Annotated in this window: 86 protein-coding genes and 1 tRNA gene (1 of these 87 only partly in view); 29 read left to right on the top strand and 58 right to left on the bottom strand. The window is 41.3% G+C overall.

Annotation, left to right across the window (positions count from 1 at the left end):
* Positions 1 to 139 precede the first annotated feature (139 nt).
* The 9 genes from BUC20_RS10310 to BUC20_RS10270 all read right to left on the bottom strand — a co-directional run bounded on the left by BUC20_RS10310 (position 140) and on the right by BUC20_RS10270 (position 15,949).
* Complete coding sequence (locus BUC20_RS10310; protein WP_073230588.1) at positions 140 to 1,762, bottom strand: discoidin domain-containing protein; 1,623 nt, start codon at positions 1,760 to 1,762, stop codon at positions 140 to 142.
* Entirely contained in the window at positions 1,759 to 4,170 is a 2,412-nt protein-coding gene (locus BUC20_RS10305) for a family 20 glycosylhydrolase (RefSeq protein ID WP_073230586.1), read from the bottom strand. The genes BUC20_RS10310 and BUC20_RS10305 overlap by 4 nt, the downstream gene beginning before the upstream one ends.
* 57 nt (positions 4,171 to 4,227) lie before the next feature.
* Positions 4,228 to 5,109: a discoidin domain-containing protein gene (locus BUC20_RS10300; RefSeq protein ID WP_084528740.1), complete on the bottom strand. Its 882-nt coding sequence runs from the start codon at positions 5,107 to 5,109 to the stop codon at positions 4,228 to 4,230.
* Between the two features lie 12 nt (positions 5,110 to 5,121).
* Complete coding sequence (locus tag BUC20_RS10295) at positions 5,122 to 6,945, bottom strand: RagB/SusD family nutrient uptake outer membrane protein (protein WP_073230582.1); 1,824 nt, start codon at positions 6,943 to 6,945, stop codon at positions 5,122 to 5,124.
* Between the two features lie 14 nt (positions 6,946 to 6,959).
* Positions 6,960 to 10,292, bottom strand: coding sequence for a TonB-dependent receptor (locus BUC20_RS10290; RefSeq protein ID WP_073230580.1), 3,333 nt, complete (start codon positions 10,290 to 10,292; stop codon positions 6,960 to 6,962).
* A 232-nt stretch (positions 10,293 to 10,524) separates the two neighbouring features.
* Positions 10,525 to 11,658: a FecR family protein gene (locus BUC20_RS10285; protein ID WP_073230578.1), complete on the bottom strand. Its 1,134-nt coding sequence runs from the start codon at positions 11,656 to 11,658 to the stop codon at positions 10,525 to 10,527.
* Between the two features lie 101 nt (positions 11,659 to 11,759).
* Positions 11,760 to 12,326, bottom strand: a complete 567-nt coding sequence (locus BUC20_RS10280; protein ID WP_073230576.1) for an RNA polymerase sigma-70 factor — start codon at positions 12,324 to 12,326, stop codon at positions 11,760 to 11,762.
* Positions 12,327 to 12,549: 223 nt separating this feature from the next.
* The gene (locus BUC20_RS10275) at positions 12,550 to 13,578 is read right to left on the bottom strand and encodes an alpha/beta hydrolase family protein (protein ID WP_073230574.1); all 1,029 of its coding nucleotides are present in this window, start codon (positions 13,576 to 13,578) and stop codon (positions 12,550 to 12,552) included.
* Complete coding sequence (locus BUC20_RS10270; protein WP_073230572.1) at positions 13,571 to 15,949, bottom strand: ABC transporter permease; 2,379 nt, start codon at positions 15,947 to 15,949, stop codon at positions 13,571 to 13,573. Before BUC20_RS10270 ends, BUC20_RS10275 begins: the two co-directional genes overlap by 8 nt.
* Positions 15,950 to 16,209: 260 nt before the next feature.
* Here BUC20_RS10270 and BUC20_RS10265 point away from each other — a divergent pair, with 260 nt between their 5' ends.
* Positions 16,210 to 17,289: an acyltransferase family protein gene (locus BUC20_RS10265; protein ID WP_073230570.1), complete on the top strand. Its 1,080-nt coding sequence runs from the start codon at positions 16,210 to 16,212 to the stop codon at positions 17,287 to 17,289.
* A gap of 309 nt (positions 17,290 to 17,598) precedes the next feature.
* On the opposite strand, the gene BUC20_RS10260 is transcribed toward BUC20_RS10265, so the two are convergent.
* Positions 17,599 to 20,007, bottom strand: coding sequence for a TonB-dependent receptor (locus BUC20_RS10260; RefSeq protein WP_200800921.1), 2,409 nt, complete (start codon positions 20,005 to 20,007; stop codon positions 17,599 to 17,601).
* Positions 20,008 to 20,116: 109 nt separating this feature from the next.
* Here BUC20_RS10260 and BUC20_RS10255 point away from each other — a divergent pair, with 109 nt between their 5' ends.
* Positions 20,117 to 21,136: a helix-turn-helix domain-containing protein gene (locus BUC20_RS10255; protein WP_073230568.1), complete on the top strand. Its 1,020-nt coding sequence runs from the start codon at positions 20,117 to 20,119 to the stop codon at positions 21,134 to 21,136.
* Here the strand turns inward: BUC20_RS10255 and BUC20_RS10250 are convergent.
* Positions 21,120 to 22,073 carry a helix-turn-helix domain-containing protein gene (locus BUC20_RS10250; RefSeq protein ID WP_073230567.1) on the bottom strand — a complete coding sequence of 318 codons (954 nt, stop codon included), beginning with the start codon at positions 22,071 to 22,073 and terminating at the stop codon, positions 21,120 to 21,122. The two genes, BUC20_RS10255 and BUC20_RS10250, sit on opposite strands and share 17 nt — an antisense overlap.
* 389 nt (positions 22,074 to 22,462) lie before the next feature.
* Between BUC20_RS10250 and BUC20_RS10245 the strand changes: the two genes are divergently transcribed.
* The gene (locus tag BUC20_RS10245; RefSeq protein WP_073230565.1) at positions 22,463 to 24,898 is read left to right on the top strand and encodes a phosphocholine-specific phospholipase C; all 2,436 of its coding nucleotides are present in this window, start codon (positions 22,463 to 22,465) and stop codon (positions 24,896 to 24,898) included.
* 58 nt (positions 24,899 to 24,956) lie between these two features.
* Here the strand turns inward: BUC20_RS10245 and BUC20_RS10240 are convergent, their stop codons facing one another.
* From BUC20_RS10240 to BUC20_RS10210, 7 genes are all read right to left on the bottom strand, one after another.
* A complete protein-coding gene (locus tag BUC20_RS10240; protein WP_073230563.1) occupies positions 24,957 to 25,520 on the bottom strand; it encodes a DinB family protein in 564 nt (187 codons plus the stop codon).
* Between the two features lie 144 nt (positions 25,521 to 25,664).
* Entirely contained in the window at positions 25,665 to 26,204 is a 540-nt protein-coding gene (locus tag BUC20_RS10235) for a Crp/Fnr family transcriptional regulator (RefSeq protein WP_073230561.1), read from the bottom strand.
* Positions 26,205 to 26,231: 27 nt separating this feature from the next.
* The gene (locus BUC20_RS10230; RefSeq protein ID WP_073230560.1) at positions 26,232 to 26,537 is read right to left on the bottom strand and encodes an NIPSNAP family protein; all 306 of its coding nucleotides are present in this window, start codon (positions 26,535 to 26,537) and stop codon (positions 26,232 to 26,234) included.
* Between the two features lie 145 nt (positions 26,538 to 26,682).
* Positions 26,683 to 28,380: a S41 family peptidase gene (locus tag BUC20_RS10225; RefSeq protein ID WP_073230558.1), complete on the bottom strand. Its 1,698-nt coding sequence runs from the start codon at positions 28,378 to 28,380 to the stop codon at positions 26,683 to 26,685.
* Positions 28,381 to 28,570: 190 nt separating this feature from the next.
* Positions 28,571 to 29,461: an SDR family oxidoreductase gene (locus tag BUC20_RS10220; RefSeq protein ID WP_073230556.1), complete on the bottom strand. Its 891-nt coding sequence runs from the start codon at positions 29,459 to 29,461 to the stop codon at positions 28,571 to 28,573.
* Positions 29,462 to 29,555: 94 nt separating this feature from the next.
* A complete protein-coding gene (locus BUC20_RS10215; RefSeq protein ID WP_073230554.1) occupies positions 29,556 to 30,143 on the bottom strand; it encodes a Crp/Fnr family transcriptional regulator in 588 nt (195 codons plus the stop codon).
* Between the two features lie 84 nt (positions 30,144 to 30,227).
* The gene (locus tag BUC20_RS10210; protein WP_073230553.1) at positions 30,228 to 30,587 is read right to left on the bottom strand and encodes a DUF4180 domain-containing protein; all 360 of its coding nucleotides are present in this window, start codon (positions 30,585 to 30,587) and stop codon (positions 30,228 to 30,230) included.
* Positions 30,588 to 30,796: 209 nt separating this feature from the next.
* On the opposite strand from BUC20_RS10210, the gene BUC20_RS10205 reads away from it, so the two are divergent.
* On the top strand, positions 30,797 to 31,198 hold the full coding sequence (locus BUC20_RS10205) for a RidA family protein (protein WP_073230551.1): 402 nt from the start codon (positions 30,797 to 30,799) through the stop codon (positions 31,196 to 31,198).
* A gap of 70 nt (positions 31,199 to 31,268) precedes the next feature.
* Here the strand turns inward: BUC20_RS10205 and BUC20_RS10200 are convergent, their stop codons facing one another.
* Positions 31,269 to 31,703 carry a DUF3592 domain-containing protein gene (locus BUC20_RS10200; protein WP_073230549.1) on the bottom strand — a complete coding sequence of 145 codons (435 nt, stop codon included), beginning with the start codon at positions 31,701 to 31,703 and terminating at the stop codon, positions 31,269 to 31,271.
* A 106-nt stretch (positions 31,704 to 31,809) separates the two neighbouring features.
* On the opposite strand from BUC20_RS10200, the gene BUC20_RS10195 reads away from it, so the two are divergent.
* The gene (locus BUC20_RS10195) at positions 31,810 to 33,624 is read left to right on the top strand and encodes a M1 aminopeptidase family protein (RefSeq protein WP_073230547.1); all 1,815 of its coding nucleotides are present in this window, start codon (positions 31,810 to 31,812) and stop codon (positions 33,622 to 33,624) included.
* A 237-nt stretch (positions 33,625 to 33,861) separates the two neighbouring features.
* Positions 33,862 to 34,320 (top strand): MaoC family dehydratase, encoded by a 459-nt coding sequence (locus BUC20_RS10190; protein WP_073230545.1) that lies wholly within the window; start codon positions 33,862 to 33,864, stop codon positions 34,318 to 34,320.
* An 81-nt stretch (positions 34,321 to 34,401) separates the two neighbouring features.
* Here BUC20_RS10190 and BUC20_RS10185 read toward each other — a convergent pair whose 3' ends face one another.
* A complete protein-coding gene (locus BUC20_RS10185) occupies positions 34,402 to 35,538 on the bottom strand; it encodes an MFS transporter (RefSeq protein WP_073230544.1) in 1,137 nt (378 codons plus the stop codon).
* Positions 35,535 to 36,491: an alpha/beta hydrolase gene (locus BUC20_RS10180; protein WP_073231765.1), complete on the bottom strand. Its 957-nt coding sequence runs from the start codon at positions 36,489 to 36,491 to the stop codon at positions 35,535 to 35,537. The genes BUC20_RS10185 and BUC20_RS10180 overlap by 4 nt, the downstream gene beginning before the upstream one ends.
* 95 nt (positions 36,492 to 36,586) lie before the next feature.
* Here BUC20_RS10180 and BUC20_RS10175 point away from each other — a divergent pair, with 95 nt between their 5' ends.
* Positions 36,587 to 37,492 (top strand): LysR family transcriptional regulator, encoded by a 906-nt coding sequence (locus tag BUC20_RS10175; RefSeq protein WP_073230542.1) that lies wholly within the window; start codon positions 36,587 to 36,589, stop codon positions 37,490 to 37,492.
* On the opposite strand, the gene BUC20_RS10170 is transcribed toward BUC20_RS10175, so the two are convergent.
* From BUC20_RS10170 to BUC20_RS10150, 5 genes are all read right to left on the bottom strand, one after another.
* Positions 37,449 to 40,595, bottom strand: a complete 3,147-nt coding sequence (locus tag BUC20_RS10170; RefSeq protein ID WP_073230541.1) for a GH92 family glycosyl hydrolase — start codon at positions 40,593 to 40,595, stop codon at positions 37,449 to 37,451. The two genes, BUC20_RS10175 and BUC20_RS10170, sit on opposite strands and share 44 nt — an antisense overlap.
* Before the next feature lie 23 nt (positions 40,596 to 40,618).
* On the bottom strand, positions 40,619 to 41,926 hold the full coding sequence (locus tag BUC20_RS10165) for a glucosidase family protein (RefSeq protein ID WP_200800920.1): 1,308 nt from the start codon (positions 41,924 to 41,926) through the stop codon (positions 40,619 to 40,621).
* A 67-nt stretch (positions 41,927 to 41,993) separates the two neighbouring features.
* The gene (locus tag BUC20_RS10160; RefSeq protein WP_073231763.1) at positions 41,994 to 43,583 is read right to left on the bottom strand and encodes a RagB/SusD family nutrient uptake outer membrane protein; all 1,590 of its coding nucleotides are present in this window, start codon (positions 43,581 to 43,583) and stop codon (positions 41,994 to 41,996) included.
* Between the two features lie 95 nt (positions 43,584 to 43,678).
* A complete protein-coding gene (locus tag BUC20_RS10155) occupies positions 43,679 to 46,738 on the bottom strand; it encodes a SusC/RagA family TonB-linked outer membrane protein (protein WP_073230539.1) in 3,060 nt (1,019 codons plus the stop codon).
* Positions 46,739 to 46,863: 125 nt separating this feature from the next.
* A complete protein-coding gene (locus BUC20_RS10150; RefSeq protein WP_073231762.1) occupies positions 46,864 to 49,197 on the bottom strand; it encodes a GH92 family glycosyl hydrolase in 2,334 nt (777 codons plus the stop codon).
* Positions 49,198 to 49,373: 176 nt separating this feature from the next.
* Between BUC20_RS10150 and BUC20_RS10145 the strand changes: the two genes are divergently transcribed.
* Positions 49,374 to 50,681, top strand: coding sequence for a glucosidase family protein (locus tag BUC20_RS10145; protein ID WP_073230537.1), 1,308 nt, complete (start codon positions 49,374 to 49,376; stop codon positions 50,679 to 50,681).
* Between the two features lie 10 nt (positions 50,682 to 50,691).
* Here the strand turns inward: BUC20_RS10145 and BUC20_RS10140 are convergent, their stop codons facing one another.
* The 3 genes from BUC20_RS10140 to BUC20_RS10130 all read right to left on the bottom strand — a co-directional run bounded on the left by BUC20_RS10140 (position 50,692) and on the right by BUC20_RS10130 (position 53,759).
* On the bottom strand, positions 50,692 to 51,435 hold the full coding sequence (locus BUC20_RS10140; protein ID WP_073231761.1) for a hypothetical protein: 744 nt from the start codon (positions 51,433 to 51,435) through the stop codon (positions 50,692 to 50,694).
* Between the two features lie 4 nt (positions 51,436 to 51,439).
* Positions 51,440 to 52,846 carry an MFS transporter gene (locus BUC20_RS10135; RefSeq protein ID WP_073230536.1) on the bottom strand — a complete coding sequence of 469 codons (1,407 nt, stop codon included), beginning with the start codon at positions 52,844 to 52,846 and terminating at the stop codon, positions 51,440 to 51,442.
* A gap of 85 nt (positions 52,847 to 52,931) precedes the next feature.
* A complete protein-coding gene (locus BUC20_RS10130) occupies positions 52,932 to 53,759 on the bottom strand; it encodes a hypothetical protein (RefSeq protein ID WP_073230534.1) in 828 nt (275 codons plus the stop codon).
* Between the two features lie 195 nt (positions 53,760 to 53,954).
* Here BUC20_RS10130 and BUC20_RS10125 point away from each other — a divergent pair, with 195 nt between their 5' ends.
* Positions 53,955 to 55,031: a hypothetical protein gene (locus BUC20_RS10125; protein WP_073230532.1), complete on the top strand. Its 1,077-nt coding sequence runs from the start codon at positions 53,955 to 53,957 to the stop codon at positions 55,029 to 55,031.
* A gap of 160 nt (positions 55,032 to 55,191) precedes the next feature.
* Complete coding sequence (locus BUC20_RS10120; RefSeq protein ID WP_143166759.1) at positions 55,192 to 55,737, top strand: hypothetical protein; 546 nt, start codon at positions 55,192 to 55,194, stop codon at positions 55,735 to 55,737.
* 85 nt (positions 55,738 to 55,822) lie between these two features.
* Here the strand turns inward: BUC20_RS10120 and BUC20_RS10115 are convergent, their stop codons facing one another.
* From BUC20_RS10115 to BUC20_RS10100, 4 genes are all read right to left on the bottom strand, one after another.
* Positions 55,823 to 56,635, bottom strand: a complete 813-nt coding sequence (locus tag BUC20_RS10115; RefSeq protein WP_073230528.1) for a helix-turn-helix domain-containing protein — start codon at positions 56,633 to 56,635, stop codon at positions 55,823 to 55,825.
* A 112-nt stretch (positions 56,636 to 56,747) separates the two neighbouring features.
* The gene (locus BUC20_RS10110) at positions 56,748 to 57,689 is read right to left on the bottom strand and encodes a DUF6268 family outer membrane beta-barrel protein (protein WP_143166757.1); all 942 of its coding nucleotides are present in this window, start codon (positions 57,687 to 57,689) and stop codon (positions 56,748 to 56,750) included.
* 146 nt (positions 57,690 to 57,835) lie between these two features.
* Entirely contained in the window at positions 57,836 to 58,381 is a 546-nt protein-coding gene (locus tag BUC20_RS10105; RefSeq protein ID WP_073230524.1) for an SRPBCC family protein, read from the bottom strand.
* A gap of 139 nt (positions 58,382 to 58,520) precedes the next feature.
* Positions 58,521 to 59,408 carry a helix-turn-helix domain-containing protein gene (locus tag BUC20_RS10100; protein ID WP_073230522.1) on the bottom strand — a complete coding sequence of 296 codons (888 nt, stop codon included), beginning with the start codon at positions 59,406 to 59,408 and terminating at the stop codon, positions 58,521 to 58,523.
* 201 nt (positions 59,409 to 59,609) lie between these two features.
* Here BUC20_RS10100 and BUC20_RS10095 point away from each other — a divergent pair, with 201 nt between their 5' ends.
* The 5 genes from BUC20_RS10095 to BUC20_RS10075 all read left to right on the top strand — a co-directional run bounded on the left by BUC20_RS10095 (position 59,610) and on the right by BUC20_RS10075 (position 65,581).
* Positions 59,610 to 61,100 (top strand): alpha-L-fucosidase, encoded by a 1,491-nt coding sequence (locus BUC20_RS10095; RefSeq protein WP_200800919.1) that lies wholly within the window; start codon positions 59,610 to 59,612, stop codon positions 61,098 to 61,100.
* 5 nt (positions 61,101 to 61,105) lie between these two features.
* Positions 61,106 to 62,122 carry an aldo/keto reductase gene (locus BUC20_RS10090; protein ID WP_073231759.1) on the top strand — a complete coding sequence of 339 codons (1,017 nt, stop codon included), beginning with the start codon at positions 61,106 to 61,108 and terminating at the stop codon, positions 62,120 to 62,122.
* Positions 62,119 to 63,135 carry a zinc-binding alcohol dehydrogenase family protein gene (locus tag BUC20_RS10085; protein WP_073230521.1) on the top strand — a complete coding sequence of 339 codons (1,017 nt, stop codon included), beginning with the start codon at positions 62,119 to 62,121 and terminating at the stop codon, positions 63,133 to 63,135. Before BUC20_RS10090 ends, BUC20_RS10085 begins: the two co-directional genes overlap by 4 nt.
* Positions 63,136 to 63,266: 131 nt before the next feature.
* On the top strand, positions 63,267 to 64,076 hold the full coding sequence (locus tag BUC20_RS10080) for a helix-turn-helix domain-containing protein (protein ID WP_073230519.1): 810 nt from the start codon (positions 63,267 to 63,269) through the stop codon (positions 64,074 to 64,076).
* A 68-nt stretch (positions 64,077 to 64,144) separates the two neighbouring features.
* Entirely contained in the window at positions 64,145 to 65,581 is a 1,437-nt protein-coding gene (locus BUC20_RS10075; RefSeq protein ID WP_073230517.1) for an alpha/beta fold hydrolase, read from the top strand.
* Positions 65,582 to 65,615: 34 nt separating this feature from the next.
* Here BUC20_RS10075 and BUC20_RS10070 read toward each other — a convergent pair whose 3' ends face one another.
* The 16 genes from BUC20_RS10070 to BUC20_RS09985 form a co-directional block, all read right to left on the bottom strand.
* Positions 65,616 to 66,410 carry a response regulator transcription factor gene (locus tag BUC20_RS10070; RefSeq protein ID WP_073230515.1) on the bottom strand — a complete coding sequence of 265 codons (795 nt, stop codon included), beginning with the start codon at positions 66,408 to 66,410 and terminating at the stop codon, positions 65,616 to 65,618.
* Between the two features lie 222 nt (positions 66,411 to 66,632).
* Positions 66,633 to 68,924, bottom strand: coding sequence for a Gldg family protein (locus BUC20_RS10065; protein ID WP_073230514.1), 2,292 nt, complete (start codon positions 68,922 to 68,924; stop codon positions 66,633 to 66,635).
* Positions 68,925 to 68,935: 11 nt separating this feature from the next.
* Positions 68,936 to 71,713 carry a M16 family metallopeptidase gene (locus BUC20_RS10060; protein ID WP_073230512.1) on the bottom strand — a complete coding sequence of 926 codons (2,778 nt, stop codon included), beginning with the start codon at positions 71,711 to 71,713 and terminating at the stop codon, positions 68,936 to 68,938.
* A gap of 1 nt (position 71,714) precedes the next feature.
* Positions 71,715 to 74,384 carry a MutS-related protein gene (locus BUC20_RS34165; protein ID WP_234994494.1) on the bottom strand — a complete coding sequence of 890 codons (2,670 nt, stop codon included), beginning with the start codon at positions 74,382 to 74,384 and terminating at the stop codon, positions 71,715 to 71,717.
* A gap of 2 nt (positions 74,385 to 74,386) precedes the next feature.
* Positions 74,387 to 76,657: a Gldg family protein gene (locus BUC20_RS10040; protein ID WP_073230511.1), complete on the bottom strand. Its 2,271-nt coding sequence runs from the start codon at positions 76,655 to 76,657 to the stop codon at positions 74,387 to 74,389.
* Between the two features lie 3 nt (positions 76,658 to 76,660).
* Positions 76,661 to 77,584, bottom strand: coding sequence for an ABC transporter ATP-binding protein (locus BUC20_RS10035; protein ID WP_073230509.1), 924 nt, complete (start codon positions 77,582 to 77,584; stop codon positions 76,661 to 76,663).
* Positions 77,585 to 77,722: 138 nt separating this feature from the next.
* Entirely contained in the window at positions 77,723 to 79,171 is a 1,449-nt protein-coding gene (locus tag BUC20_RS10030) for a RagB/SusD family nutrient uptake outer membrane protein (RefSeq protein WP_073230507.1), read from the bottom strand.
* Between the two features lie 18 nt (positions 79,172 to 79,189).
* The gene (locus BUC20_RS10025) at positions 79,190 to 82,510 is read right to left on the bottom strand and encodes a SusC/RagA family TonB-linked outer membrane protein (protein WP_159441085.1); all 3,321 of its coding nucleotides are present in this window, start codon (positions 82,508 to 82,510) and stop codon (positions 79,190 to 79,192) included.
* Between the two features lie 359 nt (positions 82,511 to 82,869).
* Positions 82,870 to 84,009, bottom strand: a complete 1,140-nt coding sequence (locus BUC20_RS10020) for a FecR family protein (protein ID WP_073230503.1) — start codon at positions 84,007 to 84,009, stop codon at positions 82,870 to 82,872.
* Between the two features lie 92 nt (positions 84,010 to 84,101).
* On the bottom strand, positions 84,102 to 84,680 hold the full coding sequence (locus BUC20_RS10015) for an RNA polymerase sigma factor (RefSeq protein ID WP_073230502.1): 579 nt from the start codon (positions 84,678 to 84,680) through the stop codon (positions 84,102 to 84,104).
* 375 nt (positions 84,681 to 85,055) lie between these two features.
* The gene (locus BUC20_RS10010; RefSeq protein WP_073230500.1) at positions 85,056 to 86,690 is read right to left on the bottom strand and encodes an ABC-F family ATP-binding cassette domain-containing protein; all 1,635 of its coding nucleotides are present in this window, start codon (positions 86,688 to 86,690) and stop codon (positions 85,056 to 85,058) included.
* Positions 86,691 to 86,805: 115 nt separating this feature from the next.
* On the bottom strand, positions 86,806 to 88,287 hold the full coding sequence (locus BUC20_RS10005) for a RagB/SusD family nutrient uptake outer membrane protein (protein ID WP_073230499.1): 1,482 nt from the start codon (positions 88,285 to 88,287) through the stop codon (positions 86,806 to 86,808).
* A 4-nt stretch (positions 88,288 to 88,291) separates the two neighbouring features.
* Positions 88,292 to 91,597, bottom strand: a complete 3,306-nt coding sequence (locus tag BUC20_RS10000; protein ID WP_073231757.1) for a SusC/RagA family TonB-linked outer membrane protein — start codon at positions 91,595 to 91,597, stop codon at positions 88,292 to 88,294.
* 258 nt (positions 91,598 to 91,855) lie between these two features.
* On the bottom strand, positions 91,856 to 92,896 hold the full coding sequence (locus tag BUC20_RS09995) for a FecR family protein (RefSeq protein ID WP_084528729.1): 1,041 nt from the start codon (positions 92,894 to 92,896) through the stop codon (positions 91,856 to 91,858).
* 124 nt (positions 92,897 to 93,020) lie between these two features.
* The gene (locus BUC20_RS09990) at positions 93,021 to 93,554 is read right to left on the bottom strand and encodes an RNA polymerase sigma-70 factor (protein WP_073230495.1); all 534 of its coding nucleotides are present in this window, start codon (positions 93,552 to 93,554) and stop codon (positions 93,021 to 93,023) included.
* A 219-nt stretch (positions 93,555 to 93,773) separates the two neighbouring features.
* A complete protein-coding gene (locus BUC20_RS09985) occupies positions 93,774 to 94,310 on the bottom strand; it encodes a glycosyl-4,4'-diaponeurosporenoate acyltransferase CrtO family protein (RefSeq protein WP_073230494.1) in 537 nt (178 codons plus the stop codon).
* A gap of 171 nt (positions 94,311 to 94,481) precedes the next feature.
* On the opposite strand from BUC20_RS09985, the gene BUC20_RS09980 reads away from it, so the two are divergent.
* Positions 94,482 to 95,474 carry a phosphotransferase enzyme family protein gene (locus BUC20_RS09980; RefSeq protein WP_073230492.1) on the top strand — a complete coding sequence of 331 codons (993 nt, stop codon included), beginning with the start codon at positions 94,482 to 94,484 and terminating at the stop codon, positions 95,472 to 95,474.
* A gap of 17 nt (positions 95,475 to 95,491) precedes the next feature.
* Entirely contained in the window at positions 95,492 to 96,439 is a 948-nt protein-coding gene (locus tag BUC20_RS09975) for an alpha/beta fold hydrolase (RefSeq protein WP_073230490.1), read from the top strand.
* A 58-nt stretch (positions 96,440 to 96,497) separates the two neighbouring features.
* On the opposite strand, the gene BUC20_RS09970 is transcribed toward BUC20_RS09975, so the two are convergent.
* The gene (locus BUC20_RS09970; RefSeq protein ID WP_073230489.1) at positions 96,498 to 97,460 is read right to left on the bottom strand and encodes a hypothetical protein; all 963 of its coding nucleotides are present in this window, start codon (positions 97,458 to 97,460) and stop codon (positions 96,498 to 96,500) included.
* A gap of 113 nt (positions 97,461 to 97,573) precedes the next feature.
* On the bottom strand, positions 97,574 to 98,311 hold the full coding sequence (locus BUC20_RS09965) for an SDR family oxidoreductase (RefSeq protein ID WP_073230487.1): 738 nt from the start codon (positions 98,309 to 98,311) through the stop codon (positions 97,574 to 97,576).
* Between the two features lie 85 nt (positions 98,312 to 98,396).
* On the opposite strand from BUC20_RS09965, the gene BUC20_RS09960 reads away from it, so the two are divergent.
* Positions 98,397 to 98,750, top strand: a complete 354-nt coding sequence (locus tag BUC20_RS09960) for a winged helix-turn-helix transcriptional regulator (protein ID WP_073230485.1) — start codon at positions 98,397 to 98,399, stop codon at positions 98,748 to 98,750.
* 76 nt (positions 98,751 to 98,826) lie between these two features.
* Here the strand turns inward: BUC20_RS09960 and BUC20_RS09955 are convergent, their stop codons facing one another.
* Positions 98,827 to 99,909: a ligand-binding sensor domain-containing protein gene (locus BUC20_RS09955; RefSeq protein ID WP_073230483.1), complete on the bottom strand. Its 1,083-nt coding sequence runs from the start codon at positions 99,907 to 99,909 to the stop codon at positions 98,827 to 98,829.
* Between the two features lie 207 nt (positions 99,910 to 100,116).
* On the opposite strand from BUC20_RS09955, the gene BUC20_RS09950 reads away from it, so the two are divergent.
* A complete protein-coding gene (locus tag BUC20_RS09950) occupies positions 100,117 to 101,007 on the top strand; it encodes a winged helix-turn-helix domain-containing protein (protein ID WP_073230482.1) in 891 nt (296 codons plus the stop codon).
* Between the two features lie 81 nt (positions 101,008 to 101,088).
* Positions 101,089 to 101,811 carry a hypothetical protein gene (locus BUC20_RS09945; protein WP_073230480.1) on the top strand — a complete coding sequence of 241 codons (723 nt, stop codon included), beginning with the start codon at positions 101,089 to 101,091 and terminating at the stop codon, positions 101,809 to 101,811.
* 78 nt (positions 101,812 to 101,889) lie between these two features.
* Here the strand turns inward: BUC20_RS09945 and BUC20_RS09940 are convergent, their stop codons facing one another.
* Positions 101,890 to 102,867, bottom strand: a complete 978-nt coding sequence (locus tag BUC20_RS09940; protein ID WP_073230479.1) for a helix-turn-helix domain-containing protein — start codon at positions 102,865 to 102,867, stop codon at positions 101,890 to 101,892.
* 135 nt (positions 102,868 to 103,002) lie between these two features.
* Between BUC20_RS09940 and BUC20_RS09935 the strand changes: the two genes are divergently transcribed.
* From BUC20_RS09935 to BUC20_RS09905, 8 genes are all read left to right on the top strand, one after another.
* Positions 103,003 to 104,574, top strand: coding sequence for a DHA2 family efflux MFS transporter permease subunit (locus BUC20_RS09935; RefSeq protein ID WP_073230477.1), 1,572 nt, complete (start codon positions 103,003 to 103,005; stop codon positions 104,572 to 104,574).
* Between the two features lie 46 nt (positions 104,575 to 104,620).
* On the top strand, positions 104,621 to 105,949 hold the full coding sequence (locus BUC20_RS09930) for a TolC family protein (RefSeq protein ID WP_073230474.1): 1,329 nt from the start codon (positions 104,621 to 104,623) through the stop codon (positions 105,947 to 105,949).
* 12 nt (positions 105,950 to 105,961) lie between these two features.
* Positions 105,962 to 107,005 carry an HlyD family secretion protein gene (locus tag BUC20_RS09925; protein WP_073230472.1) on the top strand — a complete coding sequence of 348 codons (1,044 nt, stop codon included), beginning with the start codon at positions 105,962 to 105,964 and terminating at the stop codon, positions 107,003 to 107,005.
* Between the two features lie 241 nt (positions 107,006 to 107,246).
* Entirely contained in the window at positions 107,247 to 107,390 is a 144-nt protein-coding gene (locus BUC20_RS34445) for a helix-turn-helix domain-containing protein (RefSeq protein WP_394334163.1), read from the top strand.
* A 107-nt stretch (positions 107,391 to 107,497) separates the two neighbouring features.
* Complete coding sequence (locus tag BUC20_RS09920; RefSeq protein WP_200800918.1) at positions 107,498 to 108,088, top strand: Crp/Fnr family transcriptional regulator; 591 nt, start codon at positions 107,498 to 107,500, stop codon at positions 108,086 to 108,088.
* A 19-nt stretch (positions 108,089 to 108,107) separates the two neighbouring features.
* On the top strand, positions 108,108 to 108,800 hold the full coding sequence (locus BUC20_RS09915) for a hypothetical protein (RefSeq protein WP_200800917.1): 693 nt from the start codon (positions 108,108 to 108,110) through the stop codon (positions 108,798 to 108,800).
* 263 nt (positions 108,801 to 109,063) lie between these two features.
* Positions 109,064 to 109,657 (top strand): hypothetical protein, encoded by a 594-nt coding sequence (locus tag BUC20_RS09910; protein ID WP_073230468.1) that lies wholly within the window; start codon positions 109,064 to 109,066, stop codon positions 109,655 to 109,657.
* Between the two features lie 149 nt (positions 109,658 to 109,806).
* On the top strand, positions 109,807 to 110,928 hold the full coding sequence (locus BUC20_RS09905) for a DUF5700 domain-containing putative Zn-dependent protease (RefSeq protein ID WP_143166756.1): 1,122 nt from the start codon (positions 109,807 to 109,809) through the stop codon (positions 110,926 to 110,928).
* A 357-nt stretch (positions 110,929 to 111,285) separates the two neighbouring features.
* Here the strand turns inward: BUC20_RS09905 and BUC20_RS09900 are convergent, their stop codons facing one another.
* Positions 111,286 to 112,734 (bottom strand): amidase, encoded by a 1,449-nt coding sequence (locus BUC20_RS09900; protein ID WP_073230465.1) that lies wholly within the window; start codon positions 112,732 to 112,734, stop codon positions 111,286 to 111,288.
* A gap of 87 nt (positions 112,735 to 112,821) precedes the next feature.
* Here BUC20_RS09900 and BUC20_RS09895 point away from each other — a divergent pair, with 87 nt between their 5' ends.
* Entirely contained in the window at positions 112,822 to 113,691 is an 870-nt protein-coding gene (locus BUC20_RS09895; RefSeq protein ID WP_073231755.1) for an AraC family transcriptional regulator, read from the top strand.
* A 221-nt stretch (positions 113,692 to 113,912) separates the two neighbouring features.
* Here the strand turns inward: BUC20_RS09895 and BUC20_RS09890 are convergent.
* The 4 genes from BUC20_RS09890 to rseP all read right to left on the bottom strand — a co-directional run.
* Positions 113,913 to 113,992 (bottom strand) — tRNA-Leu (locus tag BUC20_RS09890).
* 61 nt (positions 113,993 to 114,053) lie between these two features.
* Positions 114,054 to 114,338 carry a DUF3817 domain-containing protein gene (locus tag BUC20_RS09885; protein WP_073230463.1) on the bottom strand — a complete coding sequence of 95 codons (285 nt, stop codon included), beginning with the start codon at positions 114,336 to 114,338 and terminating at the stop codon, positions 114,054 to 114,056.
* 80 nt (positions 114,339 to 114,418) lie between these two features.
* The gene (gene hscB, locus BUC20_RS09880; RefSeq protein ID WP_073230461.1) at positions 114,419 to 114,955 is read right to left on the bottom strand and encodes a Fe-S protein assembly co-chaperone HscB; all 537 of its coding nucleotides are present in this window, start codon (positions 114,953 to 114,955) and stop codon (positions 114,419 to 114,421) included.
* Between the two features lie 5 nt (positions 114,956 to 114,960).
* Positions 114,961 to 115,343 carry the 3' end of an RIP metalloprotease RseP gene (gene rseP / locus BUC20_RS09875; protein WP_073230460.1) on the bottom strand. The gene runs 952 nt beyond the window's last position, so the window shows 383 of its 1,335 coding nt (coding positions 953–1,335); the start codon falls outside the window, past its right edge; it ends in the stop codon at positions 114,961 to 114,963.

The following is a 115,343-nucleotide window of genomic DNA, read 5'->3' as shown; positions in this document are numbered from 1 at the left end:
CTTTTATCTTCGGGGGTGTTTCTGTGGTCTAAATGCTATCGCAATATCATAAAATAATTGCTAAAAAGGACAAAAAAAGCAGGTACGCCGACCAGAGCGCACCTGCAAACTTAACCTGACTTAACCAAATTCAGCATCATTAATACGCCCCGACCTCCGCTATAGAAGCATTTTCAGGATTGGGTGTATAAGCATTTTTAGCAGTTACCTTAAAATATCTGAAAGTCTTTGCTGCTGGTAAATCAAAATACTGGAAGTAATTATTCTGAGCCAGCGTAATATTTAACACCGTCTCCCAGGTTGTTCCGTCAGTACTTATCTGTACCTCCAGCTCTTTGCTCATACTGCTGTTACTTCCCGAGCGCTGGACAAAAGAGAAACCTTTGGTCAGGTTACTTTTTCCCATATCCACTGCAACTGAATGTGGCAATGCCGGAGGACTGCTCCCTGTCCATCGGGTATGCCAGATGGTAGACAAATCATTGTCAATCATGTGAATCCCCAGTCCGTTATTGGGACCTTCACCTCCGTTTTCCTGAGAGGTTACCGCAGTAACCTTCCATGCGGCTTTACTGAACTCCTCTTTTTCAGAGCTAAAGTGGAATTTCGGAATACCATTAACGAACTGAACAGGATGATCGCTCCATGTCAATGCCCCATTCTGATGAACAAGGATTGCCTGAAGGCTATAAGGAGTATTGTCTTTCACCTTGATATCGGTGACAGGAATGCTCACATAAAAGCTGTCTGCCTGAATGACCTTTGTCCGGATTCCTTCGGCCTGATAACCACCCGCATCGACTGAGGGGCGTTGAAAACGCAGTACCACGTCGCTCACAGGAACTGTGGAGCTAAACTTTCCGCTGATGATCATGTTTCCTCCACTGTATTTCCCTGAGATCTTAGTCAGTTTCGCCGTAACCGCACCATAAAAAGTTGTTTTCTCTTTACTGAACACCTGGCTTTTATTTAAAATCGCTGCACTGAATGCACTTAAATAAGTCGGACTGGAACCATAAGTGCTGTTTCCCCCACTCATCAGCTCCATTCCAAAATTAGTATCATTTGCCTCAGACTCCGGTCCTTTGGAATGCGGCAGGTTTAAGCCATGGCCCAGTTCATGAAATAAACCACCGACCCATTGCGCATAAGCACCTGCGGGTCCTGGTTTGCCCAAATTTTTCACCTCTATACCTTCTGAATCCAGGGCATAAGCATACCGGCCCATCCCATAAAAAGGGGAATCCCGGTTGTCATTGATCAGGTCATTTGGCACCAATACAAAATAATGATCACTGGTTTTCTGATCCGGGTTTGCAGCGTAATAAGCATCAATCTCTGTTCTGATCTTATTTCCACCACCTTCATAGGGATAGTCTTTTTTAAGGAATTTACCTCTGATCAATGTGATCCTTACCCTTTGTTTTGCAGCATCAGTCAACAAGCCAAAGGTCCGGTCTCCATAACCCCAGTGTTTCATCCATTTTGCAGTAAAAGCACGCATATGCAGCATATACTCGCTCACTCTTCTATGATAATCCGGCACTTCCGGAAAATCTGTCGGCACAAAATAAACCAGGTTCAGATTATAGGGATAATCGGAGGTATAGGTAAAATCTCCTTCTTTTACCGTAACCACGGCAGTTGAAACCGGCAGATTGGGATCAGGTACTTCAGTACCCAGTTCAGGAGATTTTTTGCAACTGTTCAGACAGAGGCAAAGAATGGCAGTTAAGGCCAATAGGTTGATTTGTTTTTTCATATAGGTTTTTGGTTGATGATTTCTATTTCCTGATCTGACAAGACCTTATTGAAGACTTTCAGATCATCAATTTCACCCTGGAAAGCGCGATTGCGATCCCCCAGCATTTGCAGCGGGAACACCAGGGTTTCTACTTTGAACATTTTAGCTTTGGTTTCCGGATATAAAACTTCTTTTCCGGTTTTCTTTTCTTTTAGCTTTCCGTTGACGAATAATGAGGTTCCCTTATTTGTACCCGTTATGGCGACCTCAGTCCAAACTCCAGCCGGAAGCTGATAATCAAACTGATAGTCATACCCTTCTCTTGAAAAGGCCAGTTTATTGTCCCGGTCAGCAGATTTAAAAACAGCATGAGGGGAGCTGAACAAGACCTTTTCACCTTTCTGATCCGCATCAGACTTCAGTCGTAATGAAATGGTATAATTGTATCCGATCTCCTTTAAAGGGAGTTGAACAAAGCGGTTTGATGCAGATAAAACCAGTGTTTTCCCGGATTTACCTTTCCCTGCTCTAGGGGAACTCAGCACAGCTTTACCACGCTTGTAAACAGATCTGTCATTTATTTCTGAACTGTTAAAGTCATAATGTAACACCAATGAATCCCGCCCTTTAACAAAGCCTGCAATATTTAACCCGGGCCCTTCTTTGATCTCTTTACTTTTAGCCTGAAACTGAGTATATGGAATGCTGTCCGTTCCTGCCCACATCTTCTGAGCCAGAACCTGCATTGCAGGAAATACCCGATCATGAACATCCTGCTCTGATATCCCGTTTCCTGCGGGGGATTTATCATTCCAAACGGCAAACATCCCACCTCTGATCACAGGATCTCCGGCCTGAAACGTCACTTTACCTACATTTACCGGCTCCCATTTTCTATAAAGATTTTTAAGGTTCAGGTAGTCATAATAGTAGCCCGCAGCAGGAACAATATATAGTGAGCCATCCGGCGTACTGATGAGCTGATAGCCTTGTTTTTTCATTTCCAAAGGTTCCGCATAACCATTGTACCAGGCATTCATGGTTACATTATTGGCAGTTACCGGGGTATTTCCTTTTGCATGCGTTAACGCTCCCCATACCCTTGCCTCTTTCCCAAATCCCTGTACATACCTGATAAAATAATCCGTAAAATACCTGAACTTCTCTGCTTCTTTTTTGTCGTACTCATCTGTACCAATGTGCATCACTTTCCCGGTAAAGACAGGATTAGGGCCCTGGAGATATTCTTTGAAAATATTGCTCACGATCTCATAGGTTTTTGGATGATACAGGTCCAGGTGATCCATTCCGTATTTCTTACTTCCAATTTCCGGCAGGATCCTGCTGATCGCCAGGGAATGTGCAGGCACATCAATCTCAGGAATGATGCTGACCCCATATTCTTCGGCGAGCTGCTGAAGGGCAATAAATTCCTTTTTGGTATAATGCCCGTCTTTGGAAGTCAGCTGAGGGTAAGTTGAACTTTCCAGCCTGAAAGCGGCGTATACCTGATCCCAGTTGTTGTTAAAATAGATGGGAAAGCCATTGTCATTTAAGTGGATGTGAAATTCACTCATCTTATAGTAAGACATCATTTTCACATAGTTTCTCAAAAAGTCCATCGTAAAGAACTTTCTGGCCACATCCAGAACAAGACCTCTTACCTCATATTTAGGGTAATCCCTGCTTTGCCCTTTCGGCAAAGAATGGTTTGATGGATCCTGTTCCAGCAGTTGCAATATCGTACGTGTTGCCCAGATCATTCCTCTTTTATGGAACGCATTCAGGCGAACATGATCGTTAATTTCCATCAGGTATCCCTCTTCCCCCAAACCTTCATCTTTAGCATTAAAAGCCAGGAAAATATCTCCTGCCCCTGGTTTTCCCCTGTTTACTTTCAGGTCCAGACCAGAACTGATCAAAAGATCTTTTTTTAACAAAGCAGCTACTTCAATCAACCGGGGATCTGTATCAGAAAAAACAATCCGGCTATTCTTTGTTAGTTTTAAGCTTCCAGTTCCTCCATGCCATTCCCTTAAGGCCGGAATGACAAATGGCCTGGGATTGCCCTTCATTTCATTAAATGATCCCTCTACATGAACTCTAACCGGAGGCATATCCAGTTGTTGCTGATCTTTTAGTCTCAACAAATGATAGTACAAGTCCACCTCTACCCCTTGTAAAGGGGTAAAGATCTTCCCTTTTTTATTGATCACATGTAGCCGGTCTGTGCCTTTTAAAATCAGTTCATATCCTTCCGGCACCTTAGGCACAGGAAAAGAAACAATTCCTTTCTTTATCGTATCAGAAAAGGAAATCTGCTTCGATATTTTGGCGAATTCCAGACTATCGACACTTTGTGCAACAGTAGTTCCTGCATAAAAAAAAGACAATAAGATTGCCAGGAGCGCTTGTTTTCTTCTCATTTTAATTCATTTTAACAGACGAAGAGCACATTCCCTCCGTCTGCGTTTGAGCATTATTTAATAATTATCTTCTGCGAGTTTCTCCAGATCTGTTTCTTGTTCCGCCATTTTAAACAGCCGGAGTTCAGCAAGATGAGTATAGTTTAATTTACCCTGATTCGCCAGTATCATTAACCTGAAGAATTTAGAGGTCAGGTTTTTATCAAAACTCTGTTGTTTTTCGGTAGTCATAGGGTCTACGGGCAAATTCGGTTTGGAGGTCCATTCCCTTTTCCAGGTATTTCCATCAGCACTGGTTTCTATCGCAAACTGATTGGGCCTTGCGGTCACATGACTGCTCTGCCGTACAAAATATTTAAAACTGCCGATAGTCGTTTCTTTTGGAAAGTTTATTCTTACCCAATGTGGCAGCGGTCGTACGTCGCCGGCCCATGCAGAATGCCAATACGTATTGATATTACCATCGATGAGGTCTTCTTTAGGACCTTCATCGTCCTGTTGTGTAAATGTTTCCAGCATATCAGCAGTGATTCCGGTAACCTGACTGAGTTGATCGGACAAATAAACAACACTCACGATCCTTCTGATGGGTTTTACTTTGTTGGTAGAGATGATTTCCCCGGCTTTAATGCCTTTACCATCTCTATTGAAGACCTGGAGTTCAAAAGTATACTCTAATTTATTCAGCAAGCCGGAAACCAATAAGGAGTCGGTATGTTTACTAACCAGCGTTTTAACCACCTGATCCTTTTTCTGGTAACGTACTTCCACATACAGGAAGTTGCTGTCTGCCGGCCGTTTCCATTTCAGAAGTATTCCACCTACTCTGGCCTCCGTCCTAACATCCGAAATAGCGCTTGGTGATTTCAACGTTTCTTTATCCTTAGTACAGGACGTCATTATGGTGCATACTAAAAGTATGATATATATAATTTTCATATCAAATCGATGTTAATAGCCAGGATTCTGAACAAGTGCTTCATTTTTATTGATCTCTGTCTGCGGAATTGGCATCAGATAATTTGCCGGAACACGGAAGGACCTTGGAAATACCAGTTCTGTAACCCGGAAAAACTCCGGATCGGTTGCTCCCTGAATGTTCATTCCTTTCACCTTAAGCCCGAAAGGTTCTGCCGCCATCCACCTTCTGAGGTCCCAGAAACGATGCCCTTCAAAGTAAAGTTCAATCGTTCGCTCCTGACGGACAATCGAACGCAGGATACCCTGATGGGAAGCCCCTCCAATCGGAGCCCAAGCTGCATCTACTCCTGGAATTCCGGCCCGGTCCCTCACTTTGTCGATATAGGTTTTCGCCAGTGAAAGGTCATTTCCATACTCAATCAATGCTTCAGCATAATCAAGATAGAGCTCTGCCAACCGGATAAAGGGGAAAGGGTATTGTTGATTTACCCCCAGGGTAGTTTGGGTGATCAGCGGGTGAACACCTTTTTTGTTTAAGTATCCTGTGGTAGAATAATCCGTAGACCTGTTCTGGATGCCATTCGCATCATTCTTTCTGAACTTAACTACCGTTTCCTTTGTCGCTCCTCTGATGATTTCATATTTACTGTTGTGATAAGCGATCCAGGCGTTAAACCTTGGCTCCCGGTCCAGGTTCAGGTTCATCGTAACCCCATTAGGTCCCGTAGAAGTTCCATATCTGCCTGCATAATTATAGGCAGGATCTTTATCAATGGGTAATCCATTTTTGGTATAAAACTGCTCGACAATGGCTAATGAAGGGGCAGCAGCACCACCTGCAGCGTTAGAAACAAAAGGACCTGACAGGTATTGAATGCTGTAGGTATCTTCAGGAACGGTACTTGCCCAGATTACCTCATTGGTGTTCTTATCCACAAAAGTAAAGCGCAAATCTTTCTCTACAGGATTTGAAGGTAATGATGAAGCAGTATAAGTGCTGTTTTTATACAATACAAAACCATTACTTTCCGCAGCATCGATTGCTTCTTTTGCAGCATCAGCGGCTCTTTTCCATTTTTCTTTATTGAACGTGGGACTGATCAATTGCTTTCCGTCCAGATTTTTAAAGTTGCTGTAGAAGCTTGAAGCAAGCCCTCCACCCCCATTAAACAATGGAGAAGCAGCATATAAAAGCAAACGTGCTTTAACAGCTTTTGCAATCACAGAAGTAGCCCTCCCAATCTCCGAAGTTGCCACAGGCATCGCTGGTAAATCTTTAGCCGATTCATCCAGAATGCTGACCACAAAATCCACACATTCATCATAAGAATTGCGGACAGGAAAATCCTTTGCAGGTGTGTTCACATCAGCAACAGAATTCTGAATGATGACAGGTCCGTATAACTTCATGAGTAAAGAATGGTAATAACCAATCAAAAATTTTGCTTCTGCTTTATACCTTATTTTGGTTGCATCATCCAGACCTGGTGTCGCATCTACCCCGTTAATCAGCATATAACATTGTCTGATCCCCTTATAAAGATTATTCCAGTAAGAAATCACCGGAGAGGAGGCACTATAGTTTCCGCGGGGAAACTGCGAGGCGGACTCATGCTCAAAAGGGGTCGCAATTTCATCTGAAGTCATCAGGTCAATTCCTCCTGACGTATTTCTCGGACTTGGAATTGCGGCATAGCAGGAGTAAAGAAATCCTTCGGCAGCCAATACATCTCTGAAAATATCTTTTTCTGTCGGACGCTCATCAGGCACTACATCCAGGTATTTCTTACACCCGGTATTCGTTCCCATCACCAGGGCAACGATCATTAATATGATAATATTTTTGAATTTCATCGTCGTATTCTTTATTAAAATCCCATTTGCAAACCTATATTGAATATCCGCTGACTTGGATAGCGTAAACCATTGCCTCCGCCCTGCTCAGGATCCCAATGCTTAAATTTGGAGAAAGTGAGTACATTATATCCGCTCAGATAAATCCTCGCTGATTTATAAGTATAGCCCAATTCAACATTCCTGAGCTTTAAAAAGGAAGCATCTCTTAACCAGTAAGAAGAGTTTTCTGTATTGTTCGGCAAGTCGAGTTTGGATAATCTTGGATAAGTAGCATATGGATTTGGGTCATCTGCTCTCCAGCGCTGATCGGCTACAAACTGTAATACATTTCTTTGCGTTCTTGGCCCAAAAGGATGAAATCCGTTGATAAAAAACGAGGTGTTCGCTACTCCCTGAAAGAAGAAAGAGAAATCGAATTTCTTCAGTTTAAAAGAAGGCCCGAATCCATAGATCACTTCCGGAGTGCCGGGATACCCCATCCTTACCATATCAGAACTGTTGATGATGTTCAATCCGTCTATTCCATTGGTAATGTCCAGATATTTAATGTCTCCGGGCATAATTACCCCGCCGATTTGTTGTAGCGCATGTGCCCTGATATCAGCATCATCAATGAACAGGCGGTCGGCAACATAGCCCAGCTGTGTACCAATCGGATAACCTACAGCAGAAAGGTTTTTATACTTGGTAAACGGAGGTTCATCATTATTGATGATCTTGTTTCTTGCAAAAGTAAATGTTCCTTTCAGGCTCATGAAAAAGCCATTCCCAAAATCATGGTTATAATCAAGGGAAAGGTCCATCCCCTGGTTACGTACTTCCCCGATATTACTGTAAACCTTGGTCCCATCTGTTCCAAAGAAACCGGGGATCCCTGCTCTTTCCAGGAAGATACCCGACCTGTTTTCTCTATAAAAATCAATGACCAGGTTCAGCTTATTCATCAAGTTTAAATCCATTCCCACATTGATCTTCTCGCCTACCTCCCAGGTAATGTCATTATTCGTAAAACGTGAAAAAGTAGGTCCGTTTTTTACGTAATTCATATCCAGACCAGTGGTGTAGCCCTGCCCTGTAAGATTAAGGTCAGACATATAAAGGAACCTTGCACCCGCGATCTGATCATTACCTACTTTACCCCATGAAGCACGGAATTTCAATAAGGGAATCGTTCCGGATAAAGATTTAAAGAAACTTTCACTGCTCAGTACATAACCTACCGCTACAGAAGGAAAAAATCCAAAACGTTTTCCTTTGGCAAAGTTCTCTGAACCGTTGTATCCGAAGTTAAATTCAGCGAGGTACTTATTGTCAAAACCATAAGTTGCCCTTCCCGCAATCCCTTGTCGTCTTCTTGGCAGGGAACTGATCAGATCCGTAGGATTATTTACGCTATACTCTTCCTGATTGTACAATAACAATCCCGAAACATTGTGCTTTTCAGCCAGTGTTTTATTGTATTCTATGGAGGACTGAAAATAAAGCATCCTGTCGCCACTCGTAGAATTCTCTGTTCCCAGTGCTGCAGATTGCGGCGTACCAATCATAGACAGGTCATAGCTGTAAGTTCCATCAGGATTCTTAACCAGATTTTTCAGTTCGTAATTGTTATACCCTCCGCTTCTTACGGTATTGGTATTGCTCCAGTTTTTAAAAGATGCCAATCCTTTAACAGTTAAGCCATCAGTAATAAAATTCAGCTTCTGTTCTGCATCAAAAGTAGCAATCACCGTAGTTTGAAAGTTATTGGTATATCCTTTCACCATTTCCGCAAAGGGGTTCAGGTAACCGGCATTTACATTTCCACCAGACCGGCCTCCAAAGAACACATCTCTGCGTTCTGCGGCATTGTTAGGAAACATCAATGGAAAATCTACAGGACTGGCATTCATCACATCTGCAAAAATCCCCTCTGCATCTTTAGCTGGTCCACGGAAATCGCGGAGTTGGGTATTTAGTTTTAAGGATACCCTGGTATCCTGGCTAAGGTTGGCATTGAGGTTATTCTGGAAGGAATACCTTTTCACGGAAATGTTATTTTTGAAAGTATTAACGTTAAAGTCCTTGATCAGGCCTGAGTTATTGTTTAGTGTGGCACTTAAAAAGTAATCGACCTTCTTTCCACCACCCAGAATATTCAGGTTCACCGTCTGGTTATAAGCCGCTTTTTTAAACATCTCATCATACCAGTCGATTTCAGGGTATACATAAGGATCAAGCCTGTTCCGGGTTCCGTCAATCTTATCCTGAGTGTATGGAACTTCACTGGAACCTCTTCCAGCAATCGTTTCGTTAAAAAGTTCCATATAATCGGTTCCTGATACGAACTTTGGAATCTTAGTAGGTGCAGAAACAGAATTCTCCAGTCTGACATTTATTCTTGGTTTGTCCAGGTCCTTACCACTTTTTGTGGTTACGATCATTACCCCGTTTGCCCCCCTGCTACCATAAATAGCCGTTGCAGTGGCATCCTTAAGAATGGAAAAACTTTCGATAACTTCCGGTGCCAGAGCATTCAGATCTCCCGACGAAACGGCCACACCATCTAAGATGATCAGGGGATTGGTGGCGCCGTTAAAGGTAGAAATACCTCTGATGTAAAATGAAGAGCCATCTGCTCCGGGTTGTCCTGAGCGCTGAACAGCAATCACTCCGGCAAGTTTTCCGGCAAAAGCATTGGAAATATTGCTGGTAGGAATTCTTAGTTCTTCCGGTTTAATGCTTTGTATTGCACCAACGATACTGATCTTTTTTTGTTTTCCGAATCCTACAACAGCCACCTCATCAAGGCTACCTTCATTCGGGACCATCGTAACATCTATGTTTTCCATTCCTTTGACCAGCACGACCTGCTTTACATAGCCCACATAAGAGAACTCAAGACTGTCCCTCAGCTCTACCTGGATACTGTATTTACCCAGATTGTCGGTCGACTTCACATTTGTACTGCCCTTAACCCGCACAGATACTCCGGGAAGTGGTAAATTGGAATTGTCTTTTACCCTTCCGGAGATGGTAAAAGAGGCTCTGTTTATTTTTACAGGAGGAGCCTTCTCCTTCACCACTACGGTGTTTGATTCAATAATATAGGTAAGTGGTTGATTATAGAAGCACTTTTCCAGGGCTTCTTCCAGTGAAACTTCTTTTACATTCATGGTCACAGGTAAGGCATTTTTCAGGTCCCGCTGGATGAAGAAAACACTAAATCCACTTTGTTTTCTGATCGTTTTAAGGATCAGCTCAATGGGGGCATTTTCAACGGATACCGTGATCTTCTTCTGGGCATAAGTAGCTGCACTTACCTGTAAAAAACCAGTGATAATTAAAACTACAGTCAGTTTCATGGTCAATAAAATTTTATCCTTCAGACAGTAAATATCATACGAGTTGGGATCGTAAATTTTCATACATTTGGTTCTTGGATCTAACAGAAAGCCATAGCACGAGCGTGCCAATAGTTTGACTTCCTGATTGTTTGATAAATGGTTAGTTGTTGATTTAGGTTGATGTGATCCATTTAATGATCCGGGAGTGGGCAAACACTTCCGGTTTCATGGATTAAAATTGAGTAAAATGCTACCTCATAATTTTAATCCTCCTTCCTTCGACTTTAAATTTCAGTTTATTTGTGGACTGCAATACTTTCAATGTTTTTTGCAGGGAATTAGATTTAGAAACAGACCCTCCGAAATGGATGTCTTTAAAATCACCTTCATATACCACTTGCACATCATACCAACGGGCAAGCTTCCTCATTGCAGTATGGATTGGTTCATCGTTAAACAGGAAGTAGCCATCTTTCCAGGAAATAAACTCTTCGGTATCGACGGCTACAATCTTAAATTGCTGCCCTGTCTGTACGGCCTGTTCTCCTGGTTTCAAAGTATAAGCTGCTGTTTTATCCGGCATCCCTACATTCACACTTCCCTGGAGGAGTGTTGTTCTGATGCCTGATTCTTCTGGATAAGCATTGATGTTAAACTTAGTTCCCAACACTTCGACCTGTTGAGTTTCAGTCATCACTTTAAAAGGTTTGGTTTTGTCTTTTGTAACTTCAAAATATCCCTCTCCTTTCAATTCAACGATTCTTTCGGCAGTATTAAATACTGTAGGATAACGAAGTGAAGAAGAAGAGTTCAGCCAGACTTTTGTTCCATCAGGGAGGATCACCTGGTATTGTCCACCGATACCGGTTTCTATTTTATTATAATCAGACCTGCCCTTATTGTTCTCTTCAGTTGGCAGATAAACCAATTCTCCGCCATTGTTGAGATGAATCTTTACTCCGTTTCCTGCGGTGATGATCCTATTGGAGCTTTCAGTCAGGGCCACCTGATGCCCGTCAGCCAGGGTAAGCATCGCCTTATTTCCTCCCGGTTGGATATCGGAGACCTGTTCCGGAGCTTCTTTAGGTCTTAAAATGTAGTTGGGGTTGAAAAAATAGAAGCCAAGCCCTGAAATGATCAGAATTGTGGCTGCCACCGCTATTTTATAAAACAACCTAAACGATTTTGGTTTCGGCCGCTCTTCAGTAGCCGCATTGATCCTGGCCCATAAAACGGATACCTCTTCCTCCCTCAGTTCAGCTCCTTTACCTACAGCATTCTTTTGCAAAAAATTCAGGTAAGCATTATAGAGGGAAAGCTCAGCATATGAAGCACTCCCATCCGAAACTTTGCCTGCCAGCATTAAGAATTCACTTTCTTTCATATCAGTTTTATCGGTTCGTTATGTATAGAAACCTTAAAAAGATGATTCCCCCCAAAAGAAAATTAAAATAATTTGACCTTCTGATTTACACCAGCTAAATTCTACCATAGAATGCTCAACAAAGGATTCTTAGTCATTTTCTGACGCAATTTTTTTAAAGCAATGCTGATCTGATTTTCTACGGTTTTCTCAGAGATGTTTAACCTTTCTGCAATTTCTTTATGACTGAGACCTTCTATCCTGCTGAGCTGAAAAACATGCCTGCACTTATCCGGAAGTGTTTCAATGAATCCATAAATAAACTCCTTCAGCTCTTTTACTTCCAGCTCATCATGGTCATAAAACAAATCACCAGGCTGAATATCTTTTATTTTCAGATACACAGAATCCCTGAGCTTACCATCACGAATGTAATTCGCAATTCTAAACTTAACCCCTACAAACAGATAACTCTTAATGGAGGTCGCTTTAATCTGGGCACGGTTATTCCAGAACCAGATAAAGACCTCCTGTAAAACGTCGTTAGCCGCATCCCGGTCATTCAGGATCCCATTCGCATACCTGAATAAAGCCTGCACATGACGGTGATACAATTCATTAAAAGCAGTACGGTCACTTAACTGAATTAAGTGGAATAATGCAATATCTGAATCCTTTTGGTCTGACATAGAGGTTACAAAAAAACGAATATATCATATTAAATTAATATTGAGCTTTGGCAGGCAGGCACCAAGGAATGAAGGGAATAAGTATATAAATCTGCCAAATCTCTGATCGGATCATTTCAATTAATTAATCCGGGGAGCAAGATAAAATCCTTAACTTTTGTACATGTGTGGTAACATATTTCGATATTAAGCCATTATCAACAGAAAAAAAGATTTTTTTCAATTACTTTGAATTCAGCCAGTCAAACGCAAACTGATGAACTTCATCAATCCTATCTGTTTTTTTTACTTTTCCATCAACTGTACTGCTTTCCTGAAAATAATGGTTCGCATTGGGGTAAACTTTATAAGTCAGGTTCTTTTTGCCTTTTCTTAAAAACTCCAGGCGGGCATAATCCATATCCATGATGTTCTGATGGTTGTCCTTTCCTCCGGCAACATATAAAATCGGAATACCCAGCTGGAGCATATTTTCCAAGGGTGTTGTTTTCGTAAAGCTGCTCCACTTCAGATAGGTTTCCCCGTACCAGGTTTCATCAACAGACAAAGGCTTCGCGTAGATTTTCTCATATTCAAGATACAGGGAGTCTACCCTTCGCTGTCCTTCTTCCGCTGATATTGTGCCCCTGTCTGCTTCCAAACGGGCCTCAAGGATAAAATCATAGAGCTGATTCAGTGCATTTCCTACAAAGCAGACCACATGGGTCACTTTCTTATTCAAAACCGCCACCCTGGGGGCAACCTGTGAACCTTCAGAATAGCCCATCACGATGATTTTCTTTTGATCTACAGGCAGTTCCCTGACCAGGAAATTGATTGCTTCGGCAGCAGTTCCCGCACGCCAGTCCAGGCTATACCGCTCTTTATAAGTTTTATTTCCCAGATAAAAGGCCCTGCCAGACTCACTATAACGCAAAGAATCACTAAAAGGGATTCCTGGTTTACTGATCAGAACGATGTAATAATCTTTTGCATATTTTGCGATATCTAAAGCAATAGAAGTTGAATACCTCCCGGATTTGGTCTTAAACTGGATCGGATAATTCCCTGAGCCATCCAGGTAAATCAGTAATGGCCTTGGGCCTTTGGCTGTTGGCTTGCTAACATGTATACTGAAATCCCCCAGTTTACTGGCCGACAACTCATAATCCTCAAACATTCCTTTCGGAAAAACCTGTGCGGATACGCTGAAGGTACAAATAGAAAGAAAGGCCAGTACATAAAAAGTTTTACTCATTTTTGTGTTACTCATATTTTAAGGCATCTACCGGATTGGCCCTTGCCACTTTAAAAGTCTGTAGACTGATCGTTATTAAAGCGATCAGCAGAGATAAAAATAAAGCCAGTAAAAAAGGCCATAAAGTAATGTCTATTTTATAATCATATTTCTGCAGCCACTTACTGGCGAAGATATAAGCAACAGGGAAAGCGATCAGGTTAGCGATCAGCACCAGTTTTATGAAATCTTTATTCAGCAGGACCAGGATGCTTTTAAGGTCAGCGCCCAGCACTTTTCGGATACTGATCTCCTTGCTCCGTTGTTCTGCCATATACAAAGCCAGGCCTAGTAAGCCCAGACAGGATATAAAAATGGCAAATCCGCCAAACAGGTTGGAAAGTACGCCGATCAAACGCTCATTTTTAAACTTATCTTCCATGGACTGGCTAATGAATTGTGGTTCTACAGGGTAAGCCGGATCAATCACAGCGCCTAATTCAATAATTAATTTTAAGGACTTACTTAAGCTTTTAACAGGGTTAAGGCGTAACAAAATCGTATTGATTTCATTTAGATTACAAAAAAACAATGTTGGTGCAACTTTAAAAACTGCAGATTCATAAGTGTAATCTTTTACCACCCCAATGACCGTATAATTGATTCCTTCCCATTTGATCCTGGTACCTACAGGATTTTTAAGGCGCATCGCTTTTACTGTACTTTCATTTAAAACTACCCCTAAAGAGTCTGAACCAAATTTCCGGGAGAAATCCCTGCCAAGCAGCATACGGGCTCCAATGGTTTTGCTGAAGTCATACCCTACTTCTCTAAAATTCATGACAATATTTTCGTCAGGAAGTTTGCCTGGCCATTCAAATGAGCTGGTACTATTCCCTCCATTAGTTAGTCCATTAGACATCTCGGTGGCGGAAAGTATTGCTCCGGATTTAAGTAATTCTGCTTTAAATAATTCTGTTTTGGAATATTTTTTCAACTCACCGGACCGATCAATCTGCACCAGATTGTGCTGATCAAATCCTAAGGGCTTATTCCTGATAAAACTAATCTGACCATAAATGATAATTGCAGAAATGATCATGCAGATAGAAAATCCGAACTGCAGCACTACTAAGATCTTACGAACTGGCAAAGAGCTTCTTCCGGCGTTATTAAAGCCTTTAAGTACCTTCACAGGAATAAACGAAGAGAGATAGAAAGAAGGATAACTTCCCGCAATAACTCCTGTAAAAAACAATAAAAACAACAGTACAATCCATAACACAGGGGAGCTGTAGTTAATGGACATATTTATTTCCAGCAGATGATTAAAATAGGGCAATGAAGCTTCCGTAAGAACGAAAGCGATGAGTATCGCCACAAATGAAAGCAGTATTGACTCTGTGAAAAACTGGATTGCAATTGCGATTCTGGAAGAACCAAGCGTCTTCCGAACCCCCACCTCCCTTGCCCGTTTTTCTGAACGTGCAGTAGATAAATTCATATAGTTAATACAGGCAATGAGTAGTACAGAAAAGGCAAGAAAAAGAAATAGCTTTATTTGTCCGATTTTTCCGCCATCCTGAATTCCATTCTCAAATTTATTGTACAAATGCCCCTTAGTTAAGGGAAACAAAAAAGCTTCAGACCTGGTATTTTCTTCATTTAATTTAAACAGTTTTCTAATCTGAGTATCCACCTGATCGGCATTACTGTTTTCTTTCAGCAGAATTATAGTATTGCAGAATCCGGCTCCCCATCCGCTGGTTTTGACAAAAGAATTTTCTTGTTCAAAGAATTCCCAAGACATCAAAACATCAAACTGGTAAGTTTGGTTACGGGGAGGATCTGCTATAACTGCAGTTACCTGAAGGTCTTTTCTATTGTCCCATTTTATACTTTTCCCAATTGGATCTATATCTCCAAACAGTTTTTTTGCCGTACTCTCGGTGATTAATATGGAATTAGGATCTGCTAGCGCCGCTACAGCGTCTCCTTTGATAAATTTATAATCCAGTATTTTAAGAAAAGAAGGGTCTACATAAGAAACATTTTTTTTGAAAGTACTGTGCTCATAGTTGAATAGCACACCCCACCTTCTCACCACACGACTTGCTTGCTCTATTTCGGGAATCGTTTGTAATACTGCAGGGGCGAGCGTATTGGGAAGCGCATCTCCGGTAATTCCGTAAGTGAAAGTCTGATCACTCGAGCGGTAGTTTTTATATACCCCATAAATACGGTCAACTGCCCGATATTGCTTATCGTAACTCCATTCATAATTCACATAGAGCAAAAACATCAGGCAGCAGCTCATCCCAATAGCCAATCCACCGATATTAATAAGAGTAAAGCCTTTGTTTCTCAAAAGGTTCCGCAATGCAATTTTCAAATTAAGCCTGAACATCTGATCATTTTTTTGCAGGTAATAACGAAAGGACGTGCCAGAAACAAAAAAGTTTCATCTGCTCACATTACAGCAATTTTTTGAATTTCCGGTTGTTCAAAAATGAACAATGCATGTGCGTTAATGAACGTCGTTTACGTAAAAATAATGATAGTATTTCCTTAAAGCAGGTCCATTTCGAAGATACCTGATCGGGAACTTGCTGAAATCCCTATATTTTGGTATCCTTGAGCACACAACTGAAACCAAACAAATTATAAATGTCTACAAAAGAACTAAGTCCTGACTTATTAAAAACAAAACAACATTTCGAAATTCTTGATGGATTACGTGGAATAGCCGCCATTTCCATCGTCGTTTTTCATTTTATGGAAATGGTGTACCTCCCCGACAAGAATTTCATTGCCCACGGATTTCTTGCAGTAGATTTCTTCTTCTGTTTATCGGGGTTTGTAATTGGCTATGCTTATGACGACCGGATAGGTAAAATGGGCCTCGGCCAGTTTTTCAAATCCAGGCTGATCAGACTACAACCATTGGTAATTTTAGGCTCAGTATTGGGTTTACTGGCTTTTCTTTTCGATCCATTCGGAGGGCATCCGGAAGTATACAGTGCAGGTAAGATCATACTGATATTTCTTGCTTCCGTTTTTATGATTCCTTTTCCTGTAATTGAAGAACGTTCTTTCAATTTATTCGGAATAAATGCCCCTGCCTGGTCATTATTCTGGGAATATGTAGCCAATATCGTTTATGCTTTGGTGCTTTGCAGAATCGATCGCCGTTACCTGCTGGTATTAACCGTCATTGCTGCCGGAGTACTGTGTTATGTGAGCCATCGTGCCGGAGGATCTCTTCTGGGTGGATGGGGAGGACCAAATGCCTGGGATGGTGGTGCCCGTATTTTTTATTCCTTTTTAGCCGGCTTGCTGATCTTCCGCTTCAACCTGATCCTAAAAAATAAGCTCGGTTTTATCGGACTGTCGGCCTTGTTATTATTGGCCTTCCTGATGCCTTACAGCAAATGGAACTGGATTACAGAACCACTGGTTGTTCTCCTTTATTTTCCTTTGTTGCTTTCCCTTGGTGCGGGTGCGACATTAACCCAGGGATTTAAAAAGCTATGTGTATTTTCAGGCAAGATCTCCTATCCATTGTACATGACCCATTATGCATTCATCTGGATGTTTTTAAATTACTATACCAGTCATAAACCAGAAACAGGTCAACTTACCTTAATCATCATTACAGGAACAATTCTACTAACCTGCATTGCTTATTTTGTGATGGTTGCTTTTGACATTCCGGTACGGAAGTACCTAACAAATAAAAGGAAATAACGCTCTTCTTTAACATCAAACAGGGAAGGTCAAAGACGTATAAGACCTGTATATATGCTGTATATACGCTCCCTACACGCTCCGGGGTTGAGAGGTAGTTCGAAGGTTATTGAGAGGTAGTTGAAAGGCTAAACAACTATGGAACTATCTCTCAGATATCTTCCACCTACCTCTCACCTACCTTCCAACCCCAGAGAATCTCAGAAGGTGTAAACCTCTATCAGGAATACGACGATAAGTTTACATATGGCTCTATATAAAACAAAAAAGGTGCCTGATCAGGCACCTTCAATTAATATTTTTTAGGGTTTACAACGTATAGCCTATTGAAAGTCTAAAGCTCGCAGGTGCTAAAGCTCCCCATCCATAATGCTTATAAGTCCATGCACCAGGATAATAACCGGTATAGTTATATCGATCGGTAATGTTATTGGCTACCAATGAAATGTTATAGCGTTCCTTTACATAGGAAATTCCTGCATCAAGTGTAAATAAATCATCCGGCAGGTATTTGTTCTGTACTACCGGCCATCCTGCTCTTTTAATCTCATACTGATAACCAAGAGAGAAGCCCAATCCTGCTGTTTTACCCTCCTGAATGCGGTAAGTAGCCCAGCCATTGGTAATGTGTTTTGCTGTACCATCCAGATTATTGCCCACACGGCTGGCCGTATTGTCTTTTACGATCTTTGCATCAGTATAAGCATAGTTCAACATCACATTAAGACCACTAAAAATTTCTCCTTTAAGGTCAAACTCAAAACCTCTGGAACGGGCTTTCCCTGTTTGAACCATAATACCAGGTACACTTGGGTCTGCAACGGTAAGTAAATTTGTTTTTGTGACCTCAAAGATGGCAATTGAAGCAAGCCACTGTCCGTTCAGCCAGCTGCGTTTTGCACCAATTTCTTTATTCGTTCCCAGTGAAGGTTCTACTGCTCCACCTCCAACAAGCGTTCCCACCTGCTCCTGGAAAGACTGGTCATACAGCGCATAAACGCTGGTCTGTGGAGCTACGGTAGCGCTCAGTCCAACTCTTGGTGTAAAAGCATTATTTTTCACCAGTTTGCCATTTTCCGCACTGCTGGTCTTAGTCGTTCCGGTATACCTCAAGCCAAGGCTCAACCTCAGTTTATCAGAAAAAAAGGCCAGTTCATCCTGTACAAACACAGAAGTAAAAGTATACTCGCTCAGGCTTCCAATTCCTCTTTCACGAAGACTCTTTGACCTGTCGTAGTTTGGAAGGTTTGATTTTTTCAGCTTGCCGTACACCGGATTGTAGATATTAAAAACACCACCAACAGTATCCGCGAGAACCGACCAATCTGCATAATAAAGCTTTGAGCCAAGGTCTAGTCCGGCAAGGATGCGATGGTTAACATCACCAGTTTTTAGGGCACCATTCACAAATATTTGCCCTAGTGTAGAAGTATTTAGCGCATCATTGACAGATATCCCTCTATAAAGATCTCCCTTCTCATTGATGCTGTTGAACTTCGGATAAAGGGATTCACCCTGCATCCCTGAATTGATATAAGCCAATTGTGCCGTAACCTTCCAGTCTTTTGCCAGCTCATGGTTCAGGGTAACAAAGGCACTGTGGTCTTTGATCACCGTTGGATCTACAATTGGATCAGAAAAAGTGAAGGACCGTGGCAGGTCTTTAAAACCTTTCATAGAATAGGCATACTTCGCAAAACCACCTGTAAAAGCATTTTGGGAATAAGTATATTCTGCCGTGATGTCTGTCTTATCAGAGAATTTATATTTCAGAGAAGGATTAAGCCCCCAGAGTTCATTATTTGAATACTGGATAAAAGAGCCAACTTTGCTGCCCATTGCATTGAGCCTGAACAACAACTTTCCATCTTCAGTAAGCTTGCCATCGATATCTACTTCGGAGCGGTAAGTGCTGAAACTCCCCAGCATTAACTTTGCCGAAGTTTTTCCTGTACCCATTGGCTTTTTAGTGACCACATTGTATAGCCCTCCTGGTTGCGTATTCCCCATCAGAAAGCCTGCTGGTCCTTTGATAAATTCCACCCGGTCTACAAATGCAATGTCCTCTCTCAGTGGTCCAAAAGATCCGCCTACACTCATGCCGTTTCTCAGGTTAGTCGCACCAAATCCCCGCACAAAAATGCTCACACTTGCATCATTCTGATGTGCGATGGTGCGCACTCCACTTACATTCCTGGTGATGCCACTGGCAATGGTAAATGATTGTTGTTCTTCCAGCAGGGAGCGGTTGATGATCTGAATGCTCTGTGGAATTTCTACCAACGGGCGATCCAATTTCAGAGAATGGGAGCTGTAATTGGTATTGAACGATTTTGATTTCCCAATCACGGTAACCAGGTCGAGTGCATTTTCAGAAAGTTTCATCTTAAAGTCTACCTTGGAGCTGAAATCTGCTTTTACCTGTATCCTGGACGACAAAGCAGTCCAGCCAACATGTGATACTTCCAGCGTGTACTCCCCAACCGGAATCTCCTGAAAACTAAACTCCCCGGATTTATTACTGGAAGTTTTTCTTTTCAACTCTTTAATGCTGATGGTAATTCCCTCCATTGGATCTCCATTCTGCAACACCGTACGGCCTGAGATGGCACCCAGCTGCTGGGCAAAAAGAAAAAATGGCAATAAGGTGAGTATTGTACTAAACAATACCACCATTAAAATACCTTTTTCAGGTCTGAAACGCAGATATATATTCATTTATTAAGATTGATTATTAATAATGTTATTTTTACGGCACAAAAGTATGGCTGGGCCTTCAGAAAAAGCATAGACTTTGGGAGGGAAAACACCGCAACAGGGAGGAAAAATGAGTCGCATTAAAAACATATTGGAACAGGGAAGTTCCTTGCACAGTTATTATGACTTGTCAAGGGTGAAGGCAGAAATGAAAGAAGAACAGGCCATCTGGAAAAAAACGACCTACAAAGGAAGTCTTGGAGAGATCAATTCCTCTTATATAGATGGGGGAAAAGAGTTTATGTTTGCCGATTATCATCAGGAGATTTCCTGTGATACCCTGATCAAAACAGAAGTCGGACAACATACCTGCCTGGAGATGACTTTCATGCTGGAGATGGACGAACTGACCGATCAGATCAATGGGGAGCAAAATACTTATCGTGCCATGCAGCAAAATATACATTATATCGCCCCGGGTTCAGAAACAGAACTCTATTGCCGATCGGGAAAAAAGTACCGGAATTTCGATGTGTATATGGATCTTTCTACCCTCCAGGAATGGAAGCTGGACTATGCTCCTCTGGATGCCCTGATCAATGCCGTACAACTCGGAAAAAGTGCAACCTTATTTAAAGAATCCATTCCTGTCACCGCCAGCACCAAACGTATTTTGAAAGAGATCAGCTCCTCTGGGATGACCGGCATAGCGAGGGAAATATACATGAAAGGAAAGGTGTTTGAGCTTCTGGCACATCAGATCAATTTTGTAACACAAAAAATCAAAGTCCCTGAAGAAAAAGTCAGGTCAAATTTCAGGATGGGAGAATATGATATTAATGTCATTGAGAAAATAGCCAGATTTATTGAGGGCAATACAGAACCCTTTACTACCATAAAAGATTTCTCAAGACGCTACGGGATCAATGAACATAAACTAAAAAATGGTTTTAAGGCGCATTTCGGCAAACCGATCTTTGAATATGCACAGGACTTAAGAATGTTAAAAGCTAAAGAAATGCTGCAATCCTCACAGAAACCGATTAAAGAAATTGCTTATGAAATCGGTTATAAAACTCCGGTAGCTTTTACTGAAGCCTTTAAAAAGTATCATGATATGTTACCCAAAGAGATCAGGATGATGATGTAACCGTATTATTCTGTTGAGAATAGGTGTATGGGGTTAGCCCCATCCTCTTTTTAAATTCACAAAAGAAAGTGGTTTTGGAAGAAAAACCCGCCTGCCTGCCCAGGCCGTCAATACTATATTGCTGCAGGTTATCCTGAATGGAAAGCTGTTCGAGAATATAGTTTATCCTCAGACGGTTAACGAAACTGTTAAAATTTTCATTAAAATGCTCATTCAGAAGATAAGACAAATGATGAGGACTGGTATTCAGCAAATCTGCCAGTTGTTTAAGCGTAAGCTTCTTCTGGAGATAATATTTAAACCTGTCCATACTTTCTATAATGTCTTCTTTGGACAATTGCTGGTTTAAAGTTTTTCCGGCGTTCATCTTACCGATCATTTTCAGCAATGTAGCCGTCTTAATGTTCATAAAAGAAGCTGCAACTTCTATAGGGATCCGTTCGGCATGCTCTGGAAATGTCCTCAGGAAATAAATGTATTTGTCTTCCACACTCCCCATCCTTATAAAAATGGAACGATAATGGGCATCACCATAGTACATTTCCAAAACTTTCCGGAAGATCACATTCATCTCCGGATAAAGGTCATACAGACTATGGAAATACGTTGAAGACATGGCAACCAGATAAGAATCTTCCTCCGCTCTCACATCTTCCACACAAGGTTTATCTCCATACATCCCTTCAATTGCAGATAGAAATTCACCATCAACTGTTATAAAACTGGTAATCGTCTTTTCCTTATTTGTGATTTGTCCGCTAATGATCCCTTTAATCACAAAGTACACATGGCTGCTCAGCTCTCCCTTCCTCATTAGATAATCGTTCTTTTTCAAAAAAATATCAAAAGAATTGTCAAGGAACTCCTGGTTTAATTCGGCACTCAAAGGATGAAAGGAAGAAAGCTGCTGAAGAACCAGATGAACGGGATGAGACATGTTGAGCGTTAATTATTAATAACAAGATGATTACCAATCGTAAAGATAAATTTATTTCGAATAAACCCAGTCCGATCCCCCCAAAACATTAACTACGTAACAATAATGATTCGGAATTATAATCCCGAACCTCATTTCAGCGATAAATTCATGTTTTTCAGGAAAGTCTCAATAGATTTGATCAACCAAACAGACGCAACACGATTCAAACCATATTTTTTTCTCCCCCCTCTCAGGAGACTTCATCAACAATGGTACCCGTTTAGGCGGGTATCGTTGAGACAGTACCAATATACTTCCGGATATTCAAGTAAAATAAGCAACGACACTTTACAAGTTTTAAAAGGATTGATTAGTTTCGCTTTACCAATCCTATTATTTACAATTCAATGGAAAGCAGAAGAGATTTCATTAAAAAAGCAACATTACTAACCGGTGCCATGGGTATTGCAGGTGTATTACCTGCCTCCATTCAAAGAGCAATGGCAATCGATCCTAAAGTAGGAAGCACCTTTTTAGATGCAGAACATATCGTATTTCTAATGCAGGAAAACAGGTCATTCGACCATGCATTCGGAACGCTTAAAGGAGTAAGAGGATTTAACAATCCCAGGGCAATTACCCTGCCCAACCAATATCCGGTATGGTTGCAAAGCAATAAAAAAGGAGAAACTTATGCCCCTTTCAGGTTAAACATAAAAGACACCAAAGCCACCTGGATGAGTGCCCTTCCACACTCCTGGGAAAATCAGGTAGATGCCCGGAACAATGGCCGCTATGATGGTTGGCTGGAAGCAAAAAGATCAGGTCATAAGGAATATGCAGATATGCCTTTAACCATGGGATATTACAACCGGGAAGACATTCCGTTCTATTATTCTTTAGCGGATGCATTTACGGTTTGCGACCATAACTTTTGTTCTGTGTTAACAGGAACAAGCCCAAACCGCTGTTTTTTCTGGACAGGTAAGATCAGGGAAAAACAAGAAGAAAGCTCTTTGGCGCATCACTCTAACGACTATATCGACGGTTCGGAAAGGGTATCCTGGAGTACTTTTCCGGAACGCTTATCGAAACACAATGTGGATTGGAAAATATACCAGAATGAACTGAGCGTGGGCGTAGGTTTTGAAGGCGAAGAAGACGACTGGCTCGCTAATTTTACGGACAACGACATGGAGTTTTTTAAACAATACCATGTTAAAAGACATCCCGAACATCTGGTTTACCTGCGCAAAGCAAAAACAGCACTGGAAACAAAATTAAAAGAAAAAGCAGATCCTAAACTTCAGGAAAAGCTTCTGGCCCTGAACAAAGAAATTGATTTCCTGGAACAAAACCCACTGGACAAGCTAAGTCCGGAACAACAGGACCTGCATAAAAGAGCTTTTGTAACCAATAGGAACGATCCGGATTTCCATAGTCTGGAAAGCATTACTTACGACGACAAAGGCACTCAAAGAACCGCTAAAATCCCCAAAGGAGATGTATTACATCAGTTCCGTGCAGATGTTGATGCAGGGAAATTACCTACCGTTTCCTGGCTTGTTGCTCCTTCCAACTTCTCAGATCACCCGGGAGCACCCTGGTATGGCGCATGGTATCTATCTGAGTCCATAGATATTTTAACAAAGAATCCGGAGGTATGGAAAAAAACCATTTTCATCCTTACCTATGATGAAAACGATGGATATTTTGATCATTTGCCTCCTTTTGTTGCGCCCAATCCCAAAGATCAGGCAAGTGGAAAAATATCAAAATCATTAGATAGCAGTGCTGAATATATTTATAAAGGCGAAAACAGCAAAAGGGAAAGTTCTGTAGGCTTAGGTTTCAGGGTACCGATGGTGGTGGTTTCACCATGGTCAAGAGGTGGCTATGTCAACTCTCAGACCTTTGACCATACTTCTTCCATTCAGTTTCTGGAGCACTTTTTAACACACAAAACGGGTCAGAAGATCCAGGAAGATAATATTAGTTCCTGGAGAAGAAGTCTCTGCGGTGATTTAACTTCAGTTTTCAGACCCTATAACGGCGAACAGATTCCGCTGCCTAAAGCGGTAGAAAGAATGCCTTTTCTGGAGAGTATTCATAAAGCTAAATTCGCTAAACTGCCTGATAATTTTAAAAACCTGGATAAAGCAGCCATCGAAGGAATCCTTAAAAATCCTTTGCACAACCCCAACTTACCGAAACAGGAACCTGGGATTAAACCGGCAAATGCCATTCCTTATGAACTGTACGCACATGCAACACCAGATCATAAAAACAAACAGTTTAAAATCAGCTTTACTGCCGGCAATACCTTTTTTGGAGATAAAGCCAAGGGTGCTGGTTTTATCGTTTACGGGGCGGATAAAAACTGGAATTTCACTGTTGATGCTGGTGATACCGTTGACTACCAATGGCCATTAGCTGATTTTAAAGAAGAAACTTATGATTTGAAGGTTTACAGTGGAAATGGTTTTTACCGCAGGTATACCGGAAATATAAATGATCCTGAAATCGCAATCTCTTTAAGGTACCAAAGTGAAAAAGATGGCAGACGCATCAGTGGCAATGTACTGCTCCACATCCGCCGTCTGGCCAAAGGCAACCCGATTAAGTTAACCATCAAGGACAACAGCTATAAGAAGCCAGTGATCAATGTGGTCTTAAATAAGAATCAGGAGGAGATGTTTATTCCTATCGACATCAAAGCAAGCCATAGCTGGTATGATTTAACCGTAACCACTGAAAAGAATGATGTGTTTAGTCAGCAGTTTGCAGGACATGCAGAACATGCAAAGGAGAGTTTTACAGATCCGTTAATGGGTAACCGGTAAAAAAGGGTACTGCTTCAGTGTTTCTCTTTGAATTAGTTAAAGAGAGACATTGAAGCAACTAAACTTCAATCCTTGATTTAGGGATGCGCTCAGCCTGTAAAGTATGTCTTTCAATGTGATACACGAGAAACCTTAAGGTATCACCCAATCTTAGTTTTATCCATTTGGTTAATGATATTGCGGTTCTGGCCTTTGTCAGGTTAATGGCTTGACATTGAATAAGCAGCGATTCCAATTGCTCCTGTTGTTTTAGAAAACGATCTATAGTGGTAATGGTCAAATCTCCATGTAACGGATTCATTTCTTTTTGAGCTGACATTTTTTTAACGGATCCGGATTTAACCCGGATCAGGTTAACAAAATAGTTCCCAATTATCCCCGTCCTGAATACCCCTGGAACATTGCCAGGTTGATGAGACAAAACCTCCTGCGCTACAAGTGGAAGGTAAAAATCTCCATACAAATTTAAGTGTTCAATGCATTCTAAAATGCTCCATGTCTCTGCAGTTCTCTTATAATTTAACTGACTCAGATCCAGCATCCGCATTTTTCTGACTGCAATGCTGCACTTGCCTGTGATCTCTAAAAGTTCGGTAATCAATTCCTCATTCTTTATTTTCATATATATGTTTTTTTTCGGGTTATGAAGCGATCATGATCTTTAGATCCATTTTGTCATGTGATCTGTAAGGTGATGGTGCTTTCATTTCCTATTGCTTATGAATACAAAAATGAATAGAATGTATTTATTGGCCCTTGATTGAAATCAAGAATTCCGGATGCGGCTCAGCGTTTCCGGACTCATCCTTAAATACGCAGCAATATATTTTAAGGGAACATGCTGGAAAAGATTGGGACTGCGTTGAAGTACCCGTTGTAACCGTTCTTTGGGAGAAGTAGTCAGCAAATCGATCTCCCGTTCCATTTGTTGTGCAATTACATTTTCCAACAGCAGCTGATATCCTTTCAGACTGTCCTGATCTTTATTCACAATTGCAGACAGCGCTTCTTTAGAAATTACTTTTAAGGTGGTTTTCCTGATGGCCTCAATGTAAAACTCAGATGGACTGCCCTTAAGAAAAGAAGATAAAGAGTTGATCATTGAACCTTCATAACCCAAACGAATGGTCTGATCTTCATGTGCCGACAGTAAAAAAATCCTTACCGCACCGGATTCAATATAATATAAGTTCTTCTCTACCTCTCCTTCATTAAGTAATAACTCTCCTCTTGAACAGATCCTCTTTTCTCCACCGGTTTTCAGGGAATTGATCAATCGTGAAATGAAGTCTTGTTCAGTTGTCATTGCTAATCTTGATGCTGCCCTCAGCTTTTACTCAAATACAGGACGTAGAAAAGTACGTTCATAACTGATGATGCATTTGTTCTCTGTTGCAATTCTAAAGGTTTCCAGACATTCAGGATCTGTCTGCATCCGATTTCTATAGATTTCATAATCCGCTAAACTTGGAAATGAGAACAAGGCAAATGCAATATTATTTGCCCCTTCGCCGGGCATAAAGTAACCGTGATGGATCCCACCAAGACGGTTTACCAATTCTATCCATTTCTTACCATAGGCTTCAAAAGCAGCCAATTGATAAGGATCAATAATATATTTTAAATGACAGGTTACCATAATCGCATTTAGTTTTTGCTAAATGTACAGCTATAAAACAAAAAATTCTCCATCAGGTTATTCGCGTTTACACAATTTATTTAAATAGTACAGCACGTGTTTAAATGGCACAGCGTATGATTGCAAACTATAGGATTGGCAATGGCTAAAGCCCCCCAATAAATTCCAGTGCTTTTTTCAATAAAGGATCACGGTTATGAATGATATCTGAAATCGAATAGGAAACAGGAATGTCCACATGGATGCCTAGCCTTTGTGTTTCTGATCCATCCGGATAATAGATCCCCAAACCGGAAAAGTTAACCCGATAACCACCAGGAAGAATGGTCCGCGTTACATTGCCATCTGCTCCGGCAGTCTGGTTTCCGATTACGGTTACATTAGCCGCAGTTTTTAAGGTCATACAGGCCCATTCAGCTGCGCTTTGCGTTCTGCTGTCTACCAATAGGACGATCTTTCCTTTATAAGGTTCAGGATTCAATTTACCCACTTGTGAATAAGTTGTTCCTTTATTGGCGACCTCATATTTAAACGTCCCGGGTAAACTGAAATCAGGACGGGTAAGCATGCTGTATATTTTTGGTTCTTTCAGCAGATATTGCGGCACGAGGTAAGTCCCTGCACCATTTACAGGGTAATTTCTCATGTCAAAAATAATCGCTTTAGTATGTTTTAAAGGTGACATAATGCTGTCCAGATTGTTTCTATTGATATTGCTAAAAAACACATATCCAATGTTGTCGGATAACATTTTGTATTTTACGGGGCTCTCCATTTCAAAAAAATCTTTGTAATCTTTTAAGATTTCCCGTTTTTTCAGATTGACCTCCACATTGAATCTACTCCCATCGGGTTGATATCCGGAAAGTAAGGCCGTCTTCTTTTTACTGTTTAACACAAAGTAGTGCATACTTTTAAGCTTTCCTCCGCTATTTGATGCCGGAACATAAGCCCAATAGTCTTCAATTCTCTTCTTTAATGAGCTGCCATCTATAGCTTCAATAACACTGCCCGGTCTGATCTGTGATGGCTGACCGGCAGCATCAGTTCTTGTCACAACGGCTACATGATCAATGATGCGAAAATCAAATGCAGGACTATATTTTCCAGTGAAAGTATCAAATACCTGTGGCCATAAACCACCATGCGAATCATTGATCGAAGCAGCCATTTTCGCAAGTGTCTTATGATAAGAAAGAGTATCCTTTGCACTGATCATTTCTGGAATCAGCTCGTTTAAAACCTCATTCCAGGGCTTCCCTACTGCGTACTTATAGGGATAAAAGTATTGGATAACATTCCAGAACCTGAACAGTCCCAACAGTCTGTAACTGACATCCGGAAACTTCATTTCGGCATAAGGTTTTTCATTTGGTGTATATACCGTACTGTCATTATCAGGGTTTGGTTGTGCATAATGATTTAATCCCTGATAGGGATGTTTTGAAATGAAGGTTAACGCCTCTTTGTGTAGTCTGTTCAAACCTTTATTCTGCCAGATCCAGTTATGGTCCAGATTGCGTAGGTTCATGGCCTCCTGAGCTTTCGGGAAATATTCCGGTTCATTGTTTTTTCCTGCAATACTTAACATTTTTTGCACTTCCATATTCAACGGATCATTTGTCCTGGATCTTAAGACCTGATCAATGGAAGAAACGAGGACCGAATCCCAATTCTGTTTTCCCGTCGCAATCCCCGGATGGTAGTATTTCAACAAGCCCCAGCTTTTACAAAGAACGTTTAGTGCTGCAGTTTGATTTTTATGTTGTGCCTTTAAGTTTAGAGAGATTAAGCTGAAAAAGCCATAAACGAAAAAGCAAATGATTGTAATAATAATTCTCATGGCAATCAGTAAATAGTGTAATATACTAATCACTAGACAGCATTATTTTTTGATTGTTGCAGAATCCCCTCGGTCTCCATGTTTTTAATACTGTTCAAGGATACTTATTGAACCCGGCTATGGAGGTAAATTACGGATTTTCATGGCAAAAAAATATCATAACAGATTCAAATAGAAACAGTTTTATCAGTTAATAGTCTAATACGTCCTTATGTTTCTCTATAAAATCCGCCCATTTTACCGGCTGTTTCCCGGTGATCTCCGGAAAGTTATCAAAGGTATCATCCGCACCGGGAATCGTACCAGCTGCATAACGTTTCCAATGGTCATATACACAATTCATATAGGTCATTTCCGCGCCCGCATCTACCATAGATTGCAGAAAGACCTCAGGAGCAAGAGCTTCATAATAGAAAGGTTTCCCAATTACAGCAGTCATCAATGCCGCAAGTTCCTCAAACGTGACGGCATCATAACCCAGCCTGTAGGTCTTACCGCCATGCAATTCAGGATTAGCCAATGCAATGGCAGCAACCTGAGCAACATCATCCACATCCACCCAGCTCAGACGGGCATCCTTAACATACGCCTGAATTACCCCATTTTCTATCGCTTTTTTACCGCCATAACTCAATACGTTTTGCATAAAAGCTTCAGGACGCAAATGAGTATAAGAGAATCCCGACCACTCAATGTAACGTTCGATCAATTGATGCCAGGCCCAATGGGCAACCGTAGTATCATCGCGACCGCAGGCCCCAAGATGAACCACATGTTTCAGCCCGGCTTTCCTGGCATTATCCAGTAAGGCCTTACTCTGACGTAACATATCAACAGTATAACCGGTCACCATTAAAATACGGTCAATACCTTTCAAAGCGGACAAATGTGTTTGTTCATCATCAAAATCAAGGATAACGGTTGCGATTCCCCTGGCGGTAAATGGGGCTGCTTTTTCAGGACTACGTACTGCGGCTACAATTTCAACTTCTTTATTTAACAAAAGAAAATCGATCGTTTTACTGCCAACCTGTCCCGTTGCTCCGGTAACAAGTATTTTTGGGTGTGTGGTATTGGACATAGAATTTTGTATAAAATAATCAGGATACAAAGCTATCTCCTTTGTCAAAACTTAGCGTTGACCCCGGACAAGAAATAAACTTGATCTACGTCAATCAGGATGATTTACGGGAAGAAATATTCTTCTTAATCCGGCTTAAAGTTTCCGGAGCAAGACCAATGTAAGAGGCGATTAAATTTTGAGGGACTCTTTGGATCAAAGTCGGATTACATTCAGCGAGCCGGATATATTTTTCCTCCGCAGTGTGGGTGATGGCACTTACTAACCTTCTCTCCTTAGTCACCAGGCTATTCTGAAAAAGGATGCGGAAATAACGGTCCATTACAGGAATGCGCAATGTCATTTCTTCAAAACCTTCCAGGCTGATCATCAGAATTTCAGTCTCTTCAATAGCATCAATATTAAATGAAGCCTTTTCGCCTGAAAAGAAACTATACATATCTGAAGCCCACCAGCCTTCCAATGAAAACATACTGATGTGTTCCTCCCCCTTTTCATCAACATGATAAGATCGGAGCAAACCTTTTGTGACAAATGACAGGTGTTTGCAAATGTCAGCTTCCTGAACCAGGTACTGTCTTTTCCGAAGTTTTTTTGGGGTGAAAAAGGATTTGAGTACGGTCTGTTCTTCCTCTGTCAGAGCAACCTTTTCGAGAATATGAGCAACAAGAACTTCGAACATCTGCAATTAACTTAACGCGTTTTTTATGGAAAACTCAAAGATAAATTCTTCTCTGAATTTAAAAAAGCCGCTTTTCCGTGATCATTAACGGAAAAGGCGGTCTGTTGCTTCCGCAACTGTTGACAGGAAATTAACGGTTTTGCCATTATTGCTTTCATAAATAAAGTCCCTGATACTTTTTCCAGGATATTTACTGAATTCCCCAATGATGACCAGTTGTATCCTGTAGTTAGAGAATTTCTGAAGAATTTCTCCTGCAATACGGGTCTTCAAATCAAAAAAATCAGGCGTGAGGTTTGTTTCATGAATGATGATTTTATCATAACCTTGGTAGTACAGATCACCCATTAATTGCTGTCCGTCTTCTACATTACCTATTAAGACCTGATCAGAAATGACTTCAGCAATCTTAATTCCTCCTTGTTCGTGTGTTACAATGTTCATAATTTCAGCAATATAATTACTCCTTAATAATTGTGCGTTAGGATTTTAAAAAACAGCATTAACCTTAAACACATTTCAATTTTCAGGAAATAGCCCCAAATATCCAACAATAAACCAAACAATTAAGTTAATTAAATGTCAAAATTAATTACTAAAGCTACATGAATAACACAAAAACTCTAAATTTAGATTCTTAATTGAATATAGTTATGGAAATAAAACAAAAAACAGTAACAAGGATTAATCCAAAGACATTAGCTGCCCCGGTAGGTAATTATTCACATGTAACCAAAATATCAGGAAATGCAGACATATATACTTTCTCCGGTCAAATAGGAACAGATTCAAACGGAAATATTCCTGAAGATTTTAATCAACAGGTATCCAATACCTTTCAGAATATTAAACATGTTTTAGAGAGTCAGGGCTTACAATCAGACGATGTCATCAAGGTGAATATCTGGTCCATACCAAAAATCGATTGGGATCACTTTTATGTACTTTGGAACGAGTTCTTTGGGACAGCCTATCCTGCTATGACCGTTGGTTATCTTTCTGCTCTGGGCCTGCCGGAAATCCAGATAGAGATTGAAATCTGGGCAGCAAAATAGTGGTGTATTCCTGATTCCCTTGTTGCTTTACCTTCAACAAGGGAATTCATCCGGTACAATGCTTTTTGTTCTATCTGTCTTTCTGATTTTCGAAATTAAAATACAGCCATTTCGAATCCGGATACCGAAACTTAATCCCTCCCGACACCAGAAATACCAGACCTATTACCAGGAATATGATATGCATTCCCCACAAAGCCCAAAAATCGTTGACTCTGGAATCTTTGATCTGCCCGGAACCATACAGCACTTCTACCTCCTCATCTAAATTATAGCCTTTATTTAACCCGCCTTGTCTAAAGCTTACCACCTCATGATTTGCTGCAGTAAATTTAATTTCCGGATGAAACTTTCCATATTTAGTATCAATGACTATTCCTTTGGCAACTTCAGCTGCTCTGATAAATTTTTGAGTATTCAAGCTTAAAATCAGATTGCCTGCAAGGAGTAATATCCCTAAAACGATAAAAACGAGGCTGGCTATTTTCTTTGCTGATGATTTCATTATGCAGATTTACATTTTACGATCACAAAGTTGGCAATAAAATATGAATCACTGAGCTTTGAAAACCAATGATGCAACTTTTCTAAAGCTCTTGTGTCTTTTATTCATGAACCTAAACGCGCTACTATTACTTCCTATCTTTCTGACCCTGACAAGTCATTGTTTCGCTCAGCACAAAACAGAAAACAAAAGTCTTGAGCAAAGAATTGCTCAAATAGACAGTGCTTTTCAAAAAGACAATATTGAAAATTTCAATCACATTGTCCCCCTCCAAAGTCTTCAGGAATTTTATGCCTCAGTGGCGACTAAAGAGTTTCGAAGGGTAGCGGGGAAATCTAAAATCATTCGCATCAATAAAGATAGCGCCTTTGTTTTGCTAAGCGGCCTTGTATTGTATGGCAACTCCGGTGACGAAACCAATTATTCAGGCAACTATACAGGCATCTACAAATTTGAGCTGGTAGCCAGCGACTGGAAATTAAAAACCCCAATCAATGTTGACCGTAGCAATCAAATAAAAAAGCATGGTCTTAAAGTCGATATTCTTCCTGGAAAGGGGATAAAGGTCAGCGACACCCTTACCCTCGATGTTCATGATTTCCTTGGTTTTGCGACAAAACTAAACCACCGCGCCCGGTTAACGGCTTTGTCCCTCAACGGTTCTAAAATAGATTTCACATTTGGCGGAGGCTTACTATGGGTTAATGCAAAGCGCAAAAACAATCAAAAACTCATCATCGACTATACAATTGAGGTGGAGAAAGATGAAAAGGACGCAAATTCGGGTTATTTTGGAGATACATTTGGCCACCTGCGGAATCAATATTTCTGGCATCCGTTTTTCAGTTTTTCCAGTCCGAACGACAGGGCCGATTTCAGCCTGCATTGCAGTATTCCAAAAGCATATTACCTCTCCACAGGTTTACCGCAAAAAGAATCTGTTGCTGGTGATTCAAGAATAATTGTAGCCAAATCTGAGCTTCCAACTTTCGGTTTATCATTTTACTACGATAAAGAATGGGAGGTCAATACATTTAAGAAAGACCAAATTGATTTTGTGCTGTATGCTACAAAAGATTTTCTCCCTGCAAAAGAGGTATTGTATTCAGAATTCGCTAAAAATTACGATACCCTGCAAAAGCATTTTGGAAAACCATTGAGCAATTATTTTGGCATCGTGCAGGATAGATCAAATGGAAATGGATGGCTGAACAGAAGCAACAACATTGTGGTTGCAGGGGAAAAAGGCAGTACTTTAATTTTTGACAAGCCCAATCCCAGGGCCACATTTGGACATGAAATTGCTCATGGCTGGACAAGTCCCACAGGTGCGGCTACCAATTTTTTAATGGAAGGCTGGGCAACTTATGCCGAATCCTTATTATTGGCTTCCGTCTATGGCGATACGATCATCAGCAGGTTCTTTGCTTCTCAAAAGAGGAATTACATCAAGGGCGAATTTGATGGCAACAGCTCGTTATGGGACGATTATAGCAATAGTGGTGTTTCTTACAGTAAGGGCTCCTGGTTGTTCTATATGCTGGAGCATCAATTGGGGAAAAAGAAACTCTCCACAGTGATGAAAAACTTTATCAAATCCGGAGATCAGTCTATCCGGTCGTTTATACATGAAATCAGCCGTGTTGCGGACAAGAATATGGAGCCTTTTCTGCTTTCCTGGTTGAAGAGCAGGGAGATTCCATCATTAAACATTCAGCAATCCCCAAATCAGCTTAACATCCGTCAGGAAGGAGCTCTTTTTATCTTTCCAATAGAGATCAGGCTCAAACTCAAAGATGGAACATCTTTGAACAAGGTCCTGAATATGGATAGCAAAGAACAAACGTTAAAGGTAACTGAAGGCGAAATTGACAGTTACATTGCAGATCCTGACCACAAGTTGTTGTTTATTGTAAAATAGAGATGAGCGAAATAAGCTGCCGTTCCTGGCAACTTATCCGGTGTTTTTCCTGAAATTGAAAATACAAGCAGGAAAAAACCATTGTTGTACAGAAAATTATTATTAGAACCATTATATTGTTAAATTGGCACAATTGATGCATTAAGCGCAGGAGAGTAATCCTGATCATCTGCTCAATAAAAGTTTGATATCAGCCGGAACAGTAAAAAACAGCGCCCAACCCATAAACATACGTATATGTTAATAATCAATAATTTCGAAGAGTATAAATCCCATTTAGGTAAAGAATTAGGTGTTTCCAACTGGCATAAAATTGATCAGGAACAGATTAATAAATTTGCTGATGCCACTTTGGATCACCAATGGATACATTTAGACGAGGAGAAGGCTAAAAACGAAGGCCCTTTCAAAGCAACCATAGCGCATGGTTATCTCACGATATCATTAATTCCCTACCTCTGGAAGCAGATTGCAGATGTCCGCAACATTAAAATGGAAATCAACTACGGCATAGAGAGCTTTAGATTTGGACAGGCTGTGGTGGTCAACAGTGAGGTTCAGCTAAAGGCCAAACTGATTTCAATCGCAGATTTAAGAGGAGTTACTAAAGTCACTATTGAAGCCACACTGAACATTAAAGATCAGCCAAAACCAGCTTACATCGGTAACGTAGTATTCCTGTATCATTTTATATAAAGGGAAATTTCCCTTGTGAAAATAAATCCCCTAAAAGACCGGGATTGAAGATTTCAATCCCGGTCTGTATTTTCTGACCACTTAGGGCCACATTCTGCTTCTGATGGCAATCATGAGTAATGATGCCAGGCCAAAAGCAGCCCCTACCCAGGGGATATAGGTTAAGCTATAGGAGGAGAGTACAAAACCACTCACAAGTGTGCCGATGGTTACGCCCAGATTACCAAAAGAGGTAGCCAGACTGTTCGCAAATTCCAGTGCATTCGGGGCAGCCGAAATCATATAGGCGGATGCATTTAAAAAACAAGGCGCATACAGGAAGCCCCAAACGCCGATCACCATCATTGTAGTGATGGTATTCCCACCCGAAAATTGCAGTGCAAAGGGAATCAGTAATGTCCCTGACAAGAATACAGTAGTAGTCAGAACCAGATTTTTACCCAACATCCTGCCGGCTATCCAGTTGGAAATCACCCCTGTTAAACCAAATAAAAGCATCATATAGCTGATCATCAAAGGATTCATCTGTTTCACCTTGCCAAGGTAATCAGCAAAGTAACTGTAAGTGGAGAACCATGCCGCAATCATAAAAAAATTCATAGCAGTACTGACCATAAATTTTGATGATTTCAGAATTTTCAACTGGCTTCCAAATGATTTTTTCTCTTTTACAGGCATCGATGGCATCACTTTGAATATAGCCAGCAAAGCAACAAGACTCACCAATGCCTGAACAACAAATGAGGTCTTCCAGCTAAACAAACCTGCCATATAAGTTGCCAACGGCACGGTAGTTACCATGGCTATTGCAATTCCCCCAAGCACAATACCCATTAACTGGTTCGCTTTGCTTTCGTCAGCACCAGCTACTGCAGCGGCAATCGCAGTGGAAATATAAACAGGCTGCAGAAATGCAGGTATCAGTCTGACCAGAACAAGTAACCAGAAGGGAGGCGATAAACTGGATACGATTCCTGTAACCGCAAAGAGCGCAATCGCAACGAGCATAATCTTTCTACGGTTTATTCCCGAAGCCAGCAAGGTCATAAACGGTCCGGTTAATGCGATGATCAATGCAAAAGCACTCAAAAGAATTCCCGCCTGATCAATCCTGATCTGGTAATGCCTGGCGATTTCCGGCAGGATGCCGATGATTCCAAATTCTGTAGTAATGACTCCAATCATCCCCAGACAACCAATGATGGCTATTTTCTTCATTGTTTTCCGATTTCAGCACTCAGCTGCTGTTTCACAAATTCTGCAACCTCGAGTATCGCTGCTTTTCCCTCATCTATGATACCCCCCATCTGGAAAAATCCATGAATCATCCCCTTATACAGGGATTCTTTAACAGGTACTCCTGCCAACCGTAACTTTTGAACATATTGCATAGCCTCATCACGAAGTGGATCATATTCAGCAAGTATCATTAGTGTAGGCGGTAAGGAAGAAAAATCCTTACTTAACAGCGGTGCTGCTTTTGGGTTTTTCCGGTCTTCAGCATGAGGAGCATACAGGTCCCAGGCAATTTTCCCTCCTTCAAGTGTAAGGACAGGCCCTTCCGAAAATTCCAGCCAGGAAGCCGTTTCAAGAGAAGAATCAGTGACCGGGTAAATCAGTACCTGGCAAAAAATGGATGGTCCTTTTTCGGTTAACGAATGTTGCGCAACTGCGGCTGCCAATGCCCCTCCGGCACTATCTCCTGCAAGGACAATATGATGGGCATCGATTCCAAGATCACCGGCATTCGCTGCGATCCAGTTCAATGCAAAATAGCAGTCGTTAAATCCATTTGGAAAAGCATATTCAGGAGCCAGCCTGTAGGCTACGGATATGACTATGGCACCAGACAGGTTAGCCAATGAACGTAAAGGCCGGTCATGAATATCCAGGTCCCCCCACATGAACCATCCACCATGGAAATAAACGATTACCGGAAGTGATGGGCTATCGGATGGCCTGTAAATGCGGATCTTTATCTCGTGTCCGGCAGAAGAGATCAGTCGTTCTTCAATCTGATGGATATCTTCTGCCGGACCTGCCATCGGAATAAATGCTTTGTAAAATTCTCTTCCCGCAAGCATTTCATCCTGATGTCCGCTCACATCGATATTACGGATAAATTCCAGTGCATTTTCTACTTGTGGCAAAAGCAATAATTCATTTTTCATATTCTTTATTTTACATGCAAATCTGCCCGCTTTAAGCTTATAAAGAAAATAATATGATTTATCATTGCTCATAAATATATTTATAACTTAGCTTCATGTTAAATCTGGAATGGTACAGAACTTTTAAGGCGGTATATCAGACAAATTCTTTTACTGCAGCCTCCAAAATATTGTTTATTTCACAGCCCAATGTGAGTCAGCACCTCTCTGCCCTGGAAGCCCATGTCGGGAAACAACTTTTCGAAAGAAAGCCGAGATTGGTCCCTACAGATTATGGCAAATTGTTTTACACGCAGATTGTGGAACCCATAGAACGGCTTGAAGACATAGAGACCGAGTTCAGGGCGATGTGCAGAAATAAAATCCTCCCAACCATAAGATTGGGAGCGGTGAAGGAGTTCTTCCACACCCTTTGTGCTCCTCATATCCAAAGTGTTCCCGCAAATTTTATCTTATCTTTTGGTTCTACAAAAGAGCTCATCCAGAAGCTTTCAAAAGGAGATCTGGAATTTGTAATTGCGACTCAAAAGATTGTAGAAAACAACATCAGCTATCAACCTATCCTAAATGAATCATTTACGGTTCTGGCAAACACCGGGATGGATACTTCGGAATTGGATGAACTACTTCATCAGGAGGACTGGCCAAAAGTTGAGGACTGGCTGCTTCAGCAAACCTGGTTCGCCTACAGCGCCAATCTTGCCATCATCCGGAGGTTCTGGTTAAACAATTTCAAAAAAAGACCGGCTATAAAACCGAGGTTCATTATCCCCGATATGAATACCATCCTGCACAGCATCAGTAAAAGTTCCGGGCTCACCATCTCCGCAGCTTACCTGGCCGAAGAGCTGCTTCAGAAAGGGGAATTAAAAGAAATCTGGACCGGCATCAACCCTACACTAAATACCCTTTATCTGGCATATGATCAGCGTAAGGTAACGACGGAACAGATTTCATTTATTGAGCAACTGCTGGCTCCGCAATCCCCCAGTTTTCATTAGGCCGTTCTCCCATTTCCAATTTAAGCTCCCCTCCTTTTAGCAATTCAGCAGCAGGGAACCAGAAAGAATTCAGCGGTTTGCCATTCAGTGTGGCAGACTGTACATATTTGTTGGACCGGGATGCATTAACCGCTTCAATGGTAAAGCTTTTCCCTCTACCGTACAACTCATTTAAATGGATGGTCACCTTCGGGAAAATCGGACTTCCAATCTCATAGATAGGATTTACACTTGCACCACCGTCTGTTTGAAAAAGACCAATGGCGTTCATGATAAACCAGGCACTCATCTGTCCCTGATCTTCATCCCCCAGATAGGCATTAGCAGATCCGTAACCATAAAAACGATCCAGAATAGAACGACTCCACTTTTGGGTTAACCATGGCTTTTGAGCCCAGTTGAATAAGAACGCAAAGTGCATAGATTGCTGGTTACCCTGAATCACGGGATAATCCCAGTATTGATCTCCTGGTGCATTAAACCTCAGTTTATTGCTTTCCCCGAATCCCCATGACAAGCGGTCTGTAAACCGCGTTTTCCCGATTTTATTGATCAGTCCGGGAATATCCTGAGGAACAAAATAGGTTAACTGCCATGCATTCCCTTCCACATAATGTTCATTTGCTCCCGATTTAAAGGGGTCAAAATCGGGGAACCAGCTACCGTCAGATTTCTTCAGACGTGCAAATCCTGTGGTTTCATCGATCACATTTTTCCAATAGCCGGAGCGGTCCTGAAATTCCTTGTATTCTTTTGCTTTACCCAATGATTTTGCGAACTGTCCAACCGTCCAGTCGTCATAGGCATATTCAAGTGTATTGGAAAAACGGCCCTTGTCGTAAGGCACATATTTATACTTCAGGTAATGCTCCAGATCTTCGTTGCCTGCAAAGCCGGCAGCCCCTACCTTCTGAGCAGGAGTAGTCTGCATCTTATGCACTGCCTCAAAAGCCTTTTGCACATCATAATCACGGATTCCCATTTGATAAGCACCTACAATTAAAGGAATTTCATGTTCGGCTACCATCACCGGAACATAGTTCATTCCGGCAGGTCCTTTAGAAAGCCAGCCATCAGCATCATACATCGCCAATTGCGACTTTACCCATTTGGAAGACCATTCCGGTGTTGCCAGATTCCAGAACTGATTTAAGTTCCAGAACGTATTCCAGAAGGCATCACAACCCAGGGCCACTGCTTCCGGATCTTTAAATTTCCGGATTTTCTTTGAAGCATCCACCCAGCTTCCATCCACGTCACTCCAGGTATTTCGGCTTGCCAAAGCCCTGAACATATTGCTATAGAAACGCATTTTTTCCCTCCGGTCATTGCTGCTGATTTCCAGGCGGCCAAACCAGTTGTTCCAGGTTCCTTTCTGGGCGGCTACAACTTTTGTAAAACTCCATCCAAAAGGATTGCTGATTTCTTCCTTTAAATTCATCGCCGCATTTTCTACACTAACCAAAGAGATGCCCGTTCTTGCCTGTACAACCTGGTTTTCCCTCGTATCAAATTCAACGAAAGCACCCGCATCTTTTAAATCCTTCTCCCCGATGATGTCCTTTTCTACAACACGTCCATTTGTCCAGGTCCCAAACTTTTTAACCGGACGGTCAAATTCCATCACAAAATGAATGGTATAATCCTGATCTACTCCTCCAGACCAGGCATCTTTTGTAAATTGCTTACTCGATCCTTCTATACGGTAGTCGCTCACTTTTTTAAGCGTAACCTCTTTCAGGTTATAGTTATATTCAGCAGGGATCATTAAATCGATCATCACCCTTGAATTTGCGGTTTTAGGGTAAGTATAACGCTGGAAACTGGCCCTTGTGGTGGCAGTAAGCTCAGCTTTAATATGGTAATCTTCCAGCATTACTTTATAAGCCCCCAGAGAGGTTTCTTCTGTACGCTTATCAATCCTGGAACGATATCCGCCACTGGTATTGTTCTGATCACCCATTTTGATCTGCAAGGGTCCGCTGGTAGGCATCATGCCCAAACCTGCCATCGTCCATTCATGAATATGGCTGAATGTGCCAATGCTTTCGAAAATAGGATCATAACCAGCCGACCAACCCGAATTCTGGTTATCCGGACTTAATTTCACCATTCCAAAAGGCATCCATGGTCCCGGTGCAATCATCCATCTGGAATGTGCCGATCCCAGGTTCGTATCCACATAATCTGCAGGCCCTGAGGCTTTCCATGGCGCACGTTTTACCGTTCCTTTCCTCACAGCATGTCCGTTTACAAAGATTTCATAGCTGCTCGTTATGGCTTTGGTAACTGCTGGCATAGGAACTTCAAACTCGTACCTTGAGGTATCCAGTTGCTCAGAAAAAATCAGTTTCTGGTCAAGTTTTACCCTAACCTCAGGTTTTCCCTTTAAATGTGAGACATCAAGCAGCAAGGGTTGAAAATCCTTTCCATCTTTCTTTATCGTATAGTTTGCAGCCTTTACCTGACGAATATAAATTTCGCCTGGTTTCAGAACTTTAAGGCTTTTATCCCCTTCCAATCTTACCTGATCAAAGATGAGCCAGGAACCGGACAATGAAGCCAGCTGGAATTCGTTTCCTCCGGTCCTCAGGTTCTCTACAGGAATGGTTAATTTATATGGTTTGGCAGCTGCGAAGTTTCCTTTCAATGCCCCATCTTTATGAGGCCTTGCCGGCAACTGGATGGTTTTGGGTATTCCATTCAGCACTACCTTAACCAGCGGAGGTAAACTGCCATTATAATCCAACAGATCTATCACCAGGGCACCTTTGTTCTTTCCGGACACTTTGTCCAGATCAAACAGAATATTTAAAACCTGCGACCGGATACCTGAGGTATTGCCCGTGCCACCCCATTCATCCACAGGTCCTGGCATGGCGTAAGGCCAATCCTTCCCGGCATCCGAATAGCCGATCAGGAAAAAGCGGTCTTCCCATCCAAAATCCGCTGCTAAAAAATGGGCGTAATCTGAGGGTGCCAACGCCATACCGGCACTGGTATGATCGGCCTTTCCTATTTCCCACACAATTTTTTGCTGCGCACAAACCAAGCTTGTGATCCAACAACAGACAAATGCCAGTATCGCTCTTTTCTTTACCATGATTTACAGCGCTCTATATTGTATTAATTCTTTTTACTTTCGGCTTCAGCCCAGTTTTTCAACAAGGTAATTGCATCGTATAATACTCCTGCTTCACCTCTGAAATTACCAGATCCCTTAGGTTCACCGTTTTGTACATCATACCATTCAAAAAAGCCCTTTTTGGCAAGTGTACGGTCTACCATTGGCAGCAATTCTTCATAAGCTTCTTTGGCCATCCCGAAATTTAATAAAGCACCCATCATTCGTCCGCCAAACCAGGTCCAGTCTCCGGCGTTTTGATATAGATAGGCCTTCATATTAGGAAACTCCTCCACAGGATAAGGCGGATAAACCGTCATTCCAATTGTGGCATATTTTTCCTTTCCGGCTGCAGCTACGATTTGTTTATTGATCTCGGCAACCTCAGCGCTGGTATTAAAATCAGCCAGGATGGCGCAGATCGAACCGCCACTATATAAAATTTTATCTTCATCAAAGTTTTTTGAGAATGGACTTCCGTTTAAATAGATGTGGGGTCTGTATTTTTGAGCATCCTTCATCCATAAATGTTTACGGACATTCTTTTTCACCTGATCAGCTATGTTTTTCCAATTCTCAACGGTCTTATAACCTTTAGGCGCTATCGCTAAAAAATCATGGATAGCCATTACAAACATGGCATTATCATAAATATCAATCGCCATTTTGGTCTTGTCATTGATCGAAACACCCCAACCTGTTTCCGGTTGTACATCACCCCAGTCTACAGTAGTTGCACCGGTAACCAATCCATATTTTTCCGACCAACGCTCTTTCCTGATATAGCTGAAAGCATCTTCTATCCTTTGCAAAACGGTTCTTCCACCGATCACTTCTGTCAGTATGCTCTGATCTCCCGTCACCTCAACATATTGTTTTACTGCCTGCACCAACGACGATTCCTGATCGGTTTCCACAGTGTTTTTATGAGCAGCCCAACCAGGTAGCAAATCCGAACGACGATAATCATATCCCCCTTGTGCTTTCGCTGCCTCTACCACACCATCTACAATATTGCCGTCATTGCCCTGTATTTTAAAAAACATCAGTAATTTGCTTTTGACCTCTTCTTTAGTCTGAACTTTCAAAGAGCCCTTAATAAAAGTATTAAAGTCTCTGATCCATATTTCACTATAAGATGTTCCGGCCGAAAAACCGTCTAATAATTTTAACGCTTTCTTCTGAATGGTGTCCAAACGGGCATCTGCAAGGATAGTCTTAGCCAGTGCTTTCCGATCTTGTTTTTGTGCCTGGGCAGAAAAAGAAAGACAACACACCGCCATAAAGGCATAAATAGTAGTTGATTTCATGTATCAATTTGTTTGTTAAAAATAAAAAAATTTAAATGGGCCTCCCTCAAAGAGGCCCTGTTTAGTATCAGTATCCCGGATTCTGAACCAGCTTTGGATTCCTTTGCAATTCATCTGTAGCTATTGGAAGCAGCAGGTTCTTTTGCTGGATAATGGCTCCATGATTATTTGCGTGACCAATTACCGGTTCAAACAAAATATTTCCTGTTCCATTATTTGCCGGAACCGGGAATAACCTCGTCCGCTGAATGTCGAACCATATCCGTCCTTCAAACACCAGCTCTCTGAACCGTTCTTTCCATACTTCTTTAATAAAATCCTCTTTGGATAATTGGGAAAGTTGCAACTTAATTGTTGAAATGTCTGTTTTCCAATAAGCCCGGCCCCTCACTCTTGATAAGTAATCAACCGCCTCTGTCGTTACTCCTTCAGAAAGTGCAATAGATTCCGCAGCAATTAACAGGGGATCTGAATAAGTGTAAATAGGCTGATCTTTGCCTGAAGTTGCCGTGCCAAACACCGCTTCCTGATCCAGCCACAGGTAAGGTGCAGTTGCGAAATTTATAGTTGTACCATTACTTCTGGTAAGGGAAGAGTGGAAGAATTGCTTTTCCTGTATCCTTAAATCCTCCGTTTTTTGATAACCTGCTAAAAACTTATCCGAAGGAGCGAAAGTATTGGCCGTAATCGCATATTTAGTTTCTGAGGTAACGGTTGCAGGCAGTGACCATGAAGCATAGGTAGAAGTAGCAATCCCTACAGCATATTCAAAGTAATAAATATACTCGCTTGCAGAATTATCAGATAAGCGCAGCTTATTGTATGCTGAATTTGCAGGAACCACATTGCCATCCGCATCAAGACCATGTGCAGTCAGGTTATATTTATTTGAATTAATGACCACCCTCGCAGCACTTGCAGCCTTAGCTGACCTATCCATATTTAAAGGGAAGCCACTCATGGTAAGGTACACATCAGCCAGTAAGGTAGCAACAGCGCCTTTAGTGATCCGGCCACCGTTATTGATCATCGCAAGGTCGGCAAGCCCGCCTTCATTCAGTGCATATTCAAGATCGGTAGTAATCAACTCGTAGACCTTATCTACCGGACTTCTTTCGACCTCCATATTGCTGATGTCTTCATAAGGTTCCGTAATTAACGGAAGTCCCCCATACAGACGTACCAGTTGAAAATAAGCGTATGCCCTGAAAAACTTTGCTTCCGCTAACAGCTGTTTTGATCGCTGATCTGAAAGTCCCGGGGTTTTAGGAATATACTTGATTGCATTATTGGCCCTGGCTATTCCATTATACATGCTACTCCACATGGCCTGCAAATAGGAAGAAAGGTTGGTTCCGTTCAACGTCATATTCTGAGCATATTGAACGTGAATCTCCTGCCCTTTAAATTCGTTGTCAATATATCCCGACATATAAGGGCCAAACATCATTCTTGAGCCGGAGTATGATCCTAAATTTGATTCATACAATTGCGGCGCACCAGTCCTGTATAAGGCGTTTACAGCATTTTCCGCATGCTGAGGCTTTGTAAAATACTGACCGTTGGAAATCTCGTCCTTCGGAACTTCATCCAGGAATTTTTTACATGATGTGCCAAGTATCATGACTAGTAATAAACATATGATCGTAGGTTTCATAATCATTTTTTTGAGTTCAGTTGATATCTATTGTTCTCTTTGCTAAACACGTTCTTTGCTAAATGTTCTCTTTAGTAAACGTGCAATTGCCAAACTTAAAACTGGAAGCTTGCGCCCAATGTAAAAGTCCGGGGTTTTGGATACTGGTGGAAGTAAATATTCTGTCCCCACTGGTTATCGCCGTAAGAAGTTGCTTCCGGATCATAGCCTTTAAATGACTTTGATTTTATTAAGAAGGCATTTTGAACACTTACATAAAAACGCATACTTTTTAAATTGTACTTCATCAATTGTTTTTGTGTCAGGTTATAGCCAAGTGTGATCGCACTTGCCCTCAGGTATGACCCATTGGCCACCCAATGGTCGTCTACTTCACTGCTCTGACCAGAATAAGGACCATTACGGATTTGCTGAATCATTCCGCTTTGGTTTTGTGGCGTCCAGCTGTCATATAATGTGGAGCTGAATCCATTTGAATATCCCGTACGGTCCTGAGTAGAATGGAAAAACTGTTGTAATATATCCACACCATGAACAAACTGCATTTCGATATTCAGATCCAGGCTCTTATAACGAAAGTTATTGATGAAACTTCCGCTCCAGTCTGGCAGTCCTTTACCAATAACCCCACGTTGGGTACTCCTTTTAGCACTGCCTGGCACTGCCCCTACAAGAGCAGCTTCGGCCGCCTCGTCTGTTCCCCAGATTCCGAGTCTTTTATAACCATAAAAAGAGCTCAAGCTTTCGCCAACGCGCAAAATGGTCTGACTACCGGATACAAAACCAGGTCCCGGGAAGATATCCTCATTATTAGCACCTAATGCTTCTATCCTGTTTTTATTGTAACTAAAGTTCAAGGTAGATTCCCATCTGAAATCCTGACTTACGATCGGACTGCCACTCAATAAAATCTCTACCCCTCTGTTTGAAACCGAACCAATGTTATCCCTTACCACAGCAAAACCTGTAGAGGAAGGTATCGGACGGTCCAACAGCAGATCTGTAGTTAATTTATGGTAATAATCCATTCCTAGTTTTAACCTGCTTTTGAATAAAGACAAGTCAAATCCTGCATCAAACTGTTTCGTTTTCTCCCATTCCAGATTTGGATTTGGCAACCGGTTTACAAAGCTTGTAGATACCCGGGTACCATTCAGCAAAGTGGTTTCTGAAGAGATCGTGCCCAGAGATTGATAAGTTGGTATTTCTGTATTTCCCGTTACCCCATAACTGGCGCGAAATTTCAGCTCATCAATTGCCTGTACCTGATTTAGAAAATTCTCTTTAGATACTACCCAACCCAGTCCAAAGGATGGGAACATTCCGTATTTATTGTTTTTTCCAAAACGGGAAGATCCATCCGCACGTCCTGTAAGGGTGAGCAGGTATCGGTCTTTATAGCTATAGCTCCCCCTCAAGAAGTAAGAGTTCATCGCCCAGCGGTCAAAGGAAGAAGTTGGAGCTCCCGGCTGACTTGCAGATTGTATGCCGTTAAACCTGAAAAAATCATCTGAGAATCCCTGAGCAGAAACAAAGCCGTTTTCTGCAGTTCTTTCCTGCCAGCTTAATCCCAGAACAGCATTGATACGATGGTCTCCAAATTCCTTATTATAATTCAAATAAGTCTCTTCCTGCCAGTAAAAGGAATGCTGATTTTCAATAGATGCATATCCCAGAGGGGCAGAAATATTGGTTAAATCAGTAGGATTGTAATCCTGGAACAGGTTATCGCGTTTATCAAATCCGAATTGCGTCCGTAAGTCCAGTCCAGGGAGCAGATGAAAAGTAAGGTAAGTATTGCCAAATAGCTGGTTTCTTTTTCTAAGCCTGTCTTGTGTGCTGAGTACATGCACCGGATTCGCAATGGATTCAAGAGAATAAGGATCTGAAATCATACTGCTATTTGACCAACCGCCATCAGGAAATTTCACCGGAAATATTGGCGGCATTTCCAGCATCGACCGTCTTGGCGACTGCCCTCCGCCATCTTCCTGAATTTCATTACCTTTGGTACTGTTCACTAACAAATTAAAACCAAGGGAAAGCCATTTCTTTGGTTTAGCATCGTATGCGATCTTGGAATTGATGCGGTTAAGCCAGCTGTTGAGCATGATCCCTTCTGTTCTGCCATAATTCATAAATGCGCCGAACGAAGATTTCTCTGATTTCCCCAGTACGCTCAACTGATGATTATGTGAAAATGCGGTGCGCGTGGATTCTTCCTGCCAGTCTGTATCATATAAAGGCTTACCATTTGCGTCAAACAATCTCGGATCTTTTTTACTGAATACTGGTGCAGTTCCTGTTGGGTTATACTTGCTATAATTTTCGAAGCCTTTTTGAATGACCTGTAAAAATTCATCTGAATTCAGCATATCCAGTTTCTTAGGCAATACCCCCAGGCTGACATAACCATCATAACCCACCGTTACACCTTCAGTGGACGCCCCTCTTCTTGTGCTGACTAAAACCACCCCATTTGCACCACGGGCACCATAAATTGCGGTCGAAGAGGCATCTTTCAGCACTTCCATGCGTTCAATATCATTTGGATTCAGAAACTGAATATCTTCCATCGCCACCCCGTCTACAACGTACAAAGGATTTGAAGATGAATTGATCGTTCCCAGTCCTCTGATTAATACCTTTGGACTACCTGTAGGGGATCCGGAATTTAAAAACACATTGACCCCCGCTACCTTTCCTTTTAAACCCTGCAAAGCATTGGTTGCAGGAGCGGTAAGGAGATCTTTGCCGGAAACTACGCCTACAGAACCCGTTACATCAGATTTGCGTTGTGTTCCATAGCCGGTAACGACCACTTCCTCCAGTGCTTTACTATCCGCACTCATAAACACATTCAATTCCTGATTTCCGGTAACTTTAACTTCCTGATTTTGCATACCGATATAGCTGAAAATCAGCACAGATGATGCAGAAGGCACCTCGATCTGAAAAGTTCCATTTCCATTGGTCACGGTCCTTTTACTGCCCCCTTTTAACGTCACTCCTACCCCAGGCAGGCTTACAGACCGGTTTGCGGCATCATAAACGACGCCTTTTACCAGAATTCCGGAAGAGGATTGTGCATAACTTGCTGTGTATCCCCCCAGGTATATCAGCAAGGACATTAGAAAAACAAACATTCTTTTCATTTCATACAGATTTAGTGATTTGATATTTGGTTAGTTGGTTGTTATTCGGTTTGTAAAATTGCATAGCAGTTCCATCCCGCCTTTTCTGCTTGAGAAATTGCGGCCAATGATCAGGCTGTTTTTTTTTATTTGGGCTGGTTGCTGAGCACCAGATTAAGTATCCCCCCTTTATTCAGTTCATTAAACTTAATGGTCAGGCCCTTCAAAGGCTGCCCATTCAAAGTTCCACGCTGTACATACTGATGATCCGGCTGCTGTTGATCAGCTTCAATTAAGAAATCGTTTTTTCTGATCTCTTTTGGAAGCTTAATCCTGACCGTTTTAAACAATGGAGCTCCAATCAGGAAAGAAGGTTCAGGTGCTGTCAGCCCTTTTACATCAAACAATCCCATTGCAGATAAGACATACCATGCCCCTAACTGTCCCTGATCTTCATCCTGCCCGTATCCATAACCATGGATACCATCAGTTCCATAAAATTCATTACAAATTGCCCTCACCCATTTCTGGCTCAGATCTGGCCTTCCGGCATAATGGAATAACCAGGAAACATGCAGGTTTGGCTGGTTACCATGATTATATAAGCCTTCGATCCCTGCAAAGGCATCGATATGTTTTCCTCCTCCAAATAAGTTTTTCTGTGAAACAGTAAAAATGCTGTCCAGCCGGTTGCTGAAGATCTCTTTGCCCACCAGACTCACCAATTGCTCGGGAACATGGGGAACATAAAAGGTATACTGCCAGGCATTTCCCTCCTGAAATCCTCTCCAGGATTCTAAAGGGTTAAACTTGTCCAGGAATTTACCCTGGTTATCCTTCGGTCTGATAAATTTTGTAGCCGGATCATAAAGCAATTTCCAGCCTTCAGAGAGTTTACTCAACTGCTGATCATCTGCGGTCTTACCGAGTGCCTTCGCAAATTGTGCTGCTGCATAGGCAGAAAAAGAATATTCTAAAGTATGAGAGGCACCAAAAGGGGAACCCTCTGTATTTAATTCGGGATTGCCGCTCAGGTCTTTCACATATGGAGAATAGCCGTTTTTTACAAAAACACCGACATCCAGTTTTCCAGCTCCCGGAATCCGGTCTTTCCCTTCCAGTTCATTTTTCCTTACTGCGGCATAGGCCGAAGCAACATCATAGTCCCTGATTCCCACATTATATGCCGCCGCAATGGCCAGTCCTGTAAAATTCGTTCCCACACCAGATACGTATTTGCTATTTGCAATGCCATCACCAAGCCAGCCAGCGTCTTTATAAACCAATAACTGACTTTGCACCCAATCATTGTAGTATTCCGGGTAGGCAATCGCCCATAGCTGAGTCAGGTTCCAGAAGGCACCCCAAATTGCATCCGTATTGTAATGATTGTGCATTGGGCTGCCATTTTTCAAAAGCGCTATTTGTCCGGTTGTCCCATCGTTTTTAGGGTACGCACCATTCACATCATTCGCCAATCCTCTACCTAAAAGTGCATGGAATAGTCCGGTATAAAACTTAATACGGTCCTGCTCCAGGCCACCCTCTACCGCAATCCTGCCTAATGAATTGTTCCAGTTTTGAATCGCTGCAGCTTTCGCCTTTGCAAAAGTCAGGGTTGATGCTTCTTTCATCAGGTTGAGTTTTGCATTCTCTACAGAAGTATAAGAAAGACCGGTTTTAATTCCAATCTGCTCCCCTTTCTTTGTCTTAAAACGCAGGTATATGCCAGCACCCTTTCCTTGTATGCTTTTAAGTCCATGATGGGCTATACTGTCTTTGAAAGTGCCATAGGAAACAGGGCTTTTATCCAGCTCCGCATAAAAATACATCGTCACATTTGCTGCCTCCTGGTATTTCTGAACGTATACCGGCTTTGTCACCACATAACCCCAGACGTGGCGGTCATCATAGGTTACTTTCGCATCCAATACCGGCCCACTCTCTCCCATCTTATGGCCAATGTCAAAAATCACATTGGCAGAATCTGTTTCAGGAAAAGTGTATTGATGAAAACCGACCCGCTGTGTAGCAGTCAGTTCTGCTTTAATTTTGTAATCTTTTAGCCATACCCGATAATATCCGGCAGTAGCATATTCGTCTGCCTTATCAAAAGAAGATCTGTATCCCGAATTTCGCTCCCCTTCTTTACCTGGAAAGGTTTTCAGCTGGCCCACAGTTGGTGCAAACACCACCCCGCCAATCTGAAATTCATGAAAATTTGCAAAGCCCTCAATTGAACGGTGACGGTCATCGTACCCTACAGCTTCCCATCCCCCTGCATTTCCATTACTCCCATTCGTACTCGGCGCCAGTTTGGCCATCCCAAAGGGAACAGCTGCCGGCGTATAAAAGAAGTATCGGCTATGTGCTGAACCAATATTAGGCCTCACATACTGAACAGGCCCCTTCTCTCTTTGCGCATAGAGCAGCACAGTGTGAATAGTAATTAATAACAGGAGAATAATTCTTTTGGTCATGATATACCAAATGTACATACATACTTATTAAAACTGAACAAATATTTTAAAAAATATTGTTTAGCAACTCTTTATAATAGATAAAATCATTAACAATAACACTAAAAAGCCTCATTATGTACTTGTAAATATAAAATTTACTATACTTGTATGTACACACATAAAAACCAAACCTTATGAACAAGCTTATTATTTACATTTCATTCTGCTCATTGCTCATGATCGGATGCGATACTGAAAAAAAAACTCAGGATCAGGAATTAGCTGATCTGATCCTTGCAGATTCCTCACTCAACATGGTCGACAGTCTGGCAAAGAGTGTGGTTAAAGAGGGTTTCAATGCCGGAAGCGGCTACTCTCAGATCTGGGCACGTGATTTCAATACAATGATTGAAACTTCCCTGGATCTGTACCCGAAAGCAGAGATTCGGGGAGCGATCCTTCTCTTTTTTGCCCTTCAGCAAAAAAACGATGAGATGGTAGATGGTTATGTGCTGAAAAAAGACTTCACCTGGAATGATGATACTCCATATTACTCAGAGGCTGCTCCCGGTCATGTAGGATTTAAAAATACCGTTGAAACCGATCAGGAAACTTCGCTCATTCAACTGGTGGGGAAATACATTCAAAAAACAGGGGATGTTACCCTGTTAAAAGAGAAAGTAGCCGGCATTACTGTGCTCAGCAGAATAGAAAAAATGATTGCCTACTTATTACGCGAACGTTACAACAAAAAATACGGTTTACTATGGGGAGCCATGACTGCAGATTGGGGCGATGTACAGCCAAATGATGATTTTGGTTGTGATTGGAACAAACTGTCAGATGAAGCGATCGACGTTTACGACAATGCCATGTTCATGATTGCTCTGCAATATTTAATAAAAGTTGTACCCGATGAGCAGAAAACAGCGCAATGGACGAAACTTGAGAAAAACATTCATGATCAGGTAAGAAAACACCTTTGGGACACAAAAAAGCAAAAATTTATCCCACATATTTATCCCGGGAAATCTCCGGTCCCGGCTGGCTTTGATGAAAACAGCATTCATTATCATGGCGGCACGGCAGTGGCAATAGAAGCAGGATTACTTTCCAAAGAAGAGATTGCAATCGTCAACAGGCAAATGGTAGAGAACGTAAAACTCTCCGGAATGCCAAGTATTGGCCTGACCTTATACCCTACCTATCCTAAAGGTTTTTTCAGAGGAGGCATGGCCAATCCTTATGTTTATCAAAATGGAGGAGACTGGACCTGGTTTGGCGGAAGAATGATACAACAACTCATTGCACATGGTTTTGTAAAAGAAGCATACGAAGAAGTCCGGCCCATGATCAACCGTGTGGTTAAAAACAAAGGATTCTATGAGTGGTATGGCAAAGGGGATGTACCAGACGGATCAGGTAAATTTAAAGGATCAGCCGGGGTATTGAGCAAAGCAATAAAGCAGTTCCGGGACTGGGCAGTCGTCCATAAAAAATGACCGGCTCTTTCTATCCGTCATAACTCATAGCAGTAATCGTTTGGTTTGTCGTTTCGATATCCAGAATATGATCCGGAGAAAGATCATCTCCAACTGAAATATCTGCAAAAATATCAGTTGATTGGCCGATGGTGACTCTGACACTGAATATTTCTAAGGTGTCATACCAGTCTTCATCGGCCTGTCCCTCAGCACAACTGTTGTTTTGATGGTTATAAAAGTGGATCAATTCGCTTTTGCAGTCTGACAACCAAACGATGTACTTGATAATCCGGTCAGCATAAATTTCAACAGGACGGTCAGGGAGATAAATTTCGATCTTACCGTCTTTAAGCGTTTTATTGAAAACAACAAGGTTTTTATTTAGGATTTCGTATTTAACCTCATCAGCTGCTGACCTGATAAAGTCCGTTAAATCAAGTCTGATCTGTTCTTTCCGGTCTCTATATTTCCGGATATCTTTTATGATAAAGTTGTTTTTATGAGATTTAGCCTTCTCTTCCATCACATAAAGTTTTGCTACGCTTTTTCTGTCAGTTAAGTCTGCAGCTGCCTGAAAAACTTCGTAAGCAGATTGATGAAACCCTAATAGACTATAAATATTAGAAAGGATGAGGTCATCACTTTTTGTTCGCTCTATCTTTTCCAGTTCATAGTACAAATCATAGAGTTTTTCAACACTTTCCTTGTCAGCATTTGATTTTCTAAACTGGTTGGAGATTTCAATATAGTCTTTTGTATAGTTTCTTTCCATAGGATTATAGCTGATGCCTGGTCCGCCTGTTAAGCCTGACTGCAATCACTAAAGCAAATATAACCAGTGTCCCGGCAACAGCAAATGTAATCCGGACACCGGTCATTATAGCTTCAGGCCGGGCCGAGATCATTTCATTTGTACCAGATGCAAGCGCAAATATGGCCCCCATCAGGGATGCGCCTGTAATCAGTCCAAGATTGCGCGACAAATTAAGCAGACCAGACATCACGCCTCTCTGTTCCGGAACCACATCCATCATGACCGAAGTATTATTGGCGGCCTGAAACAATTGATAACCTGGTGTTAAAACTGCCATGGCAACAATATATCCGGGAATCCCCAGATCTGCTGAAAAAGCGGAGAGCGTAAATGCGCCAACCGCCATCACTATAAGTCCGGTGATCAGGGATTTCAACGGCCCCAAACGATCCGCAATACGACCAGCCGGGACGCCGCTCAGTATGGAGATCACCGGGCCAACCGACATCATCAACCCAACAACGGCCTGGTTCAGTCCCAGCCCGCGCGCAAGGTAAAATGGGCCGATCACCAGTGTCGCCATCATCACCGTCGACACCAATACATTCATGACCAGACCAGCACGCAATGCCAGATTATGAAATACGGTTAGCTGAATTAATGGCGTGTCTGCTTTTCGCTCAGTCCATATAAACAATACGAGCCCAAAAACAGCGCCAAGGAATAGCAATACATTAAGTTTGCCATAGTCGCCATGTCCGATCGTCATCGAAAGTGCATAAGCAGCAAGCGTTAAACTGAGCAGGAAGGTGCCTTTAACATCGAAACTGCTCCATTGCACTTTCGCTCCCTGACGGTCAGCAGGCAAATAGCGTTTAACCAAAAGAAAAGTAAGCAAGCCTATCGGTAAATTAATAAAGAAGATGGCCCGCCAGCTGAGTCCTGCGATCAAAAAGCCACCCAATGATGGGCCCAGGGCGGTACCAATTGCAGAGGTCGTTCCCAGTAAGCCCATCGTACGGCCAAATTTTTCCTTCGGTACGGCTTCACTGACAAATGACAGAGACAGCGCCATCATAATGGCAGCAGCAAATCCCTGTAATGCCCGGAAGACAATCAGTATTGACAATGAAGTGGCAAGGCCGCATAAAGCCGAAGCCAATGTAAATAAAAAGAGCCCGAACAGCAGCAAACGCTTACGGCCAATCAGATCTCCAAGCCTCCCCACACTCACAATCAAAGTAGTAACCGCAAGAAGGTAAGCAAGTACCACCCATTGGACTCCCTGGAAAGAAGCACTGAATTTATGTACCAGCGTTGGTAATGCAACATTAGCAATACTCGTACTTAACGAGGAAAGCAGCATCGGAAGAGAGAGACTGGCAAACAACCACCATGTGGAGGAATTGCGTTCTGTTTTTTTTATCATTTAAACATGCAGGGTTACTTCACAAAAGTAGTTTGCGCAGTAATTTTCATGTTAGGACAAAAATGAAGTTAAATAGGACTTATGGTTAGAAACTGCTTAGAACATAGATATCATTCTTCAATTGTATAAACCTTACCGGCAATTTTTTCATGAACTCTTCTGGTAAAGTGTAATATTGCAGGTCTGCGTAATAGTCGTTGGTATTGAAAAACAAGCTATCGTATCCAAAAGGAATCTTCAGCTTTACAGTTTTGCCCATAAACTGCAGGTCGCAATAGGCAAAGCCAGACCAGACAGATACATTTCCACTACCGTTAATGCCAGCCAGTTGAAAAGGGTTCAATTCCGACCAATTCAATTCTTTCTTAGCAAAATGACGGATGTAAACCGGCGATGACTTTTCTTTCCATTTCGGCCATGGCGGTAATAGTCCATTTAATAAAACGCAGTTTTTAACATTGTTAATGCTGTCTGTTTCCACATCTTTAACCCGTCGGATAACTTTCCCCTCAGCATCCAGTGTTTCCCTGTCAAACTGATAAGTAGTTTCAGTTTCAAACGGAATATACCTGTCGGTTTCTATGATTTTGCCGGTCTGATCAAAAGTCACATATGCTGTTTCATAGTGATCACCCACACCCGTATAAATCTTTGTGATGACTTTAAAGTTTAGGTTTACGGTATCCATGTAGATAAAACTCACATAATCCGCAGACGAATCGGTATGCTGGAACTGAAGTTTTCCTTTTATGGATACTTTTTTTAAAGTATAACCATCAGCTTTAGAAAAGTCTGTCAGATCCCGATAACTCTTATCCAACCTGGCCGAATAGATTCGGTTCACCAATAGTGGAACCAGGGCAATTAATAAGATAACAGCTATTATAATGAGGTACATCTTCCCTTTTTTCATTCCATGGTAAATATCTTCATCGCGAAGATAAATTCACACAGATTCAATTGCAACAATTATACTACAATAAACATATAAACTCGATAATTTTATTCTAAATTTTTATCATAAATTACATTAACATATTGATAATAAACAAACAACATATAATTAAGAAATTTTTAACCTAAACCTTAAACCAACAAATTAATGCTCATGAAAAAAATCAAGATTTTATTATCTCTTGCGATCATCATAGGGATAATCGTAGTCAGCTGTAAGAAGTCGGAATTAACTTCTGATAAAGATTCCGACCAGCTTTCAGAAAAATCAAAACACTCCAATGCTCCCGGACCTGTTCAGCCAAAACCACCACAACTAGTCGCAATGGAACTCTTTGCAGGATATCAGGTTTCCAGCACCCCCTTACCAACTACCGAAACTGCTGCCGCCACATTGTTAGCCCCATTAATGGCCAACTCCAGACAGTATCTTTATGAGGCGGGCTTGTCCAGCTCTGATTTAGTGGCAGAGTTTTCATCATTAAATAATTACCAGATTGCCTATGTAGCTTTTCAATTGAGAAGAATTGATGTGGAGGGCGGCTGGACTATGCCAGGTTGTAATGTAGAAAATAAAGTCATAAAATGCATTATTCAATCCTTAGTCCCCTGTACACTTATGGATTATTTTCAGGGGAAGACCCGTGACGTTTTGATGGCCCAGGGATTTAGAGCCGGATTTAACATGCTGACATACAGCGCAAAAAGATCTGTTGTCAAACTCCTTGCTACCCGTGCAGCTACGATGTTCGGTACTGGCGGATTAGGCTTAGCTCTGTTTGTATATGATTTTAGTCTTTGCATGCTGAATGATGGAGGAGTATTGGTTCCAAACTATCCGGATATCCTTCCCGGAACTGCCCCAAGAAATGATCTGGTCACTCCTAATGAACCATTAACCTTCCCCGCAAATTATAGTCAGCAGGTTTTTTATACAAAATACTACAGCCACATTGGTTCTTATAGTGGAAAAAGTACAAGTAATGTACCTAAACCCAGTACCCTGATTTTTTATAATTCCATGGACTTAAAGTATTATAGAAATGCCTTGTTTACGAAAACTTTACCTGACGGCTTCTATATCCTTACAGAGGATTTGGGTAGTTCTTCGAACAGATACAGAGAGGTCGTTAATGGCAAAGTCGTTTTAGTTGCTGCTGTTAAAAATCCTGATCCTTACAGGGCATTGGAAGTATTTGATCCGGCAACACATACCCCATTCTTTCAGTAAGAAAATTATCCAATTTGCAGAATCCTAATCGGGAAACCATCTGTTTCCCGATTATTTAGGTTCAACTTAATCCCATTACTCTCAAAAGTTATTTAAAAATTTTTCTCTCCGGGTTATGAGGGCAAATAAGCATGATGTACCTTTGCAAAAAATAAAACCAATGAATAACATCAAACCAGACGCAGTACTTGAATCCGTTGTAAACTTAATTAAAAACACCATCAGTGATGCTAAAATTGAATACGCTTCTTCCAGCACAGCAACACTGAAAGATGGTAACGACACCATATATTTAGAACAAAAATCCGACAACAGCGGAAATTCTGCTACCATCTTTATTAAGGACAAGCAGGAAATCATCTTCAGTGAAGACCTATTGGACCCATTGAAGGATTTAGATCAAACAGCTACTATTATTGTAAACGATTTAGACGTAGAAACATATTTGATCTTCCAGGCAGTAAAAGATGAATTTGATCAGCTGAGCAACAGTTATGAATTTGTGAAAGCAACTGAAAAAGAGGTTCAAAAAGCCAAAAGCACATTTAAATTCGGAAAACATGTGTTCGACCTGATCGTCTCAAACGAACGAGATCAGATCATTGTTGCCCCGGAATTTTCATCATCATTTGACAGCACCATCAAAAAAACGATAGAGGCCGATGCACTGAAAGTACAACATGCAATGTGCGCTGAATTCAAATAAAACTAAAGTTGATCCGGAAACCGGATTTAACAAGAAATCACAACTACAAAAGCCCTGTACACACTGCAGGGCTTTTCCCAAAGAATCAGAGCCAGGAGTTACAGATGCCATTCCGCAATTTCATGTATTTTGAGGGACTGAGGTTAAGGTAATGTTTAAAGTCATGGATCAGCTGACTTTGATCATAGTAGCCACATTCTTCAACCACCTCAATCCAGTTTACCTGATCGGAGCCAGCTGCCAGCTGCTCCACCAACTGCATCGCTTTTAGAAAACGCATATAACGGCCCATCTCTCTGGAAGAGTATCCTAAATGTTCTTTTAATTTCATTTGTACAGACCTTTCAGACAACTGCTCCTTATTGGAAATTTCTTTCACCGGGCTTACCACATTGTTCCCCAGAGCAATAATTTGTTCTGTTAGAGGATGTCGTCCTTGCAGGAAGGGCCTGCAGAAATTCAGAATATGGGTAATCTTATCATCAACGGTATCAATTTCGCTCAGCTCTGCCCAGAGGATGCTGAAACAATCGTCGTTCAGCAAATCGTCCGGATGAATGTGACTGTCCAATAATGCCGAGCCAAAAAACCGAAAAAAAGCATCATTCTTAAAGGTGACCGTCAACATCTCGGCACCCGCCGGAAGCGTATAATCCACCGCTTGTTTAAGTGGTGCGGCAATCATACAGTTGCCCATAATGATTTCCTCATTTTGTTTCGTTCTGAAAGAAATAGATGTACCAAAGCTGAACAACATTACCGACTGAAAAGAAGGCAATAAGGTTTGGGTAACAGGTTTACCGGATTTGTTTTCGGCATAATAGAAAATTGAAAACACCTCTTCAAACTCCACAGGGACTGCAATACGATAGCCCTTATATGCCTCATGACTTTTCATGATTCAAATATGCCCATTTTCTGCCAGATCAACCTTCTCATTTTAGTTCACAGCATTCGTAACCATGATGCTTATCAGGGTAATCACCTGATGATGTTCCAATTTTTTCATGTTAAAATCTATATTTTATTCCGGTTTGTGCAACAAAGCCTGCGCTCTTCATCTCTGCTAATGGTTCCCTTTTCTTTGGATCATTAAAAGGTATCCAATTTACTTTCTGATCCTTTGAATACCTGTCCAGCTGTTGTTTAAAGTTATACCCGGCATTCAGCTCAACAGAGAATTTTTTCGATAAAGCATATTCATAGAAAAGGGCAGTTTTTATTTGCTGAATCTGCAGATAATCAGCATTCATCTTCTTTGACAAGCGATAACTGCCTCCCCCGATCGCAAAATCAGCAAGTGCACCAAAAGCGCTTTTTTCCGACAGCTGATATTTAATTTTTCCGGAAACAGGCAGGATACCTGAAAAGCTAAGTTTATCGTTTACCTTCCAATCAACGGCAACGACAGGTACCAACACAGTACCAAAGAACTGCCTCGCAAAGGCGGCACCCAATGAGTAGTTAAATCTTTTGGAATGATTAATTTTTAACATAAGGGCTCCGGAATAGGTCATATCATCTCCCGAAACATCTTTCAGATCAGAAGAAAGTGAAGGAACAAAGGAGGCCACGATTGCATATTTTTCTGAAATGGCCTTCTGAAAGGTAACAGGTATTGAAATGGCATGAAAGTTTACTCCTCCAAACCTGGAATCAACACCGGAAAGGAATAATCCATTATAGCTGGCGCCTATAAGCAGAAAATCTAACCTGCCATCTTTCAAACGATTCATAACCGGCACCGTAAATGTACCGCCAATCTGTTCTATGTTTATTTTTGTTCCATTTAACTTAAATGGTGAGGAACTATAATTGGCTTCAAAAGAACCCAATCCAGGGACAGAAGAAGGTGATGTTGCCTGTAATAAAGGTGTCCCTTCCCTATCCTGTGCGAATAACTTAGTTGGGATTAAAGCCAGGGCAAAAAGAACTAAGGCGATTGTTTTCATGTTTTTTGTGTTTGTTTTCATTGGAGTATAATTGTTTCTTTTAGCGGTTATGAAGCGATCAGCTAATAAAAGGTCATGGCATAGCCCGGATGCTTTTTTGCATTTAAAAATTGGCAGGAAAAACGATTGCGGTTTAACCCGGACGATCAGGAAGCTAAGGGGCCAGGTTTCTTTTCAGAGGTTGTTTTTAGCGCATTTAACCAGTAGATGAGGGATCCTGTGTTTACGGATTGAAAGCTACTTTGCAACAACCACACCAACCAGCCTTCCATACTTTCCTCTACTTCTACAACCGTATAATTTCCCTTTCTGATGAAATGCCAGTTGTGAATTGCAAAAGAGCCGAAAGCCGGACCAGACCAACCCAGGGTGTTATTCTTTTCTACGGTATGGAAGGTCGAACGAATGGTTAGTCCATGTGTCTTCCAGTCGAAAGAAGTTCCTGCTTTGAAAGGGCCATTAATTTTACTCACCGGAATTTCTTTTTGCCATTGAGACCAGTGATCAACATCAGCAAAAACTTCCCAGACCCTTTCTACCGGAGCATCGATAACCATTTGTAGTCTTGTAATTACAGGTGCATCTGCGTGGATCGTTTTAGTGACCCGATAGGAACTGCTCATTTCCAGTATGATGATGATTAATGCCAGAGTTCCAATCGCCAGCGCGGTTATTTTGATAAAACGCTTCATATCTTTTTTTTAATTTGATTTAACGATGTAAAAGTAGAATCGCTGATCAGCATAAAATTGTAAGATTCCGAAAAGAGGAGATCAATTCCTTTCGGCCCTGGCCGGGAATAGACTCCAGATATTGATCGAAGGCGATTTTTTACATCGTGAAACCAACCATATAAACCTGTTTTTTATAGGCACGGGGAGACATTCCTGTAAGCTTTTTAAAGGACTTCGAAAAGTATGAAAGGCTATCAAAACCGGTCTGAATAGCGATCTCAGAATAGGGCATTCTGCTGGTGGCCAATAGATACTGGGCTCTTTCTATACGTTTGCCCAAAATGTATTTCACAGGCCGTTCCCCTGTAAAGATTTTGAACTGACGGGAAAAATAATCAGGATTTTGATTTACGCGGAATGCCAGCATTGCAACAGATAACTCCTGATGAAGATTGACCAGAATATAGCCAAGGATTTCCACTATTTTAACAGGAGGCTGGCCAACCGGATGTCTCAAATGTAACTGTGGATGTACGAACCGACCGACCAATTGGAGCAAAATGCCCTGAGTCTCCAGATAACTGGCCATATTCTGGGAATTATTAAGTTCCTGATATTCCTTATAAAAAATATTCTTCTCATAGACTTTCGGATCATCCGATCTGTTGATTCCCCGTCCGGGATTAATTTCAAGCAGGCGCTTAAACAGCTGAATATCCAGCTCATTGCCCCGGATTTTTGAAACCATCCGGCTACGGGCGAAAAGGGAAAGCCCATCTGCCGATTCTTCAAAAAACTGGACAAAATACTGGCTCAAATGGTCAGTACAAACAAGATTACACAGGGTAAAGCTCGGAATGATGTAAAAATAACCAGGCTCAAGCTGCAAAACATTCTTTTGGTCGGATATCATACCTGATCCTTCATCGATATAATATATCCGGTAGTAAGGGCTGATTACATTCCGGTAATTCCATTTTGAAGTAAGTTTTACATAATCTACGTTCAGCAGGGAAAAAGTGTTCTGTAATACTCTTTTTATCATTTATTAAATGTCGGTTTTTTACAACAAATAGTCTAATTACTCCAAATAAAGGTCGGATATGTTATTTATTTTTGAAATCAACAACCAAATATTAAACCAGTTTACACTTCCTTATACAAGGTAATGAGGTTTTGCTTAGCTGGTAAGGCTACACGAAAAAACAATTCGATTCTGATGAAAAAAACATTGACTATATGCCTTATGGCATTTTCTGTTATTGCGAATGCTCAGACACAGAAAAAAGATGGTAAGTCCTCTCCTAAAACATTCGTGCCGACAGATGAGTCCTTAAGAAATTATCAATATCCGGACTGGTTCCGGGATGCCAAGTTTGGGATTTGGTCGCATTGGGGCCCACAAGCTGTTCCAAGACAAGGAGACTGGTATGCAAAGAACATGTATATCCAGGGCAGCAATCAGAATAAGTATCATGTAGCAACTTATGGAACACCTTCCAAATTTGGATATAAAGATATTATTCCATTATGGAAGGCAGAAAAATGGAATCCTGAAGAGCTCATGGCTTTGTACAGGAAAGCAGGAGCAAAATACTTTGTAACCATGGGTTCCCACCATGACAATTTCTTTCTTTGGAACTCTAAGGTCCATAAATGGAACTCGGTAAATATGGGTCCAAAAAAAGATGTGGTTGGTTTATGGCAAAAAGCAGCAAAAAAGGAAGGGCTGCGCTTTGGTGTTTCCGAACACCTTGCAGCCAGCTTCAACTGGTTTCAGGTTAGTCATGGGGCTGATAAAACCGGCAGGTTCACAGGAGTTGCCTATGACGGCCGTAATCAAAAGTACGCCGATCTTTATCAGCTCCCAGCCGATTCTGCTGACATGAAGGAATGGTTGACCAACAATCCGGCATGGCATAAACAATGGCTTAAATACGTTAGCGAACTAATCGACAATTATCATCCCGACCTGCTTTATTCAGATAGCAAAGTTCCATTCGGAGATATAGGGAAGACAATGGTAGCGCATTATTACAATCAGGATATCATTAAAAATAAAGGAAAACTACAGGCAGTATATACACCCAAAGAACCTTCTGAAGGGAAATGGGCACAGGATGTAGAGCGTGGTGTATTGGATTCCATCAGTCCCTTCCCATGGCAGACAGATACTTCCATCGGCGACTGGTATTACAGAACGGGACAGCAATATAAAAGTGCAAATGAGATCGCACAGCTGCTGGTAGACATTGTAAGTAAAAACGGCAACCTATTGATCAATGTGGTACAGACCCCGGAGGGAGATCTGGAACCTGATGTCGTTAAAATTGTAACTGAAATAGGCGATTGGATGAAGTTAAACGGAGAAGGTATATATGCGACAAGACCCTGGAAGATCTATGGTGAAGGACCTTCAACGATTAAATCAAATCAGAAAAAAGGCACTTTTGGCGGCCTGACCGATACGCGGGATTATCAATCGAACGATATCCGCTATACAACGAAAGACGGTCAGCTTTTTGCTTTTTGCCTGAATGTGCCCGAAGGCAATATCAGGATCAATGCTTTGGGAAGAAATTCAAAATATACGGATCAGGCAATTGCTGCTGTCAGCCTGCTTGGAAGCAAGGAAAAGCTACAGTGGACACAGGAAGACGACGCTCTTGTAATCACTAAGCCTGCAGATGATCCCAGGTGGATGGTGACCGGCTTCAGGATAGAATTCAAAAAGTAGTCAGCATGAATGGACTTAACCTGCCACCCGTTATTTTTGGGACCAGCAGTCTGGGGAATCTATACCATGCGCTGGACTATACAGATAAACTGAACATAGTAAGATCCTGTATGTTATCAGGAACTGATATTCCTGTCTTTGATACTGCTGGCAAATATGGAGCCGGTCTGGCTTTAGAGACTCTGGGCAAATGCCTCCAAGACCTGAATATCAGTCCCGGTCAAGTCGTGATTTGTAATAAACTTGGCTGGTACAGGACTCCACTTTTATCTCCCGAACCTACCTTTGAGCCAGGTATATGGAAAGGGCTGTACCATGATGCGGTACAGATGATCGGATATGAAGGCATACTCAAATGTTTTGAGCAGGGTAATGGCTTACTAGGTAATTATACTGCACAGATGGTATCGGTACATGACCCTGATGAATACTTATCGGAGAGCATGGATGATGATGATTACCGGAAAAGATATGGACATATTATTGATGCTTATACTGCTCTCGCAGAATTAAAATCTTCAGGCCGCGTATCCTCCATAGGAATAGGCGCGAAAGACTGGAAAGTGATCAGGCGCATCGCTGCAGACGTCGATCTGGACTGGGTAATGATCGCCAATAGCCTGACCTTAAAATCCCATCCTGAAGAGCTGATTGCTTTTGTAAAGGAACTGCATCAAAAAGAAATCAAAGTGATCAATTCCGGAGTGTTCAATGGGGGATTTCTGACTGGCGGGAATTTTTACAACTATCTTCCCGTTGATGGGGAAACGGTTTCAGGAAAGGCACTATTGGATTGGAGAGCGACTTTTTTCGGCCTCTGCAATCAATTTGGAATACTTCCTGCTGAGGCTTGTTTTAATTTTTCCTTTCGGTTTCCAGGGATTGGAAGTATTGCACTGAATACAACGAAACCTGAAAAGATAGCCGGAAATGTAGCACTGACACAGAAAAATATACCTGTTGAATTCTGGAAGGAAATGGCTGAACAGGGATTGATCAAAACCCTTAACCAGCATATATGAAAACACTTATTTGTAAAAGACCGGGAGAGTTTGGATATGAGGAAAGAGCGATTCCGATACCGGGTCCAGGCGAATTACTGCTCAGAATGAAAATGCTGGGCATCTGTGGCACTGATTATCATGCCTTCGATGGAACACAGCCTTTTTTTGAGTATCCCAGAATATTGGGACATGAAATCTCGGCGGAGGTCGCAGAAGCACCTGAGGGAAGCAGATTTAAAGTTGGCGATCTGGTGACGGTAAGCCCTTATTTTTCATGCGGGAAGTGCATCGCATGCAGAAGGGGGAAAACCAACTGTTGCACAGACATCAATGTTTTTGGCGTTCACAGTGACGGTGCAATGCAGGAATATATTTCGGTACCCTCTTCTGCGGTTGTGCCCGGAAATGGGCTAAGCGCTGAAGAGCTGGCATTGATAGAACCACTGGCCATTGCCGCGCATGGAGTTGGACTTGCTCAGATTACAAAAAATGATAATGTTCTTATCCTTGGTGCAGGTCCTATTGGCCTCGGAGTAATATCTATGGCCGGTACAAAAGGTGCAAAGATTATTGTCAGCGATGTGAACGAGAACAGACTGGGCTTCTGCAAGGATAAACTTGGGGTAGCACATCTGATCAATCCGCTAAAAACTGATGCACTGGCAGAGATCGGAAAAATTACCGGCGGCGATATGGCGACTGTAATTATTGATTGCACCGGGAATCTTGAGGCGATCAATAGTGCTTTCCGACTTTTGGCTCATGGCGGTAAATTTATCCTGATCGGACTTCAGAAAGGAATTATTGAGATCCTGCATCCTGAGTTTCATAAAAGAGAAACCATGTTAATGAGCAGCAGAAACGCGCTGCCAGAAGATTTTGATGAGGTGATCAGCAGTATAAAAGAGGGTCTGATCAAACCATTGGAACTGATCTCTCACCGGGTACCTTTTGCCGGGGTTAAGGAAAGTTTTGCAGGGTTGTCCCATACAGATCAATCCTTGATAAAAGCACTGGTTATTTTTGGATGAGACAAAAACCATATTGATACTGGCCCTTAACTTATCTTAAAACACTCGAAATCCGGCGGTTCCCCGACAAGAGAAATTGTAAAAATGATCAGTATCTTTATTTCTATATATACATTGATTTTCACAGAAGTATGATTGAAATTTTCGATGACATCAGAAAACTCTACCTGTTTAAGTTACCCTGCCTGGAATTAGTGTCATATATAGAATTTTTTTCTGAAACGTCTTTAACTGCTACCCGGCAGCACATAGATACAGAAGAGTTTACCGTTAAACTATTCCCAAGCTATACCCCTACCATCTGGATTAATTTAGGATCTGCTTACATCCTCAAGAATGGAAGTAATTGGAAAGTTATTGATGAATCAACGGATGTACTCGTACTAAGAAATGAGATCATTGAAAGAAAGAATTTACCCAGCGACAATATTTTCACCATTAAATTTCATCCAGGTGGTCTGGAAGCTGTTTTTGGAGTTAGCCAGGCTAAAATTGCAAGTGAAATCATAAACGCAAGCGAAATAATTTGCCCGCAAATGTTGCAAAAACTAAAAAGCAGCAGTTGTTTTAATGACAGGGTTACTTTATTGCAGGAACTATTTCTAAGTAAACTTAATCAGCATCGAAAAACAAGCTGCTATTTTAACTATATACAACAAGCCACTGCTCTTTTTTGTGCATCCGGTTTTGCAGCAAAAAACAATGAATTGGCTGAAAAACTGGGACTAAGTGAAAAAAACTTCTATCGATATCTCACTAAAACAATAGGTATCAATCCGAAGCAGTACATGGCCATTTTAAGGGCAAGAACGGCTTTAACTGCTTACATAAATAAACCTGCAGATTTCAATCCTTATGCATATGGTTATTTTGACAGCAGCCATTTTTACAAAGATGTATTAAAATTTACCGGCAAAACGCTCTCCACACAACTTAGCTGAATTGTCCGTTTTTTACTTTCGGTTTCCTGGAATTAGTTCTTTATTTGCTTTAAAAAACTTAAAAAAAGATGAAGGCTTTGACTGCTATATTATTGTTTTTCTTAGCGATACCATCTGCAATTGCTCAGGGATACCATCCAAAAATTGAGCTTACCAACTGCCCCATTAAAATTGGCGACGGTGTTATTGCGAAATGTGGTTATTTAGTTGTACCTGAAAATCGTCAAAAACCTGGCGGCCGGCAAATCAAAATCCCTTTTGTATTTGTAAGAAAACCAGCAATGGACACTGTGAACAACATTTTTCTTTATACCACAGGGGGTCCGGGCTATAGCACGATCGACAACATTGATCAAATTACGGTCAATTCCGGCTTCCTAAAATATGGAGGTTTTATTGCCTTCGATCAAAGGGGAACAAAAAAATCAATCCCATCATTGGATTGTCCGGGAATAGATGATGCAATTAAACGTTCCTATAGGGAGCATCTTCCGAAGGATAGTTTGGTACTGCAGGCCATAAAACAATGTCGTGAAAAGCTGGCCGGGCAAGAAATTGACCTTTCCGCTTACAACACAGTAGAGAGTGCAGCCGATATCAATGACTTACGACTGGCCCTACATATCCAATCTATGAGCCTGGTAGGGATCTCTTACAGCGGCGGGCTGATGCTTACTGTAGTAAGAAACCATCCCCAGGGCATTAAATCGCTGATATTAAATTCACCATTGCCAGGGTATGTCAATTATGAAGAGCACGGCCTGTTTAATATGAACGAAGCCTTAGAACAGCTATTTGCCAATTGTAAAGCGGATTCTTCCAACCAGGTACTATATGGTAATTTAAAAGAAAGCTTTCAGAAGTACTTTATTGAAATTACCGGCAAAAGCTTCAGCATCAGTTATAAAGAAAAATCAACAGGAAAAACGTTTCCGGTACAATATGGCAAGAATGAATTGTTGGATGTTATTATTAACCGGATGAACGCACTGCAACTCAAAAGTCTACCCTTTGTGATCACAGAAATCATCAAGGGTCGGCACGATTATGTACAGGAAGTTCTGGATAATGTATTCGCAGGAAACCCAGGTTATTCAGTGGGGATGCGTTTCTCAGTTTATTGTACTGAGCAAATTGTGTATTCCAATCCTGAACTGATAAAAAAACAGGAAGAAGTATTACCCTGGTTTGCTGGTTATACTTTTAATGACGTAAATCATCCCATTTGTGAATGCTGGAAAGTCAAAGCCGAAAACCCAATCGTAAAAACGCCGGTATATGCTAACATTCCGGTTTTGCTTTCGGCAGGGGATGCAGACCCCTGGTGCAGGCAATTTTACAACCAATTGATCAAACGAACAATGCCTAACAGTCAATTGTTACTGATCCACAATCGGGGACACGGCTCCGGCTTTATAGTTGATGGTATAGACTACCTTGAACTGTTTTTAAAAAATCCTTATCAAAAGTTAACTACACAGACTAAGGACCTTAAAATTGAATAGTGCAGACTGAGTAAGTATAACATTTGTGCTTTAACTATAGCTGATGCAATAAACCCGTAGCCTTCGCAACCCGGCAGGCTTCCATTGCGTTGCTTACATTTAGCTTCTGAAAAATATTCTGCCTGTGCCTGTTCACCGTATGAATACTTAAGGACAGCTTATCAGCGATCTCCTTACTTCTCTGTCCCAGGTTGATCAGCTGAAGGATCTGGCCTTCCCGCGCAGACAGGATATCTTCGAACCGCCCATCCTCGCTATCTATAATTTCTCCTGTACTGGTATTGATGATCACACCCTCGGGAACGTCAAACCCGGGATGATCGTACACCATGTTGTACAGGCAAAGGGCCAGCCAGACATTTCCTTGTCCGGTACCACTCAGGTACAGCAAACGATGTCTGATCAGCTGGTATTTGTTTTCGCTGTTCTTTATTCTCAGCCTGGTGATCAAACTGTAATTAATACGTTCATTTAAAGCAACAGACTTGATCAGCTTAAAAAAATTAAATTCGAGCCGGTACTTCTTCTGAAGATCTTCCGGATGGACCCGGCTAAGCAATTCATCTTCCCAGATGGAATTAATTTCTGTCTGACTGGGCTCAAACCCCAGCTGTCGGGCAAGTCCACCAGGATAGATATAGCTCTTTCTGGCTTCCATATCACTAAGTACACTAATGGTATTTTCAAGCTTTGCATAAAGCATGGCGATAGATTTGCAATCATCAAGCTGCAATGCAGGTTGAGAAAAATCAGAAAAAGGCTGAGAGAACAGCTTTATATCAAGCAATTCACGTATCTGACTCGTATTCTGATGGTTATTTATAGCCATTTGGGTTGCATTACCATTCTGTAGATTTGGAAGGTACAAGGTAAGATTTCGAATCCGGAATCCACCAATTTACATTTATGGAATTCATTAAAAATAGCTACTCCTGAAACATGGAAAGAAGATAACCCACCAATGTTACCCCCGCTGTCGCACTTCTATGTCCAGGTTCATCAGATTATCAGGAAATATTGATGAACCTGGCATGGAAGCCGTGACAGTTATTTATTTACGTTTTCTACGGATTAAGATCATCATGCCTGCCAGGAACATCAGTCCCGGAATAACACCATAATACAATACTTGTATCACTTTTACACTGGACTTTGTGAGTGTGGTGCTGTTGTCCTTAGAAAAGGGGCGTTTTGCCTCAACGGGAAACTCTCCATAACTGAACCAGCTGAAAATTCTCATGGCAAAATAGTGATTCAACGTCCCCATATTTGACCTTCCTAACTCTCCGTTACTGAAGAAATCGGCATCACCGGAAATTACAATTCGTTGTTCTTTAGTTTTCAGCTGACGGCTGAGCATCAATGCCGGGGGAAAGGAACCCTGCTCATCTCCTGCTTTACCATCAATTTTCAAAGCGGCAGAATCCACAGCAAACTTTCCCTTTTTAATCCAGCTGGATTGCTCATCGGTCATCAATAATGGATGAACAGCAAAAGCTCCGCCTTCCTGATAACTTAAAGCAGCAACGCCTGGCATAGATAAAATAGCTTTCTGTTGAAAAAAGGGCTGTAGCCCCGGATCCATAGCAACAGATCCGGCAGCCAGTACAGGCGTTACCAGGTCATAAGCATAATCCCTGCTATGCTGAACAAGCGTCCCATCCAGCATCTTGATACCAAGCGATTCCAGCAGGGGATTAACAACACCCTGTTTACCTGGTTCTCCGGCAATCACCAGGTTCCCTCCTTCTGTTATGTATTTTTGAAGTTTAGCTTTTGCAGCTGTACTGTAGGCGACCTTTGGATCACCAATCACCAGAACAGCGATGTTAGCCGGAATTTCTGCATGCTCCAATGCAATGGTATCAATATCAAAACCCTGGTTGATCATAGAAGCTCTGGACAGCTTATCGTTAGTCAGCGTCTTATAGTCCCTGTCGCCCAGCTTATCTATGCTGCGTTGATAACCATCGGTAGCAAAAACAATCCTGGGTATCGGCTGCATCAGCCTTTTTAAGGCTGCGCCAGTTTCTTCTTCGGCCGGCCAGAAACGCTGATCCGGTGGGGGGAATGTGCGAAGAAAAGTGGCTTTACCTTTATACTTTAACTGCATCACAGCACGTCCGTTTTCCCCGCTCAGGTCTATTTGTTTTTTGATTTGTTCGGGCCTTAAAAAATCCCGGAGGTTAAACTTTTGCAACTTTGCCAGATGAACCATCCCCTCATCAAAAGTCATATGGCTCGCGGCAAGCCCCGCTGTCATTCCTGGAATGGTGTCATAGTAATACACCCATTTCAGCTTAATATTGGGCTTAAAACGTAGATATGACTCCCAGCGGGAAATATTTGAAATGCGAAGTGCAGGTGTTATATTCCAGTAAGAACCTTCCATTCCATTGACGTAAGTGGTCACCTCAATCGGCTCATCCCCCATCTTTTTCAGGATATCCTGACTGGTCTTTGTAATGGTGTTTTCCCTGGTATCAGTGGCATCATAATAGGCAATCATCGGCTGACGGGAACTGACATAGGTAACCATTAAGGCAACCACAACGATCACTACATATCTGGATACCTGTTGCAAAACAGATTTGGATACCCTTTCCAACTCGAGCTTAGTGATGGTAAAAGCAAGAAACATTCCTGAGATCGCCAGGTAATAGATCACATCACGACTATTCAGCAAACCAGCCATCATGCGTGTTGCACGACTCGGCATCGAAAGACTATGCGTTAAATCCCTGATCACATCCAGGTCCTGCCCAACCTTTCCGATATAGTTCATAAAGGCCAGCAACACAAAAGTACTAATCGCTGCCACGGCCTGGTAGGTGGTTAAACTGGATACAAAGATCCCGATCGCCGAATAGGCACTTAACAGCAGAAACGCAGCAAACAAAGCAACCAGAATATGCGGGAAATCAAAGTGTGGGATAAATATCGCAGCGGCCAGTACAAACAAACTGATGACCAATATTATGAACAGGTTATAAGCCAGCATGGCTGTAAATTTCCCATAAACTACCTGGCTCAGTTTCACCGGGGAGGAATAGAGCAATTTGATACTTCCGGTACTGATTTCCCTACTAAGGATACCCATAGTGACCAATGGAATGTACAGGTATAAGCTATCCAGAATCTTGACCAGCAGCCCCAGCGCATTGGGATTTGTAAAAAGATCTCTGGTTAAAAAAGAGAAGTTGCCTCCTTTTGCTAATTCGGGTATAGCTGCGGTAAAACCAATAGTCATCTGCACGAAAAGTGTGATCATCAGCAACCAGGCAATCGGGGAATAAAATAGCAGGCTGAGTTCCAGCCTTGCTATTTGTATGATTTTCTTCATATCTTAAATGGTTATTTTTTTTCCGGCATCAGGACCATCCTGATGTAATTCTTATCCTGAATAAAAGTTGCCGCAGTTTCCTGAACGGATTTCACCGTAATTTTATTCAATACAGCATCGTAATCAAAAAACTGAGTCAGGGACTCTTTATCCATTTCCTGACCAAGGAGGTAATTCAACCAGAAATCATTATTTGTTGATCCGGTTTGCAGTGCCACCTTACGGGATGCTTTAAACTTCTGCAGATTTTCGGCAGAGGGGCCACTGATCCTCATTTGGTTGACTTCATCCTGTGCCAAAGCAATGAGCTTTTCTACATTCTGCGGGGCACAATCAAAAGAAACCGTCAAACTAAATCTACTTTTCAGGTACTTGGTTAAGCTCATTTGTACATTGGGCGTATAGGTGCCGCCTTCCTGATTGCGAAGGCGCTGGTTCATCCTGATATTCAGTGCATCAGCAAGGGCATTCATCTTTATGGTATTTTCGAAATTGTAATTGAAATCACCTGAATACACGAGCATTACACTCGCCTTTTTCGTAGAACCGCTATATACGGTTTTAGCCATACGACCCGGAGGAATATTAATGCCCAAATCGCGGGCCTGTTCCTTCAGACCTTTTGAAGGCAAAGATCCAAGGTATTTCTCCAGCAATGGTTTGATGGTCTTTTCATCTATATTTCCAACAAAAAGGAAAGTAAAACCTGAAGCATCCGCAAAGCGCTCCTGATAAAACTTTAAGGCTTTATCTAGGTTAATCGATGTGATTTTAGCAGTACTTTGCGGCGATCTCCTGACGTGGTAGTTTGATAACACCTGACCTGCCGAATCTGTAAATACCTGACCGGGATCATTCGTTTTATTGGCGAAGGCTTCTCTGGTCCTGCCGATCAAAGTCTGATAAGCATCTTCACTTTTACGCGGCTCTGTAAAATAAGCATACAAAAGTTCCAGAGCAACAGGCAGGTCTTCTTTGGTGGTACTGCCACTAAACCCCTGATAGTTGTCTATGATAAACGGACTCACCTGCACTTGTTTCCCCGCCAGTAGTTTACCAAGCTGCAACGCATCATAATTCCCCGCACCACCGGCAGCAACGATATTTGCCGCATTTACTGCACTTTGATAATCTGCATCGGCAGACAGAGAGGCTCCCCCCCCGGCAAATCCTTTAAACAAGACCTGGTTATTCTGAAAATCTGTTTTCTTCAGGATTACCTTTACGCCGTTGCTTAGGGTCATCTTTTGCAGGCCACCTGGGTTTATGGCATCAACTGCGGTAATCTTTCCGGCTTTCGGTTCCTTTTTGAGCAACGGCACACTAAGAACATCATCTACATAAGGTGGAAGCGTTTGCGCATAAACATTTTCTATCCAGCTCAATATCGCCGCCTCAGTTGGCAAAAAGGCTTTATTGGCTGCAGAGGATTTCACAATGATGTCCCTATCTGTATTTTTCAGGTAAATTTTCATCTGCGCATTCAGCTCTTTTAAGCTGATATCCGGAATCAGCGCATTGGACAATTCGTATTCTTTGACGATACCTGGCGCAGCCTGTCCAGTCAGGAAATGTTGTAAGTAAGGTTTGATCAAAACTTCCGAAGGCGTTTTATCTTTCTCCTGCAGAAATTCAGACAGCTTAAGCAAATAACTTTTCTTTATACGCTCCAGCTCAGCTTCTGTAAATCCCTGTTCTTCTATTTTACGAAGTTCAAGCCATACGCTTTTCAATGCCGGTTCAGTTTCGGCTGGTTTGGTCGTGATGTTCACATAAAAAGAATTCAATCCACCTGTTAAGGGCACAATCCCCACAATGGACATTTGCCTGAACCTTGCAGCCAGCATTTGCTGGAACAGGTTTTTCAACAAACTGGCACGATAATCTCCAGCTGTAATGACGGTATCGGCCTTTTGCTTCATGCCAATTTCCAGGGAAACACCTCCCCATTCCGGATCTATAAATTGCATATACTGGTTTTTGCCGGTTAATGCCGCAGAATAAACCGTACGCTCCTGCTCCTTTTCCGGGTTTTTCAGGTCGGAGAACTTAGCCTTGATGTCTTTCTCCATCTGATCAACATCCACATCCCCAACCACCAGTATGGCTTGCAGGTTTGGCCGGTACCAATCTTTATAAAAGCGGCGGATCTCTTCGGGTGTTACCTTCAACAGTACTTCTTCTTTACCAATGGGCAAACGGGAGCCATAGCGCGACTGATTGGTATAAAGCGGAATACTTTGCTCCTGAAAGCGTTGTGAAATTCCCTGACGAACCCGTTTTTCTTCCAGGATGACATGGCGCTCACGTTCCACATCTTCTGCATCAATATTGGCATCCTGCGCCCAGTCGCGCATGATCTGCAAACCATTGGCCAGGAACTCCGGATGGTCCGATGGCAAAGGCAACTGGTACACCGTTTCATCAGGCAGTGTAGTGGCATTGATGTCTGCGCCAAAACGCATACCAGATTTTTCCAGGTAATCAGACAGGGCCTTCTTAGGAAAATGTTTCGTTCCGTTAAAGCTCATGTGTTCTATAAAATGAGCCACCCCCCTTTGCTCATCCGTTTCCAGAATTGAACCTGCTTTAATGGCGAGGTACATCATTACCCGCTTTTCCGGTGTTTTATTTTTTCGAATATAATACGTAAAGCCGTTCGGTAATTTCCCTGTACGCACTTGCGGATCCAGGGGAAGTACTTGTGTATCCAACTGTGTTTTACAAGCCAATGGAATGCATAACGCTGCAATGAAAAGCAGGTTTAAAGATTTATATTTAAGTAACATATTAATGCTGATTGAGGTTAGGTCTTAATGGATCGTTTGCCTGGATGATCTCAACGATCTTTTCATTTTCAATGATGATCATTCCTTGTCTGTCGCTGGTAATTCCAGTTGTAAGCGTATATGGATAAGTTGGCAGGCCATCTTTCATCACCGTAGGCAGAAAAGAGAATTGCAGGTTCTGACATGCTTTGCCTAAAGCTTCCCCAACTTCAATGATGTGGGTAGAAATGACAAAGAAACTGTTCCTGTTTTCTGCAAAAGCCCTGGTCACTGCCAGTGTGGCATCATAAGCGTCTTTTACATTCGTTCCTTTAAACAACTCATCAAACAATACGTATAGATTAAGGGATTCGTTAACCGCCTGTGCAACCGTTTTGGTGCGCAATACTTCTGCATAAAAATGACTATAGCCCATATCCAGGTTATCTGAAACATTGATGGAGGAAAATAAGCCATCTTTAACAGAAAATTCCATTCTTTTTGCAGCGATAGGGAAACCCATATGTGCCAGATAAACCGCAATTCCCATCGATTTCATGAAGGTGGATTTACCAGCCATGTTAGCTCCGGTTAAAAACAACACATTGCGATCCCGGGTTAAATGCAGGGTATTGCTTACCCCTTTTTTTAATCCCGGATGACGGAATCCTTCCATATCCAGCAACATCTGCGCTGCAGGCAAAGCTTTAGCATATACAAAACCTTCTTTGGCAGCAACTGCTGCAACGCCGACGAATACATCCAGCTCATAAATCAATTTCAAGAGGATTTCCATTTCCTCAATCATCGCATGGCGAATCACATAGTCGTTTCGGATCAGCTGCATCAATGAAAGCTGTTCCTCCGGCCTGTTCAAGATCTGCTGCAGCCTGCTGTCCTGAATGATCCTTTGAGCAATATCCAGTTTCTTTTGATAAACCGATACCTGCCCTTTCCCTGACAATTCCTTAAAGAAATCCCGGAAGGCCTGTAATACCTCAATGGTGACCGACTGGCCGGCCTGCAATTGCAGCAATTCCGCATTGTGAAAAAGGGCTTGTTTGAACTTTTTGGCAAAAATGCCCCAAGCTACTGCCGGCAAGGCTGCGCCTGCACCGCCAGACAGGTAGTCTTCCATAGATTCTACCTGGGAACGGATGACTGGAAAAATTACCCCATGCTGCTGAAAAAAAGCAAATACTGAGCTTCTTTGGTTGATTTGTTCCGGTGCATTCAATGGTCGGGCAAACATCCCTTCCAGTTCCTTCTCCCCACCCCGGGTTTGCAGGTGATTAAATAAGCTATATATCGATTGCTGTTTGAATTTACCCTGAAGGTTTAAATCTTCTATGGTTTGTTTATCCGCAGTAAAAGTGTCCTGTATTTTCTTTGCCTCCTTTTCATGACTGATCAGCTCGAGCACCCCCTCATTGTTAATGATGATCATCCCATGACGGTCGTCGGTAATGCCTTCTGTAAGTGTATAGGTATAAACAGGTTTGCCGTTTTCCATACGTGTAGGCAGGTAGCGAAAAATCATATTGCGGCATTTTTGCTGCAATACCTCACCTGCTTCCATGATATGGGTGGAGATGACAAACAGCGAATGTGGTTTACCGGCAAAGGCCTCCATGATGGAAATTGTGCCCTCATAAGCATCCTTCACATTTGTGCCCCGAAACAGCTCATCAAATACGACAAACAGGTTTTTGCCTGCACCAAGCTCTACCGCAACCTTCTTTACCCTCAGTACTTCCGCATAGAAATGACTGGCGCCCATGGCCAGGTTATCGGGCAAATTAATGGTCGTGTACATGCCATCGCATACCGAAAACTCCATATGTCTGGCTGCTATCGGAAAACCCAGATGTGCCAGATACATGGCAATACTTAACGATTTCATGAAGGTAGACTTACCGCCCATATTGGCCCCTGTTAGGAAAACAATATTGCTATCCGGCGTCATCTCTAAGGAATTGGCCACCGGCTTATGCAGTAAGGGATGATATACTCCCTGTAATTGTAAGCGGTTGGCATCACGCTTTAATGCGGTTGCGAAGTGATACCCCCTTTCTTCCGCTACCCTGGCGATAGAACAATACACATCCAGGTGATAAATATGCTGCAATATTTTTTCCAGCAGGGCATGTTGCTGAAACCTTAGAATATTGTCATACTCTACAATCTTTCCTGAAGAGATTTTGCCTTTCCCATGGTCGGTAAAAATAAGTTCCAGCTCCCTTGAATTTAGCAAGGCCAGTACCTCTGTCACTTCTGTTCCGTAGGGATTGTTCGCTGCTTTGCTATGAAGGTTCTGCATAAAGACTTTCAGTCCCTGCAAAATCTCCATCAGCGCCATCACACTTTGCGTGGCTGCTTTAAAATCGGCCATGCTAAAGCCCTGGTTGGAAAGTCGGCTGCGCGGGTCTGTGTTGGCGAGATACCTCTCTGCCTCTTCAAAACGGTTTCCCTGCAGAGGGAAAGTGATTTTATTTTCCCTGAAATACTTCAGCACGGCCACACGTTCATTGATTGCTTTTTCGTCCGAAAGCGGATTCCGGAACAGTTCTTCCAGCAGGGATGCGGCACCCTGCGTATAGGTTTTATTAAAAATATGATAGATCGAATCGCTTCCTGATTTAGCGAAGATATTCAGATCATCTATCGTTTGTTTATCGGTTATAAAGCTCATAATTATTTACGTTTTCTTCGGGCAAGCAAAACCACTCCCAGCAACAGTATGGTACCTGGAATCACCCCATAATACATTATTTGTAAAGTTTTCAGCCCAGCATCACTCAGTTCCAGCTTATTATCTATGGACTCAATTTTGGTCATGTCTATGGGAAATTGTTCGTAGGCAAACCACTTAAAGAGGTTGAGTACAAAAGCATTATTTGCTGTTGCCATATTGCCTCTGATCAGTTCTTTATTGCTCATGAAGTCTGCATCTCCGGAAACCATGATCCGCTGCTCTTTTTGGTTCAATTTCCTGGTCAGGATGACCGTTGCCGGAAAAGCGCCTTGCTGATCGCCATTCTTCGCGTCAAACACCAGCGCAGCCGAGTCCAGCACAAAAGTTCCGTTTTTGATCCAACTCCTTTTAGCATCGGTTACCAATATTGGCCGGACCTCAAAAATGCTTTTGTTTGCTACATTTAATGCAACAGCCCCCGGCATGGATACCACAGATTTGTCGTCATAATATGTTTTTATTGCAGGGCTCATCGCCACTGCTGCCGTTGTGAATGTCGGTGTCACAATCCCATAAGAGTAATCTCTGCTGCGCTGAACGAGCGTTCCATTTAACACACTTATCCCCAGCAAGTTCAGAACTGGATTCAGTACCGTTTGTTTACCCGGTTCTCCGGCAATCAACAGATTTCCTCCTGCTGTGATGTATTTTTGAAGCTTGACTAATGCGGTTGCGCTGAAGGCAACCCTGGGATCCCCGATCACCAATGTGGCAATGCCATTCGGGATTTCGTCGTTCTCGATGGAAATGCTGTCGATATCAAATCCATGATTGATCAGGGCTTCCCTCGAGGTTTTAACATTGAAAAACTGTTTGTAATCACGGTCTCCGACTTTATCCACGCTTCGCTGATAACCGTCTGTAGCAAAAACAATTTTAGCTGGAGTCACGATCAGTCTTTTTAATGCCGCAGCAGTTTCTGCTTCCTTAGGCCAGAATGCACCGTCGAAAAAGGTGCGTAAAAAAGTCGTTTTTCCTTTGTATTTCAGTTGTATCAACAGATGACCATCTTCTCCGCTCAGGTCTACCTGTTTGCGGATCGCTTCCGGTGTCAGAAAGTCTGCTGTATCCGCGTCCAAAGCTCTTGCCCTTTCTGCAAAGGCCTTAGTATCAAAGCTGCTGTTATAGTAAACCCAGTTTAATTTAATATTGGATTTAAAGCGCAGATAAGGTTCCCATCGGGCGATGCCTGAAATACGGTTCACAGGAGCGCCATAGTCATACCTTTCGTCCATTATGTTAATGTATTCTGTCATTTCAATAGGCTCATCTCCGATTTGTTTCAGTATTTCCTGAGTCGCTTTAACGATGGTATTGGCTTTGGTTGCCGTGGCATCGTAATAGGCAATCATGGGTTGTCTGGAGCTGATATAAGCTACCACTAAGCCAACAATTAAAACGAGCGTATATCTAAACGCTTGCTGTGCAATGGGTCGTGAGGCCCTGGCCAGTTCGAGTCTGACAATGGTAAAACCAAGGAAAATGCCGGAGATTACCAGGTAATAGATGACGTCTCTGCTGGTTAGTAAGCCTTCGACCATTCGCTCTGCACGACTTGGCATGGAAAGGCTAAATGTAAGGTCCCGGACGAAATCCATGCCTTGCCCGAACCTCCCGATATAGTTCATGAAAGCCAGTACGGCAAAAGTACCGATGGCTGCGATCACCTGATAAGTGGTTAAGCTCGACATAAAGATTCCGATCGCCGAATAAGCACTCATTAACAGAAAGGAAGCCAATAGTGCGACCAATACATATGGATAATCGAAATGCTGAACAAATAAGGCGCCCGCAAGAACATAAAGACTCATTAAAGCCACAATAACCAGGTTATAGCTGATCATTGCCAGAAATTTTCCATACACCATCTGGCTTAGTTTAACCGGTGAAGAATAGAGCAATCTGATGGTTCCGGAATTCATTTCCCGGCTGATGATGCCCATGGTAATGAGTGGCGTATACAGGTATAAACTGCCCAGCATGGTCCGGAATATTCCAACAGGAACTGTGTCTGAGCCGATCTTTGTGGTAAATAGTCTTTCTGATATACCGGTAACAGGAATAAACTCCTGGAGGTACTGTATTTCGGCGATGGACGACATAAAGGTCAATGCCATCTGCATAAATAAAACCAGGATCAGCAGCCAGGCAATCGGAGAATAAAATAGCAGGCTGAGTTCCAGTCTGGCTATCTGTACAATTTTTTTCATACGCTAGTTAGATATTTTTGACAATTGGGCAAAAGTTTCATCCAGGGAGTTTTTCTCCATGCTGAGCTCACGCAGTCGCCATCCCTGCTTTGCACTTTCAAGCACCACAGATTCAGCAATGCTACGGTCGCCGTTAAAATAGATCCGCAATTGCTTTTCAGTGAGGGATTCTATTCTCACAATACCCTCTATGGCCATCAGTGCTTCTGCCGGAGGCGCATTTTCCAGGATCACCAACATGCTGTGTGGAGCGATGTAATTGTCAAAAGCTTCCATCGTATCGGCAAATACAATCCGTCCACTTTCAATCATGACGATGTCTTTGCAGAGGTATTGTACTTCCGTCAGGATATGGGTAGAGAGAATGACCGCCCGTTCTGTGGCAATGTCTTTGATCAGTGCACGAACTTCAAGGATCTGGTTGGGATCCAGACCATTTGTCGGCTCATCAAAGACCACCAACTTTGGATGGTGGACAATTGCCTGTGCAATCCCTACCCTTTGTTTATAACCACCTGATAAATTCCTGATCAGTCTTTTGCTGATGTGGGTAAGGCCACAGCGTTCCTTAACTTCATCCAGTGCTGATTTTAGTTGTGTCTTTTCTATCGAACGTAAAATCGCCGCATGCCTCAGGTATTCATCTACGGTCAGGTCCATATACAAGGGGGGTGTTTGCGGCAAAAAGCCAATTTCCTGTTTGGCCAGTTCGGGTACTTTGCTCAGGTCTATGCCATTGATGATCACCTTTCCCGTAGTGGGTGTCAGCACACCGCAAAGGATGTTCATGGTGGTAGATTTACCTGCTCCATTGGAGCCGAGAAGACCTACAATCCCACTTTTTGGAATTTCTATATTGATGTCGCGTATAGCCCAGCTGGTACTATAGCGGTGTGAAAGTCCAGAGATACGAACGATTGGTTCCATAGTTTTTTATTGAATTTGATAAGTTTTTATAAGTCGGTTTAACCGTCATCTCCAGGCAAAGGGATTCCTGTTCCGCAATTTTATTGCAGGTGCTCATCACCACATTTCATGGGGATGACGGTCGTATTTTTTTAAGAATTAATAACCCGGATTTTGAATCAGATTTTGGTTCGCAATAATTTCTGTTCTCGGGATTGGGTAAAGAAACTGGTTATCTCCATTCCAGGGCTGCTTAATTGGGACTGCAGAGAGGACATCATGTGCCCTTCCCGTTCTCTTCAGGTCAAAAAACCGGTGTCCCCATTCTGCAAAAAGTTCTATTTCCTTTTCATGTTCGATGGCCAGAATGACCTCTGGTTTGGAAAGCGTTGCCGGCAGGTCGTCCAGCCCCGCACGACGACGGATCACATTCAGGTCGGCGATGGCCAGATTCAGCGATTGGTTTGCAAGTGCCCGCGCCTCTGCCCGGATCAGGTATTGTTCGGCCAGCCTCATCACCATATAGTACTCCGTCATTACCCCTTCCCGGGCGTTATAAGTGCCAACTTTGTATTTGTAGGGATAATAAACTTCTTTACCAGCAGCTGTTTCATTCCAGGTCCAGGCTGTTTTACGCTGGTCGTTCATTTCAAAATCATTTTTCAATTCATCTGACATATGGAAAAAAGGGCGGTTGTTTGGGATCGTTGCTTTGTTAGCCACCAGTGTATACCCCTCAGGTGTAGCTTTTCCATTAGCAGGAAGGTCACCTTGTTGTAATTGCCAGATCGCCTCCTGGCTATTTTTCAAAAATACCTCATTTAAGTCTGCAGGCAGTTGGAATAATGCAGATTGACTGATCACATCGCTTGCCTGAGCTGCAGCATTCGAGTAATCCCCCGCGTATAAATAAATCCTGGCTAGTAAAGCCGTGGCAGCCCATTTGGTAGGTAAAATTCTTTCGCCTGCAGCACCTGAAAAATTATCCGGCAATAGATTTTTCGCCTCCTGAAGGTCTTTGATCATCTGCGCATAAACCTCAGCCTTAGGGGTCTTTTTCATGTTCACCGTCTTATTGAAATCGATGGTAAGGGCCATCGGAACCTCTCCAAAAAAATTGACGAGGTAGAAATAGGAAAATGCGCGGATAAATTTTGCTTCGCCCGTTAGTCTTTTCCTGACATCGTCGTGCAGCTTTTCGGAAACTGACGCTTCAATTCCTTCTATCACCGCATTGGCGCCATAAACTGCATCGTAAGCCGTGACCCAAATCTTTGTTGATGAGCCATTATCCGCCAGCAACCGATTGGTATTAAACAAATAATCAGCACTTCCTGTAGAGGCAGTGACCAGTTCATTGGCAGACATACCTCCAAAAATAGTAGACATCCCCGTTGCAAAGCCTTGCGTTCCGGTATTCCCATCCAAGGCGTTGTTGATCATGCGGGTATAAATACCAGCCATTGCAGAATTTGCCTGTGCATCGGTAGCAAATACTTTTTTTGTAGTCACCGAACCTATCGGTTCCGGGATGCTGACCAGGTCTTTACAGGAAGCCAGCGCTACTGTAATCAGCATTATACTATATAATTTTAGATTTCTCTTCATCTTTATATCATTATCAAATTAAAACTCTGCTTGAACACCAAATACTACGGCTTTTGCCGGTGGAAGTGCCCCAAAATTTTGTATGGTTGGATCCAGGCCTTTTCCCTTGCTTAGCACAAAGATGTTTTGTGCATTGGCATATACGTTTAATGATTTTGCACCCATCTTTTTAGATAATTTTTCATTGAACTGATACCCAAAGGAGATGTTGTTCATCCTTAGAAAAGAAGCATCCCGGTATTGGCCGTCTGAAGCAAAAAATCTGTTGGTACTTGGATCTCCAGAAATCGTTGTTGGCCTGGCATATAAAGCATGGTCGCCGGGTTTCTTCCAATAGTTGCCAAAGATGTCAGCGGGCTGGTTGTTCATGCTGCCCAGCAAACTTCCAACACTGTAATCCGGATTAATACCGATTTGTTGTCTGTATTCAAAAAGGGCACTAATGCTGAACTTGTCATAAGTAAAAGAAGTTCCAAAACCACCGGCAAACTTGGGCGTGGTATCAATGTTCACATAACGATCATCTGTTCCGGTACCTGGCATCCCTGTGTTGTCGAAGAAAATACCACCGTCTTTATTGTAGTCTTCGAAGGTGTATTTCCCTGTTTGTGGGTCTATTCCCGTATAATGTAAAACATATATGGAATTGAGCGACTGGCCTACTTTAAAAAGACTGGCATATGGGGTAAGTTCTATTCCCGGATAACTGGCCAGTATATTGGTATTCCGGCCGCCGTTAAAGCTCCAGCTCCATTTTATTTTATCCGTTCTGATGGCTTCGATGTCAAGTGCAAATTCCCATCCTTTATTTTCAAGCAAAGCCGGCCAGTTGGCAACAACGCTTTTGAAGCCACTGTAGAGTGGTGTTGGGTACTCCGTAAGCTGATTGCCAATTCGTTCGCGATAGCGGGAGATCTGCAGGTTAACCCGGTCGTCCCAAAAGCCCAGATTTACGGCAACTTCCAGTTTCTTTGCCACCTGCCATCTGTAATCCGGATTTACGGCCAATAAGCTAACCAGCGGTGTAACGCCATTATAATTGGGTAGCGGTAAGGATCCTGCTTGATTATTTGCCCATTGGGTGAGGTATTTGTAATCGCCAACTGCATCGCTACCGGTTAATCCGTAGCTTCCTCTTAATTTAAGAAAACTGATCATGGAAGGAAGATGGTCTTTAATCCAGTTCTCTTTAGATAAGACCCATGCCGCCCCAAGGGAGCCGAAATTACCAAACTGTTTTCCGGGGCCAAAGCGCGATGATCCATCTCTTCTTCCATTGATATTGATGATGTACTTATCCTTCAGGTTATAACTTAACCTGCCAAATACCGCCGCATATTTATAATGGCCAATGTTTTCATAATTCAGTTTAAAAGGTGCAAGTGCGATGGATTCCAGAAAGTCGTCGGTCGCATAATTAAGGCCATAAACTCCTGAAGCCTTTGTGCCATCCTTTTGCAAGCTACTGCCCAACAATACACTGAACTCACCGCCAAACAAATTAACGTTGTAATTTAGCTGAGGTTCGATAATCCAGTTGGAATTATTGGTACCTCCTGAAAATGCGTTGGCAGTTGGATTGCTGAGCGGATCCATACCGGAAATCGGGTTGTAAAAGCGATTGGCATTAAAAGTAAACGTATAGCCAAGGTTGGTAGATAAGCTCAGGTTGTTGGCCATCTGATACCTCAGGTTCATACCCGTTTTAACCAGATGGGTGTTGGAGAAATAGCTGGATTCCAAACCACCAAAAGGAAAATAAGCAATGCCATCCGGACTTCTACCCCAGGCATTGTAATTCAGATTGCCATCTGTAGCATAAATATCCGGTGCATTGGGTGCTACAGTAACAGCATTGGGTGTGGTCAGGGTCTTAACGGCAGAATAAGTGTAAAGAACATTTGCATTTATTTTAAATTTCTGTTCCAGGGCGCTGTGATTTAAGCTGAGTGACAAAGCCGCGTTTTGGTTGTTTCCGCCATTAGAAAGAATCTCCTCTGACCTGCCATAGTCGCCCGAGACCAGAAACTGTGTTTGCTGATCTCCACCTGATAAGCTCATAGAAGCATCTGTCTTTTTACCCACATTGCCCCAAAGCTTTTTTTGCCAGTCTGTATAGCGTGTTTGATCGTACAACATTAAATCTGGCGCATTGGCTATTGTTGGGGTGATGTTGTCATTTGCAAAGGCCTCTCTCCTGAGCTGTAAGTATTGCTCCGTGTTGAGCATGCTATAACGTTGCTTCACATAACTAAGCCCTTGTGAAGCGTTCACTGAAAAAGTACTTGCGCCGGGCTTTCCTTTTTTTGTGGTGATGAGGATTACCCCATTTGCTCCTCTTGATCCATAGATCGCGGTAGCATCACCATCTTTCAGGACTTCAATACTTTCGATATTGCTGGTCCTTAAGTTAAACAACGGACTCTGACCACCTGTTGCGGAAAATCCATTCTGGATCACACCTGCGGAACCATTGTTGTAATTAGACCCCACACTTAATTCCATATTGCTGAGCGGAACGCCATCGATGATGTATAGTGGATCAGATACAAAATTAGGACTGATGGCTTTTCTGCCCCTGATCTCTACCTTAACAGGACTGGCTGCATAACCATTGGTTTGTGTGACGATCATCCCCGGAACCTTGCCAGAAAGTGCCAGCAACGGATTGTTTACCGGTTGCTTTTCCAGTTCCTTAGCACTAATGGTTACGATATTCCCTGTAGACAAGCGCCTGTTGGTTTTTCCATAGGCCATGACCTGGACCTCATCCAGTTTAGAAGTACTTAGTTCCAGTTTTACCCCCAAAAGGTTGTCGGCTGCCTTAATTTCTTTAGTCACATATCCCATATAAGAGATCTGCAAAATGGCATCTTCCGGAACATCCTTTAATTTGAACTGCCCCATCGCATTGGTCGTGGTACTACGGTTGTAGCCTTTAATGGTTACTGTCGCGCCCGACAACAGGTTGTTTTCATTGTCCAGCACAATTCCAAATATCTCTTTACCGGAAAACACGGCAACCACCTTCTCCAGAATAGAAAGTTGCTTTTGTTTAATCACGATGATCTTATTTTCAATAGAAAAATCCAGTTGTTGTCCTTCCAGGCAAATCTTTAACACATCATCTATCGCTGCATTTTTCACATTGATGTTTACTGGCTTAGCGCTTTTCAGGGTCTTCACCCCAACAAAAACATCATATCCGCTTTGTCTTCCTATTTCCTCAAGGACAGTTTCAATACTCGCGTTTGTTTTGTTAATGGTTATTTTCTGTGCAAAAGTAGCCGCACTTACCTGAGCGAGGCCCAGAATCAATAATGCCGTAATTAATTTCATCACAAGAATTATATTTATTCCCCACAGCCTATGGCCAGCAGCCGCGTAGTGATCTGGCCCTATTGACTGAAGGGATTTACCCCTGTAGCCCGGAGACATACAAAAATATTTTGTAAAATTTTTATACATTTGAAATGTTGGTCTGCACCGGAAATGCCCTGCTTTCAGAGGCAACAGGCAATCCGGCAATAATAAAATAATGTTAATTCGTTGTTTTATGCCAATCAGGATTAAACAGGAACGGTGCGAACGTTCCTGTTTTCTGATTTATCTGAAAGCATTCTGCTAAGGGTCTCTGTGATTTCTTCTTTTCATGTGTCTAGGTTTGGTTGTTGGTTGATATATAAATAGGATTGGTTTTAATTTGGTATAACGGTTATGGTCCTACCGCTAATTCTGAACTTCACTTTCTCCGCCCGTTCGATCATCTTTAAAACTTCAGAAACATTCTTCTCTTTGGAAACAATACCCCAGAAAGTAAGGGAAGCCAATTCATTTCGGTTACCTTCGTATACAACGTCTACGTCGTACCACCTGGAAACCTGGCGCATGATGCTTTCCAGATTTTCGTTATTGAACCTGAAATAGCCCGTTTTCCAGGCTACCGCATCTTTAATGTTTGCCGGCTTTACCTTCAGCTGCTGCTGTATGTTCAGTACTTCCTCACCCGGCTTAATCACCCTTGACAGGACCCCATTAACCAAGCTTACTTTTACTGCTCCTTCCAGAAGGGTAGTTCTGGTGCTGTTTTCGTCGGTATAACTATTGATGTTAAAGTGCGTTCCCAGTACCTCTACCTCCTGCTCTGCTGTTTTCACGACAAAGGGATGAAGCTGATCTTTAGCAACCTCAAAATAGGCTTCACCACTCAATTCCACACTTCGTTTTTTTACATTAGTAAAAGTAGCCGGGTATTTTAATGCCGATGCGTTATTGAGCCAGACCTTCGTCCCATCAGGGAGCTGTACCATATAAGTTTCGCCTTTGGCTGTCGAAAGTGTATTCCACTTATTCGCCATAGCATCCGGCTTATTCCCGATTTCATAAATTAATTGTCCGTCTTTTGTTTTTGAAATCTGAATGCCTGCCTGATCTGCCAGTTTACCAATTCTGACTTCAGACAATTCAATCTTTTCACCATTTGCAAGGGTCAGCGTAGCCGTATTTTTTCCTTTTGATGGGATGTCATTGGCATAGACAGGGACAGTGGGATTGTTTTTATCCATGTAAAAATAGAGTCCCGCTCCAAATACGATTAAAATCGCAGCAGCAGTGGCAACCAGTCGCGGCCACAGGCGAACCTCCGGTTTTGGATATTCAAGGCCAAGTGCTTCCCGTACCTCAGCCAGATCAGTTTCTCTGTCAGCTAAAGACAAATCTTCGTATAGTGTACCCTCCTGATAAGCAAGGTACCAGCTTTCTATAAATGCGATCTCTTCTTGGGTACAATTACCGGCTTTATATTGATCTAATAATTTTTCATAGTCTGCTGTACGCATATTGATCTCAGATTGTTTTTTCCCCTAATTATATACCAAGACGGCTAAGTCGGGCTGAACATGCAGACGAAATCAATATTTTTTTATTTTTTTTAATACCTGATCAGAAAGGCCAGGTAAGCGAAGAGTCCAAGTCTGGACCTTAGTATCTTTAAAGCATTAGAAATCTGCCTGTTGACTGTCTTTTCTGAGATACCCAATTGCGCTGCAATCTCGCTATGACTGAGGTAAGTTTTTCTGCTCAGCTCAAAAACAATCCTCATTTTCTCAGGCAACATGCTGATTTCTGCTTCTATAGCTGCAGATAATTGTTTTTCCCTGATGCGGTAATCAGGAAGAATCTCTCCATGACTCGCAAAATCTTTCATCGAATCCACATATCTGGCCCGAACCTGCTGTTTTGAAAAATGATCAAGGATGCTATGCTTCAATGAAGTATATAGATACCCTGAAAGATTGGTATGAATGTTCATGCCTTCTCTTCTTGTCCAAAGCATAGTGAATACTTCCTGTACAATATCTTTTACTTCCTCTCTGTTTGGCAGCTTTTTTATGGCATGATGATGAAGAATGAATTTATACCTTTCAAATATTTCTGTATAAGCTAAACGGTCACCACGCTGGAGCATCTGCAACAATTCTAAGTCAGAGCGCTTAGCATAGTTTTCCATTGACAATTGAATCCGGGAATAGTTTGGGTTAAAATTTCATTTCAATAATATGTAATTAATTTGGTATAGCCGGATTTTATCTGCCTGATGTAGTAAAATTTTATTTCTCTGAGTATTCTCGACGGGTAAAAAAAGAGCTCCCCCCTTTCATAAATAGAGATCTTCCCAAAGCACAGGTAAGGCTGAAACACTTTAAGTCTAATTTAACCAGACAGTAATATCGGCTTAGTTGCGCTAACTTTAATGATGGCAGAAAGTAAATCAGATGAAAAAGAGATGATGGTAAAAGTACTTGTTAGCCTCATTAATATCAAGAACTAAAAAGCAAAAAGCCTTAGAAAAATCTAAGGCTTTCCAGTGTATCCAGTCCTCTTTTTAGTTTTGCTCGATTTCTTTTAGGCTATCCATTTTCTTGTAGGCAAGGAATCCTTTGATATCCTCAAAGTGTTCACGGACGCGCTTATTACCAAACTCGAATACTTTTTCTGCCAGCCCATCCAGGAAATCCCGATCATGGGATACCAGGATCAAAGTGCCATCAAAATCCTTAAGGGCATCCTTGATAATATCTTTGGTCTTCATGTCCAAATGATTGGTTGGCTCATCCAGTATCAACACATTCACAGGTTCTAACAATAACTTGATCATGGCCAAACGGGTTTTCTCCCCTCCGGAAAGTACCTTAACTTTTTTCGTGGTATCATCTCCACTAAACATAAAGGCGCCTAAAAGGTCTTTTATTTTTATACTACCATCACTGATCGGGATCTGGTTAATGGTTTCGAATACGGTTAAATTCTCGTCGAGTAATGCGGCCTGATTTTGGGCAAAGTATCCGATCTTAGCATTGTGCCCTACTTTTAAAGTTCCTTCAAAATCGATCTCGTTCATGATCGCTTTGATCATGGTCGACTTACCCTCACCATTTTTACCCACAAAAGCAACCTTTTCACCCTGCTTGATCACCATAGATGCTTTTTGAAACACGACATGATCACCATAAGTTTTAGTCAGCTCTTCTACAATTACCGGATATTGACCAGAACGTGGCGATGGTGGGAATTTCAACCGTAATGCAGAAGTATCTACTTCATCAATCTCAATCACCTCCAGCTTTTCAAGCATTTTTACACGCGATTGCACCTGCAGGGTTTTGGAGTAGGTTCCCCTAAACCGGTCTATAAATTCCTGGTTATCCGCAATAAAACGTTGTTGTTCTTCGTAAGCTTTCAACTGGTGCACACGACGGTCAGCACGCAACTGCAGATAATGGGTATATTTAGCTTTGTAATCGTATATTCTACCCATGGTAACCTCAATGGTACGATTGGTAATGTTATCTACAAAGGCACGGTCGTGAGAGATCACCATGACCGCTTTTGCGGAGTTGATCAGGAAATCTTCCAACCATTGAATACTCTCGATATCCATGTGGTTGGTAGGCTCATCCAGTAAAATCAGATCTGGTTTCTTTAACAGAATTTTGGCCAGCTCAATACGCATGCGCCATCCGCCTGAAAACTCAGAAGTTTGGCGGGTAAAGTCCTTACGCTCGAAACCTAAACCTTTTAGCACCTTTTCTACTTCTGCATCATAATTGATCTCTTCGATGGAGTAAAATTTCTCACTCAGTTCCGACACGCGTTCAATCAGCTTCATGTAGTCATCACTATCGTAATCGGTACGAACAGTAAGCTGCTCATTCAGCTCATCAAGCTCCTTTTGCATCTGATTTACCTCTTCGAAAGCTTTCATCGTTTCTTCAAAAACAGTAACTTTATCCTGAGTGAGGAAATGCTGTGGCAAATACGCTATTACTGCGTCCTTTGGACCGGTTACATTACCAGAAGTAGGTTTAGCCGCATCGGCAATGATCTTTAAAATGGTCGACTTACCAGCACCATTCTTACCCATCAGGGCAATCTTATCGTTCTCGTTTATCGAAAAAGTTACGTCGCTAAACAGCGTGGTTCCGCCAAATGAAACGGAGATGTTATTTACATTAATCACAGTATGAGAATATTGAATTGCGGCAAAGATACATAAAAAGAATGCTCAGAATATCTGACAAACAAATAAGGGGCACTGAAAAATAGCAGTGCCCCCCGTTAAATAAAATATCTTACTAGAAGTTTGGATTTTGCTTAAGCACCCCATTACTCTTATCAATCTCCACTTGTGGAATAGGATAGTAATAATGTTTTGGCCTGACAAAAGTTACTGTTTTAGCCTGGTCTACCGGGGATTTCGATTTTGGAAGGTTGTATATTGCCGCGATATCCACTATATTCTTTTTGTCCCAGCGCATCAGATCCTGGTGCCGCTCTCCTTCACCTGCCAGCTCTACCCGTCTTTCGTGAATCAGTTGTGGCATTCCTGCACCTGCAACAGGGGGCAATAGCAGAGAAGCTCTTTTCCTGACCATGTTGATCAGGGCATCACCAGCTCCCGCTCCCTGCGTACGGATTTTAGCTTCAGCCACCAGCAGATAGATATCTGCAGATCTCATTAAAGGGACGGCATAATTATGATCCGGTCCGGTACCCTCTCCTGATTTGAACGGAAAGAAAACAGCGTATTTACGGAAGCTGTACCCTGTTGATGATAAGTCTGAAGTAAACTCCGTTTCCCCTTTTCCATCTCCGATATCCATCTTATCCCCTAAACTCAATAAGGTAGCTGCTTTTCTCGTATCATTTGCCTCAAATTCATCAGCAAGGCCTTTTAAAGGCTGACTGAATCCATAACCTCCCCAAGCCCTTGGGATATAGTAAACGGTATAGTCATTTGAGACTACATTCTGAAGCCCCTGGACAGACATCAGTATCTCTGTGCTTTTCTCATTGGCCCTGGTAAAATTATCCTGATAATTGGTTGCCAAAGCATACTTACTGTTATTAATGATCTTCTCACCAGTCTCAATTGCCTGTGGCAGTTTCTCCCAATACATGTACAATTTGGTTAACAATCCCAACGCTGTCCCTTTATTTACCCTTCCACGCTCTGAATCAGGATAATTTTCCGGTAACAGCTCTACTGCCTTTAAAAGGTCGGCTTCTATTTGCTTGCGGACTTCTTCTATTGGCGATTTTGGCAGGTTAAAATTGCTTTTCTGGTAATCAGCTTCGGTAACAATGGGCACATCCCCATAAATCAACATTAACCTCCAATATCCAAAAGCACGGAAGAAATAAGCTTCTCCCATACATCGGTTTTTTACCGCAGGGGTAATTTCTGTAATTCTTGGAATGTTGATGATGGCGTTTGAGGAGCGGTTAACGGTCTCATATTTATAAGTCCAGCTAAAATTTACCTGTGCATTAGAGGCAGTATAGGTTAAGTTTTCAATTGCCTCGTCTTCAGCATGGTCACCAGATCTCCAATAATCATCTGAAGCCACATCAAAAGTAGTTTCAGCATGAGATATATAATCTTCCTGTGCCAGTAAGTTATATATACCGGAAATGATATTCACAGCATCAGTTTCATTCCTGAAATAGTTATCGGTGTTGTATACACCTTTTTGTTGAAGATCCAGGTTTTTCTTGCATGCAGCGGAAAAAACCACCACAAATAAAAATGTATATATGATAAATTTTGTTTTCATGGGATTAGAGTTTTAGGGTTAAACCAAATGTGAACGACCTTACGGATGGATACTGAGCAACATCTACACCTCGTTGTCTGTTGCCATTGGTATAGCCCAGTTCTGGTGTGTAACCAGAGTAATTGGTGATCATAAATAAATTTTGTCCGGTCACATAAAGCCTTAAACTGTTTAAAGTCACCTTTTTCATCAGAGCAGCCGGTATAGTATACCCCAAGGTTAGATTCTTAAGGCTCACATAATTGCCGTTTTCAATAAACAGGTCTGAGGTACGGTAGTTCTCATTTGAACGGTCAAGAGACATTCTAGGCATGGAGTTGCTGGTTCCGGGACCGGTCCACCTGTTTAATGCTTCTGCGTATAAGTTAAACGAATACGTTGGGTCAACCCCCTGCATCCGGTCTGCATTATACAAACTAACTCCAAATACCCCAGTTAAATTTGCGGATAAATCGATCCCTTTATAAGATAACTTTGTCTGGAAGCCCAGTGTAGCTTTAGGGTTTGGATTCCCTAAATACGTTCTGTCTAAACCATCAATCTTACCATCTCCATTGAAGTCAACAAAACGAACATCGCCTGGCTTGATCAATCCTTTTCTGGAATCGTTGGTCAGATAAGGATCACTATTGATATCGGCCTGGGTTTGATACAGGCCAGCTGTTTTCCATCCATAGAATGACGCGATAGGCTGACCTTCATAGGTTCTCGATATTTCCTGACTCGAACGGCCATATACTGTAGAAGAAAGAAAAGCACCGCTTCCATACAACTGAGTCACTTTATTTTTAATGAAAGATCCGTTCAAACCAAATGAGTATTGAAATTCATTACCCGACTGGTAATTCAGGTCTACTTCAATACCCTGGTTATTCATGGTTCCAATATTACGGTCGGGAGCAATCACCCTTCCTGCGGTTCCGATTTGTAGTGCGGGAACAAGCATGCTTTTGGTATTTTTATCAAACCAGGTGATACTGGTAGTCAACTTATTCTGTAAAAAACCAGCTTCTACACTGATATTGGTCATTGCTGCGCGTTCCCAGGCGATGTCCGGATTGGCAGTTCTAACTACAGCTGAGCCGCTTACTCCACTTCCACCAAAAGTATAGCCATTGGTCCCGTATCCATTCCCTACTGCTATTTTACTCAGGTACTGAAAAGCATCGACATTCTGGTTACCCAATTCACCCCATCCACCAGTAATTTTTAAATTGCTGATCCAGCTAATGTTTTTCATAAATTGTTCATTGGATAATCTCCAGCCCAAAGAAAAAGCAGGAAAATAGCCCCAGCGATTAGAACTGGCAAATTTAGATGATCCATCTGCCCTGAAAGTCAGCGTCGCTAAAAATCTACTGTCGTAATCATAAAATCCCCTGGCGAAAACTGACTCAAGACCAGATGGATCTTTAAAATTACCGCTCGCTGCCAATAAGGTTTTACCATTATCCAGGGTCCTTTGCTCTTTAGAAGTATCATCATAACCTGTTTTCGCCGCAGAGAAAAAACTATTTCTGAAACTTTGTAAAGAGTAACCACCCGTAAAAGTGATGTGGTGCTTATTTACCTGCTTATCATAAATAAGTAACAGGTCTAACAGATGAGAATAAATCTCTTCTTCTCCATGGGTTAACGTGGAGTTAGAATTTTGTCTTGCCTGATTTAAATCCTGAATATCAAAAGAATAGCTACGGTTAATTGTTCCATCGAACCCATAATTCACCCGGAAATTCAGATCCTTATAAATCGGCACCTCAGCAAAAACATTGGCCACCGCCCGGTATTTACGGTTGTAAGCGTCCGCTTTTTGAATCGTAGCATAAGGATTATTGATATCCCCCAGCTGATTAGCAAAAGCTTTGGACGTTCCAAAAGATCCATCCTCATTTACAGTAGGAATTGCAGGGTTATACCTTAATGCAGAAAAGAGCAGTCCTGCCTGAGAATCGTTATTATTGAAACCATTGTTTTCTCCATACGTTACCTGCAGGTTTTGTCCAACCTTCAACCATGACTTGAACTTATGCTCTGAATTGATCCGGGTGCTAAAGCGATTAAAATAAGATTTGTCAATAATTCCCTTTTCATCATAAAAAGAAGTTGAAAAATAATAAGTAGAAGCATCATTTCCCCCCTGAATGTTTACATCAATGTTGTTTACTTTTCCGCTTCCAAGAATTGCTTTCTGCCAGTCTGTACGTTGGGTGGCATAGTAAGCATCTTCCCATGGTTTCTCAAATGCCACCCCATCATTGGTGTATCTTTCTCTTTTCAGCATATAAAGATCCGGGGCAGTAAGCAAATCAATATATTTGGTAGATTTGGAGACCCCGGTATAGGCATTGATTGAAGTGGATAGTTTCTGACTGTAAGTGCCTCTTTTGGTTGTCACCAGCACTACTCCGTTTGCTGCTCTCGTTCCATAAATCGCACTGGATGAAGCATCTTTTAAAATCTCTACCGAAGCAATATCATTCGGGTTCACGTCACTTAAGGCATCCGGATTGCTTGAAGGCACCCCATCAATTACGACTAGTGGATTGGCATCATTAATGGTCCCTGTACCGCGGATACGAATGCTTGGTGCAGCGCCTGGCGTACCATCATTACGTACGATATTGACACCTGTTGCCCTTCCTTCCAGAGCGGATGCCACTGTACTTACCGGTAAATTCTGAATGTCACTGCCCTTTACGCTGGCAATTGATCCGGTCACATCAATTTTTTTAGCTGTGCCATAACCCACAACCACAATTTCATCCAGATTAGAATTGGTTTCTACCATTGTGATGGTCAGGTTCGTTTGCCCGGCAATCTTAACGATCTGCTTTTCATAACCCACATAGCTGAATTCTAAAACTCCGGTTTCAGGAGCATTAATCACAAACGTTCCATTTCCATCGGTCGTTGCCCCTACATTGGTACCCTGAAGCTTGACACTGACACCAATCAAGGTTTCCCCCTTAGCATCAACCACCTTCCCTTTTATAGGGCCCTGTGCTTTTGCCGCTCCCTGATCGTAGATGAATACGACGCCATCCGCCGTTATTTTATAGGGCAGCTTGTTTCCCATAATTGCTTCCAGAACATCGTTAATAGATGCATTTTTCACCTGAAGACTTACTTTTCCCAGTTTTTTAATGCTGGAATAGTTGTAGAAAAAACGGTAATCACTTTCTTTTTGTATCCTGGTCAGGATGTTGCTCACTTCTGTCTGTTTCAAATCAAGTGAAAACTTTTTCTGGGAGTAAACAGATGCTGAAACCTGTAGACAGGTGAACATAATGAGTAATGATGTTCCTTTCATTAGCAGAATTATTTTAAAAGGTGGTTGCACAAATAACCATGCAAAAGCTTTTGTAATCTTTTTCATTACATTTGTTTTTGAAAATTAAGAGATAAGAGTAAGGCCTTCGAAAACACTTACTCTTGTGAATTAAATCTGGATTTTTGAAGGGAAGAGGTCAATTCTTCCCTTATTTGACCGGCTCCTTCAGGAATCTGTGAGGTAAAATTTCTGCATTTTTTCTAGTTTAATTTGGTTCTATTATTGGTTAATTATATGCTATCTTAAGGATAGGAAAATCACTCCCCCATCTCTTCTATACTTAAATGAGGTGGTCATCTTTATAAAAGAAAGTGCCTGTTCAAGTGATTCATCTTTAAACACACCACTGATTCTTTCCTTTTTCAAGGCCTCATTTTCAAATACTATTTTTACATCAAATCTTCTTTCGATCTGTGTTGATACTTCATCGAAACGCTCATTTGTAAACACCAGCTTATTACTCAGCCAGGCAATCTCTGCAACTTCGTCCTTATGGAGATCAGGAAGCTCTTCGAGTTCATACTCAGTTGCTGCCCCTTTGTTGATTAGTGTTAATTTCTCATTAGGTTTCATCACAATGTTCTTTTCAGGTTTATCATTTAATCCAACCTGAATCTTACCACTGAGTAATGTAGCTTCGATCTTTTTATCTGTTGAATAGGCTTTGACATTAAATGCTGTTCCCAACACTTTTATCATCACCTTATCTGTATGCACCAGAAAGGGCCTGTTTGCATCTCTTGCTACTTCAAAAAAACCTTCTCCTTTAAGCGTTACCAACCTGTTTTTTGTACTGAAGACTTTCGGATAGCTAAAGCTGCTTCCTGCGTTTAATTTAACCCTCGTGCCATCAGGCAATTGCAGTTCCCTGATTTTCCCAAATGGCACATAGATATTTTGCATTCCGGAAAGGGCAAGCCGATCCAAAGGATCTGGTTTTTGTGCAAGAAAAAAAACCGCGGCTAATATGCCCATTAACAAAACAGCGGCAGCCCACTTCAAAAAGGACAAAGGCCTTATTTTAGCTTCTTCAACAGGGGCCACAATACTTTCTTCTCTTTTTATTTCCTTCCAGATCTTATCCAGATTCTGATCTAAATCCTTTGTCATCAAGGTATCCGACTGCTTTTCCTCAGTTGTTAATACATCTGTAAAATTCTGCATCTTTCTATATTCGGGGAAATGAATGAAAAACTCTTCCAGTTCCTTTATTTCTTCAGGAGTAGCAGACTTTCCCATATGTTTAGCCATTAGCTCGATAAACCTGGATTCTATCATAGTTTAAAAATGATATTTATAGTATTTCAGGTTAAGACACGCGAAGGCATCAATATTCCTAAAAGGATTTAGAAATAATTGATTATACCTTTATCGGAATAAAACACAACTGGTAATGAGGCTGTTACTTAGCATACAGAATGGTATGTAATTTCTTAAGGGCAATGGAAAGTTGCGCAAATACGGTTTTATCAGAAAGTCCAAGAATGCATGCGACTTCTTTACATGAAAAACCATCTTCCTTTACCATTTTAAAAATGAGTTTACATCTGGGAGGTAAGTCATTTACAGCAGTCAGCATCGTAAGGGAGAGTTCTTTGCTAATCAAAATTTGGGACGGATCTACAGACAAATGAAAATAATAGGCTTCTGTTACCTTCATTTCATTATTTCTCTTGGAAGAAATACTCCGTATGTGGTTTAAGCAGGCGTTTTTTATGGAAGTGTATAAATAAACCTGGATGTTCCTGATTTGGTCAGTTTTACTCCGCTCCACCCAAAGCCTGACCAGAACGTCGTTTACAATCTCTTCTGCAATCTCTCTTTCTCTCACAAATGACTGTGCAAACCGAAAAAAATTATGCGCATGATTTCGATATAGTTCGTTAAATGCAAACTCGTCGGCATCTTCTCTAATGCGAGTAATCAGTTGTTGCATGTCCCCAAATCTATATGATGATTTGGGGCAATATTAGAAATAAGAATCCAATAAATTTATTATTTAAACTTTTTTTTTACTTGCTTCCCTATCCCTGTTTTTTGTGAAAATTCTGGAAAAATCTCAAGCTGAAGGTTTTTTGTTTTATCGCCAACTGCTTTACTGAAATCATTGTAAATTACCAATAAAAACAGGCCCGGTGATGCTCTGAAAACGTCTTTATCTCCTTTTACTTAAATTTACCGCTCTTTCGATTCGTGGACGATTATACCGTTGAAGGAAAATCGGATAGAGGTTTAGTAAGACATTCAATATGAATAATGACAAAGATTTGAGAACTCCAAATTTGAATGCCACGAAAACATTAAATCCCAGAACTATGAAAAAGATAATGAGGTGATCCAGTTCAGACTTCTTTGTTGTATAATACAAATTCACTAAAGCTTTGGTGTTTTTTTCTATTGGATTAGATTTTCTGATGATTTTTTCCCAACCAATCCAAACCAATAATTTCCTGAAAACGCTGATCCCAAGGTGTTCGTAAATCTTTCCTTTCTGTTCCCATTCCTTTTCATTATAGTAAGAAGAAGAAAGCGGGCTCTTGAGTGCTTCAGTAAAAAACACAACAAACAACATCAACATAAAATTCAGAATCCACGCGAAAGAAAAACCGTCCATTCTAATGTAAATAACCAGGGCACAAATTGAGCCTATAGTAAGGATTGCAATTAAAACTAATTTTAATGTTTTTATCATTGATAACTTTCGTTTGGGAGTTTAAAATGTCGTACAACGCCTAAATATACAACAGATTCAGTTACTAAAAAATCCGAGGATCTCCCGGATATTTTCAGAAACCCAACATTTTTTGATAAAAATTACGCCCAGGCTAATTTTTCCGTTTCTTTGCGAACTAATTTCATCCACATGGAAAAATTCCCCGTTATCAGTTCAATTCTTTCAGCCGATCATATAGGCTTGTTGATCGCAAAGAAATACGGCTTGGTTGGCAATGTTTCATGTACATTATTAAAAACAGGCATTAATCACAGTTATCTGGTCGAACAGGCAACTGGTAAGTTCGTTTTCAGGCTTTATAGCCTAAAATGGCGAAGCGACTTAGAGATAAATGAAGAAATCCGGTTGCTTAATATCCTAAAAGAGCGCGGAGTTCCTGTTTCCTTTCCTGTAAAGGACGTTAATGATCACTACATCCAATATTTAGAAGCGCCTGAAGGGATGCGACAGGGGGTATTGTTCTCCTTTGCTGAAGGAGATAAACTACTTAATTTCTCTGCGGACTTACACCTTAAAGTGGGTGAGAAAATGGCGAAAATGCATCAGGCTACCCACAACCTGAAATTAGAAAGAGTTACTTACACTCCAAAAGTCGTCTTGGAAGACTCATTTTTAAAGCTCGGAAAATTTCTTTCCGCTGACTCTGAGGAGCACGCCTGGATGGTATCTGCACAACAATATTTATTAGATGCGATTAATAAGGCAGATGTCACTCAATTGAGGTCAGGATCTGTTCATTTAGATATCTGGTTTGACAATATGAACATTACCAACGATGGACTGATAACGATCTTTGATTTTGACTTTTGTGGGAATGGATGGCTTTGTTACGATATTGCTTACTATATTTTACAACTGTATAGCACCGAAAAAGATACCAGCCAGCGCGACATGAAAGTAGCATACTTTTTAAGGGGCTATGAGTCGGTGACTAAAATTACTGATGAAGAAAGAAGAATGTTGCCTATGCTTGGTGTAAGTCTTTATTTTTTTTACCTCGGTATACAATGTCAGCGATACGACAACTGGTCGAATGTATTTTTGAACGAAACTTATCTTAAAAGATTCATCAGCCTTCTGGTGAGGAAGTATTTCGAAGAAAAGGTTTCTGAACTATTATAAGTTATACACCACATTTTATGCTCATCAAAAAAATACTTATAACACTCAGCCTTGTTTTATGTACTTGCTTCAATGCATTATTTGCTCAAAACCTATATTCTAAAGCCTATGGAGACCGCAAAAATCCCTCATTGATCTATATACATGGTGGTCCCAGAGGAAATTCAACCCTATTCGAAGGTACTACCGCACAAAGATTGGCCGACAGGGGTTTCTTTGTGATCGTATACGACAGAAGAGGTGAAGGCCGGTCGGCAGATACTTCAGCCAGGCTCAACTTTGATGAAGCATTTGATGATCTTAATCAACTTATCAGGCAATATGGATTAAAAAAAGTCAATCTGATAGGCCACAGTTTCGGTGGGATTGTTTCGACACTATTTACAAACAAATACCCGGAAAAAGTCGAACGCCTGATCCTTGTAGGCGCTCTTTTTGCTCAGCAGGAAAGTTATAACCACATACTTCGTACCGGAGCACAGAAGGCAATCGCACAAAATGATACCGCCTCTGTTCGCAAAATATCTTATATAAATAGCCTGGATAAACGCGGGGCAGAGTATCGCCAGCTAACTTACCAGATTGCGGCTCAATTGGGATATTTCAAAATGCCGAAGCCAACGGAAGAATCAAGAAGGGTCAATAAAGAATATGAACTTGGCGAATTTTCAAAGTCGAATATACGTAATGACCAGGCGCCACTTTTATTTTACAAAAATGAATCCCGTGTAAATATCGACACAAAACCAATTTTAAAAGGCTTATCAAAAAAAGGCGTAAAACTGTTTGCTGTTTACGGAGAGGATGATGGCATTTTTTCTCGCAAACAAGTATCAGACCTGAAGAAAATTATCGGTGAGCATAAGTTCTATGCCATCGACAATTGCTCCCACTATCCTTTCGTAGACCAGCAAACTGAATTCCTGAAAAGAATAGAAAATATAATGAGGAGAAAAGACCGCTGATTTTTTTATGAGCACACCTGCTCTGTGATATGATTTATACGCATTATAGCAACCTCATTTATTTATCCATTTTTTCTTTTAGCCTTTCAAAAATTGTCTCTTTGATATTTGCCTCTTTGTTATCATCAAATATATCAAATAAGGTTTCGGCCTCTTTATCTAACTTGTTGGTACTCGCTAAAATGAACTTAAGGTATACAATGTATTGGTCAGCATTCTTATCAAAATCATCCCCATAGCCATAAATATTAGAAAATTTATCTTTGTAAAACTCCAGAGTCTCCTCTGGATAATATTCATATACTAATTTTGTATTTTCAATGTTCCCAAAATAATCGTCACCGAAAACAAAATTTTTAAGTCTTTCTTTTTGTGCTTTGGTCATGATGGTTGCAGCAGGTGCTTTTGCTTTGTAATACCGCATAAAATTTGATTGGGGAAGTAAGATATTTTCAAAATAAGGAAAATAAGGACCTACTTCATTGCTTTCCAGCATCGAAAGATATTTTTCGATATAAAGCCTGCACTCTTCACTTTTGTTATTCAGTTTTTGAATACCACCATCCCAATCTATAAATTTCTTCATTTCAGGAATAATATTTTCATTCAGGTCCACAAAAAACAACACTTCAACATGATCATTCCAAGTGCGGGCAAAAAGTAGTGTTTTATGTATGGGCGGTTTTTCATCTGACGCATATACTGGTATCATGATAGTCGGTACTCTCAATATATCATAAAATGAATTTCTGCTTTGGTTGTTAATAAATGTCCTTCTGCCTTCTAAACCTTTTTTCCCCTTTTTGAGATAGGCAATAACTTTTACGCTATCTACAACTGTCATTGCCTGATGGTTAGAAAATGCAATTTTCTTTTCATTGGGATAGAAGGGATCTGGAAAATGTTCGGTTACAGCTACAATATCAGATACGGCCAAAAGCTCCCTGACCGATTTTCGCTGCCCAAAAGCTGATAAAGACACCAGAACTAAAATGATGGATGTGTAAATTCTATTGTTCATTTTGATTGTTCATATTCAATCAGATGACTTTTCCCTGGATATTCCATAATTGAATATACTGAACTTAGGGTATGAATCCGAAACAAACCATATGATTCATTGCTGAATATCCACTACACAAGTAAGCTTCCGCCATCAACCACGATGATCTGACCTGTGGTAAAACTACCTCGCATCAGGTAGATGTAAGCTTCGGCAAGGTCTTTCGTATTGCCAACCCTGCCAGTTAGTAATTTGCTTCCAACCTTGCTAAAAAAAACTTCCCGCTCTGGTTCGGGCATATCGGCCAGAAGGTTGGTCCTCACGGTTCCTGCGCAAACCGCATTAACTCGTATTGGTGCAAGTTCAACGGCCAGCGCACGTGTAAGCCCATCAATAGCGCTGGCCATTCCCGCAATCACAAGTGTCCCCTTCCTTGGCCTTCTCCCAAGTGCACCAGTCGTTAAGGTAATGGAACCACCCTCTCTGATCTTTGATACCCCGTGTTTTACGGCCATTATCACCCCCCAAAAGCGCAGGTTAATAGATTGCTTTGCGTCATCAACGTCCAACTCAGACAATTCACTAAATTTCAATCCATCACCTGCAGTAAACACGAGGTGGTCAAGTTCACCTATCTTTTTGAAAAGCTGCTCTACCTGTTTTTCGTCCCCAAGATCTGTGCTAAAGCCTTTACTGCCTTCAGGTAGAGCAGTCAAAGCTTTATCCACCTTTTGCTGGCTGCTCGAAACCACCACTACTGAAGCACCTTCATCTGCCGCTGCTATTGCGGTCTCTAAACCAAAACCAGACGTGCCTCCCAACAAAACAACTTTTTTACCAAACAAACTGCTTTCTCTATTATTTTTCATGCCGTTGATTATTTTAATCCAACAAAACTATTATCCGAATACTATACTTTTGCTATGCGTTACCTCTAGGAAAGTGACTATTTTTATGGCGGAATTTAAATGTGAATCAGAACCTACCATTGACAGGCAATTGGCCTTAACCGATGCAATTGAGTTGCTAAGCGGCAAGTGGAAAATTGTTATTTTGCGTAGTTTACACCTTCATGGACCCATGCGGTTCAAAGACCTGCAAGAGATATCGAAGGGAATAACACCCAAAGTATTGTCAAAGGAATTACAACAATTAGAGGAAAATCTGCTGATTACCAGAACCGTAAACAATACAAAACCCGTTACAGTGACCTATGCACTTACTGGCCATGCCACCGAAACCCTGCCTGTAATTAATGCTTTGATTGAATTTGGGTTGAAGCACAGAAAGAAGATTAAAAACAAATGATCAAATGCCATTGCTTTTACAATTTCGCCCTTAATTTCCTGTAATTTTTATATTTTCAACATCCATTGATGCAACCTTAGTAATTGCGAATGTAGTCCTGCCCCTCTTTACTTTTAAAGTCCGTGATGGTCTTTCCATCATAACGATACACACCTTTCATAGATCCAAACCAAATACTTCCATCGCGAGCTTCCAAAATCCCGAAAAGACCGTTTTCTCCTGACTTAATTTCGGTTACAGTTGGTATTTTATTAGACAAGGTCTTCTCATCATAACGGGAAAGAGTCCACCTTTTGTCATGAGCGCTTTCTGAGCTAGTCCAAATATTACCTGCTCTATCTTCGTAGATATAACCAACAAACTTCTGTGTAAAATTTGTAAATGTACTACCGTCATAGCGCCAAAGGCCATCATAGCCTCCTAACCAGATATTGCCTTTTTTATCTTTGATTATCGAACGAACATTTGCAAAAGGTTTACCGTCTTTATTGGTTATGATGGTAAATGTCTTTCCATCATAAATGCGGGTATAGCCCCGTGTACCAAACCAGAATTTCCCTGTTTTGTCTTCAATGATAGCATTAACATCATTATGCATCCAATGACCTTCCGGAATCTGTTGCTGGTAAGCTGATACATGCATAGAATCAGCATCAGTAGGCGCTGGCCCATCTTTCAATTTAAAACTTTTAAAGGATTTCCCATCATAGCAGCTTGCTCCGCCCTCAGTACCAAACCAAATATTACCGGTTTTATCTTCATAAATAGTAGTGACCTGATCACTGGCAAGCCCATTCTTTGTTGTATAATTTTGAAAGGATTTCCCATCATAACAGTACACTCCTGAACCAACAGTAGCGAACCAAAAATTTCCTTTTTTATCTTCTAAAACAGAAAAAAAGCGGGCGGACATCACTTTACTTGTAATATTAGTAAACGATTTTCCATCGTATCGAATGATCCCTTCAGGAGAAGCAAACCAAATTTTCCCCTTTCTATCTTGCTTCACAGTGCGAACCATACGGTTAGGTCCGTAAGAGGTCCTTACGTCTTTTATTTCGGATCTGATACTATCTTTTGGTAAGGTTGTTTGGCTTTGTCCATAGCAGTTGTAAATCAAAGAGATTAAGAACAAAGCGGATAAGTGTACGTATTTCATAATTTATTTATTTAATATTGGTAATAGCTAAACGGTTCCAATAGCGGACAATGCAGCTCCTTCTTTCATTTTTCATCAAACACTAAGACATTTTTTATTCTTCGTATCCTATCAATTTGATCCAGCGAAATTACTTTGATATCTTTTAGCTTGGGGAATTTGGATTGTAAATAAAAATGTAAACTTTGTAAATAAAAACCTGACACTATGAACCTTAGCCGAAATCTCCCCTCCGGAAAACGCAAATACCTGTCCGCATTGATACTACTTCTGTTTATCTCTGTAATCTGTGTGGCTTTCAGTATAGAGGATAGTGATGATTTTGAGATTTCCAGAAGAGAAGTTTTACTCCGCAAGATTGGGCATGAACTACTTTTACAGTCGGGCGACAGTAAATCAAGAGTGCTTCCGGTAAAACAGATTGCCGAGAATGAGTACCAGATCAGGTTTGAGAAGGAGCTTACTTTTCAACCGGACTCCCTGGTGAATACTACCCGGCGTTTGTTGGCAAAAGACCCACTCGCAAGTGATTATGTTGTCAACGTGCTGAACCCTGGCAACTCCAGCGTAACCTATGGATACGCTATATCCAAAAATAAAAAGGATGACATTGTAGCCTGTACAGGAAGAACACAACCCAGAGCAGGTTATAGAATCAACATTAAATTCAAACCGACAGGAACAAATACAGCAAAGAATGGATATCTTCTGGGCAGCCTGCCATTTTTAGCATTTGTTGGTTTTATTTTTTTGAGATCTGTTAAGCCGCGAAGAGCTTTACCTGATGGTCAGCATACTAATATGATCACTTTGGGCTCGGTGTTGTTCGATGCGGGGAATCGGAAGCTCATCATAAATGGAAAAACAATAGACCTGACCGGAACGGAAACCCGTGTATTGCTCATTTTCGCATTGTCTCCCAACCAGACCATTGAGAGAAGCAGGCTACAAAAAGAGATATGGGAAGATGAAGGTGTTATTGTGGGGCGCAGTCTGGATATGTTCATATCAAAACTTAGAAAGAAACTGGAATCTGATCCGGATATCAAAATTGTTGTGATACGTGGAAAAGGATACAAGCTTGAAATTAGCGTTTAAGAAGCATATTTGCTCCTTGGTTATTCGTTTGAAGTAAATACACTAAAATAATTCGGTCTACTTCACATTTAATATACATTTATGAACTGGCTTGAAGAAATATACGATGAGGCAAAGGCCGACAAATGGTTTAAACGGTTTGCTGTTTTTTGCCGCATCGCGTTAGCATTAAGCTTTCTTCCGGCAGGCTATGTAAAAATTATGGGTGAACGGTTCGCGGCAGGTTTATCACCCAATAACCCCTTAGGGCAATACTTCGAAGCATTACATCTCACCGGATATTACTATACCTTTATTGGAATTGCTCAAATTATAACAGCGATATTATTGCTGATTCCCAGAACTTCCCTTCTTGGTGCGCTGATGTATTTCCCCATCATCATCAATATTTGTGTACTAACCTATGCTACCCGCTTTGCGGGTACCCGGCTTGTCACAATGTTGGTATTGGCAAACTTGTTTTTATTAGTTTGGGATTATGACCGTTTAAAACACATTTTGCTGTTTAAGCAGCCAAAAACAGATCCTCATGTATTAAAAAAGACCTTGGGCAACCGCCTTCGGATCATATTTTTTGGAGGTTCCTTCGCAGTCTTAGCCTTCATCATCTTTGGTACGTTCTATTTATATGAGATCGGGCCCTGCAACTCCGAAGCTGAATGCAAAAATCAATGTGCCGGAAGTAAAAACCCCGGGGCTTGCGAAATTTTCTGCGATTGTATTTATAAGCAGGGACAACCATTGGATAGTTGCCTGGCAACTTTTAACCGGGCGAAAGATACCCGAAAATCTGAGCCGAAGTAATTACCTTGAAGCTGATCTGATAACGCTTCATTTTAACCGAAACTTAGAAATTATGCCAATGGATTTCCGTAAAGGTTTTTAGAATTTCAGTTTGCCGGGATTAATACCGTATCTCCTTTTAAACGCTGTACTAAAATTATTCGGACTGTTATAGCCCAACAGATAAGCAACCTCATTCACCTGCTTATTTTCCTCTATCAGCAGCTTTTTGGCCTTAGCCATTTTTAGTTCGTTGATATAACCAAAAACAGTATCTCCAAATATACTTTTGAATCCGTTTTTTAGTTTAAAAACATTTAATCCCGCTAAACGGCTTAGTCCCGCTAGAGAATGTTCTGTCTCGGGTTCCTTGTCAATCAGTTCTTTAACAAAATAAAGCTTCTCAATATCTTTTGAAAACTTAGTCAGATAACTACATCCTTTATCCAGATGTTTTTCTTGCAGTACTTCTGTTTGCAATAGGAATAACTCCATGACCTTTGCTTCCAGATATAGCCTTTTAAAATACCCTCTCCTTTTACAGGTCATAATATCTGTTAAAACGGAAAGCATTGACGGGGAAATATTTAAATAGTTCCGGTCTCCAAGCATCATTTGATTACTTGAAATTTTATTTAACAAATGTCTGTGAACAGCGCATTCCTCATTTAAAATCTGTTGAAAATAAGCTTGATCAAATAGTATATCAAACTTAACAACCGGTTCTCTTCCAACCTGAAAGGTGAGATTTGTAGAAAGATCTGATGGAATGGAGAAAAGATTATGCTGCAATTGTGTGATCTCAACCGGTTTTTGCAAAACAGGGTTTTCAGCTGTGAACTTCCCGGTCAAAGAAAAATGCATTTCTATACATTTTTCGGCAGCTTTAGCTTCCAGTGATATTTCTCTGGTAACAGAAAGACTGCTGTAATTTATTTGTATCCCATCGAGTGCAGTATATTCAAAGAAACCACTAAGCCCTGTCTCCGGCGACAAAAGATATGACTCTTCCTGTATGCCCTTACTTTGAGCACCATTTGTTAGTGTTGTAAATGGAAGAAATGAGTTTAAATACATGTTAACTGCCCTGGTCTGCAAAACTCGATAATTCTTTCCGCATTTGCCAACCTTAAGGAAATCCCTTTGGCAGAGGTTTTAATTCTTCTATCAAACTACTTAAACTTTCTCTACACTCATTTTTGTAAAAAAAAGATGATGCAGACAGATACTATGGTTGAGTATGGTTCAAGAAGGGTAATCATTACCCTTGTCGCCATGCTTTGCGCAATACTGGAGCTATTGGATACAACAATTGTGAATGTAGCTTTAAATGATTTACAGGGGAACCTTGGTGCTACTTTATCAGAGGTAAGCTGGGTAGTAACCGCATATGGTATTGGAAATGTTATTGTAATCCCGATGACCAGCTGGCTCTCCAGACAATTTGGAAGACGTAATTACTTTGCAGCCTCGATAGTAATTTTCACATTGTTCTCCTTTTTATGTGGACAAGCTACCGGCATTTTGGAATTAGCGCTCTTTAGGTTTTTACAGGGAATTGGAGGAGGGGCACTACTGGCTACCTCTCAAACAATAATTACAGAATCATTTCCTGCGGAAAAACGCGGACAAGCGAATCTGATCTTTATGATGAGCGTGATCGTAGGACCAGCAATGGGTCCTCTTCTTGGCGGATATATTATCGATCATTACAGCTGGCCCCTGATCTTTTATATAAATATTCCTCTGGGAATTATCGCTGTGCTGCTAACCCTGCAGTATGTCAGATCTCCAAAGTATACCGATAAAATGCCAGTTAATCAGGTTGATTGGTTGGGGATAATTTTACTGGCCACCGCTGTTGGCGCTCTTCAGTACGTGCTGGAGAAAGGTCAGGAAGATGATTGGTTCAGCAATCATACGATCACTGTTTTATCTGTCATTGCCGGCTTAGGGATGATTTGTTTTATCTGGCGGGAGCTCATTTATCCGCACCCCATTGTTTCGTTGAAAGTACTCAAAAATGGGAATCTGGCAGCCGGCACCATTTTCTCCTTTATCTATGGATTCGGGTCTTATGGATCAACATTTATTGTGCCCTTATTTACACAGTCCCAACTCAACTGGCCGGCTACAAACGCGGGATTATTAGTTTGTTTAACATCCCTTTCCAGTCTTCTTATATTTCCATTGACTAATAAATTGCTGAAAACAGGTGTCAAACCTCAATATATGATGGGCACTGGTATGTTGATATTTTTCATTAACTGCTATATGAGTTCAAAAATCCTTACACCTGAAACTGGATTTGAAGTGTTTTTTTACGTTTTGATCTTTAGATATTTTGGGCTGAATATGATCTTATTGTCTATCAGTGCCATCGCTTTTTCCACTTTAAAAACAAAAGAAATCGCCGAAGGCGCTGCTTTTACAGGAATGCTCAGGCAACTGGGAGGGTCATTCGGAATCGCGATTATCACCACTTTCATCGCACGCAGAAATGTGTTTCACCGAACAAGTCTGGTCAGTCATCTGGCATCGGATGATGCTCAGGTTACTGAACGCTTGAATCAGCTGACTCAAAGTTTTAAAGGGCATGGTATGACTGCTGATATCGCAATGAATAACGGACTTAAGCTATTGGATATGACAGTGAATAAGCAGTCGACCTTATTATCCTACATGGATGTATATATCGTTATTGGCTTTCTATTTCTTGCCTGTATCCCTTTTGTGCTCTGTCTTAAAAGCAAAAAAAGCATCATTACAACAGATGCCCATTAGCTATTACTTACAAATAACAAGTTACCCTATTTCATCGATTTAAATTATGAAACAAGAAACAACAAAATATCTTTTAATATTCACACTTGTCAATATCCTACTGCTTAGTTCAATCTATGGACAGGAACGACGCCTTACCATCAACGAAGCAATGGAGCTTGCTGTAGCCAACAGTAATAGGTTAAAAATAGACCAGTCAAGAATAGAGCTGGCTGTTAATCAATATAATCAGGCCAAAGACCGATCACTGCCAACCGGTAGGTTAAGCACCGGATTTAGCCATGCAGAGATCCCTGCCAATCACATTATTATGGGCGATCTGGATTGGACACCGGGCAAAAGAGGCGAAATCTATACCGGAGGAATTTCAATGGATAAATCCATTTTTGATGGCAATCAGTTGAAATATGCCAGAAAAACCACACAACTGTTGACAGACATTGTAAAACTCGATGCAAAAAAAAATAAAGACCAGGTCCTTTATATGGCAATAGAAATGTACTTCGATTTATATAAAATAACTCAAAGGCAAAAAGTAACCATGCAGAATATCAATGCTCTGGATAGTATAATTGTACAATCCGAGCAATTTTACAGGCATGGTATCGTGACAAAAAACGATGTTTTGAGATTTAAGCTTCAAAAGTCTGAGGTAGAATTAACTGCTTCCGATCTGGAGATGAATCGCAAAATCATCAATTACAATATGACTGTTTTACTGGGCTTTCCGGAAGACTTGTTTTTGCAACCTGACGCCATCCAAATAACTGACCATCAATTAGCGCCACTACACCAGTATATAGAGGAAGCATTTGTTAAACGTCCCGAATTGCAGCAAACGATTCATCAGATCGAAATAGACAAAACGGCATTCAGTTCTGTCAGGGCAAATCTCCTTCCGAAATTATCGGCAAGTTTAGCCATAGATTACTTTCATGCAGGTGCTGATTTTATTCCTGCATCCGGAAGTTTCCTTGCACAATTTTCTGCGGGGGCTGCTTTATCATGGAACTTCTCCAATTTATGGTTTAATAAAAATAAAACAGCTGAAGTCAGGATTCAACAGCATCAAACATTTATACGGCAAAATGAACTGGCTGACAGGATCAGAAAAGAGGTAAATCAGTCTTATCAAAACTATTCCCAGGTATTGAATAAGATCCGCCTGCTACAAACTGCAATGGAACAATCCACGGAAAACAACAAAATGCAGGCTGATAAATACAGAAATAATATCGCTTCTGTCATCGATCGTATCGATGCCGACACCAAGCTTTTTCAAACGCTTACAAAGGTAGAAATAGCACGTGCAGATGCTGAGCTGGCTTGGTTCAGACTACTATTAGATACAGGAAATCTCTCTAAATCAAATTAAACAATTATTAAAATGGAAGAAAATAAAGCGCAAAAGAACAGACTGGTGATTCCGGTTTTATTAGCATTGATTATTGTAGCCGGATGCGTATTTGGCATCAGTAAATTCTTATATTACAGCAAACATGAAGATACGGATGATGCTCAAATTGACGGCGATCTCAGCGCTGTAGTTGCTCGCGTGGGAGGCTACGTTGACTCCATAAATTTTGAGGATAACCAGCGTGTAATTAAAGGGCAGCTATTGGTAAAACTGGAGGATAAAGAATATCATTTGAAACTTGAGCAGGCCTTGGCAGCTCAAAAATTAGCAGGATCTAAAATAGGTGTTTCGAAAACTCAGGTAGCCACCAGCCAATCTTCCTCTTTAGGATTTAAGGCTTTGGTTGATGTTGAAAAGGCAAAATTATGGCAGGCAGAGCAAGAATATACCCGTTATTCTGCGCTGATCAGGAATGGATCTGTCCCTCAGCAGGTTTACGATAAAGTTAAAGCAGAGCGGGATGCGGCAGCTGCATTGTACAAATCAGCAAACGATCAATACCATACTGCGATTTCGCAAATCAGCAATAACCAGTCACAGCTTAAGGTGACACACACGGCGCTGAACCAGCAGCAAGTTGATGTTGATTTTGCAAACTTAATGTTATCCTATACTAATATAAATGCCCCTGTCACAGGAATTGTAACGAAAAGAAGGGTACAAAACGGACAGCTTGTACAGGCCGGACAAACCTTATTTTCTGTTATTGATGAGAATAATTTATATGTAACTGCTAATTTTAAAGAAACACAAATGGAACATATCAGGCCCGGTCAGGATGTTCGAATTAAAGTTGACGCTTATCCTGATTTATCCATTGAGGGTAAGGTGTATAATTTTGCAGGTACCACAGGTGCAAAAATGGCATTGTTACCTCCCGACAACTCAACAGGAAACTTCGTAAAAGTAGTACAGCGAATTCCGGTGAAAATAAAAATCACCACATCCAAAGAAATTATAGACCTAATCCGGCCAGGGATGAATGTAGAGGTATCTGTCTCCATAAAAAAATAACATCAGCCAACCTAAATAAAAACCAAAACCCTCCTTACATAATGTAGAGAGGGTTTTATAAAATAACTTAACCCCATCAATGAACATCATTACTACAATTAGGATTTATATTGATTTCAACTATCCTCTTCCTGCCAAAGGTGATAAAACTTGTAAGAGATAAAACACCAATACCACTATTCAACAATTTATTGCTAACTATGGGATTCATTTGATAGAACATTGATTAAATTTTAGTGATATGAGGATCAATGAGATTGTAAATGAATTCGGCTTTTCCGATCAAAGCCATCTGAACAAATTTTTCAAGAAACACAGAAATGTAAGTTTGACAGGATACCGAAAAGCAAAAAAGTTTACCCCCGGTGGAAACTTCCAATGGTAACCAATGAATTTGAAGTCCAAACAAGAATATATAGTTTCTTTTTAAAATTCTGGAATTGCGCCTATTTTTGAGTTGGTGGCAAGTGTAACAGACGACAGTAACAACATATGAAAACAATGCAAGACATCCTATTTGACTTTATATCAAAATACGTTTCTCTGACAGATGATGAGAAGAACGCAATACTTTCGCTAGACATTTTCCGCTCTGTTAAGAAAGGCACGACTTTACTCAAAGAAGGACAAAAATCGAAAGATAGCTACTTTGTTTTAAAAGGCTGTATCCGGACATACTATGTTATAGATAGTGAAGAAAAAACTACTGCTTTCTATACAGAAATGGAAGCTTTGACCCCGCCTTGTGTAATCAGCAAAACTCCGTCCGAGTATTATGTAAGTTGTATAGAAGACACTATACTTATTGTTTCAAATTCTGATATGGAAGCAGAAATAAACAGTAAATTTCCAAAGTTTGAAACCATATGCAAAATGTTAGCTGAAGAACTTTTAGCTAAACAACAAATAGACTTTGACGAGTTTAAAACTTCTTCCCCTGAACAACGATACCTGAACTTAATACAAAAAAGACCAGACCTGCTTCAGCGTGTGCCACAGCATCAATTAGCGAGCTATTTAGGCGTCAAACCACAGTCTTTAAGCAGATTAAGAGCGAGGATTCTAGGCAAGAATAAGGGATAGGGTTCATTTCTTAACTTAAGTGAACGAGTTATGGCATCTTGCCAATCTACCTTTGCATGATCATTTAACAACTAATCGTATTGATGTGCAAAAGAAAATTTTATTGTTCGCTTTAACCCTAATGATGGCATGCTGTTTACAAGTGAATGCACAATATGCCAAACAAGACAGTACTTATAAAAAGTATTTTGTTGGGAGTACATTCCTGATGTTAGGAAATTTTATTCCTAATGACCGAAATCCACCTCATTTTATACAATTAAATGTTGGATATAGGATCACACCTAAAGATGTTGTTTTTTTAGAATTAAAAAGATCCAGGTTTGCTTATCCATTAGGTATCCCCTGGGGGAAATCATTTGATGCACCAGGAGAAAACTATCCCGGACATGTACGCCAAAATGTAATTGGATTAGCATACAATCGTTTTTGGTGGAAAGGATTATATACAGCAGTTCACGCTATGAATGCTTTTCAAAGATATTATAATGAGGATAATAAAAAGATTGCAAATGGATTCACGTTATTTATGACCTACCGCTTGGGTTACCAGGTTAACCTTTTTAAAAACCGCTTCTTTATAGAACCATCTATTGGTTTAACTCATTGGCCTGTAAAAACGAATACACCACAATCTTTTAAAGAAAAGGAAAGTAAATGGCCTAAATATTTTGGTTTTGAACCCGGGCTTCATTTTGGGTTTAATTTCTAGCAATTTGACTGACAATTAAAGCATCTTCACAGCACCAATTGGCAAGTTTTATATCAAACCACAATCATTAAGCAGGTTAAGAGTAACACTCTAGTTATTTAATAAGCTGATTTTAACCTAAATATGTAGAAATACGTACTTAAGCAGTTTACATTATATCATATAAAAATGATCACAAGGCCTCCTATACTTTTTTTTATTGACAGAGAAATCCTAAATTAACAAAGTGAAGCGCTATTTTAATCTCTAAAAAACTGGTTTCTATGAAATTTTGGAAGGTTTTTGTTATATTTTGGATCATCTTTTTCTTATTTTTTGCGATTGGACTGCCACTCATTCTCCATTACGGAGGTAATCATCATCAAAGCGATTATCAGATGATTCATACCTCTGCCAGCGAAGCATTCGTTTTGCTTGGCGTTGGCACAGCACTTTGGTTCATCGTATTTATTTATTACATCAAGGAATTTTTGATTAATCTTCTTTTGAAAAAAGATGGCATTATTCAATTGTGGGGTCCTGGTGAAAAAAGAAAAGGAACGGCTTCGTACGAGTTTGACTTTATGGACTCAAAGCCGTATCAACGCCAGTCTGAAGTGGGCAATACTATTGGGATAGACGGGCAGGTGGCAAATACCAAAACCATAGTGCTTGCTGTGATTGGACTGCTGCTGTTGATTGCTTTGGCAGCGGGGATATTGGTTTATACCTATATAAATGAAAGCCATGGCTATGGTTGGCGGTATCTGTATTTTTGGCATCCTTACATCATGATTCCCGGTTCCTTTATTGTTTATATAGGTTTTTTATTTGGCACTACTAATCGTGTTTTTTCAAAATTTTTGGCAAATCCGTAAAACTATAAATGCTTTAACAACCATTCTCATTAATCCATCGTTTTATGATATTTTGAGGGGCACAAGCCTAGGGCTGTGAATCTATGCTGAATAAATTTAGTATCTTACCATTCAATTTAGACTACAGCATAAAGGTAAAATATCGACTTATGTTTATTAATAAATCAGGAATACTTTGCCTAAACAGGTTTAGTATAGTAACACTAATTGTTTTTTTAGTGACGTTAGGTACCCCAAAAATAACGTTTGCTCAAACAGCAGTTCCTTTAAAAAACGTCGATACTGCTCCCATCGACCTTTATTTAGAAATAGCAGAACATATTAAAAAGAACGGCACCCTGGATGAGGCTTTAGTAAAAAAGTATTTCAGCCATCCTATTGTTTCTTTATTTAAGCACCGGCCAGGCTTTGATTCTGTTAAATTTTTGAATAATCTTAAAGCCGTATATTCAAATAAACCTATTCCAACTTCTCAAGAGGATGATGATTATTTATTGATGAAGAAATATTTCCAAAACGAAGTTGGTATTCGAAAAGGTTTAGAACTGGTTAAACAAACAAATATTGGAGAAATGGTAAGAAAAAGATTAAAGCCGTTTTATCCTGAATCAATCAATTTAGATTCTATTCAATTGCATTTTGTCTACATGTTTTTAGATGAAGGAAATGGAGGTTTACCAGGTTATGTTCTAAACAGTGCTCTCCAAACATCATATTTGGATAAAAAACACATCGACATAATATCGGCACACGAAGCATATCATACCATTACAAACGCTGTCTTCACGGATAGATTCAAGCTCCTATTGGGTGCCACTCCAAGTGATAAAATAACCAGTGATCAAAATTTGCTTTGGTATATACAAATAGTCAGCGAAGAAGGTATTGCTGATCTCATTGATAAAAAGATCATAAGTTCAGGTAAATCTCCTTTAGTCGGAGAGGTAAACAGGCTTCGAGAGAATGAAACAGTTAGAGCAGAAAAAAGAATACAACAACTTGACTCTCTCCTTGCTGACACAAATGGTAACCTGAATTTTCTATCGCTGAACGATATTCTGGAAAACGGTGGGCATATACCTGGTCGATTTATGGCAGAGAAAATTGAGAAGGCCAACCTTCTTGGAAAATTTATCCAACATACAGGAAACCCTTTCCAATTTCTTTACCTGTACAATGAAGCTGTAAAAGGACAAATATCCTTACCCAGGTTTTCAGAAAGAAGTATTTCCAATCTTAAGGCTTTAGAATACAAAATACAGCATTTATAATTTTGCCAACCATATAAATTCATCGGTCAGGTATTTGGTTCAAAAGATAACCCCCTGGTAATGCTAAAATGACTGAGGTACAGCAGTGATACTTTGAACAACGTTTGAAACATAGTAAAGCCCGGAAAAGGCATTAAAAAACCGGAATCGAAATGTTCGATTCCGGTTAGTACGCTCAGCCGTGCTAAGATCGAACCATTTTGAGCAGGTTTTGATAAAAATGGCTTCAATACCAGTTACATTCGTTTATATGAATCCAGGAAACTAAGCCAAGTCTGCGAATAAGCTATATGCCGACAGTACGAATGATATTTCAGCTCAATTTATCTTACAAATTTAACATCAGTCAAATTGAAGTCAAGATAAGTAAGAGACATGATTTTCAGGTTTACGGTTATTCCATGGCTGAGCGAGCTCTAATTGTGCCGCCAGTTTAAACAACATGGCCTCATTTCCAGTTTTTGTCGAAAATGTTACACCGATAGGCATTCCGGTACTGCTCCATCCTAAAGGCAGTGTAATGGCAGGAGCACCTGAAATATTGAATACCTGCCCAAAAGGGGCAACTTTACAGGCTTCAAGCACCCAGTTGTGCCAGGTAAAATCATGTTTCTGAATTTTCGAACGATCTGCCAAAGGAGCCTGAATCGCATTTGTAGGGGTAATCATAACATCATACTTTTCAAAAAAATTACCCACTGCACGGGCTACGGTGTTAGAATACTCCACGGCGGCTATCAAGTGCTCTGCAGTATAAGTCATTCCATCATGATATCCTTTAAGGCTGCTTTGTTCAAGTGTTTTTGCCGAAATTTCTCTTCCTGTTATGACGTGCAGGTTGTTGATGCCATAAGTAGTGTAAGAAGCCCATATGGTTTCTATACAGTTCAGCAACTGTTCTTCATCGAGGTCAAAGCGATTCGAATCTACCAGATGGCCCATTGATTCACAAAGTTTTGCAGCCAGCATAGTGGCTTCAAGTACTTCAGCATCTACATTTGCACTAATCCATGGCTCTACATTTATAGCAATTCTAAATGATGCTGGTTTTTCTAACATAGCAGACAGATATGATGTCCCATTTTTGGGTGTGTAATAAAATTCCCCCGCTGCTGGTCCGGCGGTAGCATCCAGTACAGCAGCAGAATCTCTTACCGTTCTGGTTAAAACATGTTCAGTAGCCAGGCCCAAGAAAGACTGACCGGCACCTGGACCTACTGGATTAAGGTTTCTGCTAGGCTTTAGACCAACCAGGCCGTTGAATCCTGACGGCGTCCGGATCGAACCGCCAAGGTCTGTTCCATGAGCGACAGGAACTATTCCTGCGGCAACTGCTGCGGCAGAACCTCCGGAAGAACCACCAGGGGATAAATCTAAGTTCCAGGGATTGCGAGTGATGCCACAGGCCAGAGACTCGGTAAATGCTGCACTGCCAAATTCTGGGGTAGTAGTACGGCCTAAAATGTTGAATCCCGCCATTTTATATCGTTTTACCAGTTCGCTGTCATGGTCAAACTTTAATCCATGGGCCATTCTGCTGCCCATCTCTGCATTTTTATTTGCCTCATAGGCACCCAGATCTTTCAATAACATTGGAACACCATCGTAAGGTTCATGATTTGCTAAAAGCCCATTAGAGACAACTGCTCGCTCTTCATAATATTCAACCATGGCATTTAATTTCGGGTTGATCGTTTGAATAGCCTTTATCGCACATGCAGCAATTTCAGATTTCGTTACTTCTTTTTTTCTGATCAGCTCTGCCAGACCTAGGCCATCAAAGGAGCTATATTCTTGTAAATTCATCTTATTTATTTTTTGTAATAGCAAATTTATGCTGATAACACACCTTCACATCTGTATTAATTTGCCATAAAAAAGGTAAATTTGGACGTGAAACAAAATCTTTATTACCCATTTGAAATCGTCTATAAGGAGATCGATGAATGTTTGAAATCTGGTTATAGCCAGAATTTCTTCGAATTGGTTTATATAGTTGAGGGAACCGGGATACAACATATTAACAAGAACACCTTTAATTATGCCGCAGGTCATCTGTTGCTCATCACTCCGGAAGATCATAACTCGTTCGAAGTGATCACAACGACGAAGATCTTGTTTATTTGTTTTAGTGATATTTATCTCAGGTCTGCCCCCGTTGGTGTGAATGAGAAAGAGCGGGCGCAGTGGATAAAAAGACTGAATTTTATACTTCATCACGCCAGCCATTTACCAGGATGCATTTTAAAAGAGGAGATTGATAAGGCATTAGTGAAATCGTTGGCCGCAAGCATTGTAGAAGAACAGCGGTATAGCCACCTTTATAGTAAAGAGTTAATTCAGCAATTAATGAATAGCCTGATTTTACTGGTTGCGAGGTCTATTGCGGAAAGTCTACCAGAAAAGCTCTCCCCTGTTACTGATCAGAAGCTTTTGGGCGTGTTTCAGTATATACAGGATCATATTTATTTTCCTGACCGTCTGAAAGTGTCAGTTATATGTATTCAGTTCAATATATCCCCTAACTATTTTGGTAAGTTTTTTAAAAGACATACCGGTGAAACTTTACAGGATTACATATTGAAATCTAAAATAAAAATCGTTGAAACACGCTTATTGAGTAGTGATATGAGGATCAATGAAATTGTTAGTGAGTTGAAATTTTCTGATGAGAGTCACTTGAACAGGGTATTTAAAAAATATAAAGGAATGAGTCCTTCGTCATTTCGGAAAAATGAACTGATCAAGTCTTATCCTGATTAACTTTGATTTGCAAGATGGATTTTATAGCCATCTTTTGTTGGCTCGTTTGAAAAAGGTATTATCCATTTTCACAAAATACTTTAATCGTAGAGTCAGTATTGAAAATAAAGGTCGAACCGGAAAACCTAATATGGTTGCTCAACTTATTTACCAAATTAACAAAACGTTAGGACGTAAAAAAGCCAGAGTTAGAACTCAAATTAGAGTTAACTCTGGCTTCGTACCCAGCGCCGGAGTCGAACCGGCACGGTTTCCCACAGGTGTTTGAGACCAGCGCGTCTACCAATTCCGCCAGCTGGGCATTTGCTTTGTTAGCGGGTTGCAAATGTATAAAACACAATCCTAAATACCAACAATTATTTTTAATTTTCTTCTTTTAGCTTTTTATCCACGATAAACGGCGCAAAAGGAAGCAAAGAAGCAGCTCCGATCATTGCAGCTTTCGTGAACTTCCATTTATATTCCTGCCATGCCATGATCAGGATCACGATGTACATGACAAACAGCAAACCGTGCGCCCAGCCGGTATATTTCACAGCTAATGGCATTCCTGCCCAATACTTCAATGGCATTGCGACAAACAACAGCAAGAGATAAGAGATCCCTTCAGCAACAGCAACTTTTCTAAAAATGGATAATGTATTCATATAAGTGATTTGAGGGCAAAAGTACCTCAAACAAACATTGTAAAAAAGCCAAAAGCAGCTTTTTTACAATGCTTTAACACCTAAACGGCCGATTCGGCCTTATGGATACTTTCCCGGATCCGGTATAAGTACTTATTGCGGTAATATAAATCCTTTATAGCGATTAACAAACGAATCTGACCATCTGTATCCTCCGATTCAAATGAAGCCGTCAGCGCAGCTATTTTATCGCTTAAACCCTTTTCTATAACGTCCACCTCAACTTTCACCGAGGCCAGACGTTCTGCGTCCGGATCAAACTGTAAATCCATCAGAGATTCGTTCACATCCATCATCTCCATCAGGAAATCCTGGGGAAGTTTGTAGTTTTCCCCTTCCGTCAGCTGACCTTTCAGCTCCAGGATATAGTGCAACCGTTTTTGCGGATCGCTCAATACCTGGTAAGCTTTATTATTCACGGTACTCAGCTCCAGTACTTCTTCCTGTTTTGCCTCAGATTCATTGATATAAAAATCAGGATGATACTTTTTGCTCAGTTCATAGAACTTCTTCTTCACCAAGCCCGCATCAGGATTGAAACTTACCGGTAAACCGTAAAATTCAAAGTAATCTGTCATTTGCCTTAAGCTTTGAAGAAGGCCTTGAAGATGTCATTCCCCAGTACAAAGACCATCAACGCCAGTAACATCACGAAACCTACAATTTGTGCACGTTCCAGGAACTTATCGCTAAGTGGTTTTCCTTTCACCATCTCTACCAACAGGAAGATCACATGTCCACCATCTAAAGCAGGGATAGGCAACAGGTTCATAAATGCCAGTGCAATTGAAATAAAGCCCGTAGAAGCCCAGAATCTTGCCCAGATCCACTCACCACCATAAACTTTACGTGCAATCTCCACAGGACCTGAAAACGCTTTATTTGCTTTGATCTTTCCGGTTAATACCTTCCAGATTCCTTTACCATTATCGCTAAAGGTTTTCCATGCCTGCCCTGCACCAATTG

Source organism: Pedobacter caeni, from assembly GCF_900129215.1.
GTDB lineage: Bacteria > Bacteroidota > Bacteroidia > Sphingobacteriales > Sphingobacteriaceae > Pedobacter > Pedobacter caeni.
The sequence above is the reverse complement of the archived record's forward strand: the minus strand, read 5'-3'. Positions and strand labels throughout refer to the sequence as shown.

What these genes read in the sequence shown, in the direction of transcription:
- BUC20_RS10310 (WP_073230588.1), bottom strand. Translation starts at nt 1,762, where the DNA reads ATGAAAAAACAAATCAACCTATTGGCCTTAACTGCCATTCTTTGCCTC.
- BUC20_RS10305 (WP_073230586.1), bottom strand. Translation starts at nt 4,170, where the DNA reads ATGAGAAGAAAACAAGCGCTCCTGGCAATCTTATTGTCTTTTTTTTAT.
- BUC20_RS10300 (WP_084528740.1), bottom strand. Translation starts at nt 5,109, where the DNA reads ATGAAAATTATATATATCATACTTTTAGTATGCACCATAATGACGTCC.
- BUC20_RS10295 (WP_073230582.1), bottom strand. Translation starts at nt 6,945, where the DNA reads ATGAAATTCAAAAATATTATCATATTAATGATCGTTGCCCTGGTGATG.
- BUC20_RS10290 (WP_073230580.1), bottom strand. Translation starts at nt 10,292, where the DNA reads ATGAAACTGACTGTAGTTTTAATTATCACTGGTTTTTTACAGGTAAGT.
- BUC20_RS10285 (WP_073230578.1), bottom strand. Translation starts at nt 11,658, where the DNA reads ATGAAAGAAAGTGAATTCTTAATGCTGGCAGGCAAAGTTTCGGATGGG.
- BUC20_RS10280 (WP_073230576.1), bottom strand. Translation starts at nt 12,326, where the DNA reads ATGTCAGACCAAAAGGATTCAGATATTGCATTATTCCACTTAATTCAG.
- BUC20_RS10275 (WP_073230574.1), bottom strand. Translation starts at nt 13,578, where the DNA reads ATGAGTAACACAAAAATGAGTAAAACTTTTTATGTACTGGCCTTTCTT.
- BUC20_RS10270 (WP_073230572.1), bottom strand. Translation starts at nt 15,949, where the DNA reads ATGTTCAGGCTTAATTTGAAAATTGCATTGCGGAACCTTTTGAGAAAC.
- BUC20_RS10265 (WP_073230570.1), top strand. Translation starts at nt 16,210, where the DNA reads ATGTCTACAAAAGAACTAAGTCCTGACTTATTAAAAACAAAACAACAT.
- BUC20_RS10260 (WP_200800921.1), bottom strand. Translation starts at nt 20,007, where the DNA reads ATGAATATATATCTGCGTTTCAGACCTGAAAAAGGTATTTTAATGGTG.
- BUC20_RS10255 (WP_073230568.1), top strand. Translation starts at nt 20,117, where the DNA reads ATGAGTCGCATTAAAAACATATTGGAACAGGGAAGTTCCTTGCACAGT.
- BUC20_RS10250 (WP_073230567.1), bottom strand. Translation starts at nt 22,073, where the DNA reads ATGTCTCATCCCGTTCATCTGGTTCTTCAGCAGCTTTCTTCCTTTCAT.
- BUC20_RS10245 (WP_073230565.1), top strand. Translation starts at nt 22,463, where the DNA reads ATGGAAAGCAGAAGAGATTTCATTAAAAAAGCAACATTACTAACCGGT.
- BUC20_RS10240 (WP_073230563.1), bottom strand. Translation starts at nt 25,520, where the DNA reads ATGAAAATAAAGAATGAGGAATTGATTACCGAACTTTTAGAGATCACA.
- BUC20_RS10235 (WP_073230561.1), bottom strand. Translation starts at nt 26,204, where the DNA reads ATGACAACTGAACAAGACTTCATTTCACGATTGATCAATTCCCTGAAA.
- BUC20_RS10230 (WP_073230560.1), bottom strand. Translation starts at nt 26,537, where the DNA reads ATGGTAACCTGTCATTTAAAATATATTATTGATCCTTATCAATTGGCT.
- BUC20_RS10225 (WP_073230558.1), bottom strand. Translation starts at nt 28,380, where the DNA reads ATGAGAATTATTATTACAATCATTTGCTTTTTCGTTTATGGCTTTTTC.
- BUC20_RS10220 (WP_073230556.1), bottom strand. Translation starts at nt 29,461, where the DNA reads ATGTCCAATACCACACACCCAAAAATACTTGTTACCGGAGCAACGGGA.
- BUC20_RS10215 (WP_073230554.1), bottom strand. Translation starts at nt 30,143, where the DNA reads ATGTTCGAAGTTCTTGTTGCTCATATTCTCGAAAAGGTTGCTCTGACA.
- BUC20_RS10210 (WP_073230553.1), bottom strand. Translation starts at nt 30,587, where the DNA reads ATGAACATTGTAACACACGAACAAGGAGGAATTAAGATTGCTGAAGTC.
- BUC20_RS10205 (WP_073230551.1), top strand. Translation starts at nt 30,797, where the DNA reads ATGGAAATAAAACAAAAAACAGTAACAAGGATTAATCCAAAGACATTA.
- BUC20_RS10200 (WP_073230549.1), bottom strand. Translation starts at nt 31,703, where the DNA reads ATGAAATCATCAGCAAAGAAAATAGCCAGCCTCGTTTTTATCGTTTTA.
- BUC20_RS10195 (WP_073230547.1), top strand. Translation starts at nt 31,810, where the DNA reads ATGAACCTAAACGCGCTACTATTACTTCCTATCTTTCTGACCCTGACA.
- BUC20_RS10190 (WP_073230545.1), top strand. Translation starts at nt 33,862, where the DNA reads ATGTTAATAATCAATAATTTCGAAGAGTATAAATCCCATTTAGGTAAA.
- BUC20_RS10185 (WP_073230544.1), bottom strand. Translation starts at nt 35,538, where the DNA reads ATGAAGAAAATAGCCATCATTGGTTGTCTGGGGATGATTGGAGTCATT.
- BUC20_RS10180 (WP_073231765.1), bottom strand. Translation starts at nt 36,491, where the DNA reads ATGAAAAATGAATTATTGCTTTTGCCACAAGTAGAAAATGCACTGGAA.
- BUC20_RS10175 (WP_073230542.1), top strand. Translation starts at nt 36,587, where the DNA reads ATGTTAAATCTGGAATGGTACAGAACTTTTAAGGCGGTATATCAGACA.
- BUC20_RS10170 (WP_073230541.1), bottom strand. Translation starts at nt 40,595, where the DNA reads ATGGTAAAGAAAAGAGCGATACTGGCATTTGTCTGTTGTTGGATCACA.
- BUC20_RS10165 (WP_200800920.1), bottom strand. Translation starts at nt 41,926, where the DNA reads ATGAAATCAACTACTATTTATGCCTTTATGGCGGTGTGTTGTCTTTCT.
- BUC20_RS10160 (WP_073231763.1), bottom strand. Translation starts at nt 43,583, where the DNA reads ATGAAACCTACGATCATATGTTTATTACTAGTCATGATACTTGGCACA.
- BUC20_RS10155 (WP_073230539.1), bottom strand. Translation starts at nt 46,738, where the DNA reads ATGAAAAGAATGTTTGTTTTTCTAATGTCCTTGCTGATATACCTGGGG.
- BUC20_RS10150 (WP_073231762.1), bottom strand. Translation starts at nt 49,197, where the DNA reads ATGACCAAAAGAATTATTCTCCTGTTATTAATTACTATTCACACTGTG.
- BUC20_RS10145 (WP_073230537.1), top strand. Translation starts at nt 49,374, where the DNA reads ATGAACAAGCTTATTATTTACATTTCATTCTGCTCATTGCTCATGATC.
- BUC20_RS10140 (WP_073231761.1), bottom strand. Translation starts at nt 51,435, where the DNA reads ATGGAAAGAAACTATACAAAAGACTATATTGAAATCTCCAACCAGTTT.
- BUC20_RS10135 (WP_073230536.1), bottom strand. Translation starts at nt 52,846, where the DNA reads ATGATAAAAAAAACAGAACGCAATTCCTCCACATGGTGGTTGTTTGCC.
- BUC20_RS10130 (WP_073230534.1), bottom strand. Translation starts at nt 53,759, where the DNA reads ATGAAAAAAGGGAAGATGTACCTCATTATAATAGCTGTTATCTTATTA.
- BUC20_RS10125 (WP_073230532.1), top strand. Translation starts at nt 53,955, where the DNA reads ATGAAAAAAATCAAGATTTTATTATCTCTTGCGATCATCATAGGGATA.
- BUC20_RS10120 (WP_143166759.1), top strand. Translation starts at nt 55,192, where the DNA reads ATGAATAACATCAAACCAGACGCAGTACTTGAATCCGTTGTAAACTTA.
- BUC20_RS10115 (WP_073230528.1), bottom strand. Translation starts at nt 56,635, where the DNA reads ATGAAAAGTCATGAGGCATATAAGGGCTATCGTATTGCAGTCCCTGTG.
- BUC20_RS10110 (WP_143166757.1), bottom strand. Translation starts at nt 57,689, where the DNA reads ATGAAAACAATCGCCTTAGTTCTTTTTGCCCTGGCTTTAATCCCAACT.
- BUC20_RS10105 (WP_073230524.1), bottom strand. Translation starts at nt 58,381, where the DNA reads ATGAAGCGTTTTATCAAAATAACCGCGCTGGCGATTGGAACTCTGGCA.
- BUC20_RS10100 (WP_073230522.1), bottom strand. Translation starts at nt 59,408, where the DNA reads ATGATAAAAAGAGTATTACAGAACACTTTTTCCCTGCTGAACGTAGAT.
- BUC20_RS10095 (WP_200800919.1), top strand. Translation starts at nt 59,610, where the DNA reads ATGGCATTTTCTGTTATTGCGAATGCTCAGACACAGAAAAAAGATGGT.
- BUC20_RS10090 (WP_073231759.1), top strand. Translation starts at nt 61,106, where the DNA reads ATGAATGGACTTAACCTGCCACCCGTTATTTTTGGGACCAGCAGTCTG.
- BUC20_RS10085 (WP_073230521.1), top strand. Translation starts at nt 62,119, where the DNA reads ATGAAAACACTTATTTGTAAAAGACCGGGAGAGTTTGGATATGAGGAA.
- BUC20_RS10080 (WP_073230519.1), top strand. Translation starts at nt 63,267, where the DNA reads ATGATTGAAATTTTCGATGACATCAGAAAACTCTACCTGTTTAAGTTA.
- BUC20_RS10075 (WP_073230517.1), top strand. Translation starts at nt 64,145, where the DNA reads ATGAAGGCTTTGACTGCTATATTATTGTTTTTCTTAGCGATACCATCT.
- BUC20_RS10070 (WP_073230515.1), bottom strand. Translation starts at nt 66,410, where the DNA reads ATGGCTATAAATAACCATCAGAATACGAGTCAGATACGTGAATTGCTT.
- BUC20_RS10065 (WP_073230514.1), bottom strand. Translation starts at nt 68,924, where the DNA reads ATGAAGAAAATCATACAAATAGCAAGGCTGGAACTCAGCCTGCTATTT.
- BUC20_RS10060 (WP_073230512.1), bottom strand. Translation starts at nt 71,713, where the DNA reads ATGTTACTTAAATATAAATCTTTAAACCTGCTTTTCATTGCAGCGTTA.
- BUC20_RS34165 (WP_234994494.1), bottom strand. Translation starts at nt 74,384, where the DNA reads ATGAGCTTTATAACCGATAAACAAACGATAGATGATCTGAATATCTTC.
- BUC20_RS10040 (WP_073230511.1), bottom strand. Translation starts at nt 76,657, where the DNA reads ATGAAAAAAATTGTACAGATAGCCAGACTGGAACTCAGCCTGCTATTT.
- BUC20_RS10035 (WP_073230509.1), bottom strand. Translation starts at nt 77,584, where the DNA reads ATGGAACCAATCGTTCGTATCTCTGGACTTTCACACCGCTATAGTACC.
- BUC20_RS10030 (WP_073230507.1), bottom strand. Translation starts at nt 79,171, where the DNA reads ATGAAGAGAAATCTAAAATTATATAGTATAATGCTGATTACAGTAGCG.
- BUC20_RS10025 (WP_159441085.1), bottom strand. Translation starts at nt 82,510, where the DNA reads ATGAAATTAATTACGGCATTATTGATTCTGGGCCTCGCTCAGGTAAGT.
- BUC20_RS10020 (WP_073230503.1), bottom strand. Translation starts at nt 84,009, where the DNA reads ATGCGTACAGCAGACTATGAAAAATTATTAGATCAATATAAAGCCGGT.
- BUC20_RS10015 (WP_073230502.1), bottom strand. Translation starts at nt 84,680, where the DNA reads ATGGAAAACTATGCTAAGCGCTCTGACTTAGAATTGTTGCAGATGCTC.
- BUC20_RS10005 (WP_073230499.1), bottom strand. Translation starts at nt 88,287, where the DNA reads ATGAAAACAAAATTTATCATATATACATTTTTATTTGTGGTGGTTTTT.
- BUC20_RS10000 (WP_073231757.1), bottom strand. Translation starts at nt 91,597, where the DNA reads ATGAAAGGAACATCATTACTCATTATGTTCACCTGTCTACAGGTTTCA.
- BUC20_RS09995 (WP_084528729.1), bottom strand. Translation starts at nt 92,896, where the DNA reads ATGATAGAATCCAGGTTTATCGAGCTAATGGCTAAACATATGGGAAAG.
- BUC20_RS09990 (WP_073230495.1), bottom strand. Translation starts at nt 93,554, where the DNA reads ATGCAACAACTGATTACTCGCATTAGAGAAGATGCCGACGAGTTTGCA.
- BUC20_RS09985 (WP_073230494.1), bottom strand. Translation starts at nt 94,310, where the DNA reads ATGATAAAAACATTAAAATTAGTTTTAATTGCAATCCTTACTATAGGC.
- BUC20_RS09980 (WP_073230492.1), top strand. Translation starts at nt 94,482, where the DNA reads ATGGAAAAATTCCCCGTTATCAGTTCAATTCTTTCAGCCGATCATATA.
- BUC20_RS09975 (WP_073230490.1), top strand. Translation starts at nt 95,492, where the DNA reads ATGCTCATCAAAAAAATACTTATAACACTCAGCCTTGTTTTATGTACT.
- BUC20_RS09970 (WP_073230489.1), bottom strand. Translation starts at nt 97,460, where the DNA reads ATGAACAATAGAATTTACACATCCATCATTTTAGTTCTGGTGTCTTTA.
- BUC20_RS09965 (WP_073230487.1), bottom strand. Translation starts at nt 98,311, where the DNA reads ATGAAAAATAATAGAGAAAGCAGTTTGTTTGGTAAAAAAGTTGTTTTG.
- BUC20_RS09960 (WP_073230485.1), top strand. Translation starts at nt 98,397, where the DNA reads ATGGCGGAATTTAAATGTGAATCAGAACCTACCATTGACAGGCAATTG.
- BUC20_RS09955 (WP_073230483.1), bottom strand. Translation starts at nt 99,909, where the DNA reads ATGAAATACGTACACTTATCCGCTTTGTTCTTAATCTCTTTGATTTAC.
- BUC20_RS09950 (WP_073230482.1), top strand. Translation starts at nt 100,117, where the DNA reads ATGAACCTTAGCCGAAATCTCCCCTCCGGAAAACGCAAATACCTGTCC.
- BUC20_RS09945 (WP_073230480.1), top strand. Translation starts at nt 101,089, where the DNA reads ATGAACTGGCTTGAAGAAATATACGATGAGGCAAAGGCCGACAAATGG.
- BUC20_RS09940 (WP_073230479.1), bottom strand. Translation starts at nt 102,867, where the DNA reads ATGTATTTAAACTCATTTCTTCCATTTACAACACTAACAAATGGTGCT.
- BUC20_RS09935 (WP_073230477.1), top strand. Translation starts at nt 103,003, where the DNA reads ATGATGCAGACAGATACTATGGTTGAGTATGGTTCAAGAAGGGTAATC.
- BUC20_RS09930 (WP_073230474.1), top strand. Translation starts at nt 104,621, where the DNA reads ATGAAACAAGAAACAACAAAATATCTTTTAATATTCACACTTGTCAAT.
- BUC20_RS09925 (WP_073230472.1), top strand. Translation starts at nt 105,962, where the DNA reads ATGGAAGAAAATAAAGCGCAAAAGAACAGACTGGTGATTCCGGTTTTA.
- BUC20_RS34445 (WP_394334163.1), top strand. Translation starts at nt 107,247, where the DNA reads ATGAGGATCAATGAGATTGTAAATGAATTCGGCTTTTCCGATCAAAGC.
- BUC20_RS09920 (WP_200800918.1), top strand. Translation starts at nt 107,498, where the DNA reads ATGAAAACAATGCAAGACATCCTATTTGACTTTATATCAAAATACGTT.
- BUC20_RS09910 (WP_073230468.1), top strand. Translation starts at nt 109,064, where the DNA reads ATGAAATTTTGGAAGGTTTTTGTTATATTTTGGATCATCTTTTTCTTA.
- BUC20_RS09905 (WP_143166756.1), top strand. Translation starts at nt 109,807, where the DNA reads ATGTTTATTAATAAATCAGGAATACTTTGCCTAAACAGGTTTAGTATA.
- BUC20_RS09900 (WP_073230465.1), bottom strand. Translation starts at nt 112,734, where the DNA reads ATGAATTTACAAGAATATAGCTCCTTTGATGGCCTAGGTCTGGCAGAG.
- BUC20_RS09885 (WP_073230463.1), bottom strand. Translation starts at nt 114,338, where the DNA reads ATGAATACATTATCCATTTTTAGAAAAGTTGCTGTTGCTGAAGGGATC.
- hscB (WP_073230461.1), bottom strand. Translation starts at nt 114,955, where the DNA reads ATGACAGATTACTTTGAATTTTACGGTTTACCGGTAAGTTTCAATCCT.